Annotated in this window: 110 protein-coding genes and 1 riboswitch (1 of these 111 cut by a window edge); of the genes, 49 read left to right on the forward strand and 61 right to left on the reverse strand. The window is 71.1% G+C overall.

Features of this window, described 5'->3' with window-relative positions; all coding sequences use genetic code 11:
• Window positions 1-11: 11 nt before the first annotated feature.
• Window positions 12-566 carry a YbaK/EbsC family protein gene (locus tag HCN51_RS08130; RefSeq protein ID WP_168008329.1) on the forward strand — a complete coding sequence of 185 codons (555 nt, stop codon included), beginning with the start codon at window positions 12-14 and terminating at the stop codon, window positions 564-566.
• On the opposite strand, the gene HCN51_RS08135 is transcribed toward HCN51_RS08130, so the two are convergent.
• The 3 genes from HCN51_RS08135 to HCN51_RS08145 all read right to left on the reverse strand — a co-directional run bounded on the left by HCN51_RS08135 (window position 553) and on the right by HCN51_RS08145 (window position 2961).
• Complete coding sequence (locus HCN51_RS08135; protein WP_206066711.1) at window positions 553-1602, reverse strand: cellulose binding domain-containing protein; 1050 nt, start codon at window positions 1600-1602, stop codon at window positions 553-555. The two genes, HCN51_RS08130 and HCN51_RS08135, sit on opposite strands and share 14 nt — an antisense overlap.
• 181 nt (window positions 1603-1783) lie before the next feature.
• A complete protein-coding gene (locus tag HCN51_RS08140; RefSeq protein ID WP_168008333.1) occupies window positions 1784-2614 on the reverse strand; it encodes a universal stress protein in 831 nt (276 codons plus the stop codon).
• Window positions 2611-2961 carry a hypothetical protein gene (locus HCN51_RS08145; RefSeq protein ID WP_080042671.1) on the reverse strand — a complete coding sequence of 117 codons (351 nt, stop codon included), beginning with the start codon at window positions 2959-2961 and terminating at the stop codon, window positions 2611-2613. The genes HCN51_RS08140 and HCN51_RS08145 overlap by 4 nt, the downstream gene beginning before the upstream one ends.
• A 91-nt stretch (window positions 2962-3052) precedes the next feature.
• Window positions 3053-3165: riboswitch (TPP riboswitch) on the forward strand.
• Here HCN51_RS08145 and thiC point away from each other — a divergent pair.
• Window positions 3158-4702: a phosphomethylpyrimidine synthase ThiC gene (gene thiC / locus HCN51_RS08150; RefSeq protein ID WP_240972592.1), complete on the forward strand. Its 1545-nt coding sequence runs from the start codon at window positions 3158-3160 to the stop codon at window positions 4700-4702. (Overlaps the previous riboswitch by 8 nt.)
• 124 nt (window positions 4703-4826) lie before the next feature.
• Complete coding sequence (locus tag HCN51_RS08155; protein ID WP_168008337.1) at window positions 4827-5138, forward strand: hypothetical protein; 312 nt, start codon at window positions 4827-4829, stop codon at window positions 5136-5138.
• Here the strand turns inward: HCN51_RS08155 and HCN51_RS08160 are convergent.
• The 6 genes from HCN51_RS08160 to HCN51_RS08185 all read right to left on the reverse strand — a co-directional run bounded on the left by HCN51_RS08160 (window position 5135) and on the right by HCN51_RS08185 (window position 10416).
• A complete protein-coding gene (locus HCN51_RS08160) occupies window positions 5135-5986 on the reverse strand; it encodes an SDR family oxidoreductase (protein ID WP_168008339.1) in 852 nt (283 codons plus the stop codon). The genes HCN51_RS08155 and HCN51_RS08160 overlap by 4 nt on opposite strands.
• 39 nt (window positions 5987-6025) lie before the next feature.
• Window positions 6026-6985 carry a glycine betaine ABC transporter substrate-binding protein gene (locus HCN51_RS08165; RefSeq protein ID WP_168008341.1) on the reverse strand — a complete coding sequence of 320 codons (960 nt, stop codon included), beginning with the start codon at window positions 6983-6985 and terminating at the stop codon, window positions 6026-6028.
• On the reverse strand, window positions 6982-7758 hold the full coding sequence (locus tag HCN51_RS08170) for an ABC transporter permease (RefSeq protein ID WP_346433576.1): 777 nt from the start codon (window positions 7756-7758) through the stop codon (window positions 6982-6984). Before HCN51_RS08170 ends, HCN51_RS08165 begins: the two co-directional genes overlap by 4 nt.
• Window positions 7755-8930 (reverse strand): ABC transporter ATP-binding protein, encoded by a 1176-nt coding sequence (locus tag HCN51_RS08175; RefSeq protein WP_168008343.1) that lies wholly within the window; start codon window positions 8928-8930, stop codon window positions 7755-7757. The genes HCN51_RS08170 and HCN51_RS08175 overlap by 4 nt, the downstream gene beginning before the upstream one ends.
• A complete protein-coding gene (locus HCN51_RS08180) occupies window positions 8923-9570 on the reverse strand; it encodes an ABC transporter permease (RefSeq protein WP_080042665.1) in 648 nt (215 codons plus the stop codon). Before HCN51_RS08180 ends, HCN51_RS08175 begins: the two co-directional genes overlap by 8 nt.
• 63 nt (window positions 9571-9633) lie before the next feature.
• Window positions 9634-10416, reverse strand: coding sequence for an SDR family oxidoreductase (locus HCN51_RS08185; protein WP_168008345.1), 783 nt, complete (start codon window positions 10414-10416; stop codon window positions 9634-9636).
• Window positions 10417-10559: 143 nt separating this feature from the next.
• On the opposite strand from HCN51_RS08185, the gene HCN51_RS08190 reads away from it, so the two are divergent.
• From HCN51_RS08190 to HCN51_RS08225, 8 genes are all read left to right on the forward strand, one after another.
• A complete protein-coding gene (locus HCN51_RS08190; protein ID WP_168008347.1) occupies window positions 10560-10973 on the forward strand; it encodes a hypothetical protein in 414 nt (137 codons plus the stop codon).
• Window positions 10974-10988: 15 nt separating this feature from the next.
• Complete coding sequence (locus HCN51_RS08195; RefSeq protein ID WP_206066712.1) at window positions 10989-12398, forward strand: sensor histidine kinase; 1410 nt, start codon at window positions 10989-10991, stop codon at window positions 12396-12398.
• Window positions 12395-13057 (forward strand): response regulator transcription factor, encoded by a 663-nt coding sequence (locus HCN51_RS08200; RefSeq protein ID WP_080042661.1) that lies wholly within the window; start codon window positions 12395-12397, stop codon window positions 13055-13057. Before HCN51_RS08195 ends, HCN51_RS08200 begins: the two co-directional genes overlap by 4 nt.
• A gap of 88 nt (window positions 13058-13145) precedes the next feature.
• Window positions 13146-13685 (forward strand): DUF4956 domain-containing protein, encoded by a 540-nt coding sequence (locus tag HCN51_RS08205; RefSeq protein ID WP_168008608.1) that lies wholly within the window; start codon window positions 13146-13148, stop codon window positions 13683-13685.
• Entirely contained in the window at window positions 13682-14620 is a 939-nt protein-coding gene (locus HCN51_RS08210) for a polyphosphate polymerase domain-containing protein (RefSeq protein ID WP_168008349.1), read from the forward strand. Before HCN51_RS08205 ends, HCN51_RS08210 begins: the two co-directional genes overlap by 4 nt.
• A 9-nt stretch (window positions 14621-14629) precedes the next feature.
• Window positions 14630-15634 carry a DUF6891 domain-containing protein gene (locus HCN51_RS08215; RefSeq protein WP_168008351.1) on the forward strand — a complete coding sequence of 335 codons (1005 nt, stop codon included), beginning with the start codon at window positions 14630-14632 and terminating at the stop codon, window positions 15632-15634.
• Window positions 15635-15964: 330 nt separating this feature from the next.
• Window positions 15965-16243 carry a hypothetical protein gene (locus tag HCN51_RS08220; protein WP_168008353.1) on the forward strand — a complete coding sequence of 93 codons (279 nt, stop codon included), beginning with the start codon at window positions 15965-15967 and terminating at the stop codon, window positions 16241-16243.
• 74 nt (window positions 16244-16317) lie between these two features.
• Window positions 16318-18495, forward strand: a complete 2178-nt coding sequence (locus tag HCN51_RS08225; protein ID WP_168008355.1) for a transglycosylase domain-containing protein — start codon at window positions 16318-16320, stop codon at window positions 18493-18495.
• 14 nt (window positions 18496-18509) lie between these two features.
• Here HCN51_RS08225 and HCN51_RS08230 read toward each other — a convergent pair whose 3' ends face one another.
• Together HCN51_RS08230 and HCN51_RS08235 are read right to left on the reverse strand one after the other, a co-directional pair.
• On the reverse strand, window positions 18510-19706 hold the full coding sequence (locus HCN51_RS08230) for an MFS transporter (RefSeq protein WP_168008357.1): 1197 nt from the start codon (window positions 19704-19706) through the stop codon (window positions 18510-18512).
• A complete protein-coding gene (locus tag HCN51_RS08235) occupies window positions 19703-20815 on the reverse strand; it encodes an NAD(P)/FAD-dependent oxidoreductase (RefSeq protein ID WP_346433577.1) in 1113 nt (370 codons plus the stop codon). Before HCN51_RS08235 ends, HCN51_RS08230 begins: the two co-directional genes overlap by 4 nt.
• Before the next feature lie 115 nt (window positions 20816-20930).
• Between HCN51_RS08235 and HCN51_RS08240 the strand changes: the two genes are divergently transcribed.
• Complete coding sequence (locus HCN51_RS08240) at window positions 20931-21533, forward strand: helix-turn-helix domain-containing protein (protein ID WP_168008359.1); 603 nt, start codon at window positions 20931-20933, stop codon at window positions 21531-21533.
• 76 nt (window positions 21534-21609) lie between these two features.
• Window positions 21610-22203, forward strand: coding sequence for a DUF6879 family protein (locus tag HCN51_RS08245; protein ID WP_168008361.1), 594 nt, complete (start codon window positions 21610-21612; stop codon window positions 22201-22203).
• A gap of 128 nt (window positions 22204-22331) precedes the next feature.
• Here HCN51_RS08245 and HCN51_RS08250 read toward each other — a convergent pair whose 3' ends face one another.
• Genes HCN51_RS08250 through HCN51_RS08270 form a run of 5 tightly spaced genes read right to left on the reverse strand, consistent with a single transcriptional unit; the run spans window position 22332 to window position 28978 of the window.
• Entirely contained in the window at window positions 22332-23555 is a 1224-nt protein-coding gene (locus tag HCN51_RS08250; protein ID WP_168008363.1) for an acyl-CoA dehydrogenase family protein, read from the reverse strand.
• 7 nt (window positions 23556-23562) lie between these two features.
• Window positions 23563-24543, reverse strand: coding sequence for an oligopeptide/dipeptide ABC transporter ATP-binding protein (locus HCN51_RS08255; protein WP_168008365.1), 981 nt, complete (start codon window positions 24541-24543; stop codon window positions 23563-23565).
• Complete coding sequence (locus tag HCN51_RS58055) at window positions 24533-26419, reverse strand: oligopeptide/dipeptide ABC transporter ATP-binding protein (RefSeq protein WP_168008367.1); 1887 nt, start codon at window positions 26417-26419, stop codon at window positions 24533-24535. The genes HCN51_RS08255 and HCN51_RS58055 overlap by 11 nt, the downstream gene beginning before the upstream one ends.
• A complete protein-coding gene (locus HCN51_RS08265; protein WP_168008369.1) occupies window positions 26412-27350 on the reverse strand; it encodes an ABC transporter permease subunit in 939 nt (312 codons plus the stop codon). Before HCN51_RS08265 ends, HCN51_RS58055 begins: the two co-directional genes overlap by 8 nt.
• The gene (locus HCN51_RS08270) at window positions 27347-28978 is read right to left on the reverse strand and encodes an ABC transporter substrate-binding protein (protein WP_168008371.1); all 1632 of its coding nucleotides are present in this window, start codon (window positions 28976-28978) and stop codon (window positions 27347-27349) included. Before HCN51_RS08270 ends, HCN51_RS08265 begins: the two co-directional genes overlap by 4 nt.
• 108 nt (window positions 28979-29086) lie before the next feature.
• Between HCN51_RS08270 and HCN51_RS08275 the strand changes: the two genes are divergently transcribed.
• The gene (locus HCN51_RS08275) at window positions 29087-29740 is read left to right on the forward strand and encodes a TetR family transcriptional regulator (RefSeq protein WP_168008373.1); all 654 of its coding nucleotides are present in this window, start codon (window positions 29087-29089) and stop codon (window positions 29738-29740) included.
• Between the two features lie 19 nt (window positions 29741-29759).
• On the opposite strand, the gene HCN51_RS08280 is transcribed toward HCN51_RS08275, so the two are convergent.
• The 4 genes from HCN51_RS08280 to HCN51_RS08295 are packed head-to-tail and all read right to left on the reverse strand — an operon-like array spanning window position 29760 to window position 34552.
• Complete coding sequence (locus HCN51_RS08280; RefSeq protein ID WP_168008375.1) at window positions 29760-31709, reverse strand: DUF6807 family protein; 1950 nt, start codon at window positions 31707-31709, stop codon at window positions 29760-29762.
• A 31-nt stretch (window positions 31710-31740) separates the two neighbouring features.
• The gene (locus HCN51_RS08285; RefSeq protein ID WP_168008378.1) at window positions 31741-32793 is read right to left on the reverse strand and encodes a mandelate racemase/muconate lactonizing enzyme family protein; all 1053 of its coding nucleotides are present in this window, start codon (window positions 32791-32793) and stop codon (window positions 31741-31743) included.
• Window positions 32790-33662, reverse strand: a complete 873-nt coding sequence (locus tag HCN51_RS08290) for a 5-dehydro-4-deoxyglucarate dehydratase (protein WP_168008380.1) — start codon at window positions 33660-33662, stop codon at window positions 32790-32792. The genes HCN51_RS08285 and HCN51_RS08290 overlap by 4 nt, the downstream gene beginning before the upstream one ends.
• A complete protein-coding gene (locus tag HCN51_RS08295) occupies window positions 33662-34552 on the reverse strand; it encodes an NAD-dependent epimerase/dehydratase family protein (protein WP_168008382.1) in 891 nt (296 codons plus the stop codon). Before HCN51_RS08295 ends, HCN51_RS08290 begins: the two co-directional genes overlap by 1 nt.
• Before the next feature lie 192 nt (window positions 34553-34744).
• Here HCN51_RS08295 and HCN51_RS08300 point away from each other — a divergent pair, with 192 nt between their 5' ends.
• The 6 genes from HCN51_RS08300 to HCN51_RS08325 all read left to right on the forward strand — a co-directional run bounded on the left by HCN51_RS08300 (window position 34745) and on the right by HCN51_RS08325 (window position 41558).
• Window positions 34745-35698 carry a LacI family DNA-binding transcriptional regulator gene (locus HCN51_RS08300; RefSeq protein ID WP_155128488.1) on the forward strand — a complete coding sequence of 318 codons (954 nt, stop codon included), beginning with the start codon at window positions 34745-34747 and terminating at the stop codon, window positions 35696-35698.
• A gap of 194 nt (window positions 35699-35892) precedes the next feature.
• Window positions 35893-36855, forward strand: a complete 963-nt coding sequence (locus tag HCN51_RS08305) for a carbohydrate ABC transporter permease (protein WP_168008384.1) — start codon at window positions 35893-35895, stop codon at window positions 36853-36855.
• The gene (locus tag HCN51_RS08310) at window positions 36839-37705 is read left to right on the forward strand and encodes a carbohydrate ABC transporter permease (RefSeq protein WP_080042641.1); all 867 of its coding nucleotides are present in this window, start codon (window positions 36839-36841) and stop codon (window positions 37703-37705) included. Before HCN51_RS08305 ends, HCN51_RS08310 begins: the two co-directional genes overlap by 17 nt.
• A 43-nt stretch (window positions 37706-37748) precedes the next feature.
• Window positions 37749-39035, forward strand: a complete 1287-nt coding sequence (locus tag HCN51_RS08315) for an extracellular solute-binding protein (protein WP_168008386.1) — start codon at window positions 37749-37751, stop codon at window positions 39033-39035.
• Between the two features lie 23 nt (window positions 39036-39058).
• Complete coding sequence (locus HCN51_RS08320) at window positions 39059-40339, forward strand: Gfo/Idh/MocA family protein (protein ID WP_168008388.1); 1281 nt, start codon at window positions 39059-39061, stop codon at window positions 40337-40339.
• Window positions 40329-41558, forward strand: a complete 1230-nt coding sequence (locus HCN51_RS08325; RefSeq protein WP_168008390.1) for a tol-pal system YbgF family protein — start codon at window positions 40329-40331, stop codon at window positions 41556-41558. Before HCN51_RS08320 ends, HCN51_RS08325 begins: the two co-directional genes overlap by 11 nt.
• 21 nt (window positions 41559-41579) lie before the next feature.
• Here the strand turns inward: HCN51_RS08325 and HCN51_RS08330 are convergent, their stop codons facing one another.
• The 7 genes from HCN51_RS08330 to HCN51_RS08360 form a co-directional block, all read right to left on the reverse strand.
• Complete coding sequence (locus tag HCN51_RS08330) at window positions 41580-43364, reverse strand: ABC transporter substrate-binding protein (protein ID WP_168008392.1); 1785 nt, start codon at window positions 43362-43364, stop codon at window positions 41580-41582.
• Window positions 43365-43379: 15 nt separating this feature from the next.
• Entirely contained in the window at window positions 43380-43655 is a 276-nt protein-coding gene (locus tag HCN51_RS08335; RefSeq protein ID WP_080042636.1) for a DUF2160 domain-containing protein, read from the reverse strand.
• 2 nt (window positions 43656-43657) lie between these two features.
• A complete protein-coding gene (locus tag HCN51_RS08340; RefSeq protein WP_080042635.1) occupies window positions 43658-44467 on the reverse strand; it encodes a carbohydrate ABC transporter permease in 810 nt (269 codons plus the stop codon).
• Window positions 44468-44472: 5 nt separating this feature from the next.
• Window positions 44473-45423, reverse strand: a complete 951-nt coding sequence (locus tag HCN51_RS59210) for an ABC transporter permease subunit (RefSeq protein WP_206066715.1) — start codon at window positions 45421-45423, stop codon at window positions 44473-44475.
• Window positions 45420-46514, reverse strand: a complete 1095-nt coding sequence (locus HCN51_RS08350) for an ABC transporter ATP-binding protein (protein ID WP_080042633.1) — start codon at window positions 46512-46514, stop codon at window positions 45420-45422. Before HCN51_RS08350 ends, HCN51_RS59210 begins: the two co-directional genes overlap by 4 nt.
• Window positions 46507-47607: an ATP-binding cassette domain-containing protein gene (locus HCN51_RS62180; RefSeq protein ID WP_168008396.1), complete on the reverse strand. Its 1101-nt coding sequence runs from the start codon at window positions 47605-47607 to the stop codon at window positions 46507-46509. The genes HCN51_RS08350 and HCN51_RS62180 overlap by 8 nt, the downstream gene beginning before the upstream one ends.
• A 195-nt stretch (window positions 47608-47802) precedes the next feature.
• Window positions 47803-48231 carry a MarR family winged helix-turn-helix transcriptional regulator gene (locus HCN51_RS08360; protein WP_168008398.1) on the reverse strand — a complete coding sequence of 143 codons (429 nt, stop codon included), beginning with the start codon at window positions 48229-48231 and terminating at the stop codon, window positions 47803-47805.
• Window positions 48232-48292: 61 nt separating this feature from the next.
• Between HCN51_RS08360 and HCN51_RS08365 the strand changes: the two genes are divergently transcribed.
• A complete protein-coding gene (locus tag HCN51_RS08365) occupies window positions 48293-48685 on the forward strand; it encodes a VOC family protein (RefSeq protein WP_168008400.1) in 393 nt (130 codons plus the stop codon).
• A 9-nt stretch (window positions 48686-48694) separates the two neighbouring features.
• On the opposite strand, the gene HCN51_RS08370 is transcribed toward HCN51_RS08365, so the two are convergent.
• Window positions 48695-49519, reverse strand: coding sequence for an SDR family NAD(P)-dependent oxidoreductase (locus HCN51_RS08370; protein ID WP_168008402.1), 825 nt, complete (start codon window positions 49517-49519; stop codon window positions 48695-48697).
• Between the two features lie 83 nt (window positions 49520-49602).
• Between HCN51_RS08370 and HCN51_RS08375 the strand changes: the two genes are divergently transcribed.
• Genes HCN51_RS08375 through HCN51_RS08385 form a run of 3 tightly spaced genes read left to right on the forward strand, consistent with a single transcriptional unit; the run spans window position 49603 to window position 52704 of the window.
• The gene (locus HCN51_RS08375; RefSeq protein WP_168008404.1) at window positions 49603-51228 is read left to right on the forward strand and encodes a hypothetical protein; all 1626 of its coding nucleotides are present in this window, start codon (window positions 49603-49605) and stop codon (window positions 51226-51228) included.
• A gap of 37 nt (window positions 51229-51265) precedes the next feature.
• Window positions 51266-51562 (forward strand): hypothetical protein, encoded by a 297-nt coding sequence (locus HCN51_RS08380; RefSeq protein WP_080042628.1) that lies wholly within the window; start codon window positions 51266-51268, stop codon window positions 51560-51562.
• Window positions 51562-52704 carry a DUF6745 domain-containing protein gene (locus tag HCN51_RS08385; protein WP_240972593.1) on the forward strand — a complete coding sequence of 381 codons (1143 nt, stop codon included), beginning with the start codon at window positions 51562-51564 and terminating at the stop codon, window positions 52702-52704. The genes HCN51_RS08380 and HCN51_RS08385 overlap by 1 nt, the downstream gene beginning before the upstream one ends.
• 53 nt (window positions 52705-52757) lie before the next feature.
• Here the strand turns inward: HCN51_RS08385 and HCN51_RS08390 are convergent, their stop codons facing one another.
• From HCN51_RS08390 to HCN51_RS08450, 13 genes are all read right to left on the reverse strand, one after another.
• Window positions 52758-53585 carry an STM4011 family radical SAM protein gene (locus HCN51_RS08390; RefSeq protein ID WP_168008406.1) on the reverse strand — a complete coding sequence of 276 codons (828 nt, stop codon included), beginning with the start codon at window positions 53583-53585 and terminating at the stop codon, window positions 52758-52760.
• A complete protein-coding gene (locus HCN51_RS08395) occupies window positions 53579-54850 on the reverse strand; it encodes an STM4012 family radical SAM protein (RefSeq protein ID WP_168008408.1) in 1272 nt (423 codons plus the stop codon). The genes HCN51_RS08390 and HCN51_RS08395 overlap by 7 nt, the downstream gene beginning before the upstream one ends.
• Window positions 54837-55628, reverse strand: a complete 792-nt coding sequence (locus HCN51_RS08400; RefSeq protein ID WP_168008613.1) for an STM4013/SEN3800 family hydrolase — start codon at window positions 55626-55628, stop codon at window positions 54837-54839. The genes HCN51_RS08395 and HCN51_RS08400 overlap by 14 nt, the downstream gene beginning before the upstream one ends.
• A 140-nt stretch (window positions 55629-55768) precedes the next feature.
• The gene (locus HCN51_RS08405) at window positions 55769-56815 is read right to left on the reverse strand and encodes an STM4014 family protein (RefSeq protein WP_206066716.1); all 1047 of its coding nucleotides are present in this window, start codon (window positions 56813-56815) and stop codon (window positions 55769-55771) included.
• A 66-nt stretch (window positions 56816-56881) separates the two neighbouring features.
• Window positions 56882-57949, reverse strand: a complete 1068-nt coding sequence (locus tag HCN51_RS08410; RefSeq protein WP_346433578.1) for an STM4015 family protein — start codon at window positions 57947-57949, stop codon at window positions 56882-56884.
• The gene (locus HCN51_RS08415) at window positions 57946-58896 is read right to left on the reverse strand and encodes an STM4015 family protein (protein ID WP_168008410.1); all 951 of its coding nucleotides are present in this window, start codon (window positions 58894-58896) and stop codon (window positions 57946-57948) included. Before HCN51_RS08415 ends, HCN51_RS08410 begins: the two co-directional genes overlap by 4 nt.
• 67 nt (window positions 58897-58963) lie before the next feature.
• A complete protein-coding gene (efeB, locus tag HCN51_RS08420) occupies window positions 58964-60211 on the reverse strand; it encodes an iron uptake transporter deferrochelatase/peroxidase subunit (RefSeq protein WP_168008412.1) in 1248 nt (415 codons plus the stop codon).
• A gap of 12 nt (window positions 60212-60223) precedes the next feature.
• Entirely contained in the window at window positions 60224-61357 is a 1134-nt protein-coding gene (gene efeO / locus HCN51_RS08425; protein WP_080042624.1) for an iron uptake system protein EfeO, read from the reverse strand.
• Between the two features lie 11 nt (window positions 61358-61368).
• Complete coding sequence (gene efeU, locus HCN51_RS08430) at window positions 61369-62190, reverse strand: iron uptake transporter permease EfeU (protein WP_168008414.1); 822 nt, start codon at window positions 62188-62190, stop codon at window positions 61369-61371.
• 85 nt (window positions 62191-62275) lie between these two features.
• The gene (locus HCN51_RS08435) at window positions 62276-63643 is read right to left on the reverse strand and encodes a glycoside hydrolase family 5 protein (RefSeq protein ID WP_080042622.1); all 1368 of its coding nucleotides are present in this window, start codon (window positions 63641-63643) and stop codon (window positions 62276-62278) included.
• A gap of 4 nt (window positions 63644-63647) precedes the next feature.
• Window positions 63648-64487 carry a carbohydrate ABC transporter permease gene (locus HCN51_RS08440; protein ID WP_168008416.1) on the reverse strand — a complete coding sequence of 280 codons (840 nt, stop codon included), beginning with the start codon at window positions 64485-64487 and terminating at the stop codon, window positions 63648-63650.
• The gene (locus HCN51_RS08445) at window positions 64484-65446 is read right to left on the reverse strand and encodes a carbohydrate ABC transporter permease (protein ID WP_080042620.1); all 963 of its coding nucleotides are present in this window, start codon (window positions 65444-65446) and stop codon (window positions 64484-64486) included. The genes HCN51_RS08440 and HCN51_RS08445 overlap by 4 nt, the downstream gene beginning before the upstream one ends.
• Complete coding sequence (locus tag HCN51_RS08450) at window positions 65443-66732, reverse strand: extracellular solute-binding protein (RefSeq protein ID WP_168008418.1); 1290 nt, start codon at window positions 66730-66732, stop codon at window positions 65443-65445. The genes HCN51_RS08445 and HCN51_RS08450 overlap by 4 nt, the downstream gene beginning before the upstream one ends.
• A gap of 146 nt (window positions 66733-66878) precedes the next feature.
• Here HCN51_RS08450 and HCN51_RS08455 point away from each other — a divergent pair, with 146 nt between their 5' ends.
• Together HCN51_RS08455 and HCN51_RS08460 are read left to right on the forward strand one after the other, a co-directional pair.
• Entirely contained in the window at window positions 66879-67889 is a 1011-nt protein-coding gene (locus HCN51_RS08455; protein ID WP_168008420.1) for a substrate-binding domain-containing protein, read from the forward strand.
• A gap of 345 nt (window positions 67890-68234) precedes the next feature.
• Entirely contained in the window at window positions 68235-68453 is a 219-nt protein-coding gene (locus HCN51_RS08460) for a hypothetical protein (protein ID WP_168008422.1), read from the forward strand.
• 66 nt (window positions 68454-68519) lie between these two features.
• Here the strand turns inward: HCN51_RS08460 and HCN51_RS08465 are convergent, their stop codons facing one another.
• The gene (locus tag HCN51_RS08465; protein ID WP_168008424.1) at window positions 68520-68666 is read right to left on the reverse strand and encodes a hypothetical protein; all 147 of its coding nucleotides are present in this window, start codon (window positions 68664-68666) and stop codon (window positions 68520-68522) included.
• Window positions 68667-68810: 144 nt separating this feature from the next.
• Here HCN51_RS08465 and HCN51_RS08470 point away from each other — a divergent pair, with 144 nt between their 5' ends.
• Entirely contained in the window at window positions 68811-69071 is a 261-nt protein-coding gene (locus tag HCN51_RS08470) for a type II toxin-antitoxin system Phd/YefM family antitoxin (protein WP_168008426.1), read from the forward strand.
• A complete protein-coding gene (locus tag HCN51_RS08475) occupies window positions 69056-69463 on the forward strand; it encodes a PIN domain-containing protein (RefSeq protein ID WP_168008428.1) in 408 nt (135 codons plus the stop codon). Before HCN51_RS08470 ends, HCN51_RS08475 begins: the two co-directional genes overlap by 16 nt.
• 10 nt (window positions 69464-69473) lie before the next feature.
• On the opposite strand, the gene HCN51_RS08480 is transcribed toward HCN51_RS08475, so the two are convergent.
• The 3 genes from HCN51_RS08480 to HCN51_RS08490 are packed head-to-tail and all read right to left on the reverse strand — an operon-like array spanning window position 69474 to window position 72362.
• Entirely contained in the window at window positions 69474-71057 is a 1584-nt protein-coding gene (locus HCN51_RS08480) for a protein kinase domain-containing protein (RefSeq protein WP_168008430.1), read from the reverse strand.
• Between the two features lie 24 nt (window positions 71058-71081).
• A complete protein-coding gene (locus HCN51_RS08485; RefSeq protein ID WP_206066717.1) occupies window positions 71082-71876 on the reverse strand; it encodes an alpha/beta fold hydrolase in 795 nt (264 codons plus the stop codon).
• 45 nt (window positions 71877-71921) lie between these two features.
• The gene (locus HCN51_RS08490; protein ID WP_230465555.1) at window positions 71922-72362 is read right to left on the reverse strand and encodes a MarR family transcriptional regulator; all 441 of its coding nucleotides are present in this window, start codon (window positions 72360-72362) and stop codon (window positions 71922-71924) included.
• A gap of 41 nt (window positions 72363-72403) precedes the next feature.
• Between HCN51_RS08490 and HCN51_RS08495 the strand changes: the two genes are divergently transcribed.
• On the forward strand, window positions 72404-72754 hold the full coding sequence (locus HCN51_RS08495) for a MazG nucleotide pyrophosphohydrolase domain-containing protein (protein WP_168008432.1): 351 nt from the start codon (window positions 72404-72406) through the stop codon (window positions 72752-72754).
• A 112-nt stretch (window positions 72755-72866) separates the two neighbouring features.
• Entirely contained in the window at window positions 72867-76046 is a 3180-nt protein-coding gene (locus HCN51_RS08500) for an AfsR/SARP family transcriptional regulator (protein ID WP_168008434.1), read from the forward strand.
• Between the two features lie 99 nt (window positions 76047-76145).
• Here HCN51_RS08500 and HCN51_RS08505 read toward each other — a convergent pair whose 3' ends face one another.
• Entirely contained in the window at window positions 76146-76589 is a 444-nt protein-coding gene (locus tag HCN51_RS08505; protein WP_168008436.1) for an SRPBCC family protein, read from the reverse strand.
• Window positions 76590-76683: 94 nt separating this feature from the next.
• Here HCN51_RS08505 and HCN51_RS08510 point away from each other — a divergent pair, with 94 nt between their 5' ends.
• The 7 genes from HCN51_RS08510 to HCN51_RS08540 all read left to right on the forward strand — a co-directional run bounded on the left by HCN51_RS08510 (window position 76684) and on the right by HCN51_RS08540 (window position 83669).
• Complete coding sequence (locus tag HCN51_RS08510) at window positions 76684-77898, forward strand: metal-dependent hydrolase family protein (RefSeq protein WP_168008438.1); 1215 nt, start codon at window positions 76684-76686, stop codon at window positions 77896-77898.
• Between the two features lie 58 nt (window positions 77899-77956).
• Complete coding sequence (locus HCN51_RS08515; RefSeq protein ID WP_168008440.1) at window positions 77957-78982, forward strand: alpha/beta hydrolase; 1026 nt, start codon at window positions 77957-77959, stop codon at window positions 78980-78982.
• 602 nt (window positions 78983-79584) lie between these two features.
• Window positions 79585-80823, forward strand: coding sequence for an AAA family ATPase (locus HCN51_RS08520; RefSeq protein WP_168008442.1), 1239 nt, complete (start codon window positions 79585-79587; stop codon window positions 80821-80823).
• Window positions 80807-81433, forward strand: a complete 627-nt coding sequence (locus tag HCN51_RS08525; RefSeq protein WP_168008444.1) for an RloB family protein — start codon at window positions 80807-80809, stop codon at window positions 81431-81433. The genes HCN51_RS08520 and HCN51_RS08525 overlap by 17 nt, the downstream gene beginning before the upstream one ends.
• Before the next feature lie 124 nt (window positions 81434-81557).
• Entirely contained in the window at window positions 81558-82160 is a 603-nt protein-coding gene (locus HCN51_RS08530) for a class I SAM-dependent methyltransferase (RefSeq protein WP_168008446.1), read from the forward strand.
• A 101-nt stretch (window positions 82161-82261) separates the two neighbouring features.
• A complete protein-coding gene (locus HCN51_RS08535; RefSeq protein ID WP_168008448.1) occupies window positions 82262-82882 on the forward strand; it encodes a hypothetical protein in 621 nt (206 codons plus the stop codon).
• A gap of 97 nt (window positions 82883-82979) precedes the next feature.
• Window positions 82980-83669, forward strand: a complete 690-nt coding sequence (locus tag HCN51_RS08540; protein WP_240972594.1) for a helix-turn-helix domain-containing protein — start codon at window positions 82980-82982, stop codon at window positions 83667-83669.
• Here the strand turns inward: HCN51_RS08540 and HCN51_RS08545 are convergent.
• Genes HCN51_RS08545 through HCN51_RS08560 form a run of 4 tightly spaced genes read right to left on the reverse strand, consistent with a single transcriptional unit; the run spans window position 83653 to window position 86019 of the window.
• Window positions 83653-84294 (reverse strand): alpha-ketoglutarate-dependent dioxygenase AlkB family protein, encoded by a 642-nt coding sequence (locus HCN51_RS08545; protein ID WP_428981530.1) that lies wholly within the window; start codon window positions 84292-84294, stop codon window positions 83653-83655. The genes HCN51_RS08540 and HCN51_RS08545 overlap by 17 nt on opposite strands.
• Window positions 84288-84836, reverse strand: a complete 549-nt coding sequence (locus HCN51_RS08550; protein ID WP_206066719.1) for a type 1 periplasmic-binding domain-containing protein — start codon at window positions 84834-84836, stop codon at window positions 84288-84290. The genes HCN51_RS08545 and HCN51_RS08550 overlap by 7 nt, the downstream gene beginning before the upstream one ends.
• An 8-nt stretch (window positions 84837-84844) precedes the next feature.
• Complete coding sequence (locus tag HCN51_RS08555) at window positions 84845-85531, reverse strand: 2OG-Fe(II) oxygenase (protein WP_168008450.1); 687 nt, start codon at window positions 85529-85531, stop codon at window positions 84845-84847.
• Complete coding sequence (locus tag HCN51_RS08560; protein ID WP_168008452.1) at window positions 85528-86019, reverse strand: methylated-DNA--[protein]-cysteine S-methyltransferase; 492 nt, start codon at window positions 86017-86019, stop codon at window positions 85528-85530. Before HCN51_RS08560 ends, HCN51_RS08555 begins: the two co-directional genes overlap by 4 nt.
• A 112-nt stretch (window positions 86020-86131) precedes the next feature.
• On the opposite strand from HCN51_RS08560, the gene HCN51_RS08565 reads away from it, so the two are divergent.
• Entirely contained in the window at window positions 86132-86944 is an 813-nt protein-coding gene (locus HCN51_RS08565) for an alpha/beta hydrolase (RefSeq protein ID WP_168008454.1), read from the forward strand.
• A gap of 7 nt (window positions 86945-86951) precedes the next feature.
• On the opposite strand, the gene HCN51_RS08570 is transcribed toward HCN51_RS08565, so the two are convergent.
• Both HCN51_RS08570 and HCN51_RS08575 read right to left on the reverse strand, forming a co-directional pair.
• Entirely contained in the window at window positions 86952-87287 is a 336-nt protein-coding gene (locus HCN51_RS08570; protein WP_168008456.1) for a hypothetical protein, read from the reverse strand.
• A gap of 286 nt (window positions 87288-87573) precedes the next feature.
• Window positions 87574-89196, reverse strand: coding sequence for a CocE/NonD family hydrolase (locus HCN51_RS08575; RefSeq protein WP_168008458.1), 1623 nt, complete (start codon window positions 89194-89196; stop codon window positions 87574-87576).
• A gap of 136 nt (window positions 89197-89332) precedes the next feature.
• Here HCN51_RS08575 and HCN51_RS08580 point away from each other — a divergent pair, with 136 nt between their 5' ends.
• The gene (locus HCN51_RS08580) at window positions 89333-90346 is read left to right on the forward strand and encodes a maleylpyruvate isomerase N-terminal domain-containing protein (RefSeq protein ID WP_168008460.1); all 1014 of its coding nucleotides are present in this window, start codon (window positions 89333-89335) and stop codon (window positions 90344-90346) included.
• A gap of 505 nt (window positions 90347-90851) precedes the next feature.
• Here the strand turns inward: HCN51_RS08580 and recQ are convergent.
• Window positions 90852-92729, reverse strand: coding sequence for a DNA helicase RecQ (recQ, locus tag HCN51_RS08585; RefSeq protein WP_168008462.1), 1878 nt, complete (start codon window positions 92727-92729; stop codon window positions 90852-90854).
• Window positions 92730-92986: 257 nt separating this feature from the next.
• Window positions 92987-94144: an MFS transporter gene (locus HCN51_RS08590; protein ID WP_168008464.1), complete on the reverse strand. Its 1158-nt coding sequence runs from the start codon at window positions 94142-94144 to the stop codon at window positions 92987-92989.
• Window positions 94145-94284: 140 nt separating this feature from the next.
• On the opposite strand from HCN51_RS08590, the gene HCN51_RS08595 reads away from it, so the two are divergent.
• From HCN51_RS08595 to HCN51_RS08605, 3 genes are read left to right on the forward strand one after another with little or no spacing between them, the layout of a single operon-like run.
• Window positions 94285-95025: an SDR family NAD(P)-dependent oxidoreductase gene (locus HCN51_RS08595; RefSeq protein ID WP_080042596.1), complete on the forward strand. Its 741-nt coding sequence runs from the start codon at window positions 94285-94287 to the stop codon at window positions 95023-95025.
• A gap of 28 nt (window positions 95026-95053) precedes the next feature.
• On the forward strand, window positions 95054-95299 hold the full coding sequence (locus HCN51_RS08600; protein ID WP_080042595.1) for a type B 50S ribosomal protein L31: 246 nt from the start codon (window positions 95054-95056) through the stop codon (window positions 95297-95299).
• 3 nt (window positions 95300-95302) lie between these two features.
• On the forward strand, window positions 95303-95611 hold the full coding sequence (locus HCN51_RS08605; RefSeq protein WP_168008092.1) for a hypothetical protein: 309 nt from the start codon (window positions 95303-95305) through the stop codon (window positions 95609-95611).
• Between the two features lie 6 nt (window positions 95612-95617).
• Here HCN51_RS08605 and HCN51_RS08610 read toward each other — a convergent pair whose 3' ends face one another.
• Window positions 95618-96208 (reverse strand): TetR/AcrR family transcriptional regulator, encoded by a 591-nt coding sequence (locus HCN51_RS08610; protein ID WP_168008466.1) that lies wholly within the window; start codon window positions 96206-96208, stop codon window positions 95618-95620.
• Between the two features lie 129 nt (window positions 96209-96337).
• On the opposite strand from HCN51_RS08610, the gene HCN51_RS08615 reads away from it, so the two are divergent.
• Complete coding sequence (locus tag HCN51_RS08615; RefSeq protein WP_168008468.1) at window positions 96338-96577, forward strand: DUF3040 domain-containing protein; 240 nt, start codon at window positions 96338-96340, stop codon at window positions 96575-96577.
• Here the strand turns inward: HCN51_RS08615 and HCN51_RS08620 are convergent.
• From HCN51_RS08620 to HCN51_RS08635, 4 genes are all read right to left on the reverse strand, one after another.
• Complete coding sequence (locus HCN51_RS08620; protein ID WP_168008470.1) at window positions 96548-96817, reverse strand: DUF6343 family protein; 270 nt, start codon at window positions 96815-96817, stop codon at window positions 96548-96550. The two genes, HCN51_RS08615 and HCN51_RS08620, sit on opposite strands and share 30 nt — an antisense overlap.
• A gap of 19 nt (window positions 96818-96836) precedes the next feature.
• On the reverse strand, window positions 96837-97541 hold the full coding sequence (locus HCN51_RS08625; protein ID WP_168008472.1) for a maleylpyruvate isomerase family mycothiol-dependent enzyme: 705 nt from the start codon (window positions 97539-97541) through the stop codon (window positions 96837-96839).
• Between the two features lie 16 nt (window positions 97542-97557).
• A complete protein-coding gene (locus tag HCN51_RS08630) occupies window positions 97558-98253 on the reverse strand; it encodes a DUF4344 domain-containing metallopeptidase (protein ID WP_168008474.1) in 696 nt (231 codons plus the stop codon).
• 130 nt (window positions 98254-98383) lie between these two features.
• Entirely contained in the window at window positions 98384-99121 is a 738-nt protein-coding gene (locus HCN51_RS08635; RefSeq protein ID WP_168008476.1) for a hypothetical protein, read from the reverse strand.
• 192 nt (window positions 99122-99313) lie between these two features.
• Here HCN51_RS08635 and HCN51_RS08640 point away from each other — a divergent pair, with 192 nt between their 5' ends.
• Complete coding sequence (locus HCN51_RS08640) at window positions 99314-100186, forward strand: sugar kinase (RefSeq protein WP_168008478.1); 873 nt, start codon at window positions 99314-99316, stop codon at window positions 100184-100186.
• Here the strand turns inward: HCN51_RS08640 and HCN51_RS08645 are convergent.
• Window positions 100183-103467: a discoidin domain-containing protein gene (locus HCN51_RS08645; RefSeq protein WP_168008480.1), complete on the reverse strand. Its 3285-nt coding sequence runs from the start codon at window positions 103465-103467 to the stop codon at window positions 100183-100185. The two genes, HCN51_RS08640 and HCN51_RS08645, sit on opposite strands and share 4 nt — an antisense overlap.
• A 238-nt stretch (window positions 103468-103705) precedes the next feature.
• On the opposite strand from HCN51_RS08645, the gene HCN51_RS08650 reads away from it, so the two are divergent.
• The 5 genes from HCN51_RS08650 (at window position 103706) to HCN51_RS08670 (ending at window position 109837) form a co-directional block, all read left to right on the forward strand.
• Entirely contained in the window at window positions 103706-104695 is a 990-nt protein-coding gene (locus HCN51_RS08650) for a LacI family DNA-binding transcriptional regulator (RefSeq protein ID WP_168008482.1), read from the forward strand.
• A gap of 464 nt (window positions 104696-105159) precedes the next feature.
• Window positions 105160-106509: an ABC transporter substrate-binding protein gene (locus HCN51_RS08655; protein ID WP_168008484.1), complete on the forward strand. Its 1350-nt coding sequence runs from the start codon at window positions 105160-105162 to the stop codon at window positions 106507-106509.
• 4 nt (window positions 106510-106513) lie between these two features.
• On the forward strand, window positions 106514-107380 hold the full coding sequence (locus HCN51_RS08660) for a carbohydrate ABC transporter permease (RefSeq protein ID WP_080042583.1): 867 nt from the start codon (window positions 106514-106516) through the stop codon (window positions 107378-107380).
• On the forward strand, window positions 107377-108309 hold the full coding sequence (locus tag HCN51_RS62185; RefSeq protein ID WP_346433579.1) for a carbohydrate ABC transporter permease: 933 nt from the start codon (window positions 107377-107379) through the stop codon (window positions 108307-108309). Before HCN51_RS08660 ends, HCN51_RS62185 begins: the two co-directional genes overlap by 4 nt.
• Before the next feature lie 4 nt (window positions 108310-108313).
• Window positions 108314-109837 (forward strand): glycoside hydrolase family 13 protein, encoded by a 1524-nt coding sequence (locus tag HCN51_RS08670; protein WP_168008486.1) that lies wholly within the window; start codon window positions 108314-108316, stop codon window positions 109835-109837.
• On the opposite strand, the gene HCN51_RS08675 is transcribed toward HCN51_RS08670, so the two are convergent.
• On the reverse strand, window positions 109828-110535 hold the 3' portion of the coding sequence (locus HCN51_RS08675; RefSeq protein ID WP_168008488.1) for a nitrilase-related carbon-nitrogen hydrolase. The gene runs 756 nt beyond the window's last position; only the last 708 of its 1464 coding nucleotides appear in the window; its start codon lies beyond the right edge, outside the window — the gene reads right to left on this strand; the stop codon is at window positions 109828-109830. The genes HCN51_RS08670 and HCN51_RS08675 overlap by 10 nt on opposite strands.

Here is a 110535-nt window from a genome sequence, read left to right on the forward strand (position 1 = left end):
GCTGTTGAGCAGTGACTGGTGAGCCACAGCCGTACGCGGCCTACGAGCGGCTGATCGCCGACCTGGACGCCGCGAAGGCCCGGTACCGGCTGATCGAGCACGCGCCCGAGGGCCGGACCGAGCAGGTCAGCGCATTGCGCGGGAACGCGGTGGCGCAGGCGGCGAAGTGCCTGATCGTGATGGTCAAGGTCGGCAAGAAGCAGTCCCGGTACGTGCTGGCGGTCGTGCCGGGTGACGCGCGGCTCGATCTGCAGGCGGTCAAGGCGCTGCTCGGCGGCACGTACGTGGCCTTCGCCGCCACCGAGAAGGCCGAGGAGCTGGCGGGCAGCGTGACGGGGACGGTGCTGCCGTTCAGCTACGACCCCCGGCTCGAGCTGGTCGCAGACCCCTCCTTGCTGGACCAGCCCGAGCTGTTCTTCAACGCCGGCAGGCTCGATCGCTCCGTGGCGCTCAACACTGAGGACTATGTCCGGCTGGCGTCCCCACGGGTGGCGCCCATCACGAGCGATCCGGCCGCCACCAGTGATCCCTCCGTTACGGGTGGTCAGGTGGTTACGAGCAGGTAGGCGTGGGAGCGGTGTTGGTGCCGGTCCAGGAGGCCAGGAAGCCGAACGTGGTCGAGGCCCCGGGCGCGAGCGACCCGTTCCACGTCGCGTTCCGTACGGTCACCGAGGAGCCGCTCGCGCTCAGCGTCCCGCCCCAGAGCTGGGTGATCTGCTGACCGTCGGCGAACGTCCACGTCACCGTCCACGAGGAGCGCGGCGTGCTACTGGTGTTGGTGACGGTGACCTCGCCCTGGAAGCCGCCCTGCCACTGCCCGGTGCTCTTGTACGTGGCGGTGCAGCCGCCGGGCGGCGGGGGCGTGATGGTGGTGGTGACGGTGGGCGTGGCGGTGTTGCCGAGGGCGTCCACCAGGGCCGGGTACCACTTGTCGGACATCTTCTGGTCGCCGGCGGCGTTCGGGTGCACCCCGTCGTAGGTGTCGGTGCTGGTGCTGAAGCCGGTCCACTGGTCCACGACGGTGATGGGTGACTGGAGGGTGGAGGTGGCGGCGGCCCAGGCGGGGATGGCGTTGTTGAAGTTGACGGCGCGCTGGGCGCAGTCGGCGCAGGTGGACGGGTTCATCGGGATGATCTTGGCGACGAGGATCTTCATGTTGGGGTTGCTGGCCCGCATCTGGCCCACGAGTGTCGTGAACGCGCTGAGGATCGTCGCCGGCGCGATGTTGCTCCACACGTCGTTGGTGCCGAAGTGCATCAGGACGATGTCGGGCTTGGTGGCGGAGAGCCAGCCGGGCAGCAGGCCCTGGTTGGCGACGTTGGTGGCGAGGTAGCCGCCGTGTCCCTCGTTGTCGCCGTCGTAGGAGACCCCGCAGCCCTGCGGCGGCAGGGTGCCGACGAAGTCGATGTTGGTGTGGCCGGTGCTCTGGAGGCGGTTCCAGAGCAGGGCCCGCCAGCAGCCGGGGGAGCCGGTGATGGAGTCGCCCAGGGGCATGATCTTGATGGGGGCGGCGCTCGCCGTGGCCGTGGCCGCGAATAACACCGCCGCCGCCAGCGCCACCAGCGCCGTCACTACCGAGACGATCGTGGTCCTGCTGCGCATCGTGCGCTTTTCCGTCCGTACGCCTGCACGAAACATCGTGTGCTCTCCCGTCCGTACGCCTGTGCGAAACGTAGGAGCGGCGGCAGCTCCCGAGCCTGCGCGAATCGTAGGATCGCGGGAGCGGGCCCGGGAAGCACGACGATCATGGCGGGGTGCTGACCTGGGCGGACGGATGTAACTTTCAGCGGCGCACGACCGCCAGCGGGCACGGCGCGTGGTGCAGGAGCGCCTGGCTGATGGAGCCGATGAGCATGCCCGCGAGCTGCCCGTGCCCCCTGGACCCGACCACCAGCAGGTCGGCGCGCGCGGACGCCTCCTTGAGCACTTCCACCGGGTGCCCGTGCACGACCTCGGCCACCACGTGCACCCCGGGGTGCCGCTCCCGGTGCCCGGCCAGCGACTCTTTCAGCGCACGCAGCGTGTCCTGCTCGCTCTCGCGGGAGGCGGGCTCGAAGCCGCCGGGCTGGGGCCAGGCCCATGCGCGGACGACGCGGAGCCGGGCGCCGCGCAGCTCGGCCTCGGTGAAGGCGAAGTCGAGGGCCCGCCCGGCGCCGGGTGAGCCGTCGGTGCCGGCCACGACCTCGCCGCGCGGCGACGGGGGCGGGTCGTGGATGAGCACGACGTCGGAGGGCGCGTGCGCGGCGACGCCGTACGCGACGGATCCGACCAGCAGGCCGCGCACGCCGCCGATGCCGCGGCTGCCCACCACCAGCAGCTCGGCCTCCTCGGACGCCTTGACCAGCGCCGAGCGGGGGTCGCCGGGGAGCAGCGCGCCGTCGAGGCGCACCTCGGGCCACACCCGGCGGGCGCGTTCGCAGGCGGCGGTGAGGACGGTCTCGGCGCCGTCGCGCATCCACTGGGCCACCTCGGCGTAGCGGACGGCGCCCTCGCACACCCACTTCGGCACGGCGTGCGCGACGGTCAGCGGCGCCTGCCTGAGCCGGGCCTCGGCGGCGGCCCAGCCGGCGGCCTCCAGCCCGGTACGGGAGCCGTCCACCCCTACGACGATCATGACAGCGCGTAACACTCGACCTCGGCACGGCGGAACGGCAGCCCCTGTGCCTCGGAGTCGCGGGCGCACCTGCGCTCGGACCTGCTGAGCTTGAGCGTGCCGCAGACGGTGACGCCGGAGTAGGTGCGGCAGTCGAGCCCCGGGTCGGTCCTGCCGACGCGGTACATGCGCTTGACGGCCGCCCGGCACTTCGCCTTCCCCGTGTCGGAGTAGCGGCACTGGGCGATCAGAGTGTCGTACTGTTCCTGGCTGACTTCGTGCCGATCCATGCCGTCCCCGGCGGCGGCGGTGGCGCCGGACGCGGCCAGCACGACGATGAGTCCTGCGACAGCGGCGAATCTCTTCATGTTTCCCCTGATGGGGACCGTACCGCTGACGGCGATCGCCAAACCTGCGCGGCGCGGGTTTCGGGCGGGCCGGGGCGTGGGTACGATCACCGCCGACCAACGCGGGAGCCCGGTGGAGACCGGGCTGAGAGGACGGCTGACAGCCGCCGACCGCCAGAACCTGCTCCGGATAATGCCGGCGAAGGGAGTTTGCGCGATGACGAGCGCGCGTTTTTCCAAGGTTTACCAAGGTGAGCTGCGGGTGCCGATGCGCGAGGTGCGCCTGTCGAACGGCTCGTCGGTGACGCTGTACGACACCTCGGGCCCGTACACCGACCCCGCCTACGAGCCGGACCCGCGGCGGGGCCTGCCGCGCCGGCGCGAGGAGTGGGTGCGGGAGCGGGCGCGGGCGGGTCACCCGGTCACGCAGGTGGGCTGCGCCCGGCGCGGGCTGGTGACCAGGGAGATGGAGTTCGTCGCGGTGCGCGAGGGCGTCACCCCCGAGTTCGTCCGCCAGGAGGTGGCCGCCGGCCGGGCCATCATCCCCGCGAACGTCAACCACCCGGAGTCCGAGCCGATGATCATCGGCCGCGAGTTCCTCGTGAAGATCAACGCCAACATCGGCAACTCGGCCGTCACCTCCTCCATCGAGGAGGAGGTCGAGAAGATGACGTGGGCGACGCGCTGGGGCGCCGACACGATCATGGATCTGTCCACCGGCGCCGACATCCACGAGACCCGGGAGTGGATCCTGCGCAACTCGCCCGTCCCGGTCGGCACGGTGCCGATCTACCAGGCGCTGGAGAAGGTGAAGGGCCGGCCGGAGCTGCTGTCGTGGGAGGTCTACCGCGACACGCTGATCGAGCAGTGCGAGCAGGGCGTCGACTACGTGACCGTGCACGCGGGCGTGCGGTTGGCGCACGTGCCGCTGACCGCCGGGCGGAAGACGGGCATCGTCTCGCGGGGCGGCTCGATCATGGCCGCCTGGTGCCTGGCGCACCACCGCGAGAGCTTCCTGTACGAGAACTTCGCCGAGATGTGCGAGATCCTGGCCCGCTACGACGTGTCGTACTCGCTGGGCGACGGGCTGCGCCCCGGCTCGATCGCCGACGCCAACGACGAGGCCCAGTTCGCGGAGCTGCGCACGCTGGGCGAGCTGACGGCGATCGCGCGCGAGCACGACGTCCAGGTGATGATCGAGGGGCCGGGCCACGTGCCCATGCACAAGATCAAGGAGAACGTCGACCTGCAGCGCGAGCTCTGCGACGACGCCCCGTTCTACACGCTCGGCCCCCTCGTGACGGACATCGCGCCCGGCTACGACCACATCACCTCGGGCATCGGGGCCGCCATGATCGGCTGGTACGGCACGGCCATGCTCTGCTACGTCACCCCCAAGGAGCATCTGGGCCTGCCCGACAAGGACGACGTCAAGACCGGCGTGATCACGTACAAGATCGCCGCTCATGCGGCGGACCTGGCCAAGGGGCATCCGCGCGCGCAGGCGTGGGACGACGCGCTGTCGGACGCGCGCTTCGAGTTCCGCTGGGAGGACCAGTTCGACCTGTCGCTCGACCCTGAGACGGCGCGCTCGTTCCACGACGAGACGCTGCCGGCCGCGCCCGCGAAGACCGCGCACTTCTGCTCGATGTGCGGCCCCAAGTTCTGCTCGATGCGGATCAGCCACGAGATCAGGGACGCGGGGTACGCGGAGAAGGCGGCCGAGTTCCGGCGGCTCGGGGGCACGATCTACGTGGAGTGACGCATTGTCCAATGTCCAAACCCGCAGGTCTGGACATTGATGACGGGGATTGCCGCTCTTCTGGTGGCAACGTGACAGTGAGCCCGGCCGGGGCTTCCACGACCACCAGAAGAGAGGATCTTTCGTGTCGATCAGAACTCGCGCGGCGGTCGTCGCCGCCGCGTCCGCCGTCGTCGCAGGGCTCGCCGCCACGCCGGCCTCCGCCGACGTCCACCGGGGGGTGGCCGGGTGCTTCGCCTGGTCCTGGGGCGACGGGAACACCTCGGTGACCGTCTACTGGCACAACCGGTGCACGACCAAGCACAAGATCACCATCAAGTACAGCCTGAGCTGGACGTACAAGACCTACACGGCCACCGTCGGCGGCGACGGCAAGGGGCACAAGAAGTTCCAGACCGCCTCGATCGTGTCCATCAAGGACGCGGGCCGCGCCTAACCCGGCAGCGTCTCCCCGCCGATCGGGGCCAGCACCTCGCCCGTGTAATACGACGAGAGCCGGTTCGAGGCGAAGAACACGTACGACGGGGCGATCTCGTCCGGGTCGGCGGCCCGCCCCATCGGCACCTGCTTGCCGAACTGCTCCACCTTCTCCTGCGGCATGGTCGCCGGGATCAGCGGCGTCCACACCGGTCCGGGCGCGACGGCGTTGACCCGGATGCCGCGCTCGACCAGGTTCTGGGCCATGGAGTAGGTGAAGGCGTTGATGGCGCCCTTGGTGGCGGCGTAGTCGATCAGCGTCTTGTTGCCGCGCAGGCCGTTGATCGACGAGGTGTTCACGATGGCCGCGCCCTCCCGCAGGTGCGGGAGCGCGGCCTTCGTGACGCGGTAGTAGCTGTGGATGTTGACCGCGAACGTGTGCTCCCACTGCTCGTCGTCCAGCTCCTCCAGGCCGTCCACCGGCGCCTGGTAGGCCACGTTGTTCACCAGCACGTCCAGGCCGCCCAGCTCGGAGACCGCCTGCTCGACGACGGAGACGCAGTGCGCGCGGTCGGCCAGGTCGCCGGGCAGCAGCACGCAGCGCCGCCCGGTCTCCTCGACCAGCTTGCGGGTGTGCGCGGCGTCCTCGTGCTCGGTCAGGTACGCGATCGCGACGTCCGCGCCCTCCTTGGCGAACGCCACCGCGACCGCCCGGCCGATGCCCGAGTCGCCGCCGGTGATCAGCGCCTTCTTGCCGCTGAGCAGGTCGCGCCCGACGTAGTCGCGCATCTCGTCGCGCGGCTCGGGCGCCATCTCGCCGGTGTGGCCGGGGTAGGGCTGGTTCTGGGGTGGTGGTGTTTGCGACATGCCAGCGGCCTGCCCTTCATCGGGTATGGCTAACGCCAGCTATGTCACGAATCCTTGTGATCTGAGCCAGTCGCGGGCCACCAGGACGGGCACGTCGCCGTCCACGTCCACCTGCGCGTTGAGGCCGCGCATCACCTCGTCGGTGAGCTTCGCGGAGATGGGCGCGAAGAGCTTGGCGATCTCCGGGTGGGCGTCGGCGAGCTGCCGCCGCATCGTCACGGACACGTTGTAGAGCGGGAAGAAGTGCCGGTCGTCCTCCAGCACGACCAGGTCGAGCGCCTTGATCCGGCCGTCGGTCGTGCTGATCAGGCCCATCGCGCACTGGCCGCTGGAGATCGCGTTGTAGAGGATGCCCACCGACACCCGGCGCACGCCGGCGCGAGGGACGTCCGCGCCGTACGTCAGGCCGTAGCCGCGCAGCATGCCGAGGAAGCCGTCGTCGCGGCCGAAGGTCTCGTGGTCGACGCAGAACGTGCGCCGCGCGACAGGGATCTTCGTCAGGTCGGAGATCCTCGTCAGGCCGTACCGCTGCGCCGTGGTGCGTTTCAGGCCGATCGCGTACGTGTTGTTCAGCGGGGCCGGCGGCAGCCAGACGATGCCGTTCGTGCGCAGGTCGAGGTCGCGCACGGCCGCGTACTGCCGTTGCGCGTCGGGGATGGGGGTCTCCTGGCCCAGGTACGTGATCCAGCCCGTGCCCGTGTACTCCCACATGAGGTCGGCGTCGCCCCTGGTCAGCGAGGCGCGGGCGTTGACGCTGCCCTGCACGTTCGTCTGGTCGGCCACGTCCGCGCCGGCGGCGGTGAGGGCGAGCACCGCGATCTTGCCGAGCACGAGCTGCTCCGTGAACTCCTTCGACGTCACCCTGACCCGCACGCCGTCGAGCGCGGGCACCGGGCGGATGCTGCCCGGCTCGACCGGCGGCACGAACGACGACGCGGGCCGCAGCCCGCACGCGGCGACCGCACCTGTGACGAGCAGCAGCGCCACCAGCGCTCTCACGTCAGGCCCTTCGGTGACAGGTAGCGCTGCGCGAGGCCGCCCAGCCAGTCGATGATCAGCGCCAGCACCGCGATCAGCACGCAGCCCGTGATCAGGACCAGGTTGCGTTGCGTGCTCACCCCCGTCGTGATCAGGTCGCCGAGCCCGCCGGAGCCGATGAACGCCGCGATGCCGGCCGTGCCCACGTTCAGCACCAGCGTCGTGCGCACCCCCGAGAGGATCACCGGCGCCGCCATCGGCAGCTCCACCTTGAACAGCACCCCGGCCGCCGACATGCCGATGCCCCGGCCGGCGTCCACCAGGCGCGGGTCCACCTGCTCGATCCCCACCATCGTGTTACGCAGCGTCGGCAGCAGGCTGTAGGCGAACAACGCGACCACCGCCGTCCAGAACCCGATGGTGAACAGCACCGCCAGCAGCACCACCAGGCCCACCGCCGGGGTGGCCTGGCCCAGGTTCACCAGCGACAGCACGACCGGCGTCGCCCTGCGCAGCGCCCGCCGGGTCAGCAGCACGCCCAGCGGCAGCGCCACGACCAGCACCAGCACCGTCGAGAAGAACACCAGCTCGACGTGCTCCCACGTGCGCCTGACGAGGAACGCCAGGTTCAGCGAGCCGCGCTCGATGCCGTCGAGCGGCACGGCCTGCGTGTAGCCGACCATCGCCGCCGCCACGGCCAGGTAGCACAGCGGCGGCAGGATCACGTGCCACGACCGCCCGATGCGCGGCTCCGGCGTGGTCTCCTCCTTGGCCGCCGCGCTCTCGACCGTCACGGGGCCTCGCCCCTGCGCAGGCGGCGCTCCCGCTCGCGGGCCTTGATGGACTGGATCGCGTTCTGGACCGTGCCCAGCGACAGCGCCCCCGCGTACGCCCGCCGCCTGCCCAGCACCGGCAGGACGTCGGTGTCGGCGTTGAGCAGCGTCTCCAGGGCGTCCTGCAACGTCATCCGGTGAGCGATCGAGACCGTCACCGGCTCGCCCGCGTCGCCGACCGGGCCCTGGATGCCCTCCAGCTCGGCCTGGGCGATCCACCGCAGCGGGCGGCGCATGCCGTCGAGGATCAGCGCGTGGCCGCGGCCGTCCAGCTCGACCTCGCGCAGCAGGTCGCGCGCGTCCATGTCCTCGGAGGCGTACGGGATCCGGTCGAGCTCGATGTCGCCCACGTGGGTCAGGCGCAGCAGCCGCATCGAGGAGCCGCCGCCGAGGAACTGCTCGACGTGGTCACTGGCCGGGTTCGTCAGGATCTCGGCCGGTCGGGCGTACTGCACGACGTGGCCGGGACGCTGCATGATCGCGATGTGGTCGCCGATCTTGAGTGCCTCGTCCACGTCGTGCGTGACGAACACGATCGTCTTGGCCAGCTCCTCCTGGAGGCGCAGCAGCTCGTCCTGGATGCGCTCGCGGCTGATGGGGTCGAGCGCGCCGAACGGCTCGTCCATGAGCAGCACCGGCGGGTCGGCGGCCAGGGCCCTGGCCACGCCGATCCGCTGCTGCTGGCCGCCCGACAGGCGGCGCGGATAGCTGTTGCGGTACGTCTCCGGCTCCAGGCCGACCAGCGTGAGCAGCTCGTCCACCCGCTCGGCGATGCGCTTGCGGGGCCAGCCGAGCATCCTCGGCACCTGCGCGATGTTCGCCGCCACCGTCATGTGCGGGAACAGGCCGGCCTGCTGGATCACGTAGCCGATGTGCCGGCGCAGGCGGTCGGGGTCGATGTCGCGGGAGCTGCGGCCGCCGATGAGGATGTCGCCCGACGTCGGCTCGATCAGGCGGTTGATCATGCGCATGGTGGTCGTCTTGCCGCAGCCGGAAGGGCCGAGCAGGACCACGATCTCACCCGCCGGGATGTGCAGGTCCAGCTCCCGCACGGCCGGCTCGCCGCCGCCGGGGAACGCCTTGGTCACCTTGCGCAGCTCGATCGGCACGCCGCCGGCGGCCCCGTCAGCCATGCCTGAGCCCGGGAGTCGTCAGCCGGCCCAGCAGGACGAAGCAGCCGTCGAACAGCAGCGCCAGGATCGCCACCCCGATCGTGCCGGTCAGGGCGGAGTTGACCGCGTTCGCGCCGCCCAGCCGGGCCAGGCCCGAGAAGATCTGCTCGCCGAGACCCGGGCCCGAGACGTACGCGGCCACCGCGCCGATGCCCATCGCGAGCTGCGTGGCGACCCGGATGCCCGTCAGGATCACCGGCCAGGCAAGCGGCAGCTCCACCCGGGCCAGCGACCCGCGGCGGCTCATCCCGATGCCTCTGGCCGCGTCGACCAGCGTCGCGTCCACGCCGCGCAGGCCCACCACGGTGTTACGGATGATCGGCAGCAGCGCGTACAGGACGATCGCGGTCACGCTCGGCGCCACCCCCAGCCCCAGCGGGGGGATCAGCAGGCCGAGCATGGCCAGCGACGGGATCGTGAACAGCACCCCGGCGATCGACGTCGCGACCGCGGCCGGCCTGGGGCGGCGGTAGGTGGCCACGCCGACGAGCACGCCGAGGACGGCCGCCACCAGCACGCACTGGGCGACCATGCTGGCGTGCTGCACGGTCTCGAAGAGGATGAGGTCCCACCGGTCCTCGACGTACTCCCACAGGTTCATCCCCCGGAGACTTAACCCCGGCCGCTCACCTCAAACGCCTCACCCGTCACACGAACGCCGAGGTCAGGGCTCTAGTCCGGCGACGAAACCGGCCATCCCGGCCAGCCAGCGGTCCGGGTCCTCGGCCTTGCGGCGGGCGTACTCGGCGACCTCCGGATGCGGGAAGATGTGGAACCGCTCGGCCGCCAGGCCGTCGACCACCGCCGCCGCCACGTCGGCCGGGTCGAGGATCGCGCCCGACGCGCGCACCGCCCTGGCCGTCAGGTGATCGGTGCCGATGCCGTGCTCCAGCATCGCCGTCTGTACGCCCTGCGGGCACAGGACGCTGACCTTGATGCCCTTGGGGGCGTAGTGGATGGCCAGCCACTCGGCGAACGCGACCGCCGCCGCCTTCGTCACCGCGTACGGCGCGTCGCCCGGGCAGCTGATCAGGCCCGCGGCCGAGCACGTGTTGAGCAGGTAGCCGCCGCCCCTGGCCACCATGGAGGGGACGACGGCGCGGGCGGCGTACACGTGGGCCAGGACGTTCACCGCGTACAGGGTGCGCCACTCCTGGTCGGGGGCGTCCAGGCCGTGGCCGCCGATGACGCCGGCGTTGGAGCAGAACAGGTCGACGGGGCCGAACGGGGTGTCGGCCAGCGCGGCCACGTCCTCCTCCTTGGAGACGTCGGCGCGTACGGGGGTCGCGCGCGGGCCGATCTCCTTGGCCACGGCGGTGGCGCCCGCCTCGTCGAGGTCGGCCACGACCACGCCCTTCGCGCCCTCGTCGGCGAACCTGCGTGCCAGGGCCCGGCCTATGCCGCTCGCGGCGCCCGTGACGACGACGACCTTGTCCTGTACCCGCATGAGCGCTCTCCTCCCGGCTTTTGCCGCCGCGCCTGCCCACCACGCATACCGAACGTGATTCTACTGCGGGGAGGGGAGGCAGATGAGAGGTTTCTCATCTGCACCTCAGCGTGGTCTCCTCGAAGGGCGGCAGGGTCGAGCGCATGAAACATCGGGGAACGGTCATCCTCCTGGCCCTCGTGGCGGCGGCGGCCGGGGTCATGACGGTGGGGCTGGTGCGGGCGGCCGACGAAGAGCTCGACCTGGGCGGGCCCGTCGTGGTCTCCCCGTCGTCCGGCCGGGGCAGCGCGGCCAGGCCCGTACGCGGTGACGACGGTAGCCCGCCCGAGCAGCCCGGCCGCGCGGGCGATACCGGCGACGCCGAGCCGGCGACCTCCGCCAAGGCGTCACCGAAGGCCGGTCCCGAGCCGTCCAAGAGCGAGCGGCCGGTCCGGGCCGAGCAGCGGCCTGCCCCGCGCAAGACCAAGGCGGAGCCGGTCAAGCCGCCCTCCCCGAGGCCCGGTGGCGACGACGATGATGACGACGATGGTGGTGGCGACGATGACGGCGACGACTGATGGGAAGGCGGCCACATGCGGCTGAGCGCCCGGGCCCGGATCGTGGGCTGGATGCTCGTCGTCGTCGGAATCGCCCTGGCCGTCGCCGTCTCCGTGACCTGGTCCACGCTGCTCGCCCGCCTCGACCACCGGATGGAGCTCGAGCTGGGCAACGAGGTCGAAAAGCTCCGCCGCTACGCCGCCAGCGCGCACGACCCCCAGTCGGGGCAGCCGCTGGCCGACGTCGAAGACCTGCTGATCGGCTACCTCCAGCTCAACGCGCCCGACCGGTGGGAGACCTTCTTCAGCATCCTCGACGGCAAGGCCCACAAGATCAGCGCGGTGCCGCCGCCGGTCCGCCTCGACACCGACGAGCGGCTGGTCGCCCGCATGGCCAGGGCCACCAGAGTCGAGCGCCACGAGATGGAGACCAGCAAGGGAACGGTCCACTACGCCGTGATCCCGGTCAGCGTGTCCGGCGACCCCCGGCGCGGGCACTTCGTCGTCGCGCACTTCTACGACCGCAACCGTGACGACATCGTCGACGCCGTCGGCGTGCTCGGCCTGTCCGCGCTGGCCGCGATGGCGCTGGCGGGAGCCGCCGGCTGGCTGGTCGCGGGGCAGGTGCTGTCGCCCGTACGGCTCGTCCGCCAGACGGCCGAGCAGATCAGCGACTCCAGCGACCTGACCCGCCGGCTCGACGTGCCGGGCGACGACGACGTCGCGGCGCTCGCCTCAACGTTCAACCACATGCTCGACCGGCTCGAACAGGCCTTCGTCGTGCAGCGCCACTTCATGGACGACGCCGGCCACGAGCTGCGCACGCCGATCACGGTCATCCGCGGCCACCTCGAGCTGATGAGCGACGACCCCGACGACCGCGCCGAAACCCTCGCCCTCGTCACCGACGAGCTCGACCGGATGAACCGCATCGTCGACGACCTGCTCACCCTCGCCAAGGCGGAGCAGCCCGGGTTCCTCGCGCTCGACAACGTCGAGCTGGCCGACCTCACCGTCAGCGTCGTCGCCAAGGCCCGCGCGCTCGGCGACCGCCAGTGGCGGGTGGACGAGGTGGCCGAGGCCCGCCTGCCCGCCGACCGCCACCGCCTCACGCAGGCGCTCATGCAGCTCGTGGCCAACGCCGTGCGCCACACCGCCGACGGCGACGTGATCGCCGTCGGCTCCGCCGTGCGTGACGGGCGCGTCGAGCTGTGGGTACGCGACAGCGGTCCCGGCGTGGCACCGGCCGAACGCGAGCGGATCTTCGGACGGTTCGTCCGCGGCGCCGGCCGCACCGGCGCCCACGACGGGGCCGGGCTCGGGCTGGCCATCGTCAGATCCATCGCGCAGGCCCATGGAGGCACGGTGAAGGCGACGGAGGCACCTGGAGGAGGGGCCTGCTTCGTCATGTCCCTTCCGTTGTGGGAGCTGTGGAGGCTCAGTTGAACCGGATTCTGATCGCCGAGGACGAAGCGCGCATCGCCTCCTTCGTGGAGAAGGGCCTGCGCGCCAACGGCTTCGTGACCGCCGTCGTCGCGGACGGGGTGGCGGCGTACGACCTGGCCAGCGCCGGCGGCTTCGACCTGCTCATCCTCGACATCGGGCTGCCCTTGAGCGACGGGTTCACCGTGCTGCGGCGGCTGCGCGGGTCCATGGTGACCATCCCGGTGATCATCCTGACCGCGCGCGACAGCGTGAGCGACACGGTCGCGGGGCTGGAGGGCGGCGCCGACGACTACATCGCCAAGCCCTTCGCCTTCGAGGAGCTGCTGGCCCGGGTGCGGCTGCGGCTGCGGGCCGACCGCACGCCCGAGGTGACCGTGCTGCGGGTCTCCGACCTGTCGCTCGATCTGCGGACGCGCCGCGTCTACGTCGGCGACCGGGCGGTGGACCTGTCCACCAGGGAGTTCGCGCTGGCCGAGATCTTCTGCCGGCATCCCGACCAGGTGCTGACGCGCGAGCAGCTGCTCAGCCACGTGTGGGGGTTCGACTTCGACCCCGGCTCCAACGTGGTGGACGTCTACGTACGCTACCTGCGCCGCAAGATCGGCGCCGACCGCATCGAGACGGTGCGGGGCACGGGCTATCGCATGAGAGTTGCCTAATCTTCACCTCACCACCGCTTCACCCCCCACCACCAAGCTGTTCACCGGGAACACTGCGGAAGGAGCGGCTGTGCTGTCCGGATTGACGATGGACCTCGTGGCGATCACCCTGCTCGCCTACGGCCTCTACTATCGGCGCCACCACCGGCGCGACCTGCTCTTCGCCTACATCGCGCTCAACGTGGGCATCTTCGCGGTCGTGTCGCTGCTGCTGGTCCAGCGCGTCGACATCGCCGTCGGGTTCGGGCTGTTCGGCGTGCTGTCCATCATCCGGCTGCGATCCAGCGAGATCACCCAGCAGGAGATCGCCTACTACTTCGTCGCGATCGTGCTGGGCCTGGTCAACGGCATCGCCGCCGCCTGGCCGCTGACGGCCCTCCTGCTCAACGGCGTGCTGCTGGCCGTCATGTACATCGCCGACCACCCCGGCCTCCTCGGCCGGACCCGCCACCAGCTCGTGACCCTGGACGTCGTGCACGCCGACCCGGAGGCGCTGCGGGTGGACCTGGAGAGCCGGTTGCGGGCCCGGGTGCTGCAGTGCGAGATCACGCAGGTGGACTACGTGCGGGATGTGACGGTGGTGGACGTCCGCTATGTGACGCCCAACGCGCGGGCAGGTGTGCGATGAGACGCCACCCAGGACGCCCCCGACGCCCGGCGGGCATGGCGGGCTCCCCACAGTCGGCAGGAGAGGCGGGAACGACCGAACCGTACGCGGAGGCGCTGCTCGCGGGGGTCGCCGCCAGCATGCCGCCGATCGGGCTGGAGGACGTGCCCGAGCTGATGAGCCGGATGGACCACAAGTACATCGTCACCACCGCCACCATGGCGCGGCTCGCGGCCGAGCTGGGTGACCGGTTCCTGGCGTTGTGCATCGAGGGCCGGCGGCAGTTCCGCTACACCTCCACCTACTTCGACACCCCGTGCCTGCTCACCTACCACCAGCATCGGCAGGACCGGCGGCGCAGGTTCAAGCTCCGCACCCGTACGTACCTCGACGGCGGCGGGCGGTGGCTGGAGCTCAAGCTCAGCGGCGGGCGCGGCAGCACCGACAAGCACCGCATCCCCTACGACGGCGTGCCCGGCGACACGCTCACCGACGAAGCGCTGGATTTCGTCCGCGACACGCTGCTCGGCGAGCTGCACCTCATCGCGCCCGAGACGCTGGAGCCGGTGCTGGCCACCGACTACAAGCGGGTCACCCTCATCGACCGGTCCGGCATGGCGCGGCTGACCTGCGACACGGGGCTGATGTTCCGCGACGGGCGGGGCAGCGCTCCGGCGCGGGGAGACCTGGTGCTGCTGGAGTCCAAGTCGGTCGACGGAAAGGCGCTGGTCGACAAGGTGCTGCGCGGCCTCGGGGTCCGGCCGGTGAGCGTGAGCAAATACTGCCTCGCGGTCGCCGCCCTTCTGGAGCAACCCGCCAACCGGTGGCAGCCCGTGCTGCGGCGCTACCTCGTCCACCGGCCGAGCCCCCGCCACCTTGCCGCCACCCGAGTACCTGGGGCGGAGCCCGGCGGCCTCCTCGCGGCGGCGGCCGAACGCCGTGACCGGCTGGCATAGTGATCCGCCATGAACGTCGCCCAGTGGCAGTTGCTCGATGAATCCGTTCGCGACCAGATCACGGAGGCGATCCACACGGCCGTGGCCGCCGGGCGGCACGACTTCGAACGCGTCGTCCGAGGCGTGCTCGAAACCTGGGCGCACGAGGTCGACGACCAGGCCCTGCTGGACGAAGCCGTCAGAGACGTCACCGCCGAGGAGTTCGCCGCCCACCTCGCCGCGCAGGCCCGCTGGTCCGCGATCACCGACAACGACCGGCTCAGCCTGGCCATGGGCGAGCTCGCCCAGGCCGGGATCCTTGCCCGCGAGCACTACACGTGCTGCATGACCTGCGGGCTCACCGACATCAGAGGCGAGATCGCCGGCCTGTCCGGGGTGCGCGGCTACGTCTTCTACCACGAGCAGGACGCCGAGCGCGCCGTGGCGGGCGGCGGCCTCCACCTCGCCTTCGGGCCCGCCGACCTCGAGTGCGACCCCCGCCCCGACCGGATCGGCGCCGAGATCGCGGAGACGCTCCGGCGGCGGGGGCTGCGGGTCGAGTGGGACGGCGACGCCGGGCAACGCATCCACGTGCCGATGACCTGGCAACGGCGCCGCTTCGCCTGGCTGTCGCACCATCCGGAGCCCTCAGGCCCGCAGCATCCGGAGCCGGGTGAGACCCGCGCGCCCGACCCTCAGCCTGGGCTGCGAGTCACCTTCTGCGACTACGCCTGGGCCGCCCACTCGGACGACCCGGTCGTCATGACGGCTCAGGAAAGCCGCGACCTGCTGCTGTGGCTGACCTCCCGCGACGGCAACTTCGCCTGCTACGAGGGCCGGTCGGGCGACGTGCTCCAGTTCGCGTGGGAGGGCGGAACCCGCCTCTGGGCCGAGACGCCGGACGTGGAGGCCGGCTGCTCCCATGGGCGGTATGTGACGCTTGACGAGGCGCTGGCGATGGTCGCGATCCTCGCGGAGGAGGACCGCATCGGGCTGCGGGACTTGGGGGACCTGGAACTGCTCACCTGGTCATGACGCAGCGGTGGGAGCGGCGCGCCGCAGGGCAGTGCGGGGCAGCGCGGTGCGTCGGCGTGCGCTGTGGTGGTGCGCCGGTGCGGCGGGCGGCAGCGCGGTGCGCCGGCGTCGAGGGGCGGTTCGGTGCGGTGCGATCGCGCGGCGCGGCGGGTGCAGCGCGGGCAGCGCGGTGGGGAGATGTGGGATTTTGGCGCGCGATCTGGCGATCATTACTACTATGGCTAACCGCTATCCATCGCGTCTCCGTTTGAGTGAACCAAGGATCCGTGAGTAACAGCAGCTTTGGGCCGGAATCGACCGGTCGTGACCAGAACGCCGAGGGGTGGTCCGGTGCATCGGGGCGTCCGCGAAGGCGCCGGCGCCCGTCCAGGGAAGGCGCGGGCGATCGCGGGGTCACGCCCCGCCAGGCTGACGGGCAGGAGCGTTTCGAAGGAGCCGGCGGGCCGGGTGACGGGCGGCGCGGGCGCCGGCGGGCGGGTGGTGCCGGTGCCGGTCACACTGGGCGAGCGGTCGGCGCATCCGAGGGTGGTCGCGCTGCCCGGGCGGCCGGCGGGTCCGACGGTGGTCGCGGTGGTGGGGCCGGGGGCGGCGAAGGTGGCTCGCCCGTAGATGATGGCGGGCGGAGGCGGCGTACCGGGTGGAAGCGGTTCATACCGAGCTGGAAGCTGGTCGTCGTCGGGGTCGTGGTCCTGGTGGCGGGGCTGTTCGGGATGGTCATGGTGGCGTACGCGCTCACCCCGCTCCCCAAGGAGACGCAGCAGCACGCCACCGAGCAGGGCAGCATCATCTACTACCGGGACGGCAAGACGGAGATCGCGCGGCTGGGCACCAAGCGGGAGATCGTGCCGATCTCGAGGGTTCCGCGGCACGTCCAGGATGCGTTCATCGCCGCCGAGAACCGGACGTTCCGTACTGACCCGGGCATCTCGGTGTCGGGGATCATGCGGGCGGTGTGGAGCACGGTGACGGGCCAGCAGGTGCAGGGTGGCTCGACGATCACGCAGGAGATGGCGCGCGGCTACTACGACGGCCTCAGCCAGGAACGGACACTGGCGCGTAAGGTCAAGGAGATCTTCGTCTCGATCCGCGCGGGCAAGGAGATGTCGAAGGACGAGATCCTCGCCAATTACCTGAACACCATTTATTTCGGTCGGGGCGCGAACGGGATCCAGGCCGCCGCACAGGCGTTCTTCGACAAGGACGTGGACAAGCTGACGCCCGCCGAGGGGGCGTACCTGGCGGGCCGGATCCAGAGCCCCGACGCGTTCGACCGGGCGGAGTCGGCGAAGAACTGGGCGCCGACCAAGGAGCGGTTCACGTACGTGACGCGGGGCATGGCGATCGTGGATCCGGCGAAGTACGGACGGTTGCCGGAGACGGCGAAGTTCCCGAAGCTGGCCAGGCTGGACAAGAAGGAGACCCTCAAGGGCATCAACGGCTACATGGTCGACATCGTGCAGCGGGAGCTGGAGAAGCGGGGGATCAGCCGGGAGCGCCTGCGCAAGGAGGGGTACCGGGTCACGACGACGTTCGACAAGAAGCTGATGCAGGCCGCGAAGAAGGCGGTCGAGAGCAACCTCGCGGCCGTCGGCGACAAGTACATCCACGCGAACATGGCGGCCGTCGACCCGCGTAACGGCCGGGTGGTCGCGTTCTACAGCGGCCACGACTACCTGAAGAGCTTCACCAACAACGCCTTCGACGCGAACAAGCAGGCGGCGTCGGCCTTCAAGCCGTACGTGCTGGCCGCCTGGCTGCAGAAGGGGTACAGCCTGCGGAGCTACGTGTCCGGCGACGGGCCGGTCACGCTGCCGGGCACGAAGCCGATCGGCAACTCGCACGACGTGGGCCCGGCCGTGCAGATCGACCGGGCCACCGCCGAGTCGGTGAACACGGCGTTCGCGACGATGGCGCAGGAGGTCGGCCTGGAGGAGGTCGCGAAGATCGCCGAGGGCGCCGGGATCGACAAGGACGACGTGGAACGGGCGATCAAGGACCACGCGTACGGCATGTCCATCGGCGCCGGCCTGGTGACCCCGGTCGAGCAGGCCACCGGGTACGGCATCTTCGCCAACGGCGGCGTGCACCACGACGCGCACGTGGTCCTGACGGTCAAGACGTACATCGGGAAGACCGTCATGAAGGAGGCCGCGCAGACCAGGACGGTCATCAGCCCGGACGCCGCCGCCGACTCCACCTACGCGATGCAGCAGGTCGTCAAGTACGGCACGGCGAGGGGCACCGCGCTGCCCGACGGGCGGCCGATCGCGGGGAAGACCGGCACGAACAACGAGAACAAGGAGGCGTGGTTCGTCGGGTACACGCCTCAGTTGTCCGCGGCGGTCGGGATGTACAAGGAGGTCCCGCAGGTCGATCCGAAGACGCGGAAGGTCCTCAAGGACCCCAACGGATACGCCCTGAAGAAGGAGGTCTCCCTCGGGAACATCCAGGGCGCCGGGACGCCCACCAAGATCTGGCGGGACTTCATGGCGGTCGCGATGGCGGGCAAGCCGGTCGAGCAGTTCCCGCCGCCCGCCTTCGCGGGGGAGCCGCACGACCTGGTACAGAAGCCGGCGCCGAAGCCGACCAAGGACCCGTCCGAGGACCAGGGCGACGACACCGGGGCCGACCCGGCCTGCGCGGCCGACCCCGCCTGCGCCGGTGCCCCCGACGACGACGGGGCCGTGGGTGACGATCCGCTGGGCGACGGCGGCGACCCGACGCTGGACGACAGCGGCGACAACGGCAATCACGGCACCAACGGAAACAATGGCAACCACGGCGACGGCGGTGATTCCGGCGGCCCTGGTGACGGTGGCACCACCGTCGACGACGGCACCCAGCCGTTCGGGGGCGGCTGAGCCGCTGCGCCCGATCAGGCGCGGCGCGACAGCATGCGGTCGAGCAGGATGGGCCCTGTGGTGAGCGCCGCCAGGCCGGCGCCCAGCCACGGGATGGCCTCGGTCCCGGCCCCGGCCTCCAGCACGACGGCGGCGAAGCCGGGCACGAGGCTGATGCCGAGCTGGAACGCGGAGACGGTGGCGGCGCCGGCCAGGGTCGGCGCCTGGCCCGCGATGGCGAACACCCGCCCGTAGATCGCCGGATTCAGGACGAACCCGGCCACCCCCAGGATCAGCACCAGGGGGACGACGGCGATCGCGTGCCTGGCGAAGGCCCCGAGCAGGACCGAGGTGACCAGGATGCCGAGCGTTCCGGCCAGGAGGGCGTGGGTGGGCAGCCGGTCGGCGATCCGGCCCCCGATGGACAGCCCGGCGAAGGCCCCGACGCCGAACAACGTCAGGATCGCGGGGATCCAGATGCCGGGCACGCGGGTGACGTCCGACAGGAACGCCGCGAGGTAGTTGTAGGTGATCATGTAGGCGGCCGTGCTGAGGAGGGTGGCCGCGTACACGATCCACAGCTGGGGGCGTCGCATCGTACGCAGCTCGTCCCGCACACTGGCGGTGCCGCGCGCGGTCGTGGCGGGCAGCGCCACCAGCGTCAGGATCGCGCCGGCGACCGTGAGGCCGGCCACCGCCCAGAAGCCGCCGCGCCAGCCGGTGAAGTAACTGACCAGCGTGCCGGCCGGGCCGCCGGCCACCATCGCGAGGCTCAGACCGCTGACGACGACGCCCGAGGCGCGCGCCGCACGGTCCGGCGGCACCAGGCCGATCGCCGTCACCGCCGCCACCGCCCAGAAACCGGCGTACGCGAGGCCCGACAGGAAACGCGTCACCAGGAGCACCGCGTAACTGTCGGTCAGGACGCCCACCACCACGCAGGCGGCGAAGGCGGCCTGCGTGGCCACCAGCGCCGTCCGGCGCGGCCAGCGGAGGGTCACGATCGCCAGCGGCGGGCCGCCGACGACCACGGCGGCGGCGAACGCCGAGATCAGCGCCCCGGCGGACGACAGGGTGATCCGCAGATCGCCGGCGATCGCCGGGAGGACGCCGGCGAGCAGGAACTCCGCGCTGCCCATCGCGAACAGGCTCAACGCCAGCAGGTACACCCCGAGGGGGAGGCGGCCGCGGGCGAGCCGCGGCCGTCGCCCCCGTGCGGTCTCGACGCTCACCGGCCCGCCCCTTCCCTGCGGCCGGCGTGCGAACGCCCAGCTTCCGGACGCTCAGCTTCCGGGTGGGCATCGTTCGCGCGGGCCCCGTTCAGGTGGGCATCGTTCGGGCGGGCGGCTTCCGAGCGGGCACTGTGCGGGCGGGCCGGGCGGCGCCGCTCGACGGAGCGTCGCACGTCCTCCTCCGTCAGGTCGCCGTTGATGGCGAAGGCGGCGGCCGAGCCCATGCCCGCCGCGGTGACCACCTGAGCGCGCGGGTCGATGACGTTGCCGGCCGCCCAGACACCCGGGACGCTGGTACGGCCGGTGCGGTCGGTGACGACCCAGCCGCCGTCGTCCTTGGCGCAGCCCAGGCCGGTCAGCAGCTCGTCCTGCGGGACCATGCGCGGGACGAGGAAGGCGGCGGCGCGGGGGAGCGCGCGGCCGTCGGTGAGCTCGATGCCGCGCAGCCGGCCGTCCTCGACGGCGAGGCGGTCGATCGTGCCGTCGATGACGCGCAGGCCGTGGCACTCCAGGCGGTCCCTGTCCTCGGGCGTCAGGTCGAGGGTGTGCCGGACGAAGAGCACGTCGTCGCTCCACTGGCGCAGCAGCAGGGCCTGGTGCACCGCGCCGGGGTGGGTGCCGAGGACGGCGAGGGGCTGGTCGCGTACCTCGTAGCCGTGGCAGTAGGGGCAGTGCAGCACGTCCTTGCCCCAGCGCTCGCGGGCGCCGGGCAGGTCGGGCAGCTCGTCACGCAGGCCGGTGGCCACCAGGATGCGGCGGGCCCCGAGCACCTGGCCGCCCGCGAGCCGGACGGTGAAGGCGGGCCCACCGTCTTCAGCTGACTGGTGGCTGATGTTCTCGGCCCGGTCCGCGATGAGCCGTACGCCGTACCGGGTGATCTCGGCGCGCCCGAGTTCGAGCAGTTCGGCAGGGGGCAGGCCGTCGCGGGACAGGAAGCCGTGCATGTGCCCGGCCGGGGCGTTGCGCGGCTCGGCGGCGTCGATCACGGCCACCTTGCGCCGCGCGCGTCCCAGCAGCAGGGCGGCGTTCAGGCCGGCGGCCCCGGCGCCGACGATCACCACGTCGTAGCTCAGCTCGCCGGAGTCGTGTGCGTTCATCGCCTTGTTCACAGCGATCACCTCCGGCGCCGATGGTGCGACCGAGAGGTCCCGGATGACAACTTCTGTTGCTGTTTCTGGAACAGTGGGAGGGGAGCGGTGTGCCCGTACGATGAGGAGGACCGGGATGGGAACGGTGCAGCAGCAGGCCGCGCTGGCCGAGACGCTGGCGCAGGTGGGGCCGCGGCTGAGGCGCATCCGCACGCAGCGGCAGGTGAGCCTGTCGGCGCTGGCGGAGGCCACCGGCATCTCCAAGAGCACGCTGTCGCGGCTGGAGTCGGGGCAGCGGCGCCCCAGCCTGGAGCTTCTGCTGCCGATCGCGCAGGCGCACCAGGTGCCGCTCGACGAGCTGGTGGGCGCGCCGGAGATCGGTGATCCGCGCGTCCGCGCCAAGCCGCTGGTCCGCAACGGGCGGACCGTGGTGCCCCTGACGACGCAGCCGGGGCCGCTGCAGGCGTGGAAGTCGATCATTCCGGCCGAGCAGAACCAGCCGCGGCCGATCACGCACGAAGGCTACGAGTGGATGTACGTGCTCTCGGGGCGGGTGCGGCTCGTCGTGGCCGACCACGATCTGATCCTGGGGCCGGGTGAGGCCGCCGAGTTCGACACGCGCCTGCCGCACTGGTTCGGGGCGGCGGGGGACTCGCCGGTGGAGGTGCTGAACCTGTTCGGGAGGCAGGGGGAGCGGATGCACGTGCGGGCCAAGCCTCGCTCTCGAGAGGGGAATTGATCGGATCGGTGCAGAATCGCCCGAGCTGACCTGGGGAGATACCACTTAAGAACTTCGTGGTGATTGGCAGGGACCTGTGCTTGAGCGCATTCACGAGATACCGGCCGCCGTGCTGAGCGCGGACGAGTACCTCGACGACTTCTGGCCGAACTTCCATCAGCTCGACGGCGTGTTCTGGAAGCTCGAACGGCTGCAGAGCTTCCGGGGCGAGCCGAGCTGGGCCGCGATGGTGGAGGGCGATTGGGACCGCTCGCTCAAGCTGGTCGACGACGGGCGCGGGGCGCCGCGCGAGCGCCCGGCCAAGAGGTTCCCCCGGCGCCGGATCCGGATCGTCGAGCAGCCGGTCACGTCGTACGTGCGGTGGGAGGCCCACCTGCTGGCCCTGAGAGGCGAGGCCGCCGAGCAGGTCCGGGTGCTCGACGCGGGCGAGGTGGCCGAGATCGAGGTGGGCAGGCGGCTGCCGGAGCTGGTCGTGCTCGGGACGGTGGCCATGTACGAGGTCACGTACGACGAGACCGGAGCGCACAGTGGGGCGCGGCGGATCGACGACCGGGAGGTGATCGAGGCCTGCCAGGGGGAGCTCGACAAGCTGTTCCAGCGGGGCGAGGAGCTGCGGCCCTACTACGAGCGCGAGATCATGCCGCTCCCCGCCCCGACGGTGACGGTCTGACGGGTCCCCGGCCCAGTCGGTGTGGTGGCTTCCCGTCTCGGCCCTTCAGCAGTGGGTCGGGCGCGCGGCACCGGACCCCGCGGAGGCCGGCCTTCCCCGGTGAGGGGTGCTGTACGGGAGGAGAAGGGTCAGAGGGGCAGGCCGCCGGTGGCGGAGCTGGTGGAGCCGGTCGCCTGGTAGGCGGCGATCGTGCGCTCGGCGATGCGCATCTGGTGGATCTCGTCGGCCCCGTCCGCGAAGCGGGCCCAGCGGGCGTGCTGGAACATGCTCGCCAGCGGCGTGTCCGTCGAGTACCCCAGGGCTCCGTGCACCTGGATGGCCCGGTCGATGATCCGGTTGAGGCTGCCGGCCACGAAGTGCTTGGCCATCGAGACCTCCGTACGGAAGTCCTCGCCCTTGTCGATCTTCGAGGCGGCGTGCAGGACCATGAGCTTGCACTGGTACAGCTCCATGGCCGAGTCGGCGATGAGCCACTGGATGCCCTGTTTCTCGGCGAGCAGGGAGCCGTGGCTGTAGCGCTTGAGCGCCCGGTCGACCATCATGTCGAGGGCGGTCTCGGCCTGGGAGATCCAGCGCATGCAGTGGGCGAGGCGGGCCGGGCCGAGGCGGTACTGCCCGAGGCGGTGGCCGTTGCCGCGCCCGCCGAGGATGGCGCTGCCGGGCACGCGCAGGTCCTTGATGACGATCTCGCTGTGGCCGGTGGAGCCGTGCATGGTCTCCACCTCGCGGACGTCGTTCCAGCCGGGGTTGGGCAGGTCCACGAGGAAGGCGGTGTTGGCGCCGCGTGAGCCTTCGGGCACGTCGGGCTCGGTGCGGGCGATGAGGATGGCGAAGTTGGCCCGGCGGGCGTTGGAGATGAACCACTTGTGGCCGTTGATGATCCATTCGTCGCCGTCCTGGACGGCTTGCGTGCGGATCAGGGTGGGGTCGGAGCCGGCCACCTCCGGCTCGGTCATGGCGAAGCAGGACATCTGCGTGCCGTCGAGCAGCGGCCGCAGGTACTTCTCCTTCTGCTCGTCGGTGGCCCAGTGGAGGAGGGTGTGCATGTTGCCCTCGTCGGGGGCCTGGCAGTTGAGCACCCACGGCCCGATGCGGGTCTTGGCCGCCTCCGACTGCACCATGGCCAGCTCGACGTGCCCGAGGCCCATGCCGCCCCATTCCTTCGGCATGTGGGGCAGCCACAGGCCCTCGGCCCTGGCCAGCGAGCGCAGGTGGAAGATCGTGCGCAGGTACTGGTCGCGGTCGCCCTCCTTCAGGTCCTCCATGGCCGGCATGACGGTGCCCTGGATGAAGGCGCGGACCCGCTTGCGGATCTCCTCGTGCTCGGGGGCAAGGGTGAAATCGATCGCCATTTCGGTATTACTCCTTGACGGGAAAGTGGCAGGCGAGCCAGTGGTCGTCGCCGACCTGCCTGATGGGGGGCTCCTCCGTGGCGCACCGCGGCGCGGCGCGCGGACATCTCGTACGAAAGCGGCACCCAGAGGGCGGGTCGACCGGCGACGGAGGCTCGCCACTGATCAACGTGTCGGCGGGCGGCAGGTCGAGACCGCCGCCGCCGGGGATGGAGGCGATCAGGGCCCGGGTGTACGGGTGCGCCGGGCGGCTGATCAGGTCGGCGCTGGGCGCCAGCTCGCACACCTTGCCCAGGTACATGACGAGGATGCGGTCGCTGACGTTCTTCACCACGGCCAGGTCGTGGGCGATGAAGACGAGGGTGAGCCGGTAGCGGGCCTTCAGGTCCTCAAGGAGGCCGAGGATCTGGGCCTGCACCGAGACGTCGAGCGCCGACACGGGCTCGTCGCAGATCACCACCTCGGGGTCGAGGATCAGCGCCCTGGCGATGGAGATGCGCTGGCACTGCCCGCCGGAGAACTCGTGCGGCCGGCGCTCGGCGGCCGTGGCCGGGTCGAGGCCCACGGCCTCCAGGACCTCGTCCACGCGGTCGCCGGGCAGCTGCCACACGCGCGGGCCCTCGCCGACGATGTCGCGGACGCGGCGGCGCGGGTTGAGCGAGGAGATGGGGTCCTGGAAGATCATCTGGAGGCGCCGGCGGGTCCTGCGCAAGGCCTCGCCGCGCAGGGCGGTCAGCTCCAGGCCGTCCAGCCTGACCGAGCCGGAGCGCGGCGGCGGGAGCTGCACGAGCGCCCGCGCGGCGCTGGACTTGCCGCAGCCGGACTCGCCGACGATGCCGAGCGTCTCGCCGCGTGCCAGGTCGAAGCTCACTCCGGAGACCGCACGGACGGTGCGGCCCCGCCCTGCGGGGAACTCCACCACCAGATCCTCCACCCGCAGCAGCACATCGTCATCGGGGCGCAGGTGCGCGGTTCCGCTACCGGCCACGGCTGTCAGCTCCTGTCGTCCTGACGTCCTGCTCGGCGGTGGCGCCCGGGCGCGGATACCAGCAGGCGTACTGGTGATGGTGATCCTCGGAGAGGGGTGGCGGCTCCAGCTCGCAGCGCTCCCGCGCGTACGGGCAGCGCGCGTGGAACGCGCATCCGGCGGGCAGGTGCGCCAGGTCCGGCGGCCGGCCGGGGATGACGCGGAGCCGGTGGTGCACGGGGTCGGTGAGCCGGGGCGCCGCCTGGAGCAGCGACTCGGTGTACGGCATGCGGGGCCGCGCGAACACCTCGGCGGCCGGCCCCCGCTCGACGACCTTTCCGGCGTACATGACGATGACCTCGTCCGCCCACTGGGCGACCACGGACAGGTCGTGGCTGACCAGGACCACGGCCATGTCCCGCTCCGCGCGCAGCCGGTGCAGCAGCCGCAGCACCTGCGCCTGGATGGTCACGTCGAGCGCGGTGGTCGGCTCGTCGGCGAACAGCACGTCCGGCCGGCACGACAGCGCCATGGCGATCGTCACCCGCTGCCGCATCCCGCCGGACAACTGGTGCGGGTAGCGGCGCAGCATGCGGACGGGGTCGGGGATGCCGACCGAGGCGAGCAGCTCGACCGCCTCGGCGCGGGCCCGGCGGCGGCTCATGCGCAGGTGCACCCGCAGCGGCTCCATGACCTGGGTGCCGATCGTGCGGACGGGGTTCAGCGCGGTCATCGGGTCCTGGAACACGGTGCCGAGCCGCCGGCCGAGCACCGGGCGCATCTCGGCGGGGCCGTAGGCGGTCAGGTCGTCGCCCGACAGGTACACGTGGCCACCCCTGATCGAGGTGCCGGGCAGCAGGCCCAGGACGGAGCGGATCAGCATGGACTTGCCGGACCCGGACTCGCCGACGACGGCCAGGGTGCGGCCGCGGTCGAGGGTGAACGAGACGCCGTCCACGGCCTTGACGACGCCGCGCGGCGTGACGAAGTGCGTGCGCAGCTCCTCCACCTGGAGGAGGGTGTCGCGGACGGGGTGGGTGGGGGTGGGCAGCGGGAGCGCGGCGGGCGCGCGTACCGGCTCCAGGCCGATCTCGCGCACGTCGGTCAGCGCCCGCAGCCGGTCGCCGACCAGGTTGAACGACAGCACGGTCAGGAACATGACGACCGAGGGGGCCAGCACGACGTGCGGCGCGGTCTCCATGAGCGTGCGGCCCTCGTTGATCAGCCCGCCCCAGGTGGGGGTGGGCGCCTGGACGGACAGGCCGAGGAAGGCCAGGCTGCCCTCGGCGACCACGACCACGGCCATGCCGATGAAGGCGTAGGAGGCGGCGGGCACGGCCACGTTCGGCAGGATCTCGCGCCACAGGATGCGCCGGTCGCGGGTGCCGAGCACGCGCGCGGCCAGCACGAACTCGCGCTCGGCGAAGCTGAGCGTGGCGCCCCTGATGAGGCGGACCCAGGAGGGCACGCCGAGCACGCCGAGGACGATCAGCACGTTGCGCAGGTTCGCCCCGGCGAAGGCGACCACGGCCAGCGCGAACACCAGCGCGGGGAACGCCTGCGCCACGTCGTTGACGGCCATGATGACCGCGTCCGTGGCCCTGCGCCGGTAGCCGGCCAGGATGCCGAGCGGCGCGCCGACGCCCAGGCCGAGCAGGACGGCGCCGAGGCCGACGCCGAGCGAGACGCGCGCCCCGTACACGACCCTGCTGAGCACGTCGCGGCCGAGCCCGTCGGTGCCGAACGGGTGCGCGGCGCTGGGCCCCGACTGCGGCGGACCGGCCAGCGTCTCGTCGTAGCGGGCGAACGGCAGGAAGTCCGCCAGCAGCGCGGCCAGCAGCACCAGCCCGATCCAGCCCGCCGCGAGCCAGACCCCGAACCCGAGCCGCCTACGCACGACGGATCCGGGGATCGACGGCGGCGTACACCAGGTCCACCGCGAAGTTCACGACCACGTAGCCGACCGAGATCAGCACGACGCCTCCCTGCACCGTCAGGTAGTCGCGGGAAAAGATGGAGTCGACGATGAGCCGCCCGACGCCGGGCAGGCCGAACAGGGTCTCGATGATGACGGTGCCGCCGATGAGGGCGCCCAGGTTGAGGCCGATGGCGGTGATCAGGGTGATCGCGGAGGGGCGCAGCGCGTGCCGCCACAGGATGCGGCGCGGCGACAGGCCGCGGGCGCGGGCCAGCGTGATGTAGTCCTCCTGGAGGGTGGCGATCAGGTCGGTACGCAGCAGCCGCGCGTACACGGCGAACTGCCCGCAGCCCAGCGTCACGGCGGGCAGCACCACGGAGGTGAGGTTCCAGCCCAGGTCGACCGACAGGGACGTCCAGCCGGTCGCGGGCACCACCCGCCAGGTGACGGCGAACAGCAGGATCAGCAGCACCCCGAGCACGAACACGGGCGTGGACAGCAGCGCGAAGCTGAGCGCGGTGAGCGCCTGGTCGAGGGCGCGCCCGGCGCGGCGCGCGGCGGCCACGCCCACCGGGACGGCCAGGCCGAGCGCCACGATCTGCGCGGCGACCAGCAGCTCCAGCGTGACGGGCAGCCGCTCGGCCAGCTCGGCGCCGACCGGCATCCTCGTGATGTACGAGGTGCCGAAGTCGCCGCCGGCCAGGCCGCCGAGCCAGTCGAGGTAGCGCACCAGCAGCGGCTGGTCGAGCCCGAGCTCCTGGCGCAGCTGCGCGCGGGCTTCCTCGGTCGCCGACAGGCCCAGGATCTGCGTGACCGGGTCGCCGGGCAGCAGGTTGAGCAGGACGAACGACAGGAACGTCACCACGACCAGCACCACCAGGAGCCGGGCGAGCCGGTGGAGGACGATCACCGCTCGCTGACCCAGAGCTGGGTGAACGGGTGGTACGGGATGGGCGAGCCGGTCAGCGGGAGCCCCTTCTCGCCGTCGGGCAGGACGTGCTCGCCGATGCCGCGCACCTTCGTCTTGGCGATGACGGCGCCGGTGTTCAGGTGGTCGACGAACACGTACGGCACCTGGTCGCGCAGCCGTTGCTGCACGGTGGCGTACGCCTGCTTGCGGGTGGCCTCGTCCGGGCTCGTCCGGCCCGTGTCGAGGGCGGCGCTCAGCTTCTCGTCCTTGAGCCTGGTCATGTTGAGCGAGATGGCGCCGACGGGCTTGGCGTAGGCCTGGTGCATCCAGACGTACTCGCCGTCGGGGTCCTGGGCGGAGAACTGGGTCCAGACGGTGGCGGAGAAGTTGCCGGTGATGGCGCGGTTGATCAGGTCGGCCTGGTCGGCCTGCTTGATCGACACCTCGATGCCGGCCTTGCGCCACATGTCCTGGGCCAGCTCGACGCCCTGCATGGTGTTCGGGTCGGGGGTGGAGATCAGCTCGAAGCGGATCGGGCCCTTCTCCGCCTCGACTTCCTTGACCAGGGCGGTCGCCTTGGCCAGGTCGTAGGCGGGGTAGCCGCCGGGGGCGTACCAGGGGGAGTCCTTGGACCAGGGGCCGTCGGCGGGCTCGGTCAGGCCGCCGCGCAGGGTCTTGATGACGGTCTCGCGGTCCATGGCGTGGGCCAGGGCCCTGCGTACGCGTACGTCGTCGAGCGGGGGCACGGCGGTGTTGAGCAGGAACATGTACTCGGCCACGGCCATGCCCTGGGCCCGGTGCACGGTGTACTGGTCCTTCATGGCGCCGAACTTGGTCAGGTCCTCGTCGCGGGAGGTGCCGATGGCGTCCACGCCGCCCGCTTCGAGGGTCTGGGCGCGGGTCTGCGTGTCGGGCAGGATCCTGAACTCGATCTCGTCCAGGTACGGCAGGCCCACGCGCCAGTAGTGCGGGTTGCGGGTGACGACCATGCGGTTGTCCGGCACGTACTCCTTGAAGACGAACGGCCCGGTGCCGACGGGTTTGAGGCTGGCCGTCTTGGGGTCGTTGAGCGAGGCCGGCGGGACGATCATGCCGGTCTGCACGGCCAGCAAGTACGGGAAGGCCACCCACGGCTGGTTCAGGACGACCTTGACCGTCATCGGGTCGGCCAGCTCGAACGACTTGATCGGCATCATGGCGGCGGCGGTCAGCGGGGAGCGCTTCTGGGCTTCGAGGTTGGCCTTGACGATGTCACCGGTCAGGGAGATGCCGTCGGAGAAGGAGATGCCCGGCCTGACCTTGATGGTCCACTCGTCGTACTTCTTGCTGGGGGTGAGCGATTCGGCCAGGTACGGCTTCCAGGAGCCGTCGGCGGCCACGGCGACCAGCGGCTCGATGATGGTGCCCGTCATGCTGTAGCTCTGTGCCGCGAACTGGTCGGTGACCGGGTTGAACCCGTTGGCGTCCGCGCTGACCGCGTAGACCAGGCGCCCGCCCTGGGCGGGCCCGGTCGCGGCCGGCGCTCCGGACTGCGATTGTGGTTGCGGTTCGGCCGGCCGCTGGCCGCTGCACGCCAGCATCACCATCGCGGCCAGCGACAACGTGACCGGCGTCCTCCAGCGTTTCATCCACGCCTCCTCCCGGCTGATCCCCCGAGAGCAATTTCACCGATAGTACTATCGGTGAAATTCCGCACAAGTGGCGCGGGAGAATCGTTACGGGAGGGGAGGGGACTCATGACGAGCACACCGCTCACGAGAAGCGAGGCGAAAGACCTGACCAGGCGCAAGCTCATCCGCGCCGCCCTGGCCATCCTCGACGAGGAGGGCGAGGCGGGGCTGAGCACCGTCAAGGTCGCCAAGGCCGCAGGCATCGCGCAGTCCAGCTTCTACGTGCACTTCAAGGACATGCAGGAGCTGCTGCGGGTGCTCGCCGAGGAGGGCGGCGAGCGGCTGCGCGCCACCATGCGCGAGGCGCGCCGCAAGGCCCGCGAGCACCCCGGCGACCTCGGCCTGCACCGCGAGACGTTCCGCATCCCGCTGGAGTCGATCTGCCGGCACCCCGAGCTGCTGCGCATCCAGATCAGGGCGCGCCACGACCCCTCCTCCTCGCTGCGCGACTTCGCGGTGGAGACGGCCGCCGCCTACCGCGAGCACCACGCCGCCGACCTGGCCGCCCTCGGCTACACCGCCGACGACGAGCGCGACCGGCGGCGGCTGGAGATGATCGCCGACGGCATCAACGCCGCCACCAACGCCCTGGCCATGGGCCACCTGGAGGGCCGCTACCCCGACCTGGACGAGGCCGCCGACATCCTGACGGCCCTGTCACGCGGCGCGCTGCGCTGGCTGAGGGCGACCTCGAACCACGAGTCCTCCGGCCCGTCCTGAACGGGGGCGAAGGGGACGGTCAGCGCAGCAGCTCACCCGCCACGGCGCAGGCCGCGTCCGCGTCCAGGCGGCCGTCCAGCACCGCCGTGACGACCCGCCGCCTCAGCGTGGTCCCGAACGTGAGCGGCCGCTCCCACGCCAGCGCCTGCCCCACCCCCGGATACTCCTCGACCCGGACGAACCAGGGGTCGCCGTCCGCCTGGGCGAAGACGAGCGTCCAGTCCCGGCCCTCCGGCGTGGTGCCGGACATGGCCAGCCACGGGCCGGTGCTGCCGTGCACGGCCCGTTCGTCTCCCGGGAGGGTGCTCCTTTCCACCGAAGTGCCGGGGGCGCGCCAGAAGAAGCCGCCGTAGCCGGCGCCCGCGCGGCCCTTGGTGGCCGAGCTGTTGATCTCCAGCGGCGCGCCGGTCAGGTTCGTGAGGGTGAACGCGAAGTCCAGCGCCCAGCCCTGCCCGAGCGTCCGCGCGGCCACCGTGCGTTCCTCGCGGACCACCGGGCGGCCGTCCGGCCCGATCCACTCCAGGTGCTCGGTGAAGCCGCCGTCGTCGAGGCGGGTGAAGGCCACGTGCCGCTGCGTGCCGTGGTCGTCCAGCCAGGTCGGCCCCTGGTCCTTGACATATGTGCGCCCGCCCCAGAAGTTCACCCCGCCGAGGTCGGAGATCGCCACCCCGACCCCGAGGTGGTGCACATGGTCCTCGGGCCGGACCTGCGTGACCTCCACTCCGCCGAGGGTGCGCACCGCGTGCAGGTAAGGGCGGGGCGAGTCGGTGGCGGGCAGGTCGGGGCGCGGCTCGTAGACGGCCACCGGGCGGCCGGCCACGAGCAGCTCGACCCGCGTCCACGGCACGTCCAGCTCGGAGTAGAGCGCCAGCTCCAGCGCACTGCGCCGGACCAGGTCGGCCACGCCGGGCAGCACCCGGCTGACGACCTCGCCGGCCGCGTCCCGCTCGACGAGCTGGTGCCGCTCGGGGATGGGCGTCGGCTCGGGCGCCAGCCGGATCGCGTCCAGCACCTGCGTGAACCGCTCGGTGGCCGCCAGCGGCACCAGCAGCTCGGCGCCCGTGCGGACGTGGTCGATGAGGTTCTCCAGCAGCCCCACCCGGTCGTGCACGGTCGTGGTGACCGAGCCGTCGGGCAGCTCCACCTTCAGCCGGTCGTGCGTGTACGTCAGCGTGGCCCGGCCCGCGTCCCCCTGCACGACGAGGTGGGCCTCGCCGCGCCCGCCCCTGCCCGGCGGCGGCTCGACGCAGGGCGCGCAGAGCGTGGCCGCCATCGTGATCGTGAACCCGTCCTCCAGCCGCACCCGCACGCAGGAGGTGTCGTCGGACTCGATCGGGTGGGCGCGGAACAGCTCGGTCTCGATCTCCGCGATCGGGCCGTCGGCCAGGGCCAGCGCGGTGGCGATGGCGTGCGCGAACGGGTTGGTCAGCGCGCCGTCCATCACGTCCACGCCGTCGAGGCGCCGCTTGCCGGCCCAGGCGGCGCGGGTGAAGTAGGCCGACGGGCGGTGCCAGGCGCCCCAGCCGCCGATGCCGCGCACCCGGCCGAGCCGCCCGTCCGCGATCAGCCTGCGCAGGGCGGGGATCGCGGCCGAGCCGAGCGACTGGAAGCCGACCTGGCAGGCCAGCCCCGTCTCCGCGACGACCTCGGCGATCCTGCGCTGCTCCTCGGGGCTGGGCGCGGGCGGCTTCTCCAGCAGCACGTGCGAGCCGGCGCGCAGCGCGGCGATCGCGAGGTCGGCGTGCGTGTTGATCGGCGTGCAGACGATCGTGATCTCCGCGCCGGTCTTGGCGACCAGCTCGCCCAGGTCGGACGACTGGAGCGGCGCGCAGAAGTCCACCTCGACGGGCCGCAGGTCGCAGACCCCGGCCAGCTCGACCACGCCACGACCGGCCAGCTCGCGCAGGATGTCCAGGTGGTGCCTGCCGTGGCCCGTGGCGCCCGCCAGGACCACCTTCACGGGCGCCATCACGACCACCTCAGCTTTCGCAAGGGTGCCATCACGACCACCTCAGCCCGAGCCCGGCGTGCCCGCCCGCGCGCAGCACGCCACCTGAGATCTCCACGGGATACGGCTGCGCCAGCAGGCCCAGCCGGGCGAAGGAGGCGTCCTCCACGTCCTCGGCCATGACCGGCAGCGGCAGCGCCAGCGCGAGCTGCCCCGACACCTCGCCCAGCAGGTGCGGGTAGACCGGCACGTCGTACGTCCTGGCCAGCTCCACGATCCGCAGGAACGGCGTGATGCCGCCGACCCGCACCACGTTCGGCTGGACGATGTCGCACGCCCCGGCCGCCAGCAGGTCGCGGAAGCCGTAGGTGGTGTAGACGTTCTCGCCGACCGCGACCGGCATGTCGATGGAGCGGCGCAGCTCCACGTGCGCGGCCACGTCGTCGGCGGGCAGCGGCTCCTCGATCCAGTGCGGATCGAACGCGCGCAGCGCGGCCAGCGCCCGGCGGGCCCGGTGCAGGTCCCAGCGCTGGTTCGCGTCGATCATGAGCAGCCGGTCGGGGCCGATCACCTCGCGGACGGCGGCCACCCGCGCCACGTCCTCGGCCAGGTCGGGCCGGCCCACCTTGATCTTGACGCCCCGGTAGCCGGCCGCGACCCAGCGCTCGGCCTGCGCGACCAGCTCCTCCAGGGAGTAGTGCAGGTTGACGCCGCTGCCGTAGACCGGCACCTCCTCGCGCCGCCGGCCCAGCACGTCGGGCAGCGACTCCGTACCGCAGCGCAGGTCCCACAGCGCCAGGTCGACGCCGGCCAGCGCGATCGTGGTGATCCCGCCGGGGCCCGCCTCGCGCAGGTGCCGCCACAGCCGGTCCCACACGACCTCGGGGTGCGCGGGCAGCCCGATCAGCGCCTCGCGCAGTTCGTGGTCGAGCAGCGCCTTGACGGCGTGCGCGCCGATCTGCGGCGTCCAGGAGAAGCCGGTGCCGGTGCGCCCGTCCTTCAGCGTGACGTGCGTGACGATCACGTGGTTGTCCGGCACGTCCGCGCCCCATGGCCGGGGCAGCGGCGCGGTGCGCAGCTCCGTACGCAGGTCGGCGATCGTCATGGCGCGACCAGCTCCAGCCCGGTCTTGATCAGCGCCTCCAGCTCGGCCAGGTGCTCCTCGCTCACCTCGACCAGCGGCGGGCGGACGGCGCCGGCGTCCAGGCCGCGCAGCCGCACGCCGGCCTTGACCAGGGCGACCGGGTAGCCGGGCACCTTGCCGCGCAGGCGCACGAGCGGCGCGTAGAACTCGGTGAGCAGCCGCTCGTCGCCGTTGAGGTAGGCCAGCGCGATCTCGGGCGCGAACGCGAACACGGCGCTGGAGTACAGCTCCACGCCGATGCCCCGGTAGGCGGGCATGGTCAGCTCGGCCGTCGGCAGCCCGTTGAAGAACAGGAAGTCCGGGTACTGCTCGCGCACGGCCAGCACGGTGCGCTGCATGCGGTCGATGTCGCCCAGGCCGTCCTTGAGCCCGATGACGCCGGGGATGCCGGCCAGCGCCACCACGGCCTCCGGCTCCAGCACCACCGAGCCGCGCTGGTAGACGATCACCGGCAGCACCTCGGCGACCGCCCGCACGTACGCCTCGAAGCCCTGCCCCGGCCCCTGCGCGAGGTAGGGCGGCATGAGCAGCAGCCCGTCCGCGCCCGCCGCGCGGGCGGCCCGCGCCTGGTTCAGCGCCGCGCCGATCGGCCCGCCCGCGCCCGCGAACACCGGCACCCGCCCGGCCACGACCTGCGTGGCCACCCGCGTCGCCCGCGCGTGCTCGGCCTCCGACAGGGCCGAGAACTCGCCGGTGCCGCACGCCACGAAGACACCGCCCGGCCCGTGCTCCATGCCCTGCCGTACGTGCTCGGCCAGCACCTGCTCGGCGAGCGCGCCGTCGGCGTCGAAGGGGGTGACGGGGAAGAACAGCACACCGCTGAGGTTCATTAGGTTACATCCTTGAGTTCGGTACGCCAGCTGCGCTTGGGCTGCCAGCCGAGCAGGCGCTGTGCCTTGGCGGTCGAGAAGGCGGGGGAGGTGCCGGTGAGCCCGGCGGCCAGCGTCTCGGTGCCGGGCACGACCTGGGGGAGCAGGTCGGCCAGCGGCTTCCTGGCCAGCGCGTCGGCGGCGCCGGCGAAGAACACCTCGCCGTTCGGCAGGTCGGGCAGCGCCTCGGAGAGCACGGCGATCATCTCGGCCGCGTCGCGGGAGTCGATGTAGTTGAACAGCGACACCCCGCCCAGCTCCGGCCGGTCGAGCCGCTCGCGCACCGTGTGGCCGGACTGCGTGGGCGCGCCCGCCCACTCCTCGGGCGGGATGACGAAGCACGGCCGGACGGCGGCCAGCTTGGTCGTGCCCGCCCTGGCGTACGCCTTCATGGTCTCCTCGGCGGTCACCTTGGACAGGTTGTAGGCGTTCCACGGGCGCACCGGGTGCTGCTCGTCGATCGGCAGGTACGCCGGCGTCCAGCCGCCGGGCGCGCCGTACCCCATGACGGTGGGGCTGCTGGCCACCACCACGCCCGGCACGCCCAGGGCCACCGACGCGGAGCACACGTTGTACGCGAGCTGCGTGTTGACCTTGAAGATCACCGATTCCGGAACGCTGAACGGGGTCGCGATCGCGGCCAGGTGGATCACCGACTCGGGCCTGAACCTGGCCAGGACCTCGAACGTCTCACCGGTGTCGGTGAGGTCGGCCGGCAGGGTGACCGCCGCCTCCGGCGGGGTGCCTGGGGCGCGGTCGACGCCGATGACCTCGTGCCCGGCCGCCGCGAGCGTGCTGACCACGCTGCGGCCGAGGCGTCCGGCGCTTCCGGTGACGAGGACTCTGCTCACCGTGTGGGGCTCCTTCAAGACTGCAAACAGTTGCACTAAACCTTCATGTCCGGAAGGGTGAAGCGTCAAGAGGCGATTTCTCCGCCGCCCGTCTAGCTGGGGGTTCCCTGGGACTTCTGGGGCAGGGGCGTGCGGCAAGCGCTTTCATCGTCCTCATGGGTTCTGCAAGCGGTTGCGTTAGGGTGTGCGACTGTGACAGTGACGATTCGTGATGTGGCCAGGGCCTCCGGCGTGCATGTCTCGACGGTGTCCCGGACGTTCTCCGCGCCGCACATGGTGAACGCCGCCACCCGGAGCAGGGTGCTCACGGTGGCCGAGGAGCTGGGCTACCGGCCCAACCGGGCGGCCAGGGCGCTCACGACGGGGCGCACCCACAACCTGGGCCTGATCGTGGCCGACATCGCCAACCCGTTCTTCCCGCCGCTGATCAAGGCGGCGCACTCGGCGGCCAGGCAGCGCGACTACCACCTGTTCGTGGCCGACACCGATGAGGAGCCGGCGGCCGAGGAGGAGCTGATCCAGGCGTTCTCCAAGCAGGTGGACGGCGTGGTGCTGTGCAGCCCGCGCTCGTCGAACAAGGCGCTGGAGCGGCTGGCGGAGCGGGTGCCGTTCGTGGTGATCAACCGGCGGCTGCGCGGCGCGGCCACCGTGCTGATGGACGTCGGGCACGGGGCGAGGCTGGCCGTGGAGCACCTGGCGGAGCTGGGGCACCGGCGGGTGGCGCTGGTGTCGGGCCCGGCCGGGTCGTGGACGAGCGCCGAGATCCGTACGGCGGCCGAGCAGGTGCCGGGGGTGGAGCTCGTCGTCATCGGCCCGAACGCGCCCACGGAGCGGGGCGGGTTCGCCGCCGCCGGCCGGGTGCGCGACTCGGGCGTGACGGGCGTGCTGGCCTACAACGACCTGGTGGCCATCGGGCTCATCGAGGGTCTGGGCGATCTGGGGCTGAGCGTGCCGGAGGACATGAGCGTGGTCGGGATAGACGACATCGTGCCGGGCCGGCTGAACCGCCCGAAGCTGACCACGGTGGCCATGCCGACGGCCGCCGCGGGGCGGCTGGCGGTGGACCTGCTCATCCAGGAGGTCAGCGCCACCACCTCGCTGGAGACCAGGCTCGTGATCAGGGACTCCACCGCTGCTCCCCGATGACGCGGAGTCTGCAAACGGTTGTACTAATCCGGATCGTAATTCATCAGACTTATTTGGTGGTCGCGCTTGCTAGCTGCGGAAACGTCGTGTCGATATATCGGTAACGGCTATGTAACGCCTGCAAAGGGTTGACGCAACTTTCCCGCCAGCTATAGGAAAGCGCTATCCATTCACTTCTCGCCGGAAGGTCCGTGATGACTGAAGTTTCGGTGGCGGTGAAACCCCGGCGCGCGGTGCCCGAACCCGCCCGCGGCGGTCCCCGCTCCACGAAACGGTCCCGCCGGGAGGCACGGGCCGCCTATCTCTTCCTGGCCCCTTGGTTCGTCGGCCTGCTCGTCATCACGATCGGCCCGATCTTCGCCTCCCTCTACCTGTCGTTCACCGACTACAGCCTCCTGGAGGAGGCGAAGTGGATCGGCTTCGACAACTACATCAAGATGTTCACGGAGGACGACCGGTTCCTGAACTCGCTTCAGGTGACCACGGTCTACGTGATCGTCTCGGTGCCGCTGCAGCTCGCCTTCGCCCTCGCGCTCGCGCTGGTGCTCGACCGCGGCCTGCGCGGCCTGTCGTTCTACCGCTCGATCTTCTACCTGCCCTCGCTGCTCGGCGGCAGCGTCGCGATCGCGATCCTGTGGCGGAAGGTCTTCGGCGCGGACGGCCTGGTCAACGCGGTGCTCGCGATGTTCGGCATCGAGGGGCCCGGCTGGGTCGGGCACCCCGACTACGCGCTCGGCACGCTGATCCTCCTGCACGTGTGGACCTTCGGCGCCCCGATGATCATCTTCCTGGCCGGGCTCCGCCAGATCCCGAGCAGCTACTACGAGGCCGCCTCCGTGGACGGCGCCGGCAAGTGGCGGCAGTTCAGGTCGATCACGATCCCGCTGCTGACCCCGATCATCTTCTTCAACCTCGTGCTGGAGCTCATCAAGTCGTTCCAGTCGTTCACGCAGGCGTTCATCGTCAGCGGCGGGAAGGGCGGCCCGGCCGACTCCACCCTGTTCTACACGCTCTACCTCTACCTAGAGGGGTTCAAGAACTACGACATGGGCTACGCCGCCGCGATGGCGTGGGTCCTGCTGCTCATCATCGCCGGGCTCACCGGGGTGAACTTCCTCGCTTCCAAGTATTGGGTCTTCTATGGCGACACCAAGTAGGCCGGTCCCGGTCCTGTTCCGCCCGTTCCGGGGCGGGCGGGTGGCCAAGCACATCCTGCTGATCGGCTTCGGCCTGGTCATGCTCTATCCGCTGCTCTGGATGATCTCCAGCTCGCTGAAGCCGGAAGAGCTCATCTTCCGCGAGCCGGGCCTGCTGCCCAGCCAGATCACCTTCGAGAACTACACCGAGGGCTGGTACGCGCTCAAGCACCCCTTCGGCTACTACCTGTGGAACTCCGCGGTGGTCACCGCCATCTCCGTGGTGGCGAACCTGGTGGCCTGCTCGCTGGCCGCCTACGCCTTCGCCCGGCTGAACTTCCCGCTCAAGAAGTTCTGGTTCGCGATCATGCTGGGCACCATCATGCTGCCGCACCACGTGACGATCGTGCCGCAGTACATCATGTTCTCCGAGCTCGGGCTGATCAACACGATCTGGCCGCTGGTCATGCCGAAGATCCTGGCCACCGACGCGTTCTTCATCTTCCTGATGGTGCAGTTCATCCGCACGCTGCCGCGCGAGCTGGACGAGGCCGCGGAGATCGACGGCGCCGGCTACTGGCGCATCTACATCAGGGTCGTCATGCCGCTGTGCATGCCCGCGCTGGCCACGACGGCGATCTTCACGTTCATCTGGACGTGGAACGATTTCCTCAGCCAGCTCCTGTATCTCAACAACCCCGACAACTTCACCGTACCGGTAGCGTTGCGCACGTTCCTGGACGCCAGTAGCGATTCGTCGTGGGGCCCGATGTTCGCCATGTCGATCATCGCGCTCGGCCCCATCTTCGGGTTCTTCCTGGCCGGCCAGAAATACCTGATCCGTGGTGTCGCCACCACGGGACTGAAGTAGCTCCTCCACCCCCCGACAGTGAACACCCATAGGAGGTAGAGCCGTGAGCTCTGGCAAGAAGATGTGGTCGGCGGCCCTGCTCGCCACCGCTGTGCTGGCGGTCACCGCGGCCTGCGGCAGTGGCAGCGGCGGCGGAGAGACCGCCGACGGCAAGATCAAGCTGCGCTTCTCCTATTGGGGCAGTGACGCGCGGCAGAAGATGACCGAAGAGGCGATCAAGAAGTTCGAGGCGAAGAACCCGACGATCGACGTCGAGGGCGAGTTCTCGGACTGGGCCAGCTACTACGAGACGCTGTCCACCAAGGTCGCCGGCAGCGACGCGCCCGACGTCATGAGCCTGGAGATCCGCGGCCTGCGCGAGTACGCCGACCGAGGCACCCTCGCCGACGTGACGGGCAAGGTCAACACCGCCGACATCGACGCCAAGGTGCTGGCCACCGGCGCCATCGACGGCAAGCAGTACGCCATCCCCACCGGCGTCAACGCCTTCTCCCTGATCGTCAACAAGGCCCTGGTCGAGCAGTCCAAGGCCGAGCTCCCCGACGACAAGACGTGGACGTGGGACGACTACGTCGCGCTGGCCAACAAGATCACCGCCGGCAGCGGCGGCAAGGTCATCGGCACGCAGCTGAGCTGGAACCCCGCCTACCTGCAGATCTACGCCACGCAGAAGGGCGAGCAGTTCTACAACGGCAACAAGCTCGGCGTGACGCCCCAGACCATCAAGGAATGGTGGTCGATCATGCAGAACCTGATCAAGGGCAAGGGCGCGCCGGACGCCGCCAAGAGCGCCGAGATCGGCGCCACCAGCATCGACCAGTCGCTGCTCGGCACCAACACCGGCGCCATGGGCATGTGGTGGAGCAACCAGCTCGGCGCCGCCACCAAGGCCTCGGGCCAGCAGCTCGACCTGCTGCGGATGCCGAAGATCAAGGGCGCCACCGTGGGCGGCATGTTCACCCAGCCCGCCATGTTCTACAGCGCCTCCTCCAAGACCGAGCACGCCGCCGAGGCCGCCAAGTTCATCGACTTCATGATCAACGACCCCGAGGCGGGCGCGATCATCCTCAGCGACCGCGGCCTGCCGGCCAGCTCCAAGGTGCTGGCCGCGGTGCGCGACAAGCTCCCCGAGGCCGACCAGAAGACGCTCACCTTCCTTGAGGAGAACAAGAGCGAGCTGAGCGACCCGCCGGCCGCCCCGCCGAAGGGCTCCAGCGCCACCGAGGACATCATCACCCGCTACTCCGAGGAGGTCATGTTCGGCCGCATGACCCCCGACGACGCCGCGCAGAAGCTGATCACCGAGGTCAACGCCTCCATCGCAGGCTGAGCCGAAAGGTCATTGGGACAGGCATGAGGTACGCGTTCGTCGGGCTCGGGCACCGCGCGCAGATGTACGTCGACGCGCTGCTCGGTGAGTGGCGCGACGCCGGCACCATCGTCGCCCTGTGCGACACCAACCGCACCCGCATGGGCTACTACGCCGAGCGGATCGGCGGACAGGTGCCGTGCTTCGCCCCCGAGGAGTTCGGCAAGGTGCTCGAGCTCGCCGACGCGGTCATCGTCACCACCGTCGACGCCACGCACGCCACGTACGTGTGCGCGGCGCTCGACGCCGGCCGCGACGTCATCGTGGAGAAACCCCTCACGACCGACGCCGACGGCTGCGCGGCCATCGCCGCCGCCGCGGAGCGCGGCACCGGCAGGCTGATCGTCACCTTCAACTACCGGTACTCGCCCCGCAACTCCGCCGTCCGCCGCCTCCTCCAGGACGGCGCGATCGGCGAGGTCACCTCGGTGCACTTCGAGTGGCTGCTCGACACCATCCACGGCGCCGACTACTTCCGCCGCTGGCACCGCGACCGGGCTCGCTCCGGCGGGCTGCTCGTGCACAAGTCCACCCACCACTTCGACCTGGTCAACTGGTGGCTGGGCGCCGCGCCCGAGCTCGTCTTCGCCCAGACCGACCTGCGCTTCTACGGCGCCGGCAACGCCCGCGAGCGCGGCCTGACCGGCCGCCCCGAGCGCGCCCACGGCGCACCCGGGCTCGGCACCGACCCGTTCCTGCTCGACATCTCCCTGGACGAGCGGCTCAAGCGGCTCTACCTGGACGCCGAGCACGAGGACGGCTACCTGCGCGACCGGGACGTCTTCGGCGAGGGCATCACCATCGACGACAACATGTCCGTCATGGTGCGCTACACCAACCGGGCCGTCCTGACGTACTCGCTGCACGCCCACGCCCCGTGGGAGGGGTACCGCGTCGCCTTCAACGGCACCGCCGGGCGGCTGGAGCTGGACGTGTGCGAGCGGGAGTGGACGCCCCCGCACGCCGCCGTCGACCCGAGCGCGGCCTCCAAGGAGCACGCGACCGGCTCCTCCGAGCGGCTGCTGCTGCGGCGGCACTGGAGCGAGCCCGAGGAGGTGCCCATCGAGACCGGGGCCGGCGGGCACGGCGGCGGCGACCGGCTGCTGCTCGACGACGTCTTCCGTGGGGCGGGAGACGACCCGCTGAGGCGGCAGGCGGGCTACCGCGACGGCATCCGCAGCGTCCTGACCGGCCACGCGGCCAACGTCTCGGCCCGCACCGGAGCCCCCGTCCGCCTCACCGAAGAGGGCACCCGTGTCGTCTGAACAGCTTGGGACCGCGCGGGTCTTCACCGAGCTGGCCGGGATCGCCGCCGCGCAGCGCGGCCTGTACCCGGCGCTGCCCGGGCCAGAGCTGCGGGCGGCGGCCCGGGACGCCATCGGGGTGCTCGACCTCGCCGCCGCCGACGTCCGCGTCGAGCGCACCTGGACCGACGGCGACCTGCACGGCGAGGAGCTGTCGTGGACGGTCGGGTTCGGGCCGCGCACCCGGGCGTACCTGCTCAAACCGCGCGACGCGGACGGGCCGCTGCCCGGCGTGGTGGCGCTGCACTGCCACGCGGGCATGAAGTACGCGGGCAAGGAGAAGATCGCCGACGGGCCGGAGCCGCCGTCGCCCGAGGTGCGGCGGCTCAGGGACGCCATCTACGGCGGCCGGGCCTTCGCGAACGCGCTGGCCCGGCGCGGCTTCGTGGTGCTCGCGCACGACGTGTTGACGTGGGGCAGCCGCCGCTTCCCCCTGGAGATCGCTGAGGGGCCGCCCGCCGCGGCGCAGCGTGGGGACGCCCCGGGCGCGCCCCTCAGTGAGACCGGCGCAGCGCCTTCCGGCGAGACCGGCGCGGCGCCTTCCGGCGAGACCGGCGCGGCGCCTTCCGGCGAGACCGGCGCGGCGCCTTCCGGCGAGACCGGCGCGGTGGTTTTGAGCGAGGCCGATCGGTACGACGCGGCGGCCAAGGCGCACGAGCACGTCGTCGCCAAGTACTGCACCGTGCTCGGCACCTCCTTCACCGGCGTCGTCGCCGGCGAGGACCTGGCGGCGGCGGCCTACCTGCGCTCGCGCCCCGACGTGGGCGCGGTCGGCTGTGCCGGCCTGTCGGGCGGCGGCCTGCGGGCGGCGCTGCTCGGCGCCTTCGATCCGGACCAGCGCGCGGTCGTCGTCGCCGCGATGGCCTCCTCCTACCGCGACCTGCTCGACCGGCACGTGCCCAGGCACACGTGGATGTTGTGGCCGCCGGGCCTGGCCCGGCTGGGCGACTGGCCGGACCTGATGGCCGCCCGCGCGCCCGGCCCGCTCATGGTCCAGTACGCCCTGCGCGACGAGCTCTTCCCCGAGGAGGGCATGCGCCGCGCCCACGCCATCATCGGCGAGCGGTACCGCGACGCCCCCGAGAGCTACGCGGCCGTGTTCGCCGAGGTGCCGCACAGCTTCGACGTGCCGATGCAGGAGCGGGCCTTCGACTGGCTGGCGGCCCAGCTCAGGGAGTAGGCCGCCGCCCGGCTGAATCGGTCAGTTGCCCTGCTTCCAGGTGGCGATCAGCTTGTCGTAGTCGAGCGTCTCGGGCTTGCCCCGCTCGTCGGCCAGCTTCGGCGCCGGAGCCCCGGGCTGGTCGAGCCAGTACTGCGCGGGCCGCTCGGGGTTCAGCTTGGGCGCGCACTGGCCGCCGTACCCCTGCCGCTGCTGGGAGAGCCGCTCCAGCCGGGCCAGGATCTCGTCCTGCTGCTTGGCCAGGTTGTCCATCGACTGCTGGGGCGTGGTCTCGCCGGTCACGGCGGTGGCCACGTTCTGCCACCAGAGCTGCGCCAGCTTGGGGTAGTCGGGCACGTTCGTGCCGGTCGGCGTCCACTGCTTGCGGGCGGGGGAGTTGTAGAACTCGATGAGGCCGCCGTACTTCTTGGAGTTCTGGGAGAAGTAGTCGCTCTTGATGTCGGAGTCGCGGATGAACGTCAGCCCGACGATCGACTTCTTCAGCGACACCGTCTTCGAGGTGACGAACTGCGCGTACAGCCAGGCCGCCGCCCGCCGGTCCTGCGGGGTGCTCTTCAGCAGCGTCCACGAGCCGGCGTCCTGGTAGCCCAGCTTGTTGCCGTTCTTCCAGTACGCGCCGTGCGGGCTCGGCGCGATGCGCCACTTGGGGGTGCCGTCGCTGTTGACGACCGGCAGCCCCGGCTTGGTCATGTCGGCCGTGAACGAGGTGTACCAGAAGATCTGCTGGGCGATGTTGCCCTGCGCGGGCACGGGGCCGGCCTCGCTGAAGTTCATGCCGGCCGCCTCGCGGGGCGCGTACTTCTTCAGCCATTCCACGTACTTCGTCAGCGCGTAGACGGAGGCGGGGCCGTTGGTGTCGCCGCCGCGGGTGACGGACGAGCCGACCGGGCGGCAGTTCTCCACCCTGATGCCCCAGTCGTCCACGGGCAGGCCGTTGGGGATGCCGGGGTCGCCGTTGCCGGCCATCGACAGCCAGGCGTCGGTGAAGCGCCAGCCCAGCGACGGGTCCTTGCGGCCGTAGTCCATGTGGCCGTAGACCTTCTTGCCGTCGATGGTGCCGTTGCCGTTGACCTTGTTGGTGAAGAAGTCGGCGATGTCCTCGTAGGCCGCCCAGTTGACCGGGACGCCGAGGTCGTAGCCGTACGCGGCCTTGAACTGCTTCTTGATCTCGGGGTCGGTGAACCAGTCGTAGCGGAACCAGTAGAGGTTGGCGAACTGCTGGTCGGGCAGCTGGTAGACCTTCTTGTCGGGGCCGGTGGTGAAGCTGATGCCGATGAAGTCGTTCAGGTCGAGGGTGGGGGAGGTGACGTTCCTGCCCTCGCCGGCCATGTAGTCCGACAGGGGGAAGACGTAGTCGCCGCGCGAGTGGGTGCCGATGAGGTCGGAGTCGTTGACGTAGGCGTCGTAGATGTTCTGGTTGCTCTGGATCTGCGTCTGGAGCTTCTCGATGACGTCGCCTTCCTGGATCAGGTCGTGCTTGATCTTGATCCCGGTGATCTCGCTGAACGCCTTCGCGAGCTGCTGCGACTCGTACTGGTGCGTGGTGATCGTCTCGGAGACCACGTTGATCTGCATGCCCCGGTACGGGGCCGCGGCCTTGATGAACCAGTCCATCTCGGCGAGCTGCTGGTCCTTGCTCAGCGTGCTCGGCGTGAACTCCTCCGACACCCACCGCTGGGCCGCGGCCTTGCCGTCGGCCTCCTTGTAGTCGCTGGCGGGCTTCTCCGCGCCCTGGGTGCAGCCGGCCGCTGTCAGGGCGATGGCGGCCAGGCCGACGGCCGTGGACCTGCGTGCCCGATGCCTCATCGTACGGCTCCTCTCTTAACCCCAAATGCCGATCACGACCGCCACCAGCAGCGCGCAGCCGAGCGCGAGCCACATGGACAGGTCGGTGATCGCGATCCAGCCGGCCAGCACGACGGCGGCGCTGATCAGGCCGATGTAGAGCCGGTCGCCCCGGTCGGTCTCGATGCGCAGGAACCCCCGCCTGGCCACCGGCGGGGAGAGGCGCGCCCAGACGGCCATGACGACCAGCAGGAGGGCCAGCCCGGCGAACACCAGGGCCGTGGGGACGGTCCAGACCATCCAGTCGAGCATCGCTAGACCCTCCCCAGCGCGAAGCCCTTGGCGATGTAGTTGCGGACGAACCAGATGACGATGGCGCCGGGCACGATGGTGAGCACGCCCGCCGTGGCCAGCAGGCCCCAGTCGACGCCGGCCGCGCTCACGGTGCGCGTCATCGTGGCGGCGATCGGCTTGGCGTCGACCGAGGTGATCGTCCGGGCGATCAGCAGCTCGACCCAGCTGAACATGAAGCAGAAGAACAGCGTGACGCCGATCGCCGACCGGATCATCGGCAGGAAGATCCTGACGAAGAACCGGGGCAGCGAATATCCGTCGATCGCCGCGGTCTCGTCTATTTCCCGCGGAATTCCGGACATGAATCCTTCGAGTATCCACACCGCGAGCGGCACGTTGAACAGCATGTGCGCGATGGCCACGCCGAGGTGCGTGTCGAACAGGCCGACGCTCTGGTAAATCTGGAAGAACGGCAGCAGGAATACCGCGGGCGGGGCCATGCGATTGGTCAGCAGCCAGAAGAACAGGTGCTTGTCGCCGGCGAATCGGAAACGCGAGAACGCGTACGCGGCGGGCAGCGCCACGACGAGCGACATCACCGCGTTCAGCGACGTGTAGATGATGGAGTTCAGATAGCTCGAATACCACGCCGAGTCGGTGAAGAAAGTGGCGTAGTTGGCGAAGGTGACCCGTTGCGGCACGAGCGAGAAACTGCCGAGGATGTCCTCGTTCGGCCGGATCGACATGCCGAACATCCACAGCAGTGGCAGCATGAGCGTGGCCACGTACAACCAGAAGACCGTGCGCGCCCACGGCAGCCTCTTGGTCATCGCGCTCACCTCCCCGACCTGGTGAGCACGGTGAAGAAGACGTAGCAGAAGACCTGCACGATCAGGAAGTACAGCAGCGAGAACGCCGCCGCGGGCCCCACGTCGAACTGGCCGACCGCGATCTTCGACAGCAGGATGCTGAGGAACGAGGTCGCGTTGCCGGGCCCGCCGCCGGTCACCACGAACGGCTCGGTGTAGATCATGAAGCTGTCCATGAACCTGAGCAGGACCGCGATCGTCAGCACCCCGCGCAGCCGGGGCAACTGGATGTGCCGGAACGTGGCCCACGCCGAGGCGCCGTCGATCTGCGCGGCCTGGAAGTACGGCTCGGGGATCGAGCGCAGCCCCGCGTACGCCAGCAGCGCCACCAGCGGAGTCCAGTGCCACACGTCCATGACCAGGACCGTGATCCAGGCGTCGGTGGAGTCCAGCGTGTAGTTGAAGTTGATGCCGAGCACGTTGTTGACGGTCCAGCCGCCCAGCCCGATGTCGCCGCGGGCGAAGATCTGCCAGATCGTGCCGACCACGTTCCACGGAATGAGCAGCGGCAGCGCGACCAGCACCAGCGCGACCGACACCCACACGCCCCTGCGCGGCATCACCACGGCCAGCGCCACGCCGAGGGGGATCTCCAGCAGCAGCACCTGCAAGGAGAACAGCAGCGTGCGCACCAGCGCGGCCCGCACCTCGGGGTCGCGGGAGATCGTCCGGAACCACTCCAGGCCGACGAAGACCCGGTCGACCGGGCTGAAGACGTCCTGCACGGAGAAGTTGACCACGGTCATCAGCGGGATCACGGCGGTGAACGCCACCGACACCACGACCGGCAGGACCAGCCACCAGGCCCGGTTGTCCTTGCGTTTCAGCGCGGCGCGCGGCGCCTCCTCCTCGGCCTGCGGCGGCGGCGCCTCCGCGGCTACGACCTCGCCGCCCACCTGGCTGCCTGCGACGCTCACGCCGGCCCCCTTCCGTCGAGCGGCGCGAGGGAGCCGCATCTGACCTGGTCGCGGAACAGGAACGTGCGCTCGGCGGGGAAGTGCAGGTACTCGGCCGCGTCCGGCCGGTAGGGGGAGCCCGCCTCGGTCTTGGCGATCACCGGGTGCTCACCGACCAGCGTGTGGACCAGGTCGTACGCGCCCATCCGGTCGATCCCGGTCACCCGGGCGGGCACACCCGGCGAGGTGCCGGCCGGGGCGATCCGGACGAACTCCGGCCGCACCCCGATCCGCACCGGGCCGGGCGGCAGGTCGTCCTTCGTGGTGCCCACCTCGGCCGCGCCGACCCGTACGACGTGGCCGACGACCTCGGCGGGCAGCATGTTCATGCCGGGCGAGCCGATGAAGTGCCCGACGAACTCGTGCGCCGGCGACAGGAACAGCTCCGACGGCTCGCCGGCCTGCACGATCGCCCCCTCGTTGAGCACCACCACCTCGTCGGCGAACGTCAGCGCCTCCGTCTGGTCGTGCGTGACGTAGATCAGCGTGTGACCGGTCTCGCGGTGGATCTCCTTGAGCTTGCTGCGCAGCGTCCACTTCAGCGCCGGGTCCACCACCGTCAGCGGCTCGTCGAGCAGGACGGCGGCCACCTGCGAGCGGACCAGGCCGCGGCCCAGGCTGACGATCTGCTGGCGGCCCGCGTCCAGCCGGCGTGACCTGCGGCCGAGCACCTGGTCGAGGCCGAGCAGCCGCGAGACCTGGCGGACCCGCCGGTCCACCTCCTGCTTGGGCACCTTCCTGTTCCTGAGCGGGAAGGCGAGGTTGTCGTAGACGGACATCTCCTCGTACAGGACGGGGAACTGGAAGACCTGCGCGATGTCGCGGCCCCTGGTGGGCACGCCGGTCACGTCGCGGTCGTCGAAGAAGACGCGGCCCTCGGTGGGGGTGATCAGGCCCGAGATGATGTTCAGGAGCGTCGTCTTGCCGCAGCCGCTCGGGCCCAGCAGCGCGTACGCCCGCGCGCTGCGCCAGGTCCACGTCATCGGCTTGACCGCCCACGTCCGGCCGCCGTCGTAGCTGTGGCCCACGCCCTCCAGCCGGATGTCAGCCATGCAGGTCCACCTCCGCGGCGCTGGTGGCCAGCAGCCGGCCGCCCGACCCGCCCGCCTCGTCGAAGACGAAGATGTGCGCGGGGTTCACGTACGCGACCGCCGGCTCGCCGGGCGTGAAGAGCTGCGTGCCCGGCAGGTGGGCGACCAGGTGGCGGCCGCCCTGGAGGAGGAGGTGCAGGAACGTCGCGCTGCCCGTCACCTCCGCGAGCCTGATCTCGGCGGGCAGCTCCAGCGCGCCGGGGCCGCCGGGCTCGATCGTCACCTGGTGGGGGCGGATGCCGAGCATGACCGCCTGCCCGGAGGCGTGCGCGCGCGGCGCGGGGAAGGACGTGCCGAGCAGCTCGATCCGGCCGTCCCTGACCACGCCGGGCAGCAGGTTGAGCGGCGGGTCGCTGAGCGTGGCCGCCACCGCGAGCGTCGGCGGGTGCGCGTACATGTCGGCGACGTCACCGGCGTGCTGCACCCGGCCCTCGCCCAGGACCACGGTCGGCGCGGCGAACGTCAGCGCCTCGTTCGGATCGGCGGTCGAGTAGAGCACCACGCCCGAGGAGCCGCCGAACATGGTCTTCAGGTCGGCGCGCAACTGCTCGCGCAGCTTGAAGTCCAGGTTGGCCAGCGGCTCGTCGAGCAGCAGCACGTCCACGGGGCGGGCCAGCGCGCGGGCGATCGCCGTGCGCTGCTGCTGCCCGCCCGACAGCTCGGACGGGCGGCGCTCCAGCAGGCCCACGATGCCCATCAGCTCGGCCACCTCGCGCACCCGCCGGTCGATGCCGGCGCGGCGGAAGCGGGGGTCGAGGCGGAGGGGGGAGGCGATGTTCTCGTAGACGGTCAGCGACGGGTAATTGATGAATTGCTGGTAGACGAAAGCCACCGAACGTTTTCGCACGGAGATTTTCGTGACATCTTTCCCGTCGACCACGACGCGGCCCGAATCGGGGGTCAGCAGGCCGGCGACGACGCGCATCAACGTCGTCTTTCCGGCCGTCATCGGGCCGATGAGGGTGGTCATTCCGTCGGATAATTCGAGGTTTATGTCGTCGAGCCAGGTCTCTCCGCGCTGCCGTACGGAGATGCTGTCGAGAATCACCGTCACTGTGCCCGGTCCTCTCTGCTTCCCTCCCTTCTAACATGATCTGTATGGGCCTGCAAAGAGCGCTTGTGTGACGCTTGTGAACGGTGTTACCGCCGTTTTTCCGCAGCCGTTTCCGGTGATTGGGCATGGCTATCACGGAAATGGCCGGGCCCCTGGTCGTCGCGGGTGCGCAGGGTCCGGCGGGGCCGCTCGCGATCAACGAGTGAAGATCTTCGTCACCAGCTCGCGCAGCCGTTCCCGCTCGGCCCGGGTCAGCGGCGCCAGCGTCTCCCGCTCCACGCGCTCCACCAGCTCCCGCGCCCGCTCGAACGCCCGGCGCCCCTCAGGGGTGAGCGACAGCCGGTAGCGGCGCCGGTCGGCCGGGTCGCGGTCGCGCTCGCTCAGCCCCGCCACGATCAGCCCGTCCATCAGCCGCACCATGTCGCTCGGGTCCAGCCCCAGCCGGTCGCCGACCTCGCGCTGCGCGGCCGGCCCGAAGTCGGCCAGCGCCGCCAGCGCCGCGAACTCCCACAGGCTCAGCCCCGTCTCGTCCGCCAGCCGCCCCGCCAGGGCGCGCCGGCTGCCCGCGCCGACCTTGTGCAGGACGAACGTGGTGGTCGCGAGCAGGGTGGGCGGCAGGTCCATGGTGTCCAAGTGTAGGGTGTCACCAATCATTGGTAGTCACCAACTATTTGGAGGCTTCAGGATGGACGCCCTCTACCCCCGCCTGCTCGTGCGCGACTTCCCCGCCGCCGTCGCCTTCTACCGCCCCGTGCTGCGCGAGCTGCTCGGCGTCGATCCGGTGAAGGTCCTGCCCGGCTACGCCAACTGGGACATCGGCGGCGAGGCCGGCCTCGTCCTGTTCGGACGGGACCGGCTCGCCGAGGCGATCGGCACCACCGACCTGCCGCCGTCCGGCCGGGACACGGCGATGCTGGTCATGAAGGTGGACGACGTGGACGCGGCGGCCACCCGCCTGGCCGGGCACGGCGCCACCGTGGTCGCCCCGCCCCAGGACCGCCCCGGCTGGGCGCCCACCCTGCGCACCGCCCACCTGCGCGACCCCGAGGGCAACCTCATCGAGCTGCAGTCGTACTGATTCCCTGGGTCAGGGCAGGATCGAGTCCACGTACCCGCCGTCCACCCGCACCGCCGCGCCCGTCGTCGCGGACGCGAGCGGCGAGCTCAGGTAGACGACCAGGTTCGCGATCTCCTCCGGCTCGATCAGGCGCTGGAGCAGCGACTGCGGCCGGTGCAGCCGCATGAACTCCCGCTGCGCCTCCTCCCACGGCAGCTCCCTGTCCACGAGCTGGTAGACGAACTCCTCCACGCCCCCCGTGTGCGTCGGCCCCGCGATCACCGAGTTGACCGTGACCCCGCTGCCGGCGGCCTCCTTGGCGAACCCCCTGGAGACCGCCAGCAACGCCGTCTTCGTCATGCCGTAATGGATCATCTCCTGCGGGATGACGACGGCCGAGTCGCTGGCGATGTACTGGATCCGGCCCCAGCCGCGCTCCCGCATCCCCGGCAGGTACGCGCGGGTCAGCCGGACCGCCGCCAGCACGTTGACCTCGAAGTAGCGCCGCCACTCGTCGTCGCCGATCTCCAGCGCCGGCTTCGCGCCAAAGATGCCCAGGTTGTTCACCAGGATGTCCACGTGCGGCAACATCCGGACCACGCGCTCGCAGCCCTCGTCGGTCGAGACGTCGCCCGGCGCCGCCACCAGGTCGTAACGCAACCGCTCGCCGCTGACCCGCTCGGCCTCGATGCGCTCGCCGTCCATCCGCTCGATGGCCGCCGCCACCGAGCCCTCGCCGCGGCCGTTGACGCCCACCCGGGCCCCCGCCCGCGCCAGCCCGGTGGCGATGGCCGCGCCGATGCCCTGGGTCGAGCCGGTGACCAGCGCCGTCTTACCACTGAGATCGATCCGCATGATGTCATTCTCCGCGATCGGATCGTGACTGCCCGCGGCGGGGTCGCCGCGTAGGCTGGAGGACGGGCGTGAAAGGGGCGTGAGTGCAGAAGGCTCTGTGGCTGGTCGTGGCGGTCGCCTTCGTCGTGGGCATGGTCGTCCCCGGCGACCCCGAGCCGCAGGAGTGCCCGGCCCGTGACACCCGGGTCATCGCCCCCTACGCCGTCAGCGGCTACTGGGTGATGCCACGCGCCGACCGGTGCGTCACCCAGCGCATGGTCGAGGCCGTCCACGCCATCGGCGGCGACACGCTCATCACCTTCGGGCCCCGGTTCAACGCCCGGCCCGACCCCGACTTCCCCGCCTGCGCCGCCGGCGGGCGGCCCTGCGCCGAGGTGCCCGGGGTGCGCGTCCGCCACGTCTACACGTACGCGACCAGCGAGGAGTTCGGGCCCGGCATGCTGCGCTGCCCCGGCATCGACCGGCGGATCGACGGCGGCGGGCGTACCTTCTACCGGCTGACGCTGGCCGACACCTGCACCGCCGCCGAGCACGACCTCGTGCTCGTCGCCACCGACGGCGACGGGCTGGGCAACCTGATGCGGGAGGCGCACGCGTACGGCATGACCGTCTACCCCGGGCTGCCCGCCGCCGCGCAGCGCGCCGGCAAGCCGTGGGAGCCCGACACCGCCCACACCGCCGCGCTCAACGCGTTCACCGCCCGCGTGCTGGCCGACTACCGGGCCCGGTTCGCCGGGCTGGCCTCGTTCGGCGGGGTGTACCAGTCGTTCGAGCTGGCCATGCGCACGCGGGCGCGCAACGACCCGATCATCTCCCTGTACGCCGCCCAGCACGCCGTCGTCGCCGCCGCGCTGCCCGGCAAGAGGATCGTCGTCAGCCCCTACATCGACGCCCGGCGCGGCCGCGGCTTCCCGCCGTCCCAGGTGGAGCAAGGGCTGGCCGCCATCGCGGGCACCCGGGCCGGCGCCCCCATGGCCGTCGCCGTCCAGGACGGGCGCGGCACCGGCAAGGTCCCCGTCCACGGCCCCCAGGACGGCCCCGCCAAGGTGGCGCCGCGGCTCGTCCCCGTCGTCGGAGACGTCACCAACGAGCAGGCGTACTACGGGCCTACCAGCGCCTACATCGCGGCGGCGGCCCGCCGGGTGCCCGACGGGGTCGAGCTGTGGGTGAACGCCGAGGGCTTCGAACCCACACCGGCCGCCGGCGAGTGCGGGCGCGCCGACCCGCTGCCGCCGCGCGGGCGCACCACCAAGGCCCGGCTCGACCAGCAGGTGATGGCCGCGGGACCGCACGCCGCCAAGATCATCTCGTACGGGTGGGACCCCTTCTTCACCTGCCAGGCCCGCTACGACACGCCCTCCCTGGCCGACGACATCGCCGCCGGCTGGCAGCAGCCCATCATCGTCAACGCGATCCCGCACGAGCTGGACGGGCGGCCCGGCGTCCTCGTCGAGGGCTACCACCTCAAGGGCGGCACCCTGCGCTTCGAACCGGGCGGCGCGGTCGTCCCCCAGGAACGCCACTGGCAGGGCCGACCCTGGCAGAGCCGGCCCGATGCGGGCCCGGCCCCAGCGGAATCGCGCGGGGCCCGGCTCGAATCCGCGTGGGTCCCCTACACCTGGCCCTGGACCACCGTCACCGCCACCAACGCGGCCGGCTACACCAGCACGAGCGGCTACACCCGCGATTCTGTCGGTGCCCCCCGCTAGCTTTCGACCATCCCCCCGATCTTCTGGAGGTTGGTCGATGTACCGACAGGGCGACATCCTGATCGTCCCCGTGCCCGAGGAGTCCGTGCCCGCCGGGCTGCGCCCCGAGCCGCGCGACGCCCGCGGGCGGCTCGTGCTGGCGCACGGCGAGGCCACCGGGCACTGCCACGCCATCCCCGGCCCCGGCACGCTGTCCCGCGGTTTCCTGCACCTGCCCGAGGGCGGTCGGCTCGTCCACGAGGAGCACGCCGCGATCTCGCTGCCCAAGGGCTGGTACCGCGTGGTGCGGCAGCGCGAGTACGTGCCCGGCTCCTACCGGGTGGTGGCCGACTGATGACGACCATGACATGGGAACGCGTCACGGTCGCGACCGGTCCCGGCTCGGGGCTCGAGGCGGCGGTTCGGCAGGCGTACCGCGAGGCGGGCCTGGCCGAGCCCGAGCACGTGCTCGTCCTGCCGTCCCCCTTGGCGGGCGCGATCGTGGCGGCCTGGCTGACCGGCGACGCCCGCTTGCGCGCGGGCCTCCGACAAGCACAAGCCTCCGCCCTCGCTGCCCAGGTGGCGCCCGCCGATTCGGCCACGCCCGCCGACCCGGCCGCGTCCGCCGGAGCGGTGCTCGCCGACCCGGCGGTGCTCGCCGTGCTGGAGGCCGGCGATCCCGGGCGGCTGGTGCGCGATGCGATCCGCACCGGGCCGTGGGAGCGGGCCAGGGCGGCGGCGTGCGCCGAGCTGGGGCACGCCGGGTGGGCGCAGCACTGGGCCGAGACGGGCGGGCGGCTGTGGCCCCAGGCCGAGCGGCTGGTCAGCGACCTCCGCCGCGCCATCGCCGACTGGGCCGCGGCGCTGGATGCCGGTCAGATCGGGGAGAGCCTGCGGCGGGTGACGCTCGACGCGGTGCTCGGGCAGCACGACGCCCCCTGGTTGTCGGCGTTCGACGGGCTCGATGGGCTCAAGCGGGTGGCCGGGCAGGCGGGCTGGTGGTGGCCGTACGAGCGGCTCGCCATCGTCACCGAGCGCCCCGTGGAGCTGCACCTCGACGACCTGGGCAGGCCGCACCGCGCCGACGGCCCGGCGATCTCGTACGCCGACGGCTTCGCGCTGCACGCCTGGCACGGCATGCCCGTCCCGCCGGGTTTCGGCGCCACGATGACCGGCCTCACCCCCGAGCGCATCCGCGCGGAGCCGAACACCGAGCTGCGCCGCGCCATGCTGGAGCACTTCGGCATCGACCGCTACCTGGCGGAGTCGGGCGCCGAGCCGGTGCAGTCCGACGAGACGGGCGTGTTGTGGCGGGTCGAGCTGCCCGACGACGAGCCGCTGGTGATGGTGGAGGTGGTCAACTCCACCCCGGAGCCCGACGGCACCAGCCGCACGTACTTCCTGCGGGTCCCGCCGTGGGTGCGGCGGGCACGGGAGGGCGTGGCGTGGACGTTCGGCATCGCCGAGCAGGACTACCACCCGCAGCGCGAGACGTGACCGTCACAGCCGCCTGATGCCGGTTCGCGGGACGGCGCACCGCGCTCGACGATTCACAGGAGGGCGGGGACGCGCTCCAGGATGCCGCCCGCGAAGACGTCGTAGAGGCCCAGGGGCTCCAGGTGGACGTAGCCGATGTGGCAGTCGCAGGTGGGCGACGGGCAGGGGCGGGGGCGGAGGGCGGGCCGGTAGGAGCCGTCGTACAGGTTGCCGAGCACTTCCGGGACGAAGTGGCAGCGGCGGACCGTGCCGTCGCCGTTGACCGAGATGACGGTGTCGCCGGTGCGGCAGGGCAGGCCGGCGCTGGCGTGCGGGAAGCGGCTGTAGGCGAAGAGGGGGTCGATGGCCGTCCAGTCGGCGGCTTCGGCGTCGGTGTAGAGGCGGCCTTCCTCGGCGTTGACCCACACGTAGGTGGAGGGCGGCAGGTCGGCGCGCAGGCGGCGGGCGTGGGGCAGGTGGGCGGGGTCGCCGACGATGCCGACGCTGTGCCGGACGGGGAGGGAGCGTACCTTGGCGAGGAACCGCTCGTACGGGACCTGCGTCGGGTGGTAGGTGACCCACAGCGCGGCCCGTTCGGACGCCTGGGCCAGCCAGTCCGTACGGCAGCTCAGGTTCGTCTGGATGACGACCCTGGCCACGTTCGGGAGCAGGGAGAGCTCGACGAGGGCGCGCCGGTACCACGACCTGACCAGCCCTTCGCCCCAGGGCGTGAACAGGACGGACACCTCGAAGTCGCGCCCCGCCACCCACGCGGTGAAGCGTTCGAGCGCGGCCCGGTCGGCGCGCAGCTGTTCGGGGGTGTCGCGGCGCTTGGCGAACGGGCAGTAGGCGCAGTCGTAGTCGCAGCTGGCGAGGGGGCCGCGGTAGAGGATGGTCAGCATGCCTCGTATCCGTCCATGAGGGCCCTGACCTGGGGCGAGAACAGGGCGGGGCCGATCGCGTCGGAGTACGCCAGGCCCTCGGGGGTGAGCGTGATCGTGGTGTCGGCGATGGTGAGCCAGCCGGCGAAGGTGGCGGCGAGGGGGAAGTCGTCCAGGACGTCGGTGCCGAACCGGTCGGCGTACAGGCTTCGTGACATGCCCTCGGCCCGCAGCAGCGACTGGATGAGGTGGCGGCGCCGGCGCTCGCCGGGGGAGAGGGCGAAGCCGACGTTCGCGGTGGTGAAGTCGGTCTGGGCCACGTACTCGTCGATGATCGAGCGGACGTGGCGGGCGCCGACGGCGTAGTCGAAGGAGTAGTGCAGGGTGCTCGTGTACGAGCGGGCGCCGCAGCCGAGCCCCATCATGCCGTCGGTCTGGCAGCAGTAGTCTGCGTCGCCGGTGGAGGCGCCGGGCAGGCGGAACATGCGCATCGACACCTGCTCGTACCCGGCCGCCAGCAGGTGGTCCCGCCCGGTCCTGTAGAGCTCCAGCCGCTGGTCGTCCCATGCCCTGCCCTGCTTGCCGAGCCCGGTCAGCGGGCGCACGTACAGCGGGTAGAGGTAGAGCTCCTCGGGGCGCCAGCCGAGCGCGGTGTCCAGCGAGTACAGCCAGGAGCGCGGCGTCTGGCCGTCGATGCCGTAGATCAGGTCGATGTTCAGCACCGGCACGCCGGAGGCCCTGATGGCGTCGAGCGCGGCGTCCACCTCGGCGCGTTTCTGCGGGCGGACGGCGGAGCGGGCCTCCTCGGGGACGAAGCTCTGCACGCCGATCGAGATCCGCGACGTGCCCCGCCCGGCCAGCACGGACAGGCGGTCGGGCGTGGCGGTGGCGGGGGAGGTCTCGACCGACAGCGGGATCCGCGCCAGGTCCACGCCCATCGTGCGCTCGGTCAGGTCGAACAGGCGGGCCAGCTCGCCGGCCCCGAGGTAGGTGGGCGTGCCGCCGCCGAACGCCGCCGTGGTGAAGCCCGTCTCCTGCAACGCCTCCCGGGCCTGCTCGGCCTGCCGTTCGAGGGCGTCGAGGTAGGCGGTGACCAGCTCGTCCGGGGCGCCGGTGCGGGTGAACAGGTTGCAGAAGCCGCAGCGCATCTCGCAGAACGGGATGTGCACGTACAGGGCGCCGGGCCGTTCCCCCGCCCAGACCTCCTTCAGCCGGGGGCGCGGGTCGAGCGGCCGGTACGCGGTCTTGTGGGGGTAGGCGTAGACGTAACTCTCATACGGCCGCATGACGCTCCAGGACGAAGTGGGTATAGGGGACCGTCCAGACGACCTCGTGGCCGATCCGGTGACCGACGTGCCCGTCCTCGCCGTACGCGGTGCCGTGGTCGGAGCAGACGATGGCCAGGCAGGGCCGGCGGCGGCGCATGAGCGCGTAGAGGCGGCCGATGTGCCGGTCCACGTAGCGCAGGGCGGCGGCGTGGCTGTCGAGGGAGTCGCCGGTGGTCCCCGGCAGGTAGTGGTGGTTCGGCTGGTGCAGGGCCGAGACGTTCAGGAAGAGGAAGACCGGGCCGCGCACGCGCGCCAGCACCTCGGCGGCGCGGTCGATCTGGCGCTCCAGCGAGGCGGGGTTCGTGACGCCGAACGCGGGCTCCCAGTGGCTCTCGGCGAACAGGCCGGGCAGCGCCGAGCCGAGCGGGGTCAGCTTGTTGAAGAAGCCGACGCCGCCGATGCACACCGTGTGGTAGCCGGCGCGGGCGAGCCCGGTGGGCAGGTCCGGCGCGTCGAACACCCACGTGCCCGCCGCCGTGCTCTCGCTGCCGGGGAACGTGGCCGCGAACAGCCGGGGATGCGGGCCCGGGGTGACGGGCGTGGGCAGGAAGCCGGCGAAGATGGCGGCGTGGGCGGCGTAGGTGAAGCTGCCGGGGCTGTGCCGCCGCTCCCAGCGCACGCCGGACGGCAGGAGGTTGGGCAGCAGCCCGGCCTCGGCCTGCGCCTGGGCCACGTCGTAGCGCAGCGTGTCCAGGGTGACGAGGAGGAGGTCGTGGCTGCCCACGACGGCGTTCATGTCCAGGTGCGGCAGCGTGTGCGCGGTGGTGCGCGGGCCCGGCGCCGGATCGGGCACCGCGTCCGTACGCAGGATCGGCGCCGGATCGGGCACCGCGTCCGTATGCGGGCCCGGCGCCAGGTCGGGTGCCGCGTTCGGGTTCAGGTCCATGTCGTCAGCACCGCCTCGACCTGTTCGGCGTACGTGTCCCGCCCATGTCCCGAAAAATCCCCCAACCCCGGCAGCAGGTCGCCGAACGCGTTGACCTCCGCCACCGCCACCGACCGCCAGTCCGACCCGACCATCACATCCACCCCCGTGCTCAGGCTGTTCGGAAAACACCCGGCCGCCTTCGCCGCCGCCTCCAGCACCCGCTCCCACAGCCCGGCCCGCCCCCGCACCGTCTCCAGGTCACCGCGCGTCCCGCCGAGGTGCAGGTTCGTCATGGGGCTGCGGCTCGTACGGACGACCGCGTGCGTCGGCCGGCCCGCCACGGTCACCACCCGCAGGTCGAACGCCCGCCCGCCGCTCGCCGCCTTCGGGAACCACTGCTCGACGTGCAGCCCGTCGGGCGCCAGGAAGTCCACCAGCCGCTGCGCCTGCGCCTCGTCGGTGATGGTCCTGACCCGCAGCGAGTTGCACCACGCCCCGTCCGTCCAGGTGGCCGAGGTGACGGCGTGGATCCGCCCGGCGTGGGCCTGGAAGGCGATCACGCCGGACGCCGACGAGCCGTGGGCCGGCTTGACGAACACGCGCGCCCACCGGCGGGTCGCCATGCCGTCCCGCAGCTCCTCGTACGAGCCGGCCGCGAACCCCTCGGGCACCGGCACCCCGGCTCCCGACAGCACCGCGTGGCAGCGCCGCTTGTCGAACATCACCCCGATCTCGCCGACGTCCCCCAGCAGCCGCACGCCGGGGATCGCCGCGACCCGCTCCAGCCCGGCGGTGAACGCCCGGTACCAGGCGGCGCCCCCGCCGACCCGCGCCGGCTCGCCGGGCCCGCGCAGCAACGCGTCGGCCCGCGGGTCCTCGCCGGGCGAGTCGACGCGCAGCAGCGCCCCCTCGGGCGCTTCGAGCTCCCGCCCGGCCAGCACGTCCCGCCAGGCGATGACGTACGGCTCCGCGAGGCCGCGCGCGAGCACGGCGTCGCGGAACAACGTCACCCGCCGGTCCCCGGGCGTCCCGACGACGGCGAACCGCACGGTCATCCGGTCACCGCCCCGTTGGTCGAGCCGACGCTCACCCGGTCACCGCCCCGTTGGTCGAGCCGACGCTCACTCGGCCACCGCCACGTACATCCAGCCGTCGTCCTCGGCGGGCTGCCGCTCCTCCAGGTCGACGGCCACCCCGGGCAGCGCGTCGCGCACCCGCCGCATCATGGCGTCGCCGAGGAAGTGGTGGCGCAGGTCGAGCACGCGCAGGTGGGTCAGGGGCTGGCCGCTGAGCAGCGCCTCGGCGCCCCGGTCCGTGAGCATCCCCATGCCGAGGCTGAGCTCTTCGAGCCGGGCGACGACGGGCGCCGCGGCGACGGCCGCGGCGACGTCGTCCTGCCACTCGCTGTCCCGCAGCCCGAGCCGCTTGAGCGCGGGCAGCCCGGCGCCGGCCAGGATGCCGCCCAGGTCGGCGGCCGTCCCGTCGCCGCCGTACCGCTCGACGCCGAGCCACAGCTCCAGGTGCTCCAGCGCGGCGAACGTGCTCGCGCCGACGGCCCGCACCACCGCCCCGGGCAGCCCGCCGGACTCGAAGCGCAGCACCCTGAGGTGGTCGTGCGTGACGGGCCGCAGCTCCAGCCCCTGCGACCCGCGCACCTCCAGCCGCTCCAGCTTCGGGTACGCCTCCAGCAGCGGCGTGATGTCGCCGTGCCGGATCCAGGAGATCTCCCAGTACTCCGGCTCGACGAAGCCGAGGAACACCGAGCGCAGCCGGGTCAGCCGCCGGGCGTGCGCGGCCAGCAGCCGCGGGGCGTTGACGCATCCGTGCCCGGTGACGGCGATGGCCGTGACCTGGGCGGGGTTCACCCGGCGCAGCAGCTGGTCCAGCTCGCCGGCCAGGGCCGTGTCGTCCTTGTCGTCCTCGAAGCCGAAGCCGGTCTCGTCGGTGACCAGCCAGGCGACCTGGTCGGGTCGCCGGGGGACCCCCTCGTCCAGGCTCCTGACGGGCAGACCCGCGAACCGCTCCCGGTGCATGCCGCCCAGGTCTTCCCGGTAGACGGCCATTTCGGGCAGGAACGCGTCGCCGGGGTCACGAGGATCGGCCGGCCTCTCGTAGTCCTCGTCGTGAAAGTCGTTCACGTTGTCGCCGGTCGGGCCGGTGGTCGGGCCGGTGGGCGGGTTCGTGGTCACTCGCTCACCGCGACGTAACGCCAGTCCTCCTCGCGGCTGCGCCGGTCGTCGAGGCGCACGTCGGTTCCGGGGAGGGCGGCGAGCAGGCGGTCGGCCATGGCGCCGGTCAGGTAGTTGTGGTGCAGGTCGAGGCGGCGCAGGTGGGTGAGCGGCTGGCCGCTCAGCAGGGCTTCGGCGCCCTCGTCGCCGAGCGAGCCCATCGACAGGCTCAGCGCCTCCAGGCGGGCCACGACGGGCGCGGCGGCCACGGCGGCGGCCAGCTCGTCGGCGAAGGGGCTGTTCTGCAGGCCCAGGTAGCGCAGGGCGGGCAGCCGCTGCCCGCTCAGGATGTCGGCGCAGTCGCCGACGGCCGCGTCGCCGCCGTAGTCCTCGACGCCGAACCACAGCTCCAGGTGCTCCAGCGCGGGCAGGTCACTGGCGCCGATCCCGCGGACGACCTGGGCGGGCAGGCCGCCGGTCTCGACCCGGAGCACGCGCAGGCCCTCGTGCCGCAGCGGCGAGAAGGCCAGCCCGGTGCCGCCCCGCACCTCCAGCCGCTCCAGCTTCGGGTACGCCTCCAGCAGCGGCGTGACGTCGGTCTGCTGGATCCAGGAGATCTCCGACTGCTCGAACGTCATCGCCCCGAGGAAGACCGAGCGCAGCTCGGGCAGCCGGTCGGCGTTCTCGGCCAGGCGGGCGACGATGGGCGCGCTGTCGGTGTCGTACGCCTCCTCCCACTCGCCGATGACGATGGCCTTGACCTTCGCGGTGTCGACATTGTCGAAGAACCAGTCGAAACTTTCGGAGATCGCCTCGAACTCGCCCCCGTCGCAGGCGTCCAGGTACCAGGCGACGGCGCCGGCGTCGGGCTGGGGGTCGTTCTCGTCGAGCGGCGTGGGCTGCACCGGCAGCCCGGCGTACGTCTCGCGGTAGTCGTCGCTGTTGGTCGGCTGGATGTCGAAGATCACGGATGGTTCCTAGAGTCGGGGGGTTCGGCGGCTCCTGTCCTACCAGATCCGCCCGACATTTCCTGATCTATCCCTCGAAAAGGGTGCGCCCCCAGTAGTCGCCGGCGTCCCGCACCCCCGGCGGGCAGGCGAACAGGCCGCTGGAGACGTGCTGGATGTACTCGTTCAGCACGTCGTGGCGCGCCAGGCTGAGCTGGATCGGCACGAACTGCCTGCGCGGGTCACGCTGGTAGGCGATGAAGAACAGGCCCGCGTCGAGGCGGCCGAGCCCGTCGGAGCCGTCCACGAAGTTGTAGCCGCGCCGCAGCAGCCGCGCCCCGCCGTGCGAGCTGGGATGCGCCAGCCGCACGTGCGCCACGTCGGAGATGTACGGCTTCCCGTCCGGCCCCTTGGCCGCGAAGTCGAGCTCGTCGAACTCGGCCTTCCCGCCCAGCGGCGCGCCCTCGCCCTTGGTCCTGCCGAAGATCTGCTCCTGCTCGGCCAGCGACGTGCGGTCCCAGGTCTCGACCATCATCCGGATCTTCCTGGTGACCAGGTAGCTGCCGCCCGCCATCCACGGGCTGCCGTCCCCGGCCGCGGCCCAGAGCTGGTCGTTCAGCAGCGCGGCGTCCTCCAGCTTGAGGTTGTTCGTGCCGTCCTTGAAGCCCATGAGGTTGCGCGGGGTCACCTGGTTGCGGGAGGTGGAGGAGGTGCGGCCGAAGCCGAGCTGCGACCACCGTACGGAGACCCGGCCGAAGCCGATCCTGGCCAGGTTGCGGATGGCGTGCACGGCGACCTGGGGATCGTGTGCGCACGCCTGCACGCACAGGTCGCCGCCGGAGATGGCCGGATCGAGCCGCTCGCCGGGGAACTTCGGCAGCGGGGCGAGCTGGGCCGGTCGCTTGGCCGCCAGCCCGAACCGCTCGTCGAACAGCGACGCCCCGAACCCGATCGTCAGCGTCAGCCCGGAGGCGGGCAGGCCGAGCGCCTCGCCGGTGTCGTCGGGCGCGGCCTCGGGCGCACCGCCGACCGCGCCGAACGAGCCGGCCTCCTTGCCCTGCGTCAGCCGGGCCGCCGCGGCCGTCCACTCCTGCAGCAGCTCCACCAGCTCGGCCCGGTCGTCGGTGATCACGTCGAAGGCCGTGAAGTGCAGCCGGTCCTGCGCGGGCGTGACGATGCCCGCCTGGTGCTCGCCGTAGAAGGGGACGGGGTCGGCGGTCGAGGAGGCGTGCGCCTGGGGCGGGTCGTCCAGCACCGACCGCCCGGCCACCGCCCCCGCGCCCAGCACGGCGGCGCCGGCGGCGCCGAGGCCGAGCAGCTTTCTCCTGGTCACCATGGCAGCCGGCCCCTACTTCGCCACGATGGGAGCGATCTTGCTGATCGGCTCGGCCAGCGCGTTGATCGCGTCGGACAGCGCCTTCAGCTCGGACTTCGACAGCTCGTCGTGCAGCCGCCAGCCGTCGCCCTTCTGGTGCACCGCCAGCGCCGCCTCGGCCGCGGCGAACTTCTCGTCCAGCGTCTTGACCAGGTCGGGCGCCCGCTCCTCCAGCACCGGCCGCAGCGCCTGCACGGCCGCCTGCGAGCCTTCGAGGTTGGCGTCGAAGTCCCACAGGTCGGTGTGCGACCAGATGTCCTCCTCACCGGTGATCTTCCCGGTGGCCACCTCGTCGAGCAGCTCCTTGGCGCCGTTGGCCAGGTTGAGCGGGGTCAGCTCGGTGGCGTTGGCCTTGGTCACGATGGCCTTGACGTCCGCGATCAGCTTGTCGGCGACGGGGCCGTCCTTGCTGACGTCCTTGCGGATCCACAGGTCCTTCTCGATGCGGTGGAAGCCGGTCCACTCCTCGCCCTCGGTCAGGTCCGCCTCGCGAGCGTCGATGGCGGGGTCGAGGTCGCCGAAGATCTCGGCGACCGGCTCGATGCGCTCCCAGTACGTCCGCGCGACCGGGTAGAGCTCCTTGCCCTTGTCCAGGTCGCCCGCCTTGACCGCGTCCACGAACTCCTGCGTCTTGACCAGCAGCGTGTCCGTCTGCGACTTGACGTAGCGCTGGTAGCTCTTCGTGGCCTCGGCCAGCTTGGCGTCCGCGTTGAGCGGTTTGTGCTCGCCGGTCACCTTGAGCGCGTTGCGGATGCCCTTGCCCACCATGCCGGGCTTGCACGCGGTCTCGTACGAGCCGGCGGGCAGCTCGGCGATGAGCTCCCTGGTCAGGCCCGGCACGATGTTCTCCACCTCGGCCATGATCCGGTCGCCCGGCGCGTACACGTAGAACTCGGTGACCTTGCTGCCGCCGTTCGTGATCGTGAAGGTGGTCGTGCCCGCCGCGACCTCGGAGGCGGCCACCTTGCACTCGGTGTCGGTCGCCGCCACGGTGACCTTGCCGGGGGCGGCGGCGGAGCCCGACGGCGCGGCGGGCGTGCCGGAGCCGCAGGCGGCCAGCGCCGCCAGGGCGGGCAGGGCGAGGGACAGGCGGATGACGTTGCGCATGACGCTCCTGTTCAGGCCGCGGAGGACGCGGGCGCGGGGACCCGCCGGCGCAGGAAGAGGAAGAGGGTGGGGACGAGGAACGCGGCCCACGCCACGACCTCGGCGACGCTGGGCTGCGGGGTGATGTTGAGCATCCCGGACAGCAGGGTGCCGTACCAGGAGTCGGCGGGCAGGGCGGTGCTGATGTCGAAGGCCTGGGCGTTGAGCCCCGGCAGCACGCCGGCCTCCTGGAAGTCGTGCACGCCGTACTTGAGGATGCCGGCCGCCACGAAGATCAGCAGCACGCCCGTCCAGGTGAAGAACTTCGTCAGGTTGATCCGCACGGCGCTGCTGTAGAGGCCCCAGCCGATCAGCACGGCCGTGAGCAGCCCGAGGCAGATGCCGATCAGCGGCTCGGCGGAGGCGGTGGCGCCCTGCACGGAGGCGAAGAAGAGCAGCGCCGTCTCCAGCCCCTCGCGGGCCACGGCCAGGAACGCCATCACGACGACCGCGATCGAGCCCAGCTCCAGCGCGTCGGAGAGCCTGCCGCGCAGCTCCTTGGACAGCGCGCGGGCCGCCCGCCGCATCCAGAAGATCATCCAGGTGACGAACACGACCGCGAGCAGCGAGGCGACCGCCTCGAACAGCTCCTGCCCGGAGTAGTCGAGCCGGGTCGCGGTGAACGTCAGCAGCGCGCCGAAGGCCACGGACAGCGCGACGGCCGCGCCGACCCCGCCCCAGACGTGGGGGAGCCGGTCACGGCGTTCACTTTTGACGAGGAAGGCGATGAGGACGGAGACGACGAGCGCCGCCTCCAGTCCCTCGCGTAGTCCGATGAGAAAGCTGGCGAACACGTTCTTTGCACCGCCGGTAGATGAGGGAAGGCTCACCTAAGTTAGGACAAGCAGCCCAAACCTACAAGCGACCGTGACGCGGTTCTCACTCCTTGAGGTTGTCCGCCAGGAGATCGAGCAGCGGCTCGCGGCGTACGCACCGCTCCAGCAGGAACGAGTCGGCCAGCGCGAGCAGCTCCTCCTCGCCGAGGCCCCTGAACAGCTCGGCGTACTCGGGCAGCATCGCCTGCGCCAGCAGGATGTGCCGGATCAGGTCGTCCGTCTGGTAGCGCGCGCCCCACGGGTACGGGTCCCAGCCGGGGAACTCCGTCTCGACCAGCGCGTGCAACGGGGCCAGCACGTCCGCCGACTCCTCCATCGTCGAGCCCCAGCGGTCCACGCCGAGCCGCCGCTTCCTCGCGATGAAGCCGCCGAACCGGTCCATGTACGGGCCCGCCGCGTACACCAGCCCCTGCAACCCCACGTCCTTGTACGTCCACAGCGACCAGCCCACGTCCTGCTCGTCGTAGATCGCGAGCTGGTCGCGCAGGATCTGGTACCGCTGCCGGTCCACGTCCGGGTCCCCCGTGTAGACGGGCCCGAACTCGCCCACCCACAGCGGCGTGCCCGTCTCGCGCTGGAAGCGGGAGCGCTTGGCGAACGTGCGCTCCAGCTCGGCCCGGTCGCACCACTCGCCGCGCGTGTACCCCGGGTACGGGCCGCCGTGGGCGAACCCGGCCAGCGCGTAATCGTGCATCACGAAGACCGTGTTCTCATACACCTCCCGAAATATCGAGAAATCGGTGGCGTAGGTGTTGCCGTCCAGGAACAGGACGTGCCGCGGGTCGGCCGCCCTGATCGCCTTCACCAGCCGGTCGTAGAACGGGCCGATCACCTTGCCCGTCAGGTCGCCCGGCTCGTTGACCGGGTTGTAGCCGGCCACCCACGGATGGTCGCGGTAGTGGTCGGCGATGACCTCCCACAGGCGCACCGCTCGGTCCTGGAAGTGCCGGTGCTGCCAGAACGCCGCCACGTGGGTGGGGTTGTCGGAGTGCCAGTGCTGGTTCTGGGCGCCGGGCAGGGCGTGCAGGTCGATCACGCTGTAGATGCCGTGATCGCCCAGCAGGCCGATCACCCGGTCCAGGTGGCGGAAGCCCCTCGGGTCGATCTCCAGGGGCCGGTCGTCGGACTCCCAGTGGCGGTAGTTGACCGGGATCCGCACGCAGTTCATGCCCATCCCGGCCAGCAGGGCCGCGTCCCGCTCGGTGAAGAACGAGGTCAGCAGCCGGTCGAAGAACAGCTCGGCCAGGTCGTCGCCGAGCACGGAGCGCACCGCGGACCGCATGGAGCTCTCGTTGGCCGGGTAGCCGGTGATGAAGTTCTCCATGTTCATCCAGCCCCCGAGACCCACCCCCCGTAGCCGTACCGGCGTGTCGTCGTCCGTGACGAGATGGGATCCGGACACGTGCAGCATGCAGTCACCCCTTCGTCGCACCCGCGGTGAGCCCACCGACCAGGTGACGTTCCGCAATGGCGTAGAACCCGAGCGCGGGCACCATGGCCAGGACGAGATAGGCCAGGATGCGGGCGGTGTCGGAGGCGTACTGGCCCTGGAACTGCTGGATGCCCAGCGGCAGCGTCCAGCTCGTCTCCTCGCTGAACACCACCAGCGGGAGCATGAAGTTGTTCCAGCTGCCCACGATGGCCAGCACCGAGACGGTCGCGATGGCGGGCCTGGCCATCGGCAGCAGGATGCGCCAGAAGAACCCGAACGGCGAGCACCCGTCGATCGTGGCCGCCTCCTCGATCTCGCCCGGGATGCTGCGGAAGAACCCGCGCAGGATGATGATCGTCAGCGGCAGGCCGAAGGCGGCCTGCGTGAGGATCACGCCCAGCGGGTTGTCCAGCAGCCCCAGCGTGCGCAGCATCACGAAGATGGGCAGGATCGCCACCGCGAACGGGAACATCAGCCCCGCGGTGAACAGCGTGAAGTACAGCTCCCTGCCGCGGAAGGCGAACCTGGCGAACACGAACGCCGCCAGCGCCGACAGCGCGATCGTCACCACCGTCGTGGCGATCGCGATGAACGTGCTGTTCCACAGCTGCCGCCAGAACGAGCCGGAGCCCAGCACGTCCGTGTAGTTCGCCGTGATCCAGTCGGTGGGCAGGCCGAACGGGTTCCCGGACAGCTCGCTGTTGGTCTTGAAACCGCCCAGCAGCGCGTAGAAGACCGGGATGACCATGAACACGCCCACGATGATCGCGATCACGTGCAGCGGCAGCGTGTGGCGCCGCACCTTCGTCTTCGCGCGGCTCATGATCGGCCCCCTTGGGAGGTCATCGCGCCCTCCAGGTCGCGGCGCATCACGAACCGCTGGTAGACGAGGGCGAAGACGAGGCTGAGCGCGAACATCACGACGCTGATCGCGCTGGCGTAACCGACCTGGGAACGCTTGAAACCCCAGTCCATCATGGTGACGGCCATCGTCTCCGAGGAGTGCGACGGCCCGCCGCCGGTCAGGATCCAGACCAGGTCGAAGAGCTGGATGGTGTAGATGACGGACAGGAAGATGCTGATCCGGATCGTCGGGCCGAGCAGCGGCAGCGTCACGTGCCTGAACGTCCGCCAGCCCGTCGCGCCGTCGATCTGGGCGGCCTCGATGAGCTCGTTCGGGATGTTCTGCCGGCCGGCCAGGTAGATCATCATGTGGAAGCCGAAGTACTTCCAGGTCATGACCAGGAACAGCGACGGCATCACGGTGGCGGGGTCGGCCAGCCACTCCGACTCCCAGCCGAACACCCGCAGCACCTGGTTCGCCATGCCCGACCCGGGCGAGAGGATCAGCGAGAACAGCACGCCCGTGATGACCTCGCTGAGCACGTACGGGGCGAAGAACAGCACCCGGTAGACCGCCCGGCCGCGCATGCGCTGGTTCAGCAGCATCGCGATGGCCAGCGAGAGCGGGAGCTGCACCAGCAGCGACAGCAGGACCAGCACCAGCAGGTGCCACAGGTCCTGGGCGAAGATCTCGCTGCTGAACAGGCGGGTGAAGTTGTCCAGGCCGATGAAGTTCGTGGGCAGGCCGCCGAAGCCGTTCCAGCGGAACACGCTCGCGTAGACGGCCACCAGCATCGGCGCCACGACCAGCATGAGGAACAGCACCAGCGCGGGCAGCAGGAACAGCGCGATCGTCACCCCGCGGCCACGGTGCCGCACGGCAGGGGACGGGGCCGGAAGCCGCCGCAGCGCCTCCGGCCCTTTCGTGAGCGTCGTCATCCGGCTTCGCTCTTGGCTACTTCGGTGATGGCCGCGCCGACCTGCTCAGGCGTCTTCGTCCCGGCGATCAGCTCGGCCACGCTGTCGTTGACCTGCTGGCCGACGGCCGGCGGATACGCCTGGTCCAGGTAGAGCTGGTAGCCCGTCGCGCCGGCCAGCAGCGTCGCCACCTGCTTGAGGTTCGGGTCCTTGACCGCGCTCTCCTCGCCCTTGAGCACCGGCAGCACGCCGCCGGACTCCACGGCCTTGGAGTGGTTGCCCATCTCCGTCATGAACTTGACGAAGTCGACGGCCTCCTTCGGCGCGTCCGCGCCGACGGCCAGGCCGCCGCCACCGCCGAACGCGTCACCGATCGAGCCCTTGCCGCCCTCGACCGCGGGGAACGGGAAGAAGCCGAGGTCGTCGCCGAGCCCCTTGCCCGAGTCCTTCTGCACGCTCGGCGCCCACTGGCCCATCAGCTCCATGGCCGCCTTGCCGTTGCTGACCGTGGCCGACTGGCCGTCCGGGGTGGAGTAGGCCGCACCCAGGAAGCCCTTCTGGAACGGCTGCAGGTCGGCCAGCGCCTTCACCTGCTGGCCGGCGGCCACGAAGTCGGGCTTGGTGAAGTCGTGGTCGACGGCCGCCTGCTTCAGCGCGTCGAGGCCGCCGATGCGCAGGGCCAGGTAGGCCCAGTAGTAGTGACCAGGCCACTTCTCCTTGCCGGCCAGCGCGATCGGGGTGACGCCGGCGGCCTTCAGCTTCTTGACGTCCTCCAGGAACGCCGACCAGGTGGCGGGCGGCTCCGAGATTCCGGCCTTCTCGAAAAGTTTCTTGTTGTACCAGAAACCCACCAGGCCGATGTCGGTCGGCAGGCCGTAGGTCTTGCCGTCGAGCTGGTACGCGCTCAGCGCCGCCGGGGTGAACGTCGGCAGCACGTCGGCGACGTCCGCGGAGATGTCCTTGACCAGCCCCGCGTCGACCTGCTGCTTGAGCACGCCGCCGCCCCACGAGGCGAAGACGTCGGGGGCCTTGCCGGACTGGGTGATGGTGGTGAGCTTGGCCTTGTACGCCTCGTTCTCCAGAACGGTGGCCTTGATCGTGACGTTGGGGTGCTTGGCCATGTACTCCTTGGCGCGCTGCGCCCAGAGCGACTTGAGCGGCTCGGCGGTGGAGAGGTGCCACCACTCCAGCGTGACCTTGGCGGGGGCGCCGCCGGAGCTCTGCTGAGAGGTCGTCCCCCCGCCGCCACCACCGCTGCAGCCGGCCAGGAGCACCGCCACGGCGACTAACACCAGACTGCGTTTCATAGGGGTCCCTTCCTCAGCGATAGTCGAAAGTTTCGTGAACCCCCCGATAATTTCTTTGGCGCGATCGTAGGTAAACGCCAGGTAAAGCGTCAACACCTCAAGTGGGAGCGATCCCAAACCGAAACTTTCGGATACACTCCCGATTTGTGTCAGCGAAGAGGCGGGTCACGATCGCACTGATCGCGGAGGAGGCCGGGGTCTCCATCCCGACGGTCTCAAAGGTCATCAACGGGCGTCCGGAAGTCGCACCGGCGACCCGCCACAGGGTCGAACGGCTGCTGCAGGAGCACGGCTACCAGCGGCGCATCAGCCAGGACGACACCCCCGCCGGCCTGGTCGACCTCGTCTTCGCCGAGATCGAATCGCCCTGGGCCATGGAGATCGTGCGGGGCGCGGAGAGCGCGGCCCACGAGGCCGGCGCCAGTGTCGTCATCTCCGTGCTGCACACGCACGCCGGCCCGGGACGGGACTGGCTCGAACGGCTGGCCGCCCGGCGGACCGACGGTGTCGTCATCGTCGCCTCCCGGCTCTCCACCGGCATCCAGGCGCAGCTCAGCGCGCGGTCACTGCCGTTCGCGGTGGTCGACCCCGAAGGCGAGCCCGCACCTGGCGTCATCTCCGTCGGCGCCACCAACTGGAACGGCGGCCTCGCCGCCACCCGCCACCTCCTCGAACTCGGCCACCGCCGCATCGGCATGATCAGCGGCCCCGCCGACATGCTCTGCAGCCAAGCCCGCATAGACGGCTACCGCGCCGCCCTCGAAACCGCCGGCCTCCCCGTCGTCCCCGACCTCATCAGACGCGGCACCTTCCTCGTCGAATCAGGCCACGACCAAGGCCACGCCCTCCTGTCCCTCCCCGAACCCCCCACCGCCATCTTCGCCGGCAGCGACCTCATGGCCTTCGGCGTCTTCGAAGCCGCCCGGCAACGCGGCCTCCGCGTCCCCGAAGACCTCAGCGTCGTCGGCTTCGACGACCTCCCCCTCGCCAAATCCGCCTGGCCCCCACTCACCACCGTCCGCCAGCCCCTCCAGGAGATGGCCGCACTCGCGACCCGGACGGTGCTGGCCATGGGGCACGGGGAGGTACCGGAGACGAAGCGGGTGGAACTGGCCACGGAACTCATCGTCAGGGAGAGCACGGCACGGTACGAGTGAACCCCGCGCCGCACCCACCCACCCGTTACCCGATCGCGTGGCCGGCCGTTGGGAGCCCGCCCCGAACAAAGGGCTTCGCTGTGTGGCGCTGTCGCGCATGGGGCTCAGGTCGTTTTGATCTTGGGCGCCTGGCGGCGCAACCCACGGCGCCTTCGGCGCCTCTCGCCCGCCCCAATCCCATTTACCGGGTTGGCCGTTGGGAGCCCGCCCCGAAAGCACGGCTGCGCGGGGGCGGCTCGCGCCGCTGGCGCTTCGCGCTCGGGGCGGCTGCGCCGGGGGGCTACGCGTTCGGGGGGCTGCGCCGATGGGGCTACGCATTCGAGGGCTTCGCGGGGGCGGCTTGCGGTGAAGCTGGTGGTCCACGAGTTCGAGCCCGGCTGGGACGCCTACACCGAAAGATCCGGCCATCAAACCTGCCGGTGGGCACGGTCTGCCGTGCTCGAAGATGTGGCGCACGATGCGGGCAGCGTCGGGGGCGGTGCGGATGTACTCCGGCCCGCGGCCCTGCCTGAATGGTCGCATGCCTTCATGCGTGCGCTGGAGGGCGCCAAGGCGTCGCTGTAGGCGATTCGGCCAGGGCGACAGCCGCCTACAGCATCTTCTCTGTTCGTGGTTTCAACGCGGCGGCGTTCACTGATCCTTGCGTCGTCGTCCGTGCTGGGTGACGAACACAGTCAGCATCGAGGCCGCCCCTACCCCGAACAGCGCCGCCGCCTGTGTGGGCGCCCCTGCGTCCACGAAGTACTTGGCGAGCAGGCATAGCAGCAGGACGAACACGAGCCCGCACACCATGCCGGAGACCCAAAGTCAGAACTCCGCCCAGTACTGCCGATTGTCCCGCTGCTCGGATGAGGCCGTCAGGTGAGAACACGGTGTGTTGGGCATCTCGAAGAGAGTGTCGTAATCAGATAATCTGATTCCATGAAGGTTATGACGGCCACGGAAGCATCCCGAAGCTTCGCAGCAGTCCTCGACGAGGCCGAGCGAGGTGAAACGATCGTGGTCACTCGCGGTGGGAAACAAATTGCCGTGATCGGCCCCGCTCCCACCGCGCCGGGCCGTATGGTCAAGGCGTTCCTGGCCAGAAGCGCAAGCAGGTTGGATGCCGACTTCGAGGCCGATGTCGCGGCGGCCAGGGAAGCGGTCGACGACGAGATGAGGAGTACGTGGCCCGACGCCTGATCATTGACACCGGCGTGCTCCTCGCTGCAGGGCGGGGAAACGCCGCTGTGGACGAGGCGATCGGAGACGCGGATGATGTCGCCATCGCCGCGATCACGGTAGCGGAGTTGCTGGTCGGTGTGGAGTTGGCGAACGATGCGCGCCGTGCCGACCGGCAGGCGTTCGTGGATGAGGTTCTGGCGTTGATCCCGGTCGAGGAGTACACGACGGACGTGGCCAGGGTTCATGCGCGGCTCCTGGCGTACACCCGTCGGGAGGGCAAGAAGAGAGGCGCGTACGACCTGCTGATCGCCGCGACTGCGGCGACCACGGCAAGAACCGTCGTCACGATGGACTCGTCCGCGGGCTTCGACGGCCTGCCAGGTGTGCGGGCTCAGGTATTGCCTCGCTGACCAGGCAGCTTCAGTGGAAGAACGTGCGGCGGGGTTGCTGGCCGGTGAGGCTGCCGATGCAGCGGTAGTACCGGATCCCGTCCTCGAACTGCGACTGTGACGGCGGCATCACGTCCGCCCGCCACTGCCCGTTGATGCTCTTCGCCGTGCCGACCCTGGTGGCCAGCAGGTTGGAGCGGCTGCAGACCTTCTTCACGGTCGGGTGCCTGGCGAGGTCCTGCTGGACGTACGTCTCGGCGTCCTTCGGGATCGGGGCGACCGCGAACGTCTCCCACGAGTGCAGCTCCTCGCAGCCCAGCCGCCTGGCCTTCGTGTCGCCGACGATGATGACCAGGCCGCCCCAGCACTCCGCCTCCCGCACGCAGGCCGCGCCGGCGCCGGCGACCTTCGCGGCCGGGCAGTTGTCGGTGTAGGTGGACAGGCCGGCGAAGACGTTGGGCGTCTTCTTCGGGGGTGTGGCCGAGGCTGTGGTGGTCGGTGCGGCCTGCTGGTGCCTGCCTCCTGGCTGTTGCGGGGCGAACTGGTTGTAGAAGAACACGCCGGCGCCGGCCACGATCACCAGGGACAGGGCGGCGATGATCGCCACCAGGACCTTGTTGATGCCGTGCGGCTGGGGTGCCGTGGGGCCGGTGACGGGTTCGTACGGGGGGTGGGTGGGGTGCGAAGGGGCCGGGGGGTGGGTGGGGTGCGAAGGGGCCGGCGTGAAGGGCGGGGCCTGGCGGTGGTGGCGAGGGGGTGGGGTGGCGGGGGAGTGATGGCGCGGAGGAGGGGAGGAGGAGGGCGCGGGCGGGGAGGACGAGAGGGGGAGGGCGGCGAGTTCGTCGCGGAAGGCGGCCGCGCTCGGCGTGCGGTGGCGGGGGTCGGTGGCGAGGGCGCGGCGGAGGACGGCCGTCAGCTCCGGCGGTACGCCCGGGATGTCCGGGACGGGCAGGCGGTGCAGGGCGAGGATCATGGCCAGGTTGGGGACGCCGCTCTCCGGGAAGCGCGGCGGGCGGCCGGACAGCAGCGCGTAGACGGTGGCCGCGAGCGCGTACACGTCGCCCGCCGGTGACGGCTCGGCCAGCTCGAACGCCTCCGGTGGGGCGTAGGAGGGGGTGAGGGATTCGCGGGTGACCGAGGCGTCGGGGCCGGAGGCGGGCATGGTGGCCAGGCCGAAGTCCGACAGCGCGACCTGGCCGTACCGGTTGAGGAGGAGGTTGGCGGGTTTGACGTCGCGGTGCAGCACGCCTTGCGCGTGCGCGGCGGAGAGCGCGTCGGCGATGCGGACGCCGACGTCCCTGGCGTCGGAGGGGGAGAGCGTCCGTCCGGCCAGCGAGCCGCCGGGGCACAGCTCCAGCACCATGTACGGCCGGCCGTCCGGCAGCAGGCCGGCGTCGTAGACGGGCACCACGTGCGGGTGGCCGGACAGGGCGCCGGCAGCGGTGACCTCGCGGAGGAAGCGCCTCCTATCACGGTCGGACAGCAGCACCCGGTTGTCGACCTTGAGCGCCACCTCGCGGCCGACGGCCGATTGCACGGCGAGGTAGACCACGCCGAAGCCGCCTTGGCCGAGCACGCCCTTGATCTCGTACCCCGGGACCGATAAATCCGACACGCGCGGAAGCGTACACGGGTGTGGTCAGGCGGCGGGCAGAAGTTCGCGCAGGCGGGCAGCGTAGGCACGCGGGTGGCTGAGGTTGCCGTTGTGACCGCCGGGGAGCGTCGCGACGTCCGTGCCCAGGAGGGCGGCCAGCTCGTCCGCGCAGCGGCGGTCGAACACCTCGGCCGGGGTGGTGCGGCCGGCGGCGGGCAGGACGGGGACGCGGCAGCCGGTCAGGTCGAGGTCGTCCTCGATGACGGCCTGGAAGTCGTGGCGGATGAAGACGTCGAAGTTGGCCTGGCGCTGGGCGTCCATGGGCTGCGGGGTGAGGCCGGGCTCGGTGTCGCCGCCGCCCGTGATGCCGAGCACGCGGGCCACCTCCTTGAGCGCGGGCGGGAGGCCGGCGTCGAGGTAGAGGTCGCGGATCCCGGCCAGCTCCGCGCGGTGCCGGTCCCGTTCGGGGGCGGGCAGCAGCCAGGGCGAGACCGGCTCGTGCGCGATGAGCAGGCTGAGCTGCTCCGGGTGGCGCATGGCCAGGTGGAGGCCGATGGAGGCGCCCAGGCTCAGGCCGAGCATGAGGACGGGCCGGTCGGTGAGGTGGGCGAGCAGCCGGTGCACGTCGTCGGCGTGCTGCCGGATGCTCGTGGGCGTTCCGGTGCTGCGGCTGAGGCCGCGCCGGTCGTAGGTGATCACGGTGTGGGTGTCGGTGAGGTGGTCGGCCAGGTCGGTGCTTCGGCCGGCGTCGCCCTCGCCGCTCTGGGAGATCAGCAGGTACGGCCCGGCGCCGCGGGTCTCGTAGTAGAGGTCGGCGTCGTCCACGCGCAGCATCGTCATGCCGCGACTCTAATGCATCAGATTTGATGTATCAAGGTTGATGGATTATTTGCGGAGGTGCGGGATGAGACGGTCGGCCAGCTCCTCGAGGGCGACCACGGTCTCGCGCACCCGCTGCGGGTCGTTCGTGCGCAACGCGGCGGCCACGGCGGCGTCGATCGGCGTGTCGCGCACCCGCGTCACCCGCTCCGACACCTCCGGCGCCTCCCTGATGATCGTGCGGCGGCGATCCCGGGGATCGGTCTCCGCAATCACCGCGCCCACCGACCGCAGCCGCCCGATGGCCGCCGACACCGCGCTCTGCGGCAGCCCCGTACGGGCGGCGATCTCACCCACCGTCGTCTCGGGATGGGCACGCAGGTCGCTCACGACGATCAGGACGGTGCGCGCACTCGTGGACTGCTCACCGATCCCCTCGGACGGCATCGCCTCTTCGCCGATCTTCATCAGCGTCCGGCCCAGCAGGAACAGTTCGACCCCATTCACGCTAGGCAACATACCGGCGCGGCTCGGTAGGGTCGGGTGACGTGACGACGGAGTTGGAGTGCCTGGCCGCACGGCTGCGCGAGTTCGCGCGGGTCAGGGAGTGGGAGCAGTTCCACACCCCGAAGAACCTCGCGATGGCGCTGGCGGGCGAGGTCGGGGAGCTGGTCGCGGAGTTCCAGTGGCTCACGGCGGACGAGTCGCGCGACCCCGACCCCGAGACGCTCGCCAGGATGCGCACGGAACTCGGCGACGTCACCCTCTACCTGGTCCGGCTGGCGGACGTCCTCGGCGTCGACCTGCTGGAGGCGGCGCGGGCCAAGCTCGACGACAACGACCGGCGCTACGACGCCGAGCTCTATCGGGGCTCGGCCAGGAAAGCTCCGCCGTCCTGAAGCGCCCGGGAAACCGCCGTCCTGAAGCCGGGAAACCGATGTCCTGCATCCGTGAGGTCGGGAAGCGCCCGCTGCCGCACGTTTGTCGGAGGCTTCTCGTAAGGTGACGGGCATGCGATTCGGGGTGCTGGGCCCGCTGGCCGTCTGGACGGACGCCGGGGAGACCGTCACGGTTCCCGGGCTCAAGGTCCGGGCGCTCCTTGTCGACCTGCTCGTCCACGAGGGGCATCCGGTGTCGGTGGACCGGCTGGTCGACGACCTGTGGGGCGCGGAGCCGCCGGCCAACCCGGCGGGCGCGCTGCAGGTGCGCGTCTCGCAGCTGCGCAAGGCGTTCGAGGACGCCGAGCCCGGCGGGAAGAACCTCGTCGTCTCCCGCGCCCCCGGCTACCTGCTGCGCGCCGACGAGGGCGCCGTCGACGCCGTGCGCTTCGCCGGCCTGCTGGCCAAGGCCGAGGCCGCCGACAGCCCCAGGGTCAAGGCGGGGCTGCTGGCCGACGCGCTGGCGCTGTGGCGGGGCCCGGCGTACGCCGACTTCGCCGACGAGGAGTACACGAGGTCGGCCGTCCACCGCCTGGAGGAGCAGCGGCTGTCGGCGCTGGAGCAGCACGCGGAGGCGCGGCTGGAGCTGGGCGAGCACGGGCTGCTCGTGGGCGAGCTGGGCGACCTGGTCAACCGGCATCCGCTCAGGGAGCGGCTGCGCGCCGTCCACATGCGGGCCCTCTACCGGGCGGGGCGGCAGAGCGAGGCATTGGCGAGCTTCGGCGAGCTGCGCGAGCGGCTGGCCGACGAGCTCGGCCTCGACCCGGGCCCCGAGCTGGTCGCGCTGCACCAGGCGATCCTCGGGCAGGACCCGGCGCTGAGCGTGCCCGCCGACCGCCCCGTCACCAACCTGCCCGCCTCCGTCAGCAAGCTCATCGGCCGCGACGACGCCCTCGCCGAGGTGTGCGCGCTGGTCGAGGAGGAGCGGCTGATCACGCTCACCGGCAGCGGCGGCGTCGGCAAGACCCGGCTGGCGCTGGAGGCCGCCGACCGGCTGCTCGACACGTTCGCCGACGGCGCCTGGCTCGTCGCGCTCGACCAGGGGCCCCGCTCGCCGGCGGAGGCCGTCATGGCGGCACTGGACATCAGGGAGGAGGCCGGCGCCCCCGCCCTCGGCGAGGCCGGGCTGGTGGGGCGGCTGGCGGCCGTGCTGAAGGCACGGCGGATGCTGCTCGTGCTGGACAACTGCGAGCACGTGGTCGAGCAGGTCGCCGACCTGGCCGAGGTGCTGCTGCGCGGCTGCCCCGGCCTGCGCATCCTGGCGACCAGCCGGGAGCCGCTGGCCGTGGCGGGCGAGGTGCTGTGGAGCGTCCCGCCGCTCGACGTGCCCGCCGGCGCCGACCTCGCCGTCATGGCCCGCTCCGACGCCGTGCGGCTCTTCGTGACCAGGGCCGCCGCGTCCGCGCGCGGGTTCCGGCTGGAGGCGGGCAACGCGCAGGCCGTCGCGCAGCTCTGCCGGCGCCTCGACGGCATCCCGCTGGCGCTGGAACTGGCCGCGACGAGGGTGCGCGCGCTCGGCGTGCAGGGCGTCGTGGACCGGCTGGACGACAGGTTCCGGCTGCTGGCCTCCGGGCAGCGCGGCGCGCCGGCCCGGCAGCAGACGCTCACCGCCGTGATCGACTGGAGCTGGGACCTGCTGTCGCAGGACGAACGCGTCGTCCTGCGCCGGCTGGCCGTGCACGCCGACGGCTGCACGCTGGAGGCGGCCGAGTCCGTGTGCGCCGCCGAGTCCGCCTGCGCCGCCGGGCAGGCTGCCGGCGACCTCGACGTGCTGGATTTACTGGCCCGTCTCGTGGACCGGTCGCTGGTGGTGGTCGTGGACGCCCCGACGGGCGTCCGGTACCGGCTGCTGGAGTCGGTGTCGGAGTACTGCCGCGCCCGGATGTCCGACGCGGGCGAGCTCGACGCCGTACGCGACGCGCACCTGCGCCACTACCTCGACCTGGCCGTACGCGCGGAGCCCGGCCTGTACGGGCCCGAGCAGCGCGACTGGCTGCTGCGGCTCGACGCGGAGGCGGCCAACATGCGGGCGGCCCTCGACACGGCGGCGGCGCGCGGCGACGGGCACAGCGCGGCCCGGCTGGTGAACGCGCTGGCCTGGTACTGGTTCCTGCGGGGCAGGCTCGCCGAGGGCCGCCGCGCCATGGCGCAGGCACTGTCCGTCCCGGAAGGGGCGGATGATGGCGGGGCCGCGCGGCGCAGGGCGGCGGCCTGGGAGGTGGGGTTCGCGCTGTGTCTCGGTGAGCAGCCCGACTGGCAGCCCGTCCTCGACGCCGTCGACGACCCGGGCGAGCAGGCCAGGGCCAGGCTCTTCGTCGGCCTGCACGCCGACGACATGCCGGCCGGGCAGCAGCAGACGGAGCTGGCGCTGGCCGTGTTCAGGGAGCTCGGCGACCGGTGGGGCATCGCCACCGCGCTCACCCGGCAGGCCATGGACGCCTTCACGCTGCGCGACCAGGAGGCCATCGAGCGCATCGCGGGAGAGAGCGCCCGCCTGTTCACCGAGCTGGGTGACCGGTGGGGCCTGCTGCGCGCCACCGAGTGGCTGGCCTCGCTGGCCGAGATGCGGCGCGACGCCGAGCAGGCCAACCGGCTGTTCGGCGAGGGCCTGCGGATGGCCGAAGACCTGGGGCTGTGGCCGGAGGTCGCCACGCACACCGCGTGGCTGGGCTGGGTGGCGCTGGAGAGCGCCCAGTACGACCGGGCCATCGAGCTGTGCGGCAGTGCGCTCAAGCAGGCGAACGTCCAGGGCTACAACAAGGGCGCGACCATGGCCGAGATGGGCCTCGCCTACGCCGCCCGGCGGGCCGGCCGGCTCGACCTGGCCGAGCACCACCTGCTCCACCTGCTCGAAGGGCTGTCACGCGACCCCGACGGCGACCCCGCCCTGCACCTGCCCGACACCCTCATCGAGCTGGGCTGGCTCACCGAGCTGCGCGGCGACCTGGCCGGCGCCCTGGCGTTGCACGCCGAGGCGTTCGCGTTCGCCTGGCGCATCGGCGACCCGCGCACGACGATCGGCGCCGTGGAGGGCGCGGCCGCCGCCTCGGGGCTCACCGAGAAGTCGGCGCTGCTGCTGGGGCTGGCGGCGGCGGCTAGGGAGAGCTACCAGCTCTCGCCGAACGAGGCCGAACAGGAGGACCTCCACCGCGTCACCGCCCGCACGCGCGAGGCGCTGGGGGAGGAGGCGTTCGCGGCGGCGTTCGCCCGGGGCGGCACCTACAAGCTGGACGACGCCCAGAGCCTGCTGTGATCAGGCGGGCTCACTCGCGGCAGGGGAGCAGGCGGGCTCGCTTGAGGCGGGCGGCCAGGCGGCTCACTTCAGGCAGGCGGCTCACTTCAGGCAGGCGGCTCACTTCAGGCAGGCGGCCAGGCGGTCGAAGAACTCGTTCCAGCCCGCCTTGGCCCCCTCGGCATGCTCCTGGTCGGTGTTGACCCCGTACTGGTGGAACCGCATCTCGGTCTTGCCGCCCACGTCGGCGAGACCGACCGTCACGACGGACGCCGGCCCGTCACCGGGATCGTCGGGATCCCCCGTCGTGAACACCAGCCGCTCCGGCGCCACCACCTCCCGATACGTCCCGTCCAGCGTCACCTCGAACCCCTCCTCGCCGACCAGCGTGGCCCGCCACACCCCGCCCGGCCAGGTGTCGAGCGTGATCCGGCCGACCGGCGTGGCCAGCCCGCGCGGCCCGAACCAGCGGGCGAACCGCTCGGGCTCCGTCCACGCCGCCCACACGTGCTCGCGGGGCGCGTCGAAGAGGCGGGTGAGTTCGTACTCGGCGGTCTGGGTCATCGTGCTGCCCTCCTTGTTGTCGATGGGTCCACGATGACCGGCGGGGCTTACGATCCCCTTCTCGCAACCTTTAGGCGGTGGCAGTCTGGGACGCATGCGGATCATTCGCGCCGCCAAGGTGCTGACCGGGCGTCCAGGAGAGGCGATCGAGGACGGGGAGGTCCTCGTCGACGGCACGAAGATCGTCTCCGTGGGGCCGCGCGGCAGCGCGGGGCAGGCGGGGGACGTGCTCGACCTGCCCGGCCACACCGTGCTGCCGGGGATGGTGGACGCGCACGTGCACCTCGGGTTCGACGACAAGGTCGACCCGGTGACGCGGCGCAGCTCCGAGAGCGACCACCACCTGCTGCTGCGGATGGCCGAGAACGCCCGCAAGCTCGTCTCCGCCGGCGTCACCACCGCCCGCGACCTCGGCGGGCGCGGCTTCCTCGACGTGGTGCTGCGCGACGCGATCGAGGAGGGCCTGGCCGTCGGCCCGCACCTCGTGGTCGCCACCCGGCCCATCACCATCACCGGCGGCCACTGCTGGTACATGGGCGGCGAGGCCGACGACGAGCCCGCCATCCGCCGCGTGGCCAGGGAGAACCTCCGCGCCGGCGCCGACTGCCTCAAGGTCATGGCCTCCGGCGGCCTCATGACGCCCGGCGCGCCGCCGAGCTGGACGCCGCAGTACACCACCGGCCAGCTCCGCGTGGTCGTCGAGGAGGCCGCCACGCGCGGCAAGCACGTCGCCGCCCACGCCCACGCGCACGACTCCATCCGCAGCAGCGTCGAGGCCGGCGTCACCACGATCGAGCACTGCTCGTTCTTCACCCCGTCCGGCCACCAGTACGACGCCCGGCTCGCCGACCTCGTCGCGGCGAGCGGCACGTACGTGTGCCCCACCGTGCACGGCGTGATCTCCCGCATCGCCGAGGTGCACGGGCAGCAGCTGCTCGACGCCTGGCTCGCCGGCGTCGCCGCCATGCGCGACGCCGGCATCCGGGTCATCGCCGGCACGGACGCCGGGTTCGCCGTCGGCGACATCCCCAACCCCACCGACGGGTACGTCGGAGGGCTGGAGACGTTCGCGTCGGTCGGCTACGGCAACGCGGAGATCATCGAGATGGCCACCATCCGCGCCGCCGACGCCTGCGGGGTGGGCGAGGTCACCGGCAGCCTCGACCCGGGCAAGCGGGCCGACCTCATCGCCGTCGCGGGCGACCCCCTCGAACGCATCTCCGACCTGCGCAACCTCGCCCTCGTCCTGGTGTCGGGCCGCTCGGTCGGGCAGGGAACCGTGGACACCGTGACCTCGTCCGTGGGCTGAACGTGCCGAAAACCTGAGACCCGCGGGCTCGACGTCCCGCTCGCCGGAAGGAACTGCGATGCTGCCTTGGTCCGCCGACCTGGCCGGCCGCCTCGACCATCACGTCGTCGAGAGCGACCTGTTGCGCGGCAACCCGCTGGGCGACCCGCACGAACGCCCGCTGGTGGTGTACGTGCCGCCCGGGTACGACGACTCGCCCGAGCGCCGCTACCCCGCCATGTACGTGCTGCTCGGCTACTCCGGCCACGTCGGCATGTGGTTCAACCGGACGCCGTTCCGCCAGCCGTACCCGGAGCTCGCCGACGCCATGTTCGCCGCCGGCGACGCCCCGCCCGCCATCGTCGTGTACGTGGACGCGTGGACCGCCCTCGGCGGCAGCCAGTACCTCGACTCGCCCGCCACCGGCCGCTACCACTCGTACCTGCGTGACGAGATCGTCCCCTTCGTCGACGCCCGCTACCGCACCCTCGCCGACCGCGACCACCGCGCCGTCACCGGCAAGTCGAGCGGCGGCTACGGGGCCATGGTGACCGCCATGCTCGCGCCCGACGTGTTCGGCGCGCTCGCCACGCACGCCGGGGACGCCCTGTTCGAGGTCTGCCACCGCCCCCGCTTCCCCGCGCTGGCCCGCCGGTTGCGCGACATGTACGACGGCTCGTACGACAAGTTCCTCGCCGACTTCCGCAGCCGCCTGCCCGGCACCAAGGACGGCGACCTCGAACTCCTCGAAATGTACGCCTACGCCGCTGCCTACTCCGACGACGGCATCGTCCGCCTCCCCTTCGACGACACCGGCGCGGTCGTGCCGGAGGTGTGGGACCGCTGGCTCTCCCTCGACCCGGTCGTCATGGCCGCCGACCCCCGCCACGCCGAGTCACTCCGCTCGATGCGCGCGATCTGGGTGGACGCCGGCAGCCGCGACGAGTACTACCTCGACTTCGGCGCGGTCTCCTTCCACCGGGCATTGGAGGCGGTGAGGGTCCCGGCGGATCGCGTGCACTTCGAGCTCTTCGAGGCCGGCCACGGAGCCATCGAATACCGCTACCCCCTGGCCCTGTCCTGGCTCTCCCACCGCCTCACCTAACCCGCATTCCGGGGAGGCCCGGGAGCACTGCAACGTCTTCTCCCTGGGACGCGCTACGCGCGACGGGGCTCAGGCAGCGCCCTGTGGGGGCAAGCCCCCACACCCCCGGGCGAGGGGCTTCCCAGCCCCTCGCGCTCCCCGGCCGCGCCCCGATCTCCGCATGGCCGGCACACCACCATCGAGGCGTCATCACCCTTGAGCACGCTGGCTGAAGGCACAGAAGACAGCAGAGGGAGGGCCGGCTCAGGGGGGCCGCCTCGTCGTGTGCTTCGTGAGCACGTCATGTGCCGTTCTTGCGGGCAGGAAGACATGCTTCAGGTGGATGGGCTGTGGCAGCGCACCGCACCGTTTGTCTCCGCAAGGTGGAGCCGTCAGGCGTCGGAGGCCCGGCCCGATGGCGGGGCGGACGGGTTGAAGCGGTGGTGCGCACCCCCTCAAACAGCCCTCGCGCCCATGTTTCGAGGCCCTTGGCGTCAATAATTGACGAATCAGCGGGCATAAGGCGTACGATGGCTTCCGGAAGAGGGGGCGACATGCTCTTGAGGTTCGCTGCTACGAACCATGCATCGCTGCGAGATCGCCAGGAACTGAGCATGGTTGCGATGGACCGCCACGACGATCTCGCCGTTCAGGAGATTCCAGGCCAAACCGGGCGATACGCCCTGCCGGCGGTAGGGGTTTTCGGGCCGAACGCGTCGGGCAAATCAAACCTTCTCGATGCTCTGAAGTACATGTGCTGGGCGGTCAGGAATTCCCATCAGAAATGGAATCCTGATGGTCCGATATCCCGGCGGCCGTTCCTGCTCGACGATGACGGGCCGGCCCGTCCCAGCGAGTATGAGGTGGATATCGTCGCAGAAGGAGTGCGCTATAACTACGGCTTCTCGCTGGACGACATGTGCGTCCGGGAAGAGTGGCTGTACGCATATCCGGAGAAGCGCCGAAGGATGCTCTTCGAGCGAACCCGTGGCGAGCCGATGCGCTTCGGGCCGACGCTCACCGGGCAGCGCAAGGTGACCGAGCGTGCCGTCCGCGACAACAGTCTCTTCCTCTCGGCCGCGTACGCCAACAATCTGGAGTCCATCCGGCCGATCTACCGCTGGTTCAGCCGGCGGTGCCGCTCCGCGAACACGGCGAATGAGCAGGCGAGGCTGGGCACCAGCCTGCACCTGCTGGAGAGGCACGACAGTAAAGCCGTTCTGGATCTGCTGAACTTCGCGGACCTGGGCGTGGTCGGCATGAGCATCAAGAAGCTGGAGATGAGCAAGGAGGACCGGGAGAAGTTCTACCGTGTCCTGCAAGCCCTTGAGATCGACGACACCGGTGTCAACCTCGACAGCGTCTCACGCGAGGTCGAAATCCAGCATCGGACGGCGACCGGGCCCAAGTCGCTGGATTTCAACTCGGAGTCGACCGGCACCCGCACGTGGCTCTCCATGCTGGGGCCCATTCTGGTGACTCTGGGCACCGGCAGTCTTTTGGTGGTGGACGAGCTGGACGCGCGACTGCACCCATCCCTGACCGCCGAGCTGGTGCGACTCTTTCAGGATCCGGCCATCAACACCAAGGGCGGCCAGTTCCTCTTCAACTCCCACGACGTCACCTTGCTGGGCGGGAAGGCGCAGTTCCGTCTGCACCGAGATCAGATCTGGTTCACCGAGAAGGACGAGACCGGCGGGACCCGCGTGTATCCGTTGACGGAGTACAGAGTGCGGGAAGGATGGGACAACATCGAACGCTCCTACCTGCGCGGGCGCTATGGTGCCACGCCGTTCTTCGATGAGACCATCCTCCTTGAGCTCATCCAAGCGGGTGATATCGAGCATGCCTCGGGGCAATAGGCCGCTGGATCGGAAATCCGGGAAGCCCAAGCCGCCGCGCAAAAGGCTCTCGATATACTGTGAAGGCAGGGGCACGGAGAAAATCTACTTCTGCGGCCTCAGATCCACCCTGCGGGCGGCGAACGTCGATGTTCGTGTCGTGCCCACGAAGGGAAACCCGCATTCGATCGTCCGCTACGCGATCAATGACACGGGTCTGGCGCGCAGGAGCGAGATCGACTTTCAGCGCGGGGATCAGGTCTGGTGCGTCTTCGACGTGGAGGCTCCGCAGTGCCATCCGGGCATTGAGGAGGCCGAGAAACTGGCTTCCAAGTATGGGATCAAGCTCGCGGTGTCGAACCCGTGCTTCGAGCTCTGGCTGCTCCTGCATTTTCAGGAGCAGCGGGCCTATCTCACCACGGCGAACGCCTGCACGAAGTTAGCAGTGCACCTTCCTGACTACAACAAACGGATCAGCTTCGATGCGTTCGCGGAGCTGTATTCAGGTGCCCGGTCGCGCGCCGTGGACCTTGGGGCGAAGTTCGGCGAGGCCGCGAATCTGGTCGAGAGAAATCCCTGGTCTTCAGTCTGGGTGCTTGTGGACCACATCAAGAGCTTCAGCAACGAATGAGCATCACGTACAAGATCTTTATATGTAAGCGCTGAGCCGACCAGGCTCTCGGCGGCTCGGTCACGATGTGGGCCGCAGTCGCCGTCAGGTGGACGGGAGGGGCGCGCATGCGAAGATCTCAGGCATGCCGACCGATCTACGCGCCCGGTGGAATCACAACACGCACTACCACCACCTGGCCCTGGAGGCCGTCGCGCCCGCCGCGCGGACGGCTCTGGACGTGGGAACAGGCGATGGGCTGCTGGCGACCGCGCTACGGGAACTGGTGCCGCACGTGACCGCCATCGATCTGGATCCCGAGGTCCTGGACCGGGCCCGGGCGACGAGCGCGGACGTGGACTGGGTCGTGGGTGACGTGATGAGCAGTCCGTTACCGGAAGGGCACTTCGACGTCGTCACGTCCATCGCCACCGTGCACCACCTGCCCGACCTGGGGGCCGCGCTGACAAGGCTGGCGTCGCTGACAGCGCCGGGCGGGGCGCTGGTCGTGATCGGGTGCGCCAGGAACGGGCATCCGCGCGACTACCTGATGGACCTTGCCGGGATCGTCCAGCATCAGGTCCTCTCACGCACTCGCGGCTTCTGGAACCACACGGCACCCGTGCAGATGACCTTTCCCCACACCTACGCCCAGGTGAAGCAGGTGGCTTCCGCTGTTCTGCCTGGGATGCGGTGGCGCCGGCTACCGCTCTTCCGGTACGCCGTCGTCTGGCGCAAGACCGGCTGAACTGCTGTGTCGCCAGCGCGGGTCCGACGGCACGTTCGCATCACATAACCGTCGTCGCCGTTCTCCCGTCGTTCCCCGGCCGCCTCGGAGACGATGAGGAGATGACGGAGAACCGATCCGCGCAGTCGCCGTCGGGTGGAGGGGCGAGCTCACGTACGAACTGGACGGCAGTGAGCGCTCTGGCCGGGACGCTCGCCGCCGTGATCGCGCTGGTCGCCTACCTGAGGCCGCCGCCCGCACCTGCGCAGCCCCCGCCCTCGCACTCGGCCGACGTGGTGGAGTCGACCCCGGCCGCCACACAGCCACCATCCACGGAGCCGAGCACCACGCCGACCCCGACCCCGACCCCGACGGCGGAGCCCGGTACGGCCGGATCGCCCGCCGTGCGGCCCACGCAAGAGGCCGTGGGCACTGCCGCGCCGTTGGCGGCGGTCCGGCCCGGCGGGTGTGACGATGCGGCGGCGGCGCTGGCCGCGTACCGGCGGAATGCCGGGAGCGCCCGCAGCACCCAGGCGGCGGCGGCTCATCAGGCCTACCTCGACCTGATGGGGGCGGTCCTCGACGCGCAGGGAGTGGTGGGGCAGAAGATCAGCCGGCTGGCCGCCGAGTTCCAGGAGCTGTACTTCCGGCTGAGCGGCATGAACGGCGGCGATCCGAACCAGGTGGTCGCGGACATCAACGCGGATATCGCGGACCTCGGCACGCTGTGCAAGCCGGCCTGACGGGTGTGCTCCGCGGGCCGTCACCGGCGACACCCGGTCGCCGGTCGGGAGGTGTGACCTGCCACGCCGTCCCGCCGCAGGGCGCTAGTCTGCCGCCATGGATCTGAAAGAGCAGGTACGCGAGCTGCGCCTGCAGGGCAAGTCCCCCAAGGAGATCGCCCGCGCGCTCAAGGTCTCGCCGTCGGTGGTGGCGCCGATCGTCCGGGCGATCGCCGCCGAGACCGCCGAGGTGGAGGGGCCGGGGGAGGCCGAGGTGGTCGGGTGCTGGATCAACGTGGGGTGGAGTGAAGGGCTCGGCCTCGATCCGGCGCGCGGCTGGGTGGACGAGGCGCCGAACTCTGGGGTGGGCGGCATGGTGTCCGTGCTCGTCGCCCGGCGGCACACGTGGGACCGGCTGTCCGTGTGCGGCTACCTGGCCGACGTCTACTGCCTGGGCGTCAAGAGCGTGATCGGTCCCGACGTGCTCGACGACCGTGACCTGGTGCGGTTCCGCGAGTACTTCTTCGGCGAGTACCCGGGCTGGCAGGAGGCGCCGATCGAGCTGGCCAGGCACCTGGTGTTCGGGTCGGTGGACTACGCGCGCAAGCTCGGGTTCGAGCCGCACGACCTGTTCGCGCTCGGCTCCGACCTGCTTGGCAAGTGGGAGGAGGAGTCGGCGGTCACGTTCGGCCGCGACGGGAAGCCGTTCTACGTGGAGGGGCCGGAGGACGACCCCGCCCGGGTGGTGCGGACGTTGCGGCGGACGCTGTCGGACGACGAGTTCGGGTACGTCACCGCAGGCCAGTGACCCGCAGGGTGAGGTTGAGCCGGCCGGAGGTCAGCCCGGTGGCGGGGTCGCCGGTGCCCGGGTAGACCTTCGGCACGCCGTGGTAGGCGAAGCGCGACGGCCCGCCGAACACGAACAGGTCGCCCGAGGCGAGGCGCACGTCGGTGTACGGCCGGCCGCGCGTCCCGGTGTTGCCGAAGCGGAACAGGCACGTGTCGCCGATGCTCAGCGACACCACGGGGGCGTCGGAACGCTCGTCCTTGTCCTGGTGCATGCCCATCTTGGCCTGGCCGTCATAGAAGTTGATCAGAGCGGTGTCGGGTTCGTACGGGACGTCACGCCCGTAGGCGTCGGCCAGGGCGCGCCGGCCCAGGTCGGCCAGCCAGCCGGGGAAGGCGGCCACCTGGCGGCCGTTCACGTCGTGCGCGACGCGCGTGTACGTGTACGGCCGCCAGTGCCAGCCCAGGCACACCGTCTGGACGGACATGACGCCGCCGCTCGGCAGCACCGTGTGCCGCATCGGCACCGGGCCGCGCGCCCATTCCCGGCATTCCTGGACGAGGTGGCGTTGCTCGTCGAGCGTCAGCCAGCCGGGCACGTGGACCGCGCCGGGCGCGATCTCCCTCATGGGTAGCGGGATCACGATCGCTGCTCCTGAGGTGACTCCTCGCGACTGTCCTGGAACGCCACGCGACTCTCCTGGAAGGTCGCGTGACTGTCCTGCCAGATCGCGCGACTCTCCTGGCAGGTCACGCTACTTTCCCGAAATATCACGTTACGTCCGATGCGCCACACCGTCCCGTCCCGGCCGGCGCCCCGCATCCCCTCCAGTGTCCCAGGCGGCGCGATGGCCACGGCCCCCGCCGTCCCCGCGAACCCGTACGTACGCCCGGGATCCCAGCCCGTGCTGCGCCGCAGCCGCTCGCTCATCCCGGCCCATCCGCGCGCCTCACCCGCCACCACCCACGCGTCCGGCTCGCCCGCCGTGAACCGCCTGGCCTGCCGCAACCAGGACGCCGCCACCTCCGGCCAGCCGACCACCGCCAGCACCGTCCCGTCCCACGCCCGCGCGAACGCTTCGGCGACGGGCGCGGCCTCCCGCCCGTGCCCGATCACGACGGTACGGGCCCGTTGCGCCCGGACGAGCGCGACCACTGTCTCCAGCTCGAAAGCCGTGACCCCCGTCATGCGAGGGCTCACTTCGCGTCGTGGAGGACGAGGCCGAGCGTGTGCCGCAGCCCCGAACGTACGGTGCTCACGCCGTGCCGCACCGGCGCGGCCGACCAGCCGCGCGACGACCGCACGGGCCGGTCGCGGGTCGTGAAGACCAGCCCGCGGCCCTGCGGCAGCAACGTGACCGTTCCCCGCGACTGCGCCCGCGGCCGCTGCTCCACCAGCAGGAACTCGCCCCCGGTGTAGTCCTCGCCAGGCCGGTCCAGCCCGATCACCACCTGCAGCGGGAACACCAGGTCCCCGTACAGGTCGCGGTGCAACGCGTTCCAGTCGTTCTCCCGGTAGCGGAGCAGGATCGGCGTCGGGCGGGTCTGGCCGGCGCGGTGGCACATGTCCAGCCACTCGCCGAAGTCGTCCGGCCAGGGGGCGGGCTGCCCGAGGCGGGCCGCCCAGTCCCTGGCGATCGGCAGCAGCCGGGGGTAGAACTCCGCGCGCAGCCGCCGCACCAGGGGCGGCAGCGGGTGGTCGAAGTAGCGGTACTGGCCGGCGCCGAAGCGGTAGCGCTCCATGTCGATGGTGGCGCGGAAGAACGCGGTCTCGTCGTACAGACCGGAGATCTCCGCGCACTCCTCCCGCGTGAGGAGGGGCGGCGTCAGCGCGCACCCGTAGGCGTCCAGCTCGGCCGCGAGCTTGTTCCAGTCGGCGTTCACAGCGTGCTCCAGAGCTGGGGCTGCAGGACGCCTTCGAGCGTGAGCAGCGCGCGCTTGCGCTCCAGGCCGGCCGCGTAACCCGTCAGGGCGCCGTCGGCGGCGACGACGCGGTGGCAGGGGAGCAGGACGAGCAGCGGGTTCGCGCCGACGGCCGCGCCGACCGCGCGGATCCGGTCGGCGGGCGCGCCGATGCGGGCGGCGAGCGCGCCGTAGCTGGTCGTCGTCCCGTACGGGAGCCCGGCCAGCTCCGTCCACACCCGTTCCTGGAACGCACTGCCGCGCGGCCGGAGCGGCAGGTCGAAGGCGGTGCGCTCGCCCGCGAAGTACTCGCCGAGCTGCCGCTCCGCCTCCACGAACTTGAGGTCGTCGCGCCGCAGGCCCGCCGTCTGCGGGGCAGCCGGGGCGAACGACAGGCGGGTCAGCGCCGTGCCGTCCCCCACGAGCAAGATCTCGCCCAGCGGGCTGTCGATCGTGGTGTAGATGTCCATACTTGTACGAACACCAGCGACCCCGCCCGAGGTCGGCGGTTTTCGGACGTCGTGGCACCCGTTCTCGTGCCGTCGTACGCTCACTTCGTCGTCGAGCAAGGAGTGAGAGAGCATGGCCGAGTCGCGCGAGCGTACCTTCACCGGCACGAGGGGCCGCAACACGGCCCGCGAATGGCCCCATGAGCAGCCCCGATACCTCGCGATCCTGGTCCACGGCTACGGCGAGCACATCGGCCGCTACGAGCACGTCGCCGACCGGCTCGTCCGGCACGGCGCCGCGGTGTACGGCCTCGACCACGTGGGACACGGCAAGTCCGAGGGCGACCGGGTGCTCGTCGAGGACTTCGAGGACGTCGTCACCGACGTGCACGCCGTCGAGGAGCACGCCAGGGCCGAGCACCCCGGCGTGCCCGTCGTGCTGATCGGCCACTCCATGGGCGGCATGATCGCCGCCCGCTACGCCCAGCGGTACGGGTCAGGGCTGAGCGCGCTCGTCCTGTCCGGGCCGGTGATCGGGGAGTGGGGGGCCGTGCCGGCGCTGCTGGCGTTCGAGGAGCCGCCGGACGTGCCGATCGACCCGAGCACGCTCTCCCGCGACCCCTCCGTGGGCGCCGCCTACGCCGCCGACCCGCTCGTGTGGCACGGGCCGTTCAAGCGGGCGACGCTGGAATCGTTCGCGGCGACGCTCGACACGATCGCCAAGGGCGGCACGTTCGGCGCGCTGCCCACCCTGTGGGTGCACGGGGACGACGACCAGCTCGTGCCGCTCGCCGGCAGCCGCGCCGGCATCGAGGCCGTCAAGGGGAGCGACCTGACGGAGCGGATCTATCCGGGGGCCCGGCACGAGGTGTTCAACGAGATCAACAAGGACGAGGTGCTGGACGACGTCACGTCCTTCATCGACCGCGCCCTGCCCGGTGCGTGACCCTCGGCTAATGGACGGGTAGCCAGACGTGGCCCGATCCTCGGTCGCGGGACAGCTCGACCTTCCAGCACCCCCGCTTCGGGAACACGAACCCCGTGCCCCACTCCTGCCCGGGCCGCCGCCAGGTCGAGCTCCCATGCTCCTCCGGGCCCCACACCGGCTTGGCGAGCGTCCCGTCCGGATGGACCGCCCGGACGCGCAGCGGGCCCTCCCCGGTCATCCGCCACACGATCTTGACCTCGTCGCCCACGCTGAGGGGGGTGGCCTTCACGAACAGCAACCCCCACAGCTCGGCGTCCCGCGCCGTCCCCCGCACCTCGGGGAAACCCTCCCCTTCCAACACCGGCGTGCCGTGACAGCCGGCGCCGGTAGCGGCCGGGCGCGGGCTCGCCTCCCCAGCCGGGCTCGGGCTGGCCTCCCCGGCCGGGGGCGGGCTGGCCTCTCCGCTCGGGCTCGGGCTGGCCTCTCCGCTCGGGCTCGCCTTGATGCTCGTACGCGAGCCCGCCCCCGCGCCCGAGGCACACCCACTGGCCGCCATCACCACGACAACCACCCCGGCACAAACCTTCATCAACCGCATCGAACCTCCTCGCCTTCACTACCGGGCAGGCGAGAGAAAGGTTCCGGCCCTACCGCCCCCCGAACACGGGCAGCGTGAGCGACGACGGATGCGTCCCGTCATGGAAGATCTCGAACCGCGTGGCCCGGGTGCGCACCGCCTCCGCCACCGGCTCGCCGGTCCCGTGGTTGCGGGCGAACCGCGGGAACGCGCCGCCCGCCACCTGCACCCGCAGCCGGTGCCCGCGCCGGAACCGGTACCCGGTCGGATGCAGTTCCACCTCCGCCTGCACCACGCCCTCGCTCCCGGCGGGCAGCCGCACGATGCCGTCGGTGACGTTGCGCGACACGCCGGACGCGTCCACGTCGCACAACCGTACGAACACGTCGGCGTGCCCCGTGTCGGTCCGCACGTACACGGTGGCCGAGACCGGGCCGATCAGGTCAAGGTCGCGGGGGAGCGGCCCGCCGGTGTAGACGAGCACGTCGGGGCGGGCCTCGATGGGGCGGTTGTCGCGCTGCTTGGCCTGCCGCATGTCCAGGAGCGGCCCGCCGACGGTGCGGGTGGGGTGCGCCGGATCGTAGGTGAACGTGTCGGGGGCGCTCTCGCCGGGCGCGCTCCAGCCAAGCCTGCCGTACGAGAGCAGGTGCAGCGGCGTCGGCACCGACTGCGGGGGCGGCCACTGCTCGAAGTCCAGCCAGCGGCCGGCCCGCTGCAGGTACAGCCGCACGGGTGAGCGCTGGAGCTGGGCGGTGTCGCCGAGCAGGTGCGCCGACAACCACGACACCTCCTCCGCCAGGAACGCCCGCAACGCCCCCAGGTCGTGCCCCCACGGCCCGATCAGGATCCTGCTGCGCCGCCCGGCCTCGCGCAGCGCGGCGTAGTCGCGGAGCTGCGCGGGCAGGAGCAGGTCCCACCAGCCGGTGACCATGCTGGTCGGCGTCGTCATCTTGACCGCCGCCGCGCTGTTGTCGACGTCCGTCCAGAACGGGTCGCCGGCGCCGGAGTGCGCGGCCGCCTCCCGCAGGAACGGCACCGGCTTCCCGATCGCGGCCACGTCCGACCTGCCGAGCGGGACGTGCGCCATCGCCCGCCGCAACCGCCGCTCCCCGCGCGGGCCGGGCAGCATCCCGCCCAGCCGCGCCTCCTCCTGCGTGCCGATGAGCGCCGCCCACGTCAGCAGGTTGTGCAGCGCGAACACGCCGCCCGGATAGAACGTCGTCCTGAACTCGCTGGCCGTCACCCCCAGGCACATGGCCTCCAGCGGCGGATCGAGGTAGGGCCCCACCGCCCACTGAGTGAACCCCAGGTAACTCGCCCCGGTCATCGCCAGCCGCCCGTCGCACCACGGCTGCTCCCGCAACCACGCCGCCGTGGCCAGGCCGTCCTCCTTCTCCTGGTGGAAGGCCGAGAACCGGCCTCCCGACCCGAACGTGCCCCGGGCGTTCTGCACCACGACCTGCATGCCGCGCCGCGCCAGCACCCGCGCCGTCCCCTTGGCGTCGAGCTTGTGCTTGCCGTACGGCGTGCGCACCAGCACCACCGGCAACGGCTCCGACCCGCGCGGCCGGTAACGGTCGGCCCGCAACACGACCCCGTCCGGCATCGGAACGCGCAGGTCATGGACCACTTCGATGTCCCGAACGGTGGCTTCGGGCAGGCCGAGAAGTCGATCGATCAGTCTGCTGAGCATCCCCATGGCAGATCCTTTCGCTCCGCCCCAGAGTACGGCCCGCCCTCCGGCACGAAGAGGATCGTCCCCGCCCCGTTCGCCGGCGGACGCGATGACTTTTCCCCCACCCCCGGGTCTGCACTTGTGAGGAGGCGACATGAGCGACCAGAAACGGGCACTGACGGCAGGCGTGGCGCTGCTGGAACGGGCGATCGACTACGCGCTCGGCAGCCTGCGCATCGTGACCCCGCCGGCCCTGTGCCGCCCCACCCCCTGCACGGGCTGGAACCTCCAGCAACTCCTCGCCCACCTGGGCGACTCCCTCCAAACCCTGGACGAGGCCGCCACCGGCCACATCCTCCTCGCCCACGGCACTGCCCCTCCGACGGCACACCAGGCGACCACCCCGGCCACCCCACCCGCCGTACCCGGAACAACGGCCACGCCCGCGGTGCCATGCCCCCGTGCACCAGGCACCCCCACGGCCGGCTCACGGACCGCAGGCACCGCTGGTGGGCTCGGCTCACGAACGACGGGCATCCCCGCGCCTGGCACGCAGCCGGGGCGGGCGGCAGGCATTCCTGCGCCTGGTTCACAGCCCCAGCCGCCGGTACAGGCGTCGGGCACGCTCGCGCCTGGTTCACCGCCCGCGCCGCCGGTGCAGGCGTCGGGCACCCCCGCGCCCGGCTCACCGCCCGCGTCACCGGTGCAGGCGGCAGACAACACCCTCGGACCCGCGTCACAGCCCGCACCCATGGAGACGGTAGGCGCCGTAGCGTCCGGACCTTGCCCGGAACCAGCGCTCCAAGCCCCCAACCCCGCCCTCCTCCTCAGGGACAGCGCCACAGAAGTGCTCGGCAGATGGGCCGCCCTGATCACCGCCGACCTCGTCACCGTCCACGACCGCCACCTCACCAGCCCGATGGTGGCCGCGGCAGGCGCCGTCGAGATCACCGTGCACGCCTGGGACGTGGCCAGGGCCTGCGGCGAGCCCCGCCCGATCCCGCCACACCTCGCGGAGGATCTGCTCGACCTGGCCCACCTGTTCGTCACGAACGCCGACCGTCCCGCCCGCTTCGCCCGCCCGGTGACCCTGCCCATGTACGCACCCACCCAGGACCACCTCCTCGCCCACCTCGGCCGCCACCCCAACTGGCCAGACCACGACTGATCGCGGTGGACCTGCCCGCGAGAGGACTGGCACTGGCCGGGAGAGGACTGAACGCCCGCCCGCCCTCACATCCACCGCCGCCACGCCGTACGATCACCATGTACGGAAAGTCAGACCACATATCGCGGCACCACTCTTGGCGGAATCCGCGACGTCCTGTCCGATACGGTGAGAAGATCGGTTATGGCCGACCCGGCACGGCGGGGCGACCACCAAGACCACACCGTCCAGGGCGACGGGAACCTTGCGGCCCGATCCGCGAGGCGGCGCACGACATCGCCGCGGACCGGCCGACCAACGTGGTGGCGACGACCGTTCTTCGTGCGGCCGTCGCCACCACCACGCCGCCCGCCCCACCTGACGCCTGGTGTTGGCTCGCCTGACCCGCTTGGCTCCCATGGCTCCCTCGGGCTTACCCGGCCCGCGCGTCACTCGCCTGCCCCGATTCCACTGCACGAGCGGTTCTGAGCGTCCTCAGGCCAAGTACCTCCCGTTCGGAGCAGGCTCAGAGCAGTGTGTCGTCCTCCTGGGGTATTTCCAGGGTCTGCTGCGTATCTTGGGGCGGGGTGGCGTCGTCTCCGCGGAGGGTGCTCAGGACCTGCTCCCCGTACTTGGCCAGTTTGTTCTCCCCGACGCCGTTCACCTTGCTCAGCTCCGCCAGCGACGTGGGGGCCAGGGTGGCGATCTCGCGGAGGGTGGCGTCGTGGAAGATGACGTAGGCGGGCACCCCCTGCTCCTTGGCGGTGGCGGCGCGCCAGGCGCGCAGGCGTTCGAAGAGGGCGGCGGCCTCGGCGGGGAGCTCCACGGCGGCCTGGGCGGGCTTGGTGCCGGAGGAGGTCTTGGCTCGGGCGGGGCGGTGGGTGTCGCGGCGCAGGCGCACCTCGCGCTGGCCGCGCAGCACCGCCGCGCTGTCGTCGGTGAGCACCAGCGCGCCGTAGTCGGACTCCACCGCGAGCAGGCCCTGGGCCAGGAGCTGGCGGACCACGCCGTGCCATTCCGCGTTGCCCAGGTCGGTGCCGACCCCGAACACCGACAAGGTGTCGTGCCCGTGCTGCAGCACCTTGGCGGTCTTCTTGCCGAGCAGGATGTCGACCACCTGCCCGACGCCGAACTTCTGCCGCCGCTCCCTGAGCAGCCGCAGCACCGTGGACAGCACCTTTTGTGCCGGGATCGTGCCGTCCCACGACTCGGGAGGGGTCTGGCAGGTGTCGCAGTTTCCGCACGGCTGCGACCCCTTCTGCCCGAAGTAGTCGAGCAGCATCATGCGGCGGCAGCCGACGGTCTCGCAGAGCGCGAGCATCGCGTCGAGGTGCTGCACCTGGCGGCGGCGGTGGGCGTCGTCGCCCTCCATCGCCATGCGGCGGTGCTGGACGACGTCCTGCAGCCCGTAGGCCATCCACGCGGTCGCGGGCAGCCCGTCGCGCCCCGCCCGCCCGGTCTCCTGGTAGTAGCCCTCGACGGACTTGGGCAGGTCGAGGTGGGCCACGAAGCGGACGTCGGGCTTGTCGATGCCCATGCCGAACGCGATCGTGGCCACCACGATCAGGCCGTCCTCGCGCAGGAAGCGGGCCTGGTGGTGGGCGCGGGTGCGGGCGTCGAGCCCCGCGTGGTACGGCACCGCCGCGATGCCGTGCTCCACCAGGAACTCGGCGATCTTCTCCACCGAGGAGCGCGACAGGCAGTAGACGATGCCGGAGTCGCCGGGATGCTCGGTGCGCAGGAAGTCGAGCAGTTGCCGCTTGGGCTCGCTCTTGGGCGTGATGCGGTAGTGGATGTTGGGCCGGTCGAAGCCGGCCACGAAATGGCGGGCCTGGTCGAGGCCCAGCCGGGAGGAGATCTCGGCGTGCGTGGCCGGCGTGGCGGTGGCGGTCAGCGCGATGCGCGGCACCTCGGGCCACAGCTCGCGCAGCTTCGACAGCTCCAGGTAGTCGGGACGGAAGTCGTGGCCCCACTGGGCGACGCAGTGCGCCTCGTCGATGGCGAACACCGCGATGTCGCCCTTGCCCAGCAGCCGCAGCGTCGCGTCGACGCGCAGGCGTTCGGGGGCGAGGTAGAGCAGGTCGAGCTCGCCGGCCAGGAACTCCGACTCGACGAGCTGCCGCTCGTCGAAGCCCTGCGTCGAGTTGAGGAACCCCGCACGCACGCCGAGCGCCCGCAAAGCGTCGACCTGATCCTGCATCAGCGCGATCAGGGGGGAGATGACCACCCCCACGCCTTTTCGCACCAGGGCGGGGATCTGGTAGCAGAGCGACTTGCCGCCGCCGGTGGGCATCAGGACGAGGGCGTCGCCGCCGGCCACGACGTGGTCGATGATCTCCTGCTGGCCCGACCGGAACGAGTCGTAGCCGAACACGCGGTGCAGGACCTCGGTGGGGGTATCCATGCGGCTACCTTACGTGTTCGGGGATGAGCGGACCGTCAGTTCCGCCGATGGCGGAGCGGAGCAGCGCCGGGGGTTCCTGCATGCACACCTTGGCGATGCTAGCCGCCCCGACCGACAACCCGGCACCGCGCGAAGACCGCCTCGAAGGCCGCTCCCCGGCACGGCGCGAAGACCGCCGCGAAGGCCGCTCTCCGGTGCCCGCGCGAAGGCCCGCTACCCGGCACCGTGAGCAAGTGCCCGGCGGCGGGCGCGAGCCGTTACCCGGCCGCGTTCGCCGGACGTACCCGGGCATAGAGCACCAGCGACACCGCCCCCAGCACGCAAGCCGCCGCCACCACCCCCATGACCGCCGGATACCCGGCGACCTGCGCCACCCCGGCCGCCGCCAAGGGCGCGACGGCCTTGGCCACGGTGATGGGCAGGGCGAGCGCCCCGCTCAGCGACGCGTACGCGGCCGTGCCGTACCGGTCGGCGAGCAGGGCGGGACGGGCGATGGTGCCGACCCCGAACCCCAGCCCGAACAGCACCACCGCCACCACCGCCCCGAAGGCGTCCCGCCCGATCAGCGGCAGCAGGACGGCGGCGAGGCCCTGCAGCCCGAAGATGGCCGCCGCGATCAGCGCCACGGGCCAGCGGGCCTGCAGCCCGGTGGTGACCAGCCGCCCGGTCACGGACAGCACCCCGAGCAGCCCGGCCACGCCGGCGGCGAAGACGGGGGCGTGGCCGAGGGCGATCAGGTACGTGACGAGCAGCACCCCCATGACGGCCACGGCGCCCGTCTGGGTGAGGAAGGCCGCCGCCAGGAGCCAGAACGGCCGCTCGCGCAGTGCCGCGCCGACGATCTCGCCCCGGTCGACGTGGGCGGGCGCGGCCCGGCCGCGGACGGCGAGCCCGTGCAGGGGGACGGCCGTCAGCGCGTACCCGACGGCCAGGACGACCAGCGCCCGCCGCCACCCGTACAGCTCGACGAGGAGCCCGGTGAGCGGCAGGAAGATGCTGGAGGCGAACCCGGCGACGACGGTGACGGCGAGCAGCGCCCGCGCCCGCCGGGCCGCGTCGAACCAGGCCACGATCACCGCGAACGCCGCCTCGTACAGCACCATGGCCGACGCCACGCCGAGCACCCCGCACACGAGGTAGAGCTGCACCACGGAGCGCACCTGCGACCAGGCGAGCACCGCCAGGGCGCCGAGCACGGAGCCGAGGGTCATCAGGCCGCGCCCGCCGTGCCGGTCGAGCCAGCGCCCGATGAGCGGGGCGACGAGCCCGGACACGAGGACGGACAGCGTGATCGCCCCGGTGAGCTGCGCGACGCCGGCGTGGAGTTCGCGCGACATGGGCGGGATGAACACGGAGAAGGCGTAATAGAGAATGCCGTATCCGGCGGTCTGCGTGATCGCGAGTGCGCCGATCATTCGCGCCGGCGCCTTCGGTCCTGCGGTGGCGATCACGCCTTCATTTGTTCCCGTTCACTTGCTGTAAATACGGTGATAAAGGTCACTTCGCCGCCGAATAATCACCGCCCTTTCCCGCCTTCCCGGCATAACTTCGGATCATGACTCTTTCGTACGTGGTGACCGGCGGCGGGCGCGGCATCGGCAGGGCAGTGGTGGAGCGGCTCCTCGGCGAACGGGACGTCGTGGTGGTCGTCGAGCGCGACAAGGAGGCGCTGGAGTGGGCGGGCCCGAGGGTGGTCCCGGTGATCGGGGACGCGGCGGACGAGGAGGTCGCCGCCTGGGCCGCCGACCTCGCCCAGGAGTCGGGCACCCTGGCCGGCTGGGTCAACAACGCCGCCGTGTTCCGGGACGCCTCCGTGCACTCGTCGCCGATCTCGGAGGTCAGGGCGCTGATCGCGGCCAACCTCGACCTGGCCGTGGTCGGCTGCGCCACCGCCGTACGCCACTTCCTGGAGGCCGGCACCCCGGGCGCCATCGTGAACGTCACCTCGCACCAGGCCACCAGAGCCGTCCCCGGCAGCCTCCCCTACTCCACCGCGAAGGCCGCGACGGAGGGCCTGACCAGGGCGCTGGCGGTGGAGTACGGCCGGCACGGCATCCGCGTGAACGCCGTCGCCCCCGGCTCGGTGGCCACGGAGCGGTACGAGCGGCAGCGCACGCCGGAAATGGCGGCGGAGCTGGCGCGGTTGCACCCGCTGGGCCGCGTCGCCACCCCGGCGGAGGTGGCCTCGGTGGTGGCGCACCTGCTCTCCCCGGACGCCGCGTTCGTCAACGGCGCCACCATCCCGGTCGACGGCGGCCGCACGGTGCTGGGACTGGATCCGGAAGCCCGGGAATGAAAACCGTTCCCACATGGTTGCAGGGGCCATGAAGAAGAACCTGCACCCCGCCTACCGCCCCATCGTCTTCCGCGACCCGAGCGTCGGCTTCGCCTTCCTCACCCGCTCGACCCTGACCAGCGACAGGACGATCGAGTGGGAGGACGGCAGGACGTACCCGGTCGTCGACGTGGACGTCTCCTCGGCGAGCCACCCGTTCTACACCGGGCGTGGCCGCATCCTCGACACCGCCGGCCGCGTCGAGCGGTTCAAGCAGAGGTACGGGAAGATGTGACGCATGCTCGACTCGCCGCTGTCCGCCCGGCTCGGGCGTTCCCGCCGGATCCTCGTGGCCGGGGCGGGCGGAGGCTTCGACGTGTACGCCGGGTTGCCCCTCGCCCTCTCCTTATGGGGAGCGGGCAAGGAGGTGCACCTGGCGAACCTGTCGTTCAGCCACCTCGACGCCCTCGGCCTCGACGGGCTGGCCCGGCGCTCGCTCTACCTGGACCGGCTGCGCGACACCGTCCTCATGCGCCAGGTCGTCTCCGAGATCGAGGCGTTCCGCGACGAGGTGACGCCCCGGCCACCGAAGGTCTTTCCGCACTAGAAGGCACTAGAGGCCCATGGTGTCGGCCAGGGAGTCGATCTCGGCCGTCAGTAACGCGGGGCCCGTCCCGGTGAAGGGGCCGCGTAACTCGACGCTCAGCACCCCCTGCAACCGCGCCCACACCAGCACGGCGCCAGTCAGTGCCGCCGCCCGGTCGCCGGCGGGTGCGTGCGCCCACTCCGGGGGCTCCAGGCCCGGCACCGCGCGGCCCTGCCCCAGCACCGGCAGGAACGGGCCGAGCACCTCCTCGACGCCCGCCCGGCGCGGAGCCGCGGCCACGAGCTGGAACAGCCCCCGGTTGGCCATCGCCCAGTCGTAGAAGGCCCTGGCCAGTGCGTGCAGCCGGGCGCGGGGGCCGCCGGTGGCGGGGGAGCCGGCGCGTACGGCCGCCGCCAGCTCGGCCAGCCCGTCGTCGACCAGCTCGGCGAGCAGCCGATCGCGGCCGGCGAAGTACTTGTAGAGCGCGGGCCCGGTCATGCCCAGGCGCCTGGCCACCGCCGTCAGGCTCAGGGGCTCGCCCTCGCCGATCTGGGCGAGCGCGGCCTGCTTGATCTCCCTTCTCACCTGCTCCCGGTAACGCTGTCGCGGTGTCGACATGCCCTCATTATCCAGAGTTCCGGTCCCGGCACGCGGAGTGATCACCGTCAAGCGCCGGTCAACGGCCGGGCATGCGGGGTCTACCGGTGGGTAAGAACAGGTCACCGGCGTGAGAGCAGTGGTGGTGCGATGAGTCTCTCCGGAAGGGAACGCCGTATTCTCGCCGAGATCGAGCGCGCCTTGGAGCGGGACGACCCCGAGCTGGCCAAGCGCGTCGCGGCCATCAACCGGATCGAGGCGGGCGGCGACCTGCCCCCGCAGCCGTACGGCGACCGGCTGCGCATGTGGGCGTTGGCGCATGTCTGGGTGCTGTTCTGGGTGGCCGCCCTGGTGATCGTGTTACTGCTCCTGGCCGTGCTGACCACCTGACGAGCCCGAGCGGCGGCGGTTTCGCAGTACCACCAGGTCGATGGCGGCGATCACGGCCACGGCGGCGGCGATGGCGGCCTCCCAGCGCCACACCTCCTGCCCCGTGCGCATGGCCTGCACGGCGAAGAACACCGCCGCCACGACCCCCAGCACGAGCGCGGCGAGCGACAGGGCCCGCCGCGCCCGCAGCGGGCTGCGGGCCGTCACCGGTTCGGTGCCCGCGCGGTTACGCAGCCACATGGCCTCCTCCTCAGGACGTTCAGGCGAGACACCTCAGTGCCGAGGCGATGCGCGGGTCGAGGCCGTGCGAGGCGGGCAGCCGGCCCACCGTGGCCTCGACGAACTCGGGGTAGGACAGCGTGGCGGTGAGCCCGTCGACGGCGGCGAAGATCTGCTCGGCCGTCTGCTCGACCTGCACCTTGGCGTTCTGCTCGGCCAGCACGAACCGGCCGACCGCCACCCGCCACAGCGTCCGGCCGTCACTCTCGTCCTCGCCGACGGGCGCGCCCACGTCGTCGGCGTGGGTGGCGTACTCGGAGTCGTAGTGGAAGGTCTGGTGCCCGGCGGGGTACGGCCCGGCCATGGTGTCGAGCACGGCGTCGCGGCCCAGCGCGCGCATGCGCTCGCGCGTCTCGGCGTTCTTCGTGCGCCACTCGGCCAGGACGTCGGCGACGGGCAGGCCCGCGCGCTCGCGCACGCACCACTCGTTGAACTCGTTGTAGCCGCCGATGCCCTCCTCTGCCAGCCGGCTCATGAGGTCGGGCACGGTGCCGTCGAGGCAGGCGTGGTTGTACAGCTCCTCGCCCGCCAGGTGCGCCAGCACGTCGCGGACCGACCAGCCGTCGCAGCGGGACGGCCGCTGCCAGCCGGCGTCGTCGAGGCTGGAGAAGAACCGGTCGAGCCGGGCGGCCTCGGCGTCGAAGATGTCGAACGGGTTGAAGTCTTTGAGCAGCTCGTCGGCCATACCCCGACGCTACCCCTCACGTCCGGACTTTATCGCCGATGGCGGACCTGACGCGGTCATGCTCGCCGGCGCAGGACGGGGCCCGCTCGGGCGGCACCCACCCGCCCTTGACGATCTTGCTGTACGTGCCGGGGTCGGAGCCGTAGAGCAGGCAGGCGAACGTGGCCGACTGGTCCATGCCCGACAGGTGGTCGATGCCCGCGTGCCCGGCCAGCAGGTGCCGGGCCTCGGCGGCGGCCACCACGCGCTTGGGCGTGTCGGCCACGAGCGTCAGCGCGGCGAACTCGTCGGCCCGCGCCTCGCCGTCCGTCATGCCGTTGAGCGTGGTGAGCGCGTGGCCGAGCTGGTGGTGGAAGAGCACGGACAGGGCGCCGCGCACGCGCGCCTCGGCGGCCTTCTCGCCGGTCTCCTCGGTCTGGGAGATGCCCTTGATCGTGCGTTGCACCTGGTCCACGAGCGAGTAGCAGATGGTGATCTCGCGCTTGTCGTGGTCCCACGTGGCCTTCGGCGCCTCGCAGTCGCGGGCGACGACCTTGACCGGCTCGGGCAGCCGGACGTCCGTCTCCAGCGCGCCCGTGTCCTTCAGCAGCCGCTCGGCCTGCTCGGCGCGCGGCGATGCGGGAGGTTCGTAGCGGACGGACGGCTCGGGGGACGGGGCCGCTCCCAGCGTGCTCGTCATGCTCAGGACGAGGGCGAGGACGGGATGCGGCATGCGGGTGCTCCTTCGGGGGTTCGATCAACGCGTGGGACTTCCCATGCTTCCCACGCGTGATCGCTAAACCTGCCGGAGGAGAAAAGCTGGAGGCCCAGCCCCGGGCGGGACTGGGCCTCAGCGGGAGTGACTATCGGCGCCAGGAGTAGACGCGCACGTAGTCCGTGCGGCTCGTCGAGCCGTTGAGCTCGTCGTCACCGGCGTACACGGCACGGAAGGTGCCGCTCTTGTACGCCCTGGTCTTGGCGTAGAACTTGCCGCCGCGACCGGTCCAGTCGGAGGCCACCCACTTCCAGCCGCTGCCGTAGCTGGCCTTGTAGTAGATGTTCACCTTCTCGCCGCGGACGCCTTCCCAGCCGTCGTCGTCGGCCAGGAGACGGCCTTCGAAGTAGATCGACTTGCCCTTGCGGACCTTGTACGGGTCGGCGCTGAAGCGGGAGATCCGGGTGTCGAGCTTGCCCTGCTCGATCTCGACCGTGAAGAACGCGTCGTCCTTCGCGATCTCCTTGCCGGCCTTGTCGAAGGCCACGGCGGTGGCCTTCCACTTGCCCTCGTAGTCGTTCTCGTTGAACCCGATGGCCCAGCGCCAGCCCTCGAGGTCCTTGACGTCCTTCGTGTGCATCGTGCGGAAGTTGTTCTCCGCGGGCGAGACGCTGAGCTCGACCTTCTCGACGTCCGAGCTGGCGCCGACGTCGAAGTAGGCGGTCGTCTCGGAGCCCTTCTTCACCACGACGGGGTTGGGGCTGATGTCACGGATCTTGAGCTGGGTGTCGTGCCGCGTGGTCGTGGCCGAGGCGGCTCCCGCGCCCGACACCAGCAGGGCACCGCCGATAGTGGCGGAAAGGATACCTACTGCGATCTTCTTCATGAGGGTGCTGATTCCTCTCCCCGTATTGACTTCGGAGCCGGCTTCGGGGTGGCCGGACTCCCTCTACTACTTTGAGGCACGATCATGGGGAAAGGTTGGCTAAAGTTACAGAAAATATTTGATCACGGCTTTAACCAGCACTTATGCGGAAAAATCGGTTTTGGGGGATCTTAACCGGCTACAGTCTGCCGCATGACCGACGTCTACACGCTCGGCGAGCCGGTGGGGGTGGTCTCCAGCGGCCGGGTCCGCCACGAGAGCGAGGCCAGGCTGGACGTGTGCGGGCCCGAGTTCACGCTGGCCATCGCCCTGGCCCGGCTCGGGCACCGGTGCGCGTACCTGGGCAAGGTGGCCGGCGACGAGCTCGGCGCCCGGGCGCTGACCGTCCTGCGGGGCGAGGGCGTGGACGTCGAGGACGTGCGCGTGACCGAGGGCGCCCGCACGGGGCTGCTCCTGCGCGAGTCGCGCGTCGGCCGCGAGCCCGCCGTGACCCACTACCGCACCGGCTCCGCCGGCGCGCTGCTCGCGCCCGGCAACGTCCCCATCGACCGCATCGCAGCCGCGCGCATGCTGCACGTGACCGGTCTCACCGCCGCCCTGAGCAGGGACGCGCAGGACGCCGTGCGCGCCGCCGTCTCCGCCGCCAGGACCGCCGAGGTGCCGATCTCCTTCTCCGTCGAGTACGTACCGGAGCTGTGGCCCTCCGTGCGCGAGGCCGAGGAGGTGCTGAGCGAGCTGGCCTGCCAGGCGCACCTGCTCTTCCTCCGCCAGGACGAGCTCGACCTGGTCAAGCCCGCCCTCACCCCCGAGCGGGAGGTCGTGGTGGACCGCGGCGCGAAGGGCGCCAGCGTGCGGGCCGACCGCATGCGCTACGACGTCCAGGGCTGGCAGGTGCCCGTGGTGGACACCGCGGGAGCGGGCGAGGCGTTCGCCGCCGGCTACATCAGCGCCGCGCTCGACGGCCTCACCCCCCAGGAACGCCTGCACCGCGGGGCGCTGCTGAGCGCCGCCGCGGTGTCCGGCGTGAGCGACTGGCAGGGGCTGCCCACCAGGGCCGAGCTCTAGTTGATCGTCAGGGTGAACGTCGAGGTCGTGTTCTTGATGTTCTGGTAGTTGTCGCTGAAGCGCAGGTTGGTGAACGTGGCCGAGCCGATCGCCGGGCCCTGGCCGGGCTCGGGCAGCTCGTTCACCCAGATGCCGAACCCCGACTTGGCGTCGAAGGCGTCACCGCTGCGCTGCGCCCCGCTGATCGACACGTTCGTGAAGGCCGTGTCCTTGATCGGGTTCAGCGGCGTGCTCGGGCTCGAGTAGCCGGTCTGGAACATGATCCCGCTGTACGTCGGGTCCACGATGTCCAGGTTGCTGACCCGGATGCCCTGGAACACCTTCGAGGAGGAGAACAGCCACATCGCCGGGAACGTCTGCTGCCCCCAGAAGTGCCCGCCCGCCCGCACCAGCGAGATGTTGTCGAACGTCGTGGGCGGGCTGGCGCCGAAGCCCAGCATCGGGATGCCGAAGTCCAGCGAGCTGATCGTCACGCCCGAGTAGACCAGCGTGTCGGCGATGTAGATGTTCCTGAACGTGTTGTCGTAGCCGCCGTACACCGCCAGGCCCGCGGCCCGCCAGGTCAGCAGCGACGTCAGGTTCTCGAAGACGTTGCCGGTCTGCTCGCCCGCGTTGTTGTCGATGGCCGAGAACAACGCGAAGCTGTCGTCGCCCGTGGACCGGGTCTCCACGTTGGTGACGTGGTTGCCGGTGCTGCCGTTCGTCATGTTCAGGCCGTCGGCGAACGTGTTGCGGATCCGGGAGTTCCTGATCGTCAGGTTGTCCGTGTTCGACCCCCACAACATGCAGATCTGGTGCTCGATCCACACGTTGTCGATCGTCATGTTCGCCACGTTGTTGAAGTCGAACACCTTGCCGGGGCCGTCGATGCGCTCCACGTAGTTGCCGAAGTAGGCGAACCCGGAGAACACCGACCCGTTCGCCGAAGCCTCCGCGCGGAAGCCGATGTCGGTGCCCGACTGGCCGGCCGGCGCGTAGAACCTGGTGAACCAGGGGCCCGCCCCGACGACCTTGACCGCCTTGCCGTACACCTGGAACTTGCCGTTCGTCTGGTAGTCGCCCGGCGGCAGGTAGACGCCGCTCAGGTTGGCGTCCATGCGGGCCTTGTCGAGCGCGTTCTGCACGTCCTGGTGCCCGAATCCGGCCGGTACGGCGTACTTCGCGGGGTCCGGGTTCGGGATCTGGGTGGCCAGCTCGAAGTCCACGAAATCGATCGCGTAGTTCAGCGAGTTGGCCGCGTCCTTCTGCAGCCTGATCTTGCTGCCCTTGGGGACGGTGGTGCCGAGCAGCAGGTTCGCCTCGTCGTAGATGTGCCGGGGCGGGCCGGAGGACGGGTTGTTGTTCGGGCTCGCCTCCGCGCCGTACAACCAGGCGTAGCGGGAGGTCAGGTTGATCGCCTTGAGGAAGGAGCCGTTCACGTAGACGTTCAGCGTCGAGCTCTGGCCGCCGCCGCCCGGCGCGTCCGGCATCGAGAAACGGGTGACCAGGGTGTTCGTGTCCGCCCTCGTGGTGAACTCGACGTACGCGCCGGTCTGGTTGAGCGTGACCGCGCGCCGGCCCGACGCCTCGCCGGCGATCGTGCCGATCTCCCTGCTCGGGCCGACCCGCGCCGCGCCGCCGCCGATCGCGGCGTCCTCGGCCTCATAGGTGTCGTACGGCATGTTCGCGCCCCGGCCGACGAACAGCGGCAGCGTGCTCGTGTTGTTGGCCCGCTTGACCGGCAGCTCGTTGGCGTCGTCGGCGAGCACGGTCTTCACCGTGTACCTGCCGTTGGCCGCCGTCCACGTGCCCAGCGTCACCGGGCTCGTGGTGGCACCGGCGGCGATCGCGCCACTGGTCGAGCCGGTCAGCGTCCTGACGACGTTGCCCGAGCCGTCGGTGACGGTGAGCGTGATGCCGTGCGCGCCGGTGCCGGACGCGATCGTGCCCTGGTTCCTGATCGCCACCGAGAACGTGACCGTGCTGCCCGCGGCCGGGTTGCCCGGCGTCCAGGCGACGGGCGCGGCGATCAGGTCGGCCGTGTCGACCGGCTTGACCGTCAGGGTGCCCGTGGTGGCGTTGTTGGCCTCGTTCTGCTCGATGACCTTGTTGTCCTCGTCCACCTTGGCGGAGAGCTGGTACGTCCCCGCCTCCCTTGCCCCGATGTTCGCGGACACGGTGGTGGAGGCTCCGGCGGCCAGCGCGCCCACGTCGGCGCTGCCCACCTTGGCGGTGCCCGCGTAGAAGTTCACCGAGGTCGCGGCCGAGGCGGCGGTGCCCGCGTTCTTCACCGTGGCCGACAGCGTCACCGCGTCGGTCTCCACCGGAGCGGCGGGGGAGGAGGACAGGCCCGACACGGTCAGGTCGGGATTGGGAGCCGGGGTGCCGAAGATCTGGAACTCGGCGACCTGGCCGCTGGGGGCGCCGGAGTTCGCGGTGAACTGCAGCCGCACGTCGGCGGCCTTGCCCGAGACCGGGATCGTCACCGTGTTGCCGGTGGCCGGGTCGAAGGTGTAGGTGGCCTGGGCGGCCAGGGTGGTGAAGGAGCTCGCGGACTGCTCCCGCCCGAGCACCTGCAACGTCTGGGTGCGGCGGCCCCAGACCGGGTCCGGGTTCAGCTTGAGGGTGACGGCCGTCAGGTCGGCGTTCGCGCCGAGCTGCGCGGTCAGCGTGGCCGGGTAGGCGCCGCCCTCCCAGTAGGTCTGGAGGTTGTCGTCGTTGGCGTTCGCGGCGGCGTAGGTGTGGGTGTGGCCCGACTCGGTCATGGTCTTGCCGAGAGCCAGGTTCGGGCCGTCGGGGCCGGGGCCCGGGTTGTCCTGGGTGCTGCCCCACACCTCCAGCTCCGAGAGCTGCCCGGCCGGCCAGCCGGAGTTGGCGGTGATGTGCACGCGGACGTAGCGGGCCGTGGTGTCGGCGGGCAGCGTGACGGTGGCCGCCGGGCTGATCGTGTAGGTGGCCGAGGCGGCCAGGGTGGTGAAGCTGGAGCCGTTCGTGCTGCCCTGGACGGTCAGCGTCTCGGTGCGGCTCGGCCAGCCGTTCGGCAGCTTGAGCACCACCTTGCTCAGGCTCGCGGCGGCGCCGAGATCGACCTGCGCCCACTGCGGGAAGGCGTTGTTGGCCGACTCCCAGTAGGTGGCCTGGTTGCCGTCGGTGAGGTTGGCCGGGCGGTAGACGTCGGTGAAGCTGCTCGCCGTGGCGGTCTTGCCGGCGGCGAGGTTGACGTCGGCCGCGGCCTGCGCGGCTGCGGCCGGTACGGCGAGGGATCCGATGAGTAACGTAAGGGCGGCTAACAGTGCTCGCATGGGGGTGGCCCTTCGGGTAAGGCGGATGGCCGAACCATAAGATGTCGAACAGATGGCCGCAATATTTCGACGACATTTCGCAAGCAATCGACTGACTCTGCGGGCCCGCTTCCGCCTCCTCCTGCTGGTCAGGCCCCGATAAACCGCACGAACCCCGCTGTGGACGCGGTGCAAGCCGCGACGTTCGATCCACGTAAGCCGTTGCAAGCGCTTGCGTGGAAGGCCGTATAGTTTGCGCATGACGCGACGACTCGCAGAGGTGGCCAAGAAGGTCGGAGTGAGCGAGGCGACCGTGAGCCGCGTGCTCAACGGCAAGCCAGGGGTGTCCGACGCGACCCGCGAGGCCGTGCTCACGGCACTCGACGTCCTCGGCTACGAACGCCCCACCCAGCTCCGCGGCGACCGCGCCAGGCTGGTCGGCCTCGTACTCCCCGAACTACAGAACCCGATCTTCCCCGCGTTCGCGGAAGTGGTCGGCGGCGCCCTCGCCCAGCAGGGCTTCACCTCCGTGCTGTGCACCCGCACCGTCGGCGGCGTCTCCGAAGCCGACTACGTCGACCTCTTGCTCCAGCAGCAGGTCAGCGGCGTCGTCTTCGCCGGCGGCCTCTACGCCCAGGCCGACGCCTCCCACGGCCACTACGAGCTGCTGCACGAGCGCAAACTCCCCACCGTGCTCGTCAACGCCGCCGTCCAGCACCTCGACTTCCCCCAGGTGTCGTGCGACGACGTGGTCGCCGCCGAAATGGCCATCGCCCACCTGCGCGCCCTCGGCCACGAACGCATCGGCATGGTCCTCGGCCCCAAGGACCACATGCCGTCCCGCCGCAAACTCGAGACCTTCCAGGCGTCCGGCGGCGACGTCGAGCTCGTCGAGCACACCATGTTCTCCCTCGAAGGCGGCCACGCCGCCGCCGCCCGCCTCGTCAAACGCGGCGTCACCGGCGTCATCTGCGCCAGCGACCTGCTCGCCCTCGGCACCGTCCGCGCCGCCCGCCGCGCCGGCCTCGCCGTCCCCACCGACCTGTCCGTCATCGGCTTCGACGACTCCGCCCTCATGAACTGCACCGAACCTCCCCTGACCACCGTCCGTCAGCCCATCGACGCGATGGGCCGCGCCGCCGTGGACCTGCTGGTCGCCCAGATCGACAAGGCCGTGGTCCCGGCGGACGAACTCCTCTTCGAACCGGAACTCGTCGTCCGCGCCTCCACCACCCGCGCCCGCCCCTGACCCACCGCCCGCCCTTGCCCGGTTCGCGGGACGGTGGGGTGGGGGCGGCTCAAGGGGTGCGGCGCCGCACGTGGTGGGGGTGGTCCGGCGGTGGTGCGGTGGTGTCGCGCGGCACGAAACGCGAGGCCGCCGGCGCGGGTGGTGCCTAGGCGCGGTGCTGCCGGTGTGTCGCAGGAGTGTGGCGCACGGCCACACGCTCGCGCCTTGCCCGCGCCGGTGCGGCGGTGGAGCCATGCGGCGTGGCGCGTGCGTGGCCGACGACGGCAAGCGGCGCCATGCCCTTGCCTGGGCCGGGTCGAGGCAGGACGGGGTGGGCCCGAGGTGGGGCGGGGGTCGGAGGCAGGGTCCGGCCCGGGTGGTGGGCGGCGTAACGCAGTCGTTATCTTGCAATGTGAAGTCGAAATATTGCGCACATCCGTCACGGATCCTATGGTGTGGGCACCTCGCATCAGAAGGGTCAGACCATGCAGAGATCCACCGGACTCTTGCTCGTATCCGCACTAGCCCTCTCCACCGCCGCCTGCGGCTCCGGGAGTGAGCCTGCTCCGAGCGCCGGCGGCGCCAAGGCCGTGTCGATCACGGTGGCCTGCCAGCCGGCGAAGTCCGCGCCGAAGGAGCGGCAGGCGTGGGATGACGACGTGGCCGCGTTCATGAAGGCGCACCCCGGCGTGACGGTCAAGAGTACGGACCAGCAGCCGTGCTTCGACCCCAAGACGTTCGGTCCGAAGCTGGCGGGCGGCCAGATGGAGACGGCGTTCGTGGTGCCGGTGACGAACTACAACGACGTGATCGGCAAGGGCCAGGCCCTGGACATCACCCCGTACACGAACCTGATCAAGAACTGGAACGACCTGCGCCAGGACCACAAGGAGCTGGTCACCAAGGACGGGAAGGTGTACGGCGTCCCGAACGTGCACTACAGCGTGGGTCTGGTCTACAACCGGGCGCTGTTCACGAAGGCCGGGCTGAACCCGGACGCCCCGCCGAAGACATGGGCGGAGGTGCGGGAGGCGGCGAAGAAGATCGCCGCGCTGGGCCCGGGCTACGTGGGGTACGGCGAGTACTCGGGCGGGAACACCGGCGGCTGGCACTTCACGCAGGCGATCTACGGCCGCGGCGGCGACATCCTGACGCCCGACAACAAGAAGGCGGCGTTCAACTCGCCCGAGGGCAAGGCCGTGCTGCAGACGCTGCACGACATGCGCTGGGTGGACAACAGCATGGGCACGAAGCTGCTGGTCGGCTGGGAGTCGCTCATGGTGGCGATGGGCAGCGGCAAGGTCGGCATGATGCTGGGCGCGCCGGACGTGGTCACGGACGTGGTCAACAAGTTCAAGGGCAACGTCGCCGACTACGGCATCACCGGCTTCCCGGAGGCGAAGGCGTCGCTGAGCGGCGGCGAGGCGTTCATGATCAACCCGAAGGCCACGCCGGAGGAGGCCAAGGCGGCGCTGGAGTGGATCGACTTCCGCTTCAACACGGTCGGCAAGGGCCGCTTCGACTTCGCCCGCGGCAAGAGCATCGGCAACCCGGTCGGCGTGCCCGACAACGCGGTCTACGGCGACTCGCCGACCGGCAAGGCCATCCAGGCGGACCGGGTGAAGAACGCCTCGCTGCCGGTCGCGAACTACGAGTCCTACGTGCAGGCCGCCGGCACGATCCCGCCGAAGGCGGAGCCGCTGCACGCCCAGGAGCTGTACGCCATCCTCGACGTGGCCATGTCGGGCGTCCTGAGCCGTAAGGACGCCAGCATCGACCAGCTCCTCGCGGACGCCGAGACGAAGGCCAACGCGGTGCTGGCGGCCAAGGGCTGACCCTATGCAGATCTTGAGGCGCAATCTGACGGCCTACGGGTTCTTGTGCGCGGCGCTGGCCTGTTTCACGGTGTTCGCCTGGTATCCGATGGTCAGGGAGTTCATTCTGAGCTTCCAGAAGACCGACCTGATCAACGAGCCGATCTGGGTGGGCCTGGACAACTTCGTCACGGCGTTCCAGGATCCGGCCTTCGGCGAGGCGTGGCTGAACACGCTGGAGTTCACGTTCCTCGCGCTGCTGTGCGGCTATGCCGTGCCGTTCGTCGTCGCGCTCGTCCTGAACGAGCTGCGCCACGCCCGGGCCTACCTGCGGTTCGTGGTCTACCTGCCGGTCATGTTGCCGCCGATCGTGGCGGTGCTGCTGTTCCGGTGGTTCTACGATCCGGGGCCCGGGCTGTTCAACCAGGTGCTGGACGCGTTCGGCCTGCCGCCGCTGGCCTGGCTGGACAGCTCGTCCACCGCGCTGATCTCGCTGGTCATCGTCTCGACGTGGATGAACATGGGCAGCGCGACGCTGATCTATCTGGCCGCGCTGCAGAACATCCCGCCGGAGCTGTACGAGGCGGCCGAGCTGGACGGGGCCGGCATCTGGAAGCGGATCAGGCACGTCACGATCCCGCAGACGCGGCTGATCCTGCTGCTCATGCTGATGCTGCAGATCGTGGCGACCATGCAGGTGTTCATCGAGCCCTACATGCTGACCGGCGGCGGCCCGGAGAACGCGACGGTCACGGTCGCGTACCTGATGTTCCAGAACGCGTTCACGTTGCAGGACTACGGCTCGGCCGGGGCGCTCGGCATGATGCTGATGATCGTGCTGCTCGTGTTCGCCGCCTTCCAGCTCCGCCTGACGAGGGAGGACAAGGCGTGATCTCCGTCGGGGCCCGGGCCGCCACTGGCGGCAAGCGGGGCAGGAGGCGGTCGCCGAAGCCGATCGAGGTGCAGTTCCGCACGATCGTCTCGCCGCACCAGCTCAACAGCAGGTGGGGCCGGCGCATCTACTGGATCGTGCTGGCGGCCGTGCTCGTGCTGTTCACGCTGGCGTTCGTCTTCCCGCTGTACTGGATGGTCACCGGCGCGCTGAAGACGCCGGAGGAGCTGGCGCAGATGCCGCCGACGCTCTTCCCTGCCGACCCGACGCCGACCGCGTTCTTCGAGGCGTGGGACCTGTTCGACATCGGCACGCTGCTGCTGAACACGGGTTACTACTCGCTGGGCGGCTGGGTCGTCTGCATGGCGGTGGACGTGTCGGCGGCGTACGCGCTGTCGAAGCTGCGCCCGATGTTCGGCAACGTCATCCTCGGCATGATGCTGGCCACGCTGATGATCCCGGCGATGGTGGTGCTCATCCCGCTGTACGTGACGGTCGTGGACCTGGGCCTGCTGAACAACCCGTGGGCGCTGTGGCTGCCCGCGGCGGCCAACGGGTTCAACATCTTCCTGCTCAAACGCTTCTTCGACTCGATCCCGCGCGAGCTGATCGAGGCCGCGCAGATCGACGGCGCGGGTGCGGTGCGGATCCTGCGTTCGGTGGTCCTGCCCATCTCCCGGCCCATCCTCGGCGTGGTGTCGATCTTCACGATCGTCACCTCGTTCAAGGACTTCGTCTGGCCGCTGCTCGTCATGACCGACAGCGACAAGATGACGATCAGCGTCGGCCTGTCGCAGACGGCCGGGGCCGTCACCCAGAACCAGGTCATGGGCGGCCTGCTGATCACCAGCATCCCCATGATCATCGTTTTCTTCATCTTCCAACGGCACATCATGGCGGGGCTCACCGCCGGAAGCATCAAGGGATAAGCGCATGTCGCAAACGTGGTGGCGGGGGGCCGCGATCTACCAGGTCTACCTGCGTAGCTTCGCCGACGGGAACGGCGACGGCGCCGGTGACCTGGCCGGTCTGCGCTCCCGCCTGCCGTACCTGAAGGATCTCGGGATCGACGCCGTCTGGCTCAACCCGTGGTACCCGTCGCCGATGGCCGACGGGGGCTACGACGTGGCCGACTACCGCGGCATCGAGCCGGTCTTCGGGACGCTGGAAGAGGCCGAGCGGTTCATCGAGGAGGCGCACGAGCTCGACATCAAGGTCATCATCGACGTCGTCCCGAACCACAGCTCCACCGAGAGCGCCTGGTTCAAGGAGGCGCTGGCGAACCCGGCGGCCCGCGACCGGTTCTGGTTCGCCGACGAGCCGCTGAACGACTGGCAGTCCATCTTCGGCGGCTCCGCCTGGACGCAGGTGCCCGACGGGCAGTGGTACCTGCACCTGTTCGCCCCGGAGCAGCCCGACTTCAACTGGAACAACCCGGAGGTCCACCAGGAGTTCGAGGACGTGCTGCGCTTCTGGTTCGACCGGGGCGTGGACGGCGTGCGCATCGACTCGGCGGCGCTGCTGATCAAGTCCGACACCGCGTACGAAGACCTCGACGAGGTCCATGACGTCTACCGCCGGTGGCGCGAGGTGGCCGACGAGTACGGCGAGCGCGTCCTGATCGGCGAGGTCTGGCTCCCCGACCAGGAGCGTTTCGCCCGGTACCTGCGCCCCGACGAGCTGCACACGGCCTTCAACTTCGACTTCCTGTCGTGCGCGTGGGACCCGGCGGACCTGCGCAGGTCGATCGAGCTGACGCTGGCCACGCACACCCCCATCGGCGCCCCGCCGACGTGGGTGCTGTCCAACCACGACGTGACCAGGCCCGTCACCCGGTACGGCCGCGCCGACACCTCCTTCGCCCACGGCGGCGCCCTGCACGGCACCCCGACGGACCTGGAGCTCGGCTACCGCCGGGCCCGCGCCGCGGCGCTGCTGGCGATGGCGCTGCCCGGCGCGGTCTACGTCTACCAGGGCGAGGAGCTGGGCCTGCCGGAGGTGGAGGACCTGCCGGACGAGGTGCGCCAGGACCCGATGTACGCCCGTTCGGGCGGCAAGAACCCGGGCCGCGACGGCTGCCGCATCCCGCTGCCGTGGTCGGGCGAGGAGCCGCCGTTCGGCTTCGGCACGGGCACGCCGTGGCTGCCGCAGCCGGAGAGCTGGCGCAAGCTGACGGCAGAGGCGCAGCGTACGGACCTGGGCTCGATGCTGAACCTCTACCGTACGGCGCTGCGCCTGCGCCGGGAGCTGCTCGGCGACGGCACGCTGACCTGGCTGCCGCTGGGGGAGAAGGTGCTGGCGTTCACCCGTGACTCCGGCCTGACCTGCGTGACGAACCTGGCCACGGAGGCGGTGCCGCTGCCGCCGGGCGAGGTGCTGCTGGCCAGCGGCCCGGTCGTGGACGGGCTCCTGCCGTCCGACACCACGGCCTGGCTGTCCCGGAGTGGTCAGGACTGAGGCCGGCCCTGGCCGGCTCCCGGCTCACGACCGGTGAGGACGAGGTCGTCGCCCTCGCCGTCCGGCACCCGCCGGCGGCGAGGGGCGACCATCGCCAGGAGAGCCCCCGCGACGCAGACCCAGCCGAACCAGTCGCCGAACCGCGCGTAGAGGGTGACGCCTGACGGCCCGGCGGGCACGTCGGCGACGGCCGTCACGAAGGGCTCGCGCGTGCCCTCGGTGGAGGTGCCGGCCAGCACCCGCCCCCACGGGTCCGAGATCATCGGCGTGCCCCACTGCGCCGACCAGGCCAGCGAGAACCCGCTCTCCACTCCGCGCAGCAGCCCCATCCTGCTGTGCTGCCAGCCGTTGCCGAACTCGTCGGCCGCCGGGACGGCCAGCAGCCGCGTCCCCGCCCGCCCGTAGTCCCTGCTGGGGGCGGCGAAGTTGAGGTCCATGCAGTTGGCGAGGCCGATCCGGCCGCCCGCCGTCACCAGCTCCGTACCTCGCTTGAAGGGCGTCCCGGGCGCGAAGTGCCATTTGGTGTAGTACGCGGGCGCCGACCCGTCGGCCGGCAGCAGCACGGAGTAGTTGTACTTGATCGCGGGCGTGGTGTGCACGATGCCCACCACCACGTCCACGCCCCGCCCGCGCCCGGCCTCCGCCAGCGGCCCGATGACGCGGGGCAGGCCGGCCTCGTCGGTGCCGAACGCCCCTTC

This window comes from Nonomuraea composti, from assembly GCF_012034275.1.
Taxonomy (GTDB): domain Bacteria; phylum Actinomycetota; class Actinomycetes; order Streptosporangiales; family Streptosporangiaceae; genus Nonomuraea; species Nonomuraea composti.

What these genes read in the sequence shown, in the direction of transcription:
- HCN51_RS08625 (WP_168008472.1), bottom strand. Translation starts at nt 97,541, where the DNA reads ATGGCCGACGAGCTGCTCAAAGACTTCAACCCGTTCGACATCTTCGAC.
- HCN51_RS08180 (WP_080042665.1), bottom strand. Translation starts at nt 9,570, where the DNA reads ATGAACCTGTGGGAGTACGTCGAGGACCGGTGGGACCTCATCCTCTTC.
- HCN51_RS08515 (WP_168008440.1), top strand. Translation starts at nt 77,957, where the DNA reads ATGCTGCCTTGGTCCGCCGACCTGGCCGGCCGCCTCGACCATCACGTC.
- HCN51_RS08405 (WP_206066716.1), bottom strand. Translation starts at nt 56,815, where the DNA reads ATGACCGTGCGGTTCGCCGTCGTCGGGACGCCCGGGGACCGGCGGGTG.
- HCN51_RS08360 (WP_168008398.1), bottom strand. Translation starts at nt 48,231, where the DNA reads ATGGACCTGCCGCCCACCCTGCTCGCGACCACCACGTTCGTCCTGCAC.
- HCN51_RS08535 (WP_168008448.1), top strand. Translation starts at nt 82,262, where the DNA reads ATGACGGAGAACCGATCCGCGCAGTCGCCGTCGGGTGGAGGGGCGAGC.
- HCN51_RS08560 (WP_168008452.1), bottom strand. Translation starts at nt 86,019, where the DNA reads ATGGACATCTACACCACGATCGACAGCCCGCTGGGCGAGATCTTGCTC.
- HCN51_RS08485 (WP_206066717.1), bottom strand. Translation starts at nt 71,876, where the DNA reads ATGACGATGCTGCGCGTGGACGACGCCGACCTCTACTACGAGACCCGC.
- HCN51_RS08350 (WP_080042633.1), bottom strand. Translation starts at nt 46,514, where the DNA reads ATGGCTGACATCCGGCTGGAGGGCGTGGGCCACAGCTACGACGGCGGC.
- HCN51_RS08470 (WP_168008426.1), top strand. Translation starts at nt 68,811, where the DNA reads ATGAAGGTTATGACGGCCACGGAAGCATCCCGAAGCTTCGCAGCAGTC.
- HCN51_RS08310 (WP_080042641.1), top strand. Translation starts at nt 36,839, where the DNA reads ATGGCGACACCAAGTAGGCCGGTCCCGGTCCTGTTCCGCCCGTTCCGG.
- HCN51_RS08440 (WP_168008416.1), bottom strand. Translation starts at nt 64,487, where the DNA reads ATGAGCCGCGCGAAGACGAAGGTGCGGCGCCACACGCTGCCGCTGCAC.
- HCN51_RS08600 (WP_080042595.1), top strand. Translation starts at nt 95,054, where the DNA reads ATGAAGAAGAACCTGCACCCCGCCTACCGCCCCATCGTCTTCCGCGAC.
- HCN51_RS08670 (WP_168008486.1), top strand. Translation starts at nt 108,314, where the DNA reads ATGTCGCAAACGTGGTGGCGGGGGGCCGCGATCTACCAGGTCTACCTG.
- HCN51_RS08435 (WP_080042622.1), bottom strand. Translation starts at nt 63,643, where the DNA reads ATGCTGCACGTGTCCGGATCCCATCTCGTCACGGACGACGACACGCCG.
- HCN51_RS08640 (WP_168008478.1), top strand. Translation starts at nt 99,314, where the DNA reads ATGACCGACGTCTACACGCTCGGCGAGCCGGTGGGGGTGGTCTCCAGC.
- HCN51_RS08160 (WP_168008339.1), bottom strand. Translation starts at nt 5,986, where the DNA reads ATGTCGCAAACACCACCACCCCAGAACCAGCCCTACCCCGGCCACACC.
- efeO (WP_080042624.1), bottom strand. Translation starts at nt 61,357, where the DNA reads ATGCGCAACGTCATCCGCCTGTCCCTCGCCCTGCCCGCCCTGGCGGCG.
- HCN51_RS08620 (WP_168008470.1), bottom strand. Translation starts at nt 96,817, where the DNA reads ATGTGGCTGCGTAACCGCGCGGGCACCGAACCGGTGACGGCCCGCAGC.
- HCN51_RS08205 (WP_168008608.1), top strand. Translation starts at nt 13,146, where the DNA reads ATGGACCTCGTGGCGATCACCCTGCTCGCCTACGGCCTCTACTATCGG.
- HCN51_RS08610 (WP_168008466.1), bottom strand. Translation starts at nt 96,208, where the DNA reads ATGTCGACACCGCGACAGCGTTACCGGGAGCAGGTGAGAAGGGAGATC.
- HCN51_RS08175 (WP_168008343.1), bottom strand. Translation starts at nt 8,930, where the DNA reads ATGGCTGACGGGGCCGCCGGCGGCGTGCCGATCGAGCTGCGCAAGGTG.
- HCN51_RS08145 (WP_080042671.1), bottom strand. Translation starts at nt 2,961, where the DNA reads ATGAAGAGATTCGCCGCTGTCGCAGGACTCATCGTCGTGCTGGCCGCG.
- HCN51_RS08595 (WP_080042596.1), top strand. Translation starts at nt 94,285, where the DNA reads ATGACTCTTTCGTACGTGGTGACCGGCGGCGGGCGCGGCATCGGCAGG.
- HCN51_RS08660 (WP_080042583.1), top strand. Translation starts at nt 106,514, where the DNA reads ATGCAGATCTTGAGGCGCAATCTGACGGCCTACGGGTTCTTGTGCGCG.
- HCN51_RS08290 (WP_168008380.1), bottom strand. Translation starts at nt 33,662, where the DNA reads ATGAACCTCAGCGGTGTGCTGTTCTTCCCCGTCACCCCCTTCGACGCC.
- HCN51_RS08505 (WP_168008436.1), bottom strand. Translation starts at nt 76,589, where the DNA reads ATGACCCAGACCGCCGAGTACGAACTCACCCGCCTCTTCGACGCGCCC.
- HCN51_RS08190 (WP_168008347.1), top strand. Translation starts at nt 10,560, where the DNA reads ATGAAACATCGGGGAACGGTCATCCTCCTGGCCCTCGTGGCGGCGGCG.
- HCN51_RS08520 (WP_168008442.1), top strand. Translation starts at nt 79,585, where the DNA reads ATGGACCGCCACGACGATCTCGCCGTTCAGGAGATTCCAGGCCAAACC.
- HCN51_RS08605 (WP_168008092.1), top strand. Translation starts at nt 95,303, where the DNA reads ATGCTCGACTCGCCGCTGTCCGCCCGGCTCGGGCGTTCCCGCCGGATC.
- HCN51_RS08565 (WP_168008454.1), top strand. Translation starts at nt 86,132, where the DNA reads ATGGCCGAGTCGCGCGAGCGTACCTTCACCGGCACGAGGGGCCGCAAC.
- HCN51_RS08645 (WP_168008480.1), bottom strand. Translation starts at nt 103,467, where the DNA reads ATGCGAGCACTGTTAGCCGCCCTTACGTTACTCATCGGATCCCTCGCC.
- HCN51_RS08285 (WP_168008378.1), bottom strand. Translation starts at nt 32,793, where the DNA reads ATGACGATCGCCGACCTGCGTACGGAGCTGCGCACCGCGCCGCTGCCC.
- HCN51_RS08275 (WP_168008373.1), top strand. Translation starts at nt 29,087, where the DNA reads ATGACGAGCACACCGCTCACGAGAAGCGAGGCGAAAGACCTGACCAGG.
- HCN51_RS08320 (WP_168008388.1), top strand. Translation starts at nt 39,059, where the DNA reads ATGAGGTACGCGTTCGTCGGGCTCGGGCACCGCGCGCAGATGTACGTC.
- HCN51_RS08650 (WP_168008482.1), top strand. Translation starts at nt 103,706, where the DNA reads ATGACGCGACGACTCGCAGAGGTGGCCAAGAAGGTCGGAGTGAGCGAG.
- HCN51_RS08390 (WP_168008406.1), bottom strand. Translation starts at nt 53,585, where the DNA reads ATGCTGACCATCCTCTACCGCGGCCCCCTCGCCAGCTGCGACTACGAC.
- HCN51_RS08500 (WP_168008434.1), top strand. Translation starts at nt 72,867, where the DNA reads ATGCGATTCGGGGTGCTGGGCCCGCTGGCCGTCTGGACGGACGCCGGG.
- HCN51_RS08135 (WP_206066711.1), bottom strand. Translation starts at nt 1,602, where the DNA reads ATGCGCAGCAGGACCACGATCGTCTCGGTAGTGACGGCGCTGGTGGCG.
- HCN51_RS08630 (WP_168008474.1), bottom strand. Translation starts at nt 98,253, where the DNA reads ATGCCGCATCCCGTCCTCGCCCTCGTCCTGAGCATGACGAGCACGCTG.
- HCN51_RS08240 (WP_168008359.1), top strand. Translation starts at nt 20,931, where the DNA reads ATGGGAACGGTGCAGCAGCAGGCCGCGCTGGCCGAGACGCTGGCGCAG.
- recQ (WP_168008462.1), bottom strand. Translation starts at nt 92,729, where the DNA reads ATGGATACCCCCACCGAGGTCCTGCACCGCGTGTTCGGCTACGACTCG.
- HCN51_RS08370 (WP_168008402.1), bottom strand. Translation starts at nt 49,519, where the DNA reads ATGCGGATCGATCTCAGTGGTAAGACGGCGCTGGTCACCGGCTCGACC.
- HCN51_RS08270 (WP_168008371.1), bottom strand. Translation starts at nt 28,978, where the DNA reads ATGAAACGCTGGAGGACGCCGGTCACGTTGTCGCTGGCCGCGATGGTG.
- HCN51_RS08540 (WP_240972594.1), top strand. Translation starts at nt 82,980, where the DNA reads ATGGATCTGAAAGAGCAGGTACGCGAGCTGCGCCTGCAGGGCAAGTCC.
- HCN51_RS08340 (WP_080042635.1), bottom strand. Translation starts at nt 44,467, where the DNA reads ATGACCAAGAGGCTGCCGTGGGCGCGCACGGTCTTCTGGTTGTACGTG.
- thiC (WP_240972592.1), top strand. Translation starts at nt 3,158, where the DNA reads ATGACGAGCGCGCGTTTTTCCAAGGTTTACCAAGGTGAGCTGCGGGTG.
- HCN51_RS08210 (WP_168008349.1), top strand. Translation starts at nt 13,682, where the DNA reads ATGAGACGCCACCCAGGACGCCCCCGACGCCCGGCGGGCATGGCGGGC.
- HCN51_RS08305 (WP_168008384.1), top strand. Translation starts at nt 35,893, where the DNA reads ATGACTGAAGTTTCGGTGGCGGTGAAACCCCGGCGCGCGGTGCCCGAA.
- HCN51_RS08250 (WP_168008363.1), bottom strand. Translation starts at nt 23,555, where the DNA reads ATGGCGATCGATTTCACCCTTGCCCCCGAGCACGAGGAGATCCGCAAG.
- HCN51_RS08280 (WP_168008375.1), bottom strand. Translation starts at nt 31,709, where the DNA reads ATGGCGCCCGTGAAGGTGGTCCTGGCGGGCGCCACGGGCCACGGCAGG.
- HCN51_RS08140 (WP_168008333.1), bottom strand. Translation starts at nt 2,614, where the DNA reads ATGATCGTCGTAGGGGTGGACGGCTCCCGTACCGGGCTGGAGGCCGCC.
- HCN51_RS08530 (WP_168008446.1), top strand. Translation starts at nt 81,558, where the DNA reads ATGCCGACCGATCTACGCGCCCGGTGGAATCACAACACGCACTACCAC.
- efeB (WP_168008412.1), bottom strand. Translation starts at nt 60,211, where the DNA reads ATGGTGACCAGGAGAAAGCTGCTCGGCCTCGGCGCCGCCGGCGCCGCC.
- HCN51_RS08400 (WP_168008613.1), bottom strand. Translation starts at nt 55,628, where the DNA reads ATGAACGCCGTCGTGGGCAGCCACGACCTCCTCCTCGTCACCCTGGAC.
- HCN51_RS08550 (WP_206066719.1), bottom strand. Translation starts at nt 84,836, where the DNA reads ATGACGGGGGTCACGGCTTTCGAGCTGGAGACAGTGGTCGCGCTCGTC.
- HCN51_RS08335 (WP_080042636.1), bottom strand. Translation starts at nt 43,655, where the DNA reads ATGCTCGACTGGATGGTCTGGACCGTCCCCACGGCCCTGGTGTTCGCC.
- HCN51_RS08365 (WP_168008400.1), top strand. Translation starts at nt 48,293, where the DNA reads ATGGACGCCCTCTACCCCCGCCTGCTCGTGCGCGACTTCCCCGCCGCC.
- HCN51_RS08590 (WP_168008464.1), bottom strand. Translation starts at nt 94,144, where the DNA reads ATGATCGGCGCACTCGCGATCACGCAGACCGCCGGATACGGCATTCTC.
- HCN51_RS08380 (WP_080042628.1), top strand. Translation starts at nt 51,266, where the DNA reads ATGTACCGACAGGGCGACATCCTGATCGTCCCCGTGCCCGAGGAGTCC.
- HCN51_RS08215 (WP_168008351.1), top strand. Translation starts at nt 14,630, where the DNA reads ATGAACGTCGCCCAGTGGCAGTTGCTCGATGAATCCGTTCGCGACCAG.
- HCN51_RS08635 (WP_168008476.1), bottom strand. Translation starts at nt 99,121, where the DNA reads ATGAAGAAGATCGCAGTAGGTATCCTTTCCGCCACTATCGGCGGTGCC.
- HCN51_RS08185 (WP_168008345.1), bottom strand. Translation starts at nt 10,416, where the DNA reads ATGCGGGTACAGGACAAGGTCGTCGTCGTCACGGGCGCCGCGAGCGGC.
- HCN51_RS08580 (WP_168008460.1), top strand. Translation starts at nt 89,333, where the DNA reads ATGAGCGACCAGAAACGGGCACTGACGGCAGGCGTGGCGCTGCTGGAA.
- HCN51_RS08655 (WP_168008484.1), top strand. Translation starts at nt 105,160, where the DNA reads ATGCAGAGATCCACCGGACTCTTGCTCGTATCCGCACTAGCCCTCTCC.
- HCN51_RS08445 (WP_080042620.1), bottom strand. Translation starts at nt 65,446, where the DNA reads ATGACGACGCTCACGAAAGGGCCGGAGGCGCTGCGGCGGCTTCCGGCC.
- HCN51_RS08395 (WP_168008408.1), bottom strand. Translation starts at nt 54,850, where the DNA reads ATGCGGCCGTATGAGAGTTACGTCTACGCCTACCCCCACAAGACCGCG.
- HCN51_RS08385 (WP_240972593.1), top strand. Translation starts at nt 51,562, where the DNA reads ATGACGACCATGACATGGGAACGCGTCACGGTCGCGACCGGTCCCGGC.
- HCN51_RS08525 (WP_168008444.1), top strand. Translation starts at nt 80,807, where the DNA reads ATGCCTCGGGGCAATAGGCCGCTGGATCGGAAATCCGGGAAGCCCAAG.
- HCN51_RS08575 (WP_168008458.1), bottom strand. Translation starts at nt 89,196, where the DNA reads ATGCTCAGCAGACTGATCGATCGACTTCTCGGCCTGCCCGAAGCCACC.
- HCN51_RS08450 (WP_168008418.1), bottom strand. Translation starts at nt 66,732, where the DNA reads ATGAAACGCAGTCTGGTGTTAGTCGCCGTGGCGGTGCTCCTGGCCGGC.
- HCN51_RS08195 (WP_206066712.1), top strand. Translation starts at nt 10,989, where the DNA reads ATGCGGCTGAGCGCCCGGGCCCGGATCGTGGGCTGGATGCTCGTCGTC.
- HCN51_RS08510 (WP_168008438.1), top strand. Translation starts at nt 76,684, where the DNA reads ATGCGGATCATTCGCGCCGCCAAGGTGCTGACCGGGCGTCCAGGAGAG.
- HCN51_RS08330 (WP_168008392.1), bottom strand. Translation starts at nt 43,364, where the DNA reads ATGAGGCATCGGGCACGCAGGTCCACGGCCGTCGGCCTGGCCGCCATC.
- HCN51_RS08615 (WP_168008468.1), top strand. Translation starts at nt 96,338, where the DNA reads ATGAGTCTCTCCGGAAGGGAACGCCGTATTCTCGCCGAGATCGAGCGC.